The sequence below is a fragment of the Nocardia sp. NPDC052112 genome, assembly GCF_040680135.1.
Taxonomy (GTDB): domain Bacteria; phylum Actinomycetota; class Actinomycetes; order Mycobacteriales; family Mycobacteriaceae; genus Nocardia.
Genome location: NZ_JBFAWD010000026.1, coordinates 1 through 98,790 on the forward strand (window position 1 = coordinate 1; position 98,790 = coordinate 98,790).

The 98,790-nt window shown below is 66.1% G+C and carries 81 protein-coding genes; 43 read left to right on the top strand and 38 right to left on the bottom strand.

What is annotated here, in order from left to right; all coding sequences use genetic code 11:
- Both AB0L58_RS35285 and AB0L58_RS35290 read right to left on the bottom strand, forming a co-directional pair.
- Nucleotides 1-1,616 (bottom strand): beta-ketoacyl synthase N-terminal-like domain-containing protein (locus AB0L58_RS35285; RefSeq protein WP_364394064.1); only part of this gene is annotated, 1,616 nt, incomplete at its 3' end.
- A 57-nt stretch (nucleotides 1,617-1,673) separates the two neighbouring features.
- Entirely contained in the window at nucleotides 1,674-7,859 is a 6,186-nt protein-coding gene (locus AB0L58_RS35290; RefSeq protein ID WP_364394066.1) for a type I polyketide synthase, read from the bottom strand.
- A 954-nt stretch (nucleotides 7,860-8,813) separates the two neighbouring features.
- Here AB0L58_RS35290 and AB0L58_RS35295 point away from each other — a divergent pair.
- The 3 genes from AB0L58_RS35295 (at nucleotide 8,814) to AB0L58_RS35305 (ending at nucleotide 11,333) form a co-directional block, all read left to right on the top strand.
- A complete protein-coding gene (locus AB0L58_RS35295) occupies nucleotides 8,814-9,311 on the top strand; it encodes a helix-turn-helix domain-containing protein (RefSeq protein WP_364394068.1) in 498 nt (165 codons plus the stop codon).
- A gap of 133 nt (nucleotides 9,312-9,444) precedes the next feature.
- Nucleotides 9,445-10,095, top strand: coding sequence for a hypothetical protein (locus tag AB0L58_RS35300; protein ID WP_364394071.1), 651 nt, complete (start codon nucleotides 9,445-9,447; stop codon nucleotides 10,093-10,095).
- 275 nt (nucleotides 10,096-10,370) lie between these two features.
- Nucleotides 10,371-11,333, top strand: coding sequence for an NADP-dependent oxidoreductase (locus tag AB0L58_RS35305; RefSeq protein WP_364394073.1), 963 nt, complete (start codon nucleotides 10,371-10,373; stop codon nucleotides 11,331-11,333).
- Nucleotides 11,334-11,630: 297 nt separating this feature from the next.
- Here AB0L58_RS35305 and AB0L58_RS35310 read toward each other — a convergent pair whose 3' ends face one another.
- Nucleotides 11,631-12,230 (bottom strand): TetR family transcriptional regulator, encoded by a 600-nt coding sequence (locus AB0L58_RS35310; RefSeq protein ID WP_364394075.1) that lies wholly within the window; start codon nucleotides 12,228-12,230, stop codon nucleotides 11,631-11,633.
- A 72-nt stretch (nucleotides 12,231-12,302) separates the two neighbouring features.
- Here AB0L58_RS35310 and AB0L58_RS35315 point away from each other — a divergent pair, with 72 nt between their 5' ends.
- The 4 genes from AB0L58_RS35315 (at nucleotide 12,303) to AB0L58_RS35330 (ending at nucleotide 17,906) form a co-directional block, all read left to right on the top strand.
- Nucleotides 12,303-12,878, top strand: coding sequence for a dihydrofolate reductase family protein (locus AB0L58_RS35315; protein WP_364394078.1), 576 nt, complete (start codon nucleotides 12,303-12,305; stop codon nucleotides 12,876-12,878).
- Between the two features lie 270 nt (nucleotides 12,879-13,148).
- Nucleotides 13,149-14,702 carry an FAD-dependent monooxygenase gene (locus AB0L58_RS35320; protein ID WP_364394081.1) on the top strand — a complete coding sequence of 518 codons (1,554 nt, stop codon included), beginning with the start codon at nucleotides 13,149-13,151 and terminating at the stop codon, nucleotides 14,700-14,702.
- 123 nt (nucleotides 14,703-14,825) lie between these two features.
- Complete coding sequence (locus AB0L58_RS35325; protein ID WP_364394083.1) at nucleotides 14,826-15,746, top strand: LysR substrate-binding domain-containing protein; 921 nt, start codon at nucleotides 14,826-14,828, stop codon at nucleotides 15,744-15,746.
- Between the two features lie 201 nt (nucleotides 15,747-15,947).
- On the top strand, nucleotides 15,948-17,906 hold the full coding sequence (locus AB0L58_RS35330) for a potassium transporter Kup (RefSeq protein WP_364394086.1): 1,959 nt from the start codon (nucleotides 15,948-15,950) through the stop codon (nucleotides 17,904-17,906).
- Between the two features lie 60 nt (nucleotides 17,907-17,966).
- Here AB0L58_RS35330 and AB0L58_RS35335 read toward each other — a convergent pair whose 3' ends face one another.
- From AB0L58_RS35335 to AB0L58_RS35345, 3 genes are all read right to left on the bottom strand, one after another.
- Complete coding sequence (locus AB0L58_RS35335) at nucleotides 17,967-20,411, bottom strand: hypothetical protein (protein WP_364394088.1); 2,445 nt, start codon at nucleotides 20,409-20,411, stop codon at nucleotides 17,967-17,969.
- A 61-nt stretch (nucleotides 20,412-20,472) separates the two neighbouring features.
- Complete coding sequence (locus AB0L58_RS35340; protein WP_364394091.1) at nucleotides 20,473-21,030, bottom strand: hypothetical protein; 558 nt, start codon at nucleotides 21,028-21,030, stop codon at nucleotides 20,473-20,475.
- A gap of 344 nt (nucleotides 21,031-21,374) precedes the next feature.
- On the bottom strand, nucleotides 21,375-22,592 hold the full coding sequence (locus AB0L58_RS35345; protein WP_364394293.1) for an alpha-hydroxy acid oxidase: 1,218 nt from the start codon (nucleotides 22,590-22,592) through the stop codon (nucleotides 21,375-21,377).
- Nucleotides 22,593-23,039: 447 nt separating this feature from the next.
- Between AB0L58_RS35345 and AB0L58_RS35350 the strand changes: the two genes are divergently transcribed.
- Nucleotides 23,040-23,258 (top strand): hypothetical protein, encoded by a 219-nt coding sequence (locus AB0L58_RS35350; RefSeq protein WP_364394094.1) that lies wholly within the window; start codon nucleotides 23,040-23,042, stop codon nucleotides 23,256-23,258.
- A gap of 73 nt (nucleotides 23,259-23,331) precedes the next feature.
- On the opposite strand, the gene AB0L58_RS35355 is transcribed toward AB0L58_RS35350, so the two are convergent.
- From AB0L58_RS35355 to AB0L58_RS35375, 5 genes are all read right to left on the bottom strand, one after another.
- Nucleotides 23,332-23,850, bottom strand: coding sequence for a hypothetical protein (locus AB0L58_RS35355; RefSeq protein WP_364394098.1), 519 nt, complete (start codon nucleotides 23,848-23,850; stop codon nucleotides 23,332-23,334).
- Between the two features lie 92 nt (nucleotides 23,851-23,942).
- Nucleotides 23,943-24,275, bottom strand: a complete 333-nt coding sequence (locus AB0L58_RS35360; protein ID WP_364394100.1) for a hypothetical protein — start codon at nucleotides 24,273-24,275, stop codon at nucleotides 23,943-23,945.
- 496 nt (nucleotides 24,276-24,771) lie between these two features.
- Nucleotides 24,772-25,755 carry an aldo/keto reductase gene (locus AB0L58_RS35365; protein ID WP_364394103.1) on the bottom strand — a complete coding sequence of 328 codons (984 nt, stop codon included), beginning with the start codon at nucleotides 25,753-25,755 and terminating at the stop codon, nucleotides 24,772-24,774.
- Between the two features lie 132 nt (nucleotides 25,756-25,887).
- Nucleotides 25,888-26,484: a helix-turn-helix domain-containing protein gene (locus tag AB0L58_RS35370; RefSeq protein WP_364394105.1), complete on the bottom strand. Its 597-nt coding sequence runs from the start codon at nucleotides 26,482-26,484 to the stop codon at nucleotides 25,888-25,890.
- On the bottom strand, nucleotides 26,481-27,701 hold the full coding sequence (locus AB0L58_RS35375) for a cytochrome P450 (RefSeq protein WP_364394107.1): 1,221 nt from the start codon (nucleotides 27,699-27,701) through the stop codon (nucleotides 26,481-26,483). Before AB0L58_RS35375 ends, AB0L58_RS35370 begins: the two co-directional genes overlap by 4 nt.
- A 300-nt stretch (nucleotides 27,702-28,001) precedes the next feature.
- Here AB0L58_RS35375 and AB0L58_RS35380 point away from each other — a divergent pair, with 300 nt between their 5' ends.
- A complete protein-coding gene (locus AB0L58_RS35380; protein ID WP_364394110.1) occupies nucleotides 28,002-28,484 on the top strand; it encodes a hypothetical protein in 483 nt (160 codons plus the stop codon).
- A 77-nt stretch (nucleotides 28,485-28,561) separates the two neighbouring features.
- Here the strand turns inward: AB0L58_RS35380 and AB0L58_RS35385 are convergent, their stop codons facing one another.
- Nucleotides 28,562-29,023 (bottom strand): hypothetical protein, encoded by a 462-nt coding sequence (locus tag AB0L58_RS35385; RefSeq protein WP_364394112.1) that lies wholly within the window; start codon nucleotides 29,021-29,023, stop codon nucleotides 28,562-28,564.
- A gap of 115 nt (nucleotides 29,024-29,138) precedes the next feature.
- On the opposite strand from AB0L58_RS35385, the gene AB0L58_RS35390 reads away from it, so the two are divergent.
- The 4 genes from AB0L58_RS35390 to AB0L58_RS35405 all read left to right on the top strand — a co-directional run bounded on the left by AB0L58_RS35390 (nucleotide 29,139) and on the right by AB0L58_RS35405 (nucleotide 34,251).
- Nucleotides 29,139-29,744 (top strand): PadR family transcriptional regulator, encoded by a 606-nt coding sequence (locus AB0L58_RS35390; RefSeq protein WP_364394114.1) that lies wholly within the window; start codon nucleotides 29,139-29,141, stop codon nucleotides 29,742-29,744.
- 67 nt (nucleotides 29,745-29,811) lie between these two features.
- Nucleotides 29,812-32,142 carry a galactose oxidase-like domain-containing protein gene (locus AB0L58_RS35395; RefSeq protein WP_364394117.1) on the top strand — a complete coding sequence of 777 codons (2,331 nt, stop codon included), beginning with the start codon at nucleotides 29,812-29,814 and terminating at the stop codon, nucleotides 32,140-32,142.
- An 88-nt stretch (nucleotides 32,143-32,230) separates the two neighbouring features.
- On the top strand, nucleotides 32,231-33,229 hold the full coding sequence (locus AB0L58_RS35400) for an adenylate/guanylate cyclase domain-containing protein (RefSeq protein WP_364394119.1): 999 nt from the start codon (nucleotides 32,231-32,233) through the stop codon (nucleotides 33,227-33,229).
- Nucleotides 33,230-33,480: 251 nt separating this feature from the next.
- Nucleotides 33,481-34,251, top strand: coding sequence for an RNA pseudouridine synthase (locus AB0L58_RS35405; protein ID WP_364394121.1), 771 nt, complete (start codon nucleotides 33,481-33,483; stop codon nucleotides 34,249-34,251).
- 460 nt (nucleotides 34,252-34,711) lie between these two features.
- Here AB0L58_RS35405 and AB0L58_RS35410 read toward each other — a convergent pair whose 3' ends face one another.
- Nucleotides 34,712-35,356: a TIGR03086 family metal-binding protein gene (locus tag AB0L58_RS35410; protein WP_364394123.1), complete on the bottom strand. Its 645-nt coding sequence runs from the start codon at nucleotides 35,354-35,356 to the stop codon at nucleotides 34,712-34,714.
- An 80-nt stretch (nucleotides 35,357-35,436) separates the two neighbouring features.
- On the opposite strand from AB0L58_RS35410, the gene AB0L58_RS35415 reads away from it, so the two are divergent.
- Complete coding sequence (locus AB0L58_RS35415) at nucleotides 35,437-35,871, top strand: MarR family transcriptional regulator (protein ID WP_364394125.1); 435 nt, start codon at nucleotides 35,437-35,439, stop codon at nucleotides 35,869-35,871.
- A 161-nt stretch (nucleotides 35,872-36,032) separates the two neighbouring features.
- Complete coding sequence (locus tag AB0L58_RS35420) at nucleotides 36,033-36,839, top strand: metallophosphoesterase (RefSeq protein ID WP_364394128.1); 807 nt, start codon at nucleotides 36,033-36,035, stop codon at nucleotides 36,837-36,839.
- Here the strand turns inward: AB0L58_RS35420 and AB0L58_RS35425 are convergent.
- Entirely contained in the window at nucleotides 36,809-37,867 is a 1,059-nt protein-coding gene (locus tag AB0L58_RS35425) for an AraC family transcriptional regulator (RefSeq protein WP_364394131.1), read from the bottom strand. The genes AB0L58_RS35420 and AB0L58_RS35425 overlap by 31 nt on opposite strands.
- 201 nt (nucleotides 37,868-38,068) lie before the next feature.
- Between AB0L58_RS35425 and AB0L58_RS35430 the strand changes: the two genes are divergently transcribed.
- The 5 genes from AB0L58_RS35430 to AB0L58_RS35450 all read left to right on the top strand — a co-directional run bounded on the left by AB0L58_RS35430 (nucleotide 38,069) and on the right by AB0L58_RS35450 (nucleotide 44,007).
- Nucleotides 38,069-39,535 (top strand): NAD(P)/FAD-dependent oxidoreductase, encoded by a 1,467-nt coding sequence (locus AB0L58_RS35430; protein WP_364394133.1) that lies wholly within the window; start codon nucleotides 38,069-38,071, stop codon nucleotides 39,533-39,535.
- A 62-nt stretch (nucleotides 39,536-39,597) separates the two neighbouring features.
- Nucleotides 39,598-41,712, top strand: coding sequence for an ATP-binding cassette domain-containing protein (locus AB0L58_RS35435; protein WP_364394136.1), 2,115 nt, complete (start codon nucleotides 39,598-39,600; stop codon nucleotides 41,710-41,712).
- Nucleotides 41,712-42,449, top strand: a complete 738-nt coding sequence (locus tag AB0L58_RS35440) for an energy-coupling factor transporter transmembrane protein EcfT (protein ID WP_364394295.1) — start codon at nucleotides 41,712-41,714, stop codon at nucleotides 42,447-42,449. Before AB0L58_RS35435 ends, AB0L58_RS35440 begins: the two co-directional genes overlap by 1 nt.
- An 18-nt stretch (nucleotides 42,450-42,467) precedes the next feature.
- Nucleotides 42,468-43,151, top strand: coding sequence for a hypothetical protein (locus AB0L58_RS35445; RefSeq protein ID WP_364394139.1), 684 nt, complete (start codon nucleotides 42,468-42,470; stop codon nucleotides 43,149-43,151).
- Between the two features lie 211 nt (nucleotides 43,152-43,362).
- Nucleotides 43,363-44,007, top strand: coding sequence for an ammonium transporter (locus AB0L58_RS35450; protein ID WP_364394142.1), 645 nt, complete (start codon nucleotides 43,363-43,365; stop codon nucleotides 44,005-44,007).
- Nucleotides 44,008-44,070: 63 nt separating this feature from the next.
- Here AB0L58_RS35450 and AB0L58_RS35455 read toward each other — a convergent pair whose 3' ends face one another.
- The gene (locus AB0L58_RS35455) at nucleotides 44,071-45,312 is read right to left on the bottom strand and encodes a lipase family protein (RefSeq protein ID WP_364394145.1); all 1,242 of its coding nucleotides are present in this window, start codon (nucleotides 45,310-45,312) and stop codon (nucleotides 44,071-44,073) included.
- Nucleotides 45,313-45,591: 279 nt separating this feature from the next.
- Between AB0L58_RS35455 and AB0L58_RS35460 the strand changes: the two genes are divergently transcribed.
- Nucleotides 45,592-46,239, top strand: a complete 648-nt coding sequence (locus tag AB0L58_RS35460; protein ID WP_364394147.1) for an isochorismatase family cysteine hydrolase — start codon at nucleotides 45,592-45,594, stop codon at nucleotides 46,237-46,239.
- 80 nt (nucleotides 46,240-46,319) lie between these two features.
- Here AB0L58_RS35460 and AB0L58_RS35465 read toward each other — a convergent pair whose 3' ends face one another.
- The 5 genes from AB0L58_RS35465 to AB0L58_RS35485 all read right to left on the bottom strand — a co-directional run bounded on the left by AB0L58_RS35465 (nucleotide 46,320) and on the right by AB0L58_RS35485 (nucleotide 51,128).
- Nucleotides 46,320-46,499 carry an antitoxin gene (locus AB0L58_RS35465; RefSeq protein ID WP_364394150.1) on the bottom strand — a complete coding sequence of 60 codons (180 nt, stop codon included), beginning with the start codon at nucleotides 46,497-46,499 and terminating at the stop codon, nucleotides 46,320-46,322.
- A 91-nt stretch (nucleotides 46,500-46,590) separates the two neighbouring features.
- Nucleotides 46,591-48,900, bottom strand: coding sequence for an ATP-dependent DNA ligase (locus AB0L58_RS35470; RefSeq protein WP_364394152.1), 2,310 nt, complete (start codon nucleotides 48,898-48,900; stop codon nucleotides 46,591-46,593).
- A gap of 49 nt (nucleotides 48,901-48,949) precedes the next feature.
- Entirely contained in the window at nucleotides 48,950-49,225 is a 276-nt protein-coding gene (locus AB0L58_RS35475; RefSeq protein WP_364394155.1) for an antitoxin, read from the bottom strand.
- A gap of 34 nt (nucleotides 49,226-49,259) precedes the next feature.
- Nucleotides 49,260-50,402 (bottom strand): MBL fold metallo-hydrolase, encoded by a 1,143-nt coding sequence (locus AB0L58_RS35480; protein ID WP_364394157.1) that lies wholly within the window; start codon nucleotides 50,400-50,402, stop codon nucleotides 49,260-49,262.
- Nucleotides 50,403-51,128, bottom strand: a complete 726-nt coding sequence (locus AB0L58_RS35485; protein ID WP_364394159.1) for an enoyl-CoA hydratase — start codon at nucleotides 51,126-51,128, stop codon at nucleotides 50,403-50,405. It abuts the gene before it with no gap.
- Between the two features lie 90 nt (nucleotides 51,129-51,218).
- Between AB0L58_RS35485 and AB0L58_RS35490 the strand changes: the two genes are divergently transcribed.
- A complete protein-coding gene (locus tag AB0L58_RS35490) occupies nucleotides 51,219-52,361 on the top strand; it encodes an NAD(P)-binding domain-containing protein (protein WP_364394161.1) in 1,143 nt (380 codons plus the stop codon).
- Nucleotides 52,362-52,546: 185 nt separating this feature from the next.
- On the opposite strand, the gene AB0L58_RS35495 is transcribed toward AB0L58_RS35490, so the two are convergent.
- The 6 genes from AB0L58_RS35495 to AB0L58_RS35520 form a co-directional block, all read right to left on the bottom strand.
- Nucleotides 52,547-53,401 carry an aldo/keto reductase gene (locus tag AB0L58_RS35495; RefSeq protein ID WP_364394164.1) on the bottom strand — a complete coding sequence of 285 codons (855 nt, stop codon included), beginning with the start codon at nucleotides 53,399-53,401 and terminating at the stop codon, nucleotides 52,547-52,549.
- 106 nt (nucleotides 53,402-53,507) lie between these two features.
- Nucleotides 53,508-55,016, bottom strand: coding sequence for a carboxyl transferase domain-containing protein (locus AB0L58_RS35500; RefSeq protein ID WP_364394166.1), 1,509 nt, complete (start codon nucleotides 55,014-55,016; stop codon nucleotides 53,508-53,510).
- Nucleotides 55,017-55,108: 92 nt separating this feature from the next.
- Nucleotides 55,109-55,711, bottom strand: a complete 603-nt coding sequence (locus tag AB0L58_RS35505) for an ATP/GTP-binding protein (protein WP_174414979.1) — start codon at nucleotides 55,709-55,711, stop codon at nucleotides 55,109-55,111.
- Nucleotides 55,692-56,066, bottom strand: coding sequence for a DUF742 domain-containing protein (locus tag AB0L58_RS35510; protein WP_040686485.1), 375 nt, complete (start codon nucleotides 56,064-56,066; stop codon nucleotides 55,692-55,694). The genes AB0L58_RS35505 and AB0L58_RS35510 overlap by 20 nt, the downstream gene beginning before the upstream one ends.
- A gap of 7 nt (nucleotides 56,067-56,073) precedes the next feature.
- On the bottom strand, nucleotides 56,074-56,487 hold the full coding sequence (locus AB0L58_RS35515) for a roadblock/LC7 domain-containing protein (protein ID WP_011207200.1): 414 nt from the start codon (nucleotides 56,485-56,487) through the stop codon (nucleotides 56,074-56,076).
- On the bottom strand, nucleotides 56,484-60,542 hold the full coding sequence (locus tag AB0L58_RS35520; protein WP_364394168.1) for an ATP-binding protein: 4,059 nt from the start codon (nucleotides 60,540-60,542) through the stop codon (nucleotides 56,484-56,486). The genes AB0L58_RS35515 and AB0L58_RS35520 overlap by 4 nt, the downstream gene beginning before the upstream one ends.
- 319 nt (nucleotides 60,543-60,861) lie before the next feature.
- Here AB0L58_RS35520 and AB0L58_RS35525 point away from each other — a divergent pair, with 319 nt between their 5' ends.
- The 4 genes from AB0L58_RS35525 (at nucleotide 60,862) to AB0L58_RS35540 (ending at nucleotide 65,594) form a co-directional block, all read left to right on the top strand.
- Nucleotides 60,862-62,901 carry an AMP-binding protein gene (locus tag AB0L58_RS35525; protein WP_364394170.1) on the top strand — a complete coding sequence of 680 codons (2,040 nt, stop codon included), beginning with the start codon at nucleotides 60,862-60,864 and terminating at the stop codon, nucleotides 62,899-62,901.
- A 146-nt stretch (nucleotides 62,902-63,047) separates the two neighbouring features.
- Complete coding sequence (locus AB0L58_RS35530) at nucleotides 63,048-63,434, top strand: hemophore-related protein (protein ID WP_364394172.1); 387 nt, start codon at nucleotides 63,048-63,050, stop codon at nucleotides 63,432-63,434.
- 47 nt (nucleotides 63,435-63,481) lie between these two features.
- Nucleotides 63,482-64,198 carry a response regulator transcription factor gene (locus tag AB0L58_RS35535; RefSeq protein WP_364394174.1) on the top strand — a complete coding sequence of 239 codons (717 nt, stop codon included), beginning with the start codon at nucleotides 63,482-63,484 and terminating at the stop codon, nucleotides 64,196-64,198.
- Nucleotides 64,199-64,205: 7 nt separating this feature from the next.
- Nucleotides 64,206-65,594 (top strand): HAMP domain-containing sensor histidine kinase, encoded by a 1,389-nt coding sequence (locus AB0L58_RS35540; protein WP_364394176.1) that lies wholly within the window; start codon nucleotides 64,206-64,208, stop codon nucleotides 65,592-65,594.
- A gap of 82 nt (nucleotides 65,595-65,676) precedes the next feature.
- Here AB0L58_RS35540 and AB0L58_RS35545 read toward each other — a convergent pair whose 3' ends face one another.
- Nucleotides 65,677-66,507, bottom strand: a complete 831-nt coding sequence (locus AB0L58_RS35545; protein WP_364394179.1) for an LppX_LprAFG lipoprotein — start codon at nucleotides 66,505-66,507, stop codon at nucleotides 65,677-65,679.
- A gap of 432 nt (nucleotides 66,508-66,939) precedes the next feature.
- Here AB0L58_RS35545 and AB0L58_RS35550 point away from each other — a divergent pair, with 432 nt between their 5' ends.
- The 4 genes from AB0L58_RS35550 (at nucleotide 66,940) to AB0L58_RS35565 (ending at nucleotide 72,862) form a co-directional block, all read left to right on the top strand.
- Entirely contained in the window at nucleotides 66,940-68,412 is a 1,473-nt protein-coding gene (locus AB0L58_RS35550) for a cytochrome b5 domain-containing protein (RefSeq protein WP_364394181.1), read from the top strand.
- Between the two features lie 148 nt (nucleotides 68,413-68,560).
- Nucleotides 68,561-69,733 (top strand): 3-oxoacyl-[acyl-carrier-protein] synthase III C-terminal domain-containing protein, encoded by a 1,173-nt coding sequence (locus AB0L58_RS35555; RefSeq protein WP_364394297.1) that lies wholly within the window; start codon nucleotides 68,561-68,563, stop codon nucleotides 69,731-69,733.
- A gap of 29 nt (nucleotides 69,734-69,762) precedes the next feature.
- Nucleotides 69,763-71,604, top strand: coding sequence for an ATP-binding cassette domain-containing protein (locus tag AB0L58_RS35560; RefSeq protein WP_364394183.1), 1,842 nt, complete (start codon nucleotides 69,763-69,765; stop codon nucleotides 71,602-71,604).
- Nucleotides 71,605-71,689: 85 nt separating this feature from the next.
- Nucleotides 71,690-72,862, top strand: a complete 1,173-nt coding sequence (locus tag AB0L58_RS35565; RefSeq protein ID WP_364394185.1) for a hypothetical protein — start codon at nucleotides 71,690-71,692, stop codon at nucleotides 72,860-72,862.
- 53 nt (nucleotides 72,863-72,915) lie between these two features.
- Here AB0L58_RS35565 and AB0L58_RS35570 read toward each other — a convergent pair whose 3' ends face one another.
- From AB0L58_RS35570 to pdxH, 4 genes are all read right to left on the bottom strand, one after another.
- A complete protein-coding gene (locus tag AB0L58_RS35570) occupies nucleotides 72,916-73,278 on the bottom strand; it encodes an FKBP-type peptidyl-prolyl cis-trans isomerase (RefSeq protein ID WP_364394187.1) in 363 nt (120 codons plus the stop codon).
- A 43-nt stretch (nucleotides 73,279-73,321) separates the two neighbouring features.
- Nucleotides 73,322-74,626: a citrate synthase gene (locus AB0L58_RS35575; RefSeq protein WP_364394189.1), complete on the bottom strand. Its 1,305-nt coding sequence runs from the start codon at nucleotides 74,624-74,626 to the stop codon at nucleotides 73,322-73,324.
- 156 nt (nucleotides 74,627-74,782) lie between these two features.
- Entirely contained in the window at nucleotides 74,783-76,066 is a 1,284-nt protein-coding gene (locus AB0L58_RS35580) for an MFS transporter (RefSeq protein ID WP_364394192.1), read from the bottom strand.
- Between the two features lie 60 nt (nucleotides 76,067-76,126).
- The gene (gene pdxH / locus AB0L58_RS35585; RefSeq protein ID WP_364394299.1) at nucleotides 76,127-76,831 is read right to left on the bottom strand and encodes a pyridoxamine 5'-phosphate oxidase; all 705 of its coding nucleotides are present in this window, start codon (nucleotides 76,829-76,831) and stop codon (nucleotides 76,127-76,129) included.
- 155 nt (nucleotides 76,832-76,986) lie between these two features.
- On the opposite strand from pdxH, the gene AB0L58_RS35590 reads away from it, so the two are divergent.
- The 4 genes from AB0L58_RS35590 (at nucleotide 76,987) to AB0L58_RS35605 (ending at nucleotide 82,732) form a co-directional block, all read left to right on the top strand.
- Entirely contained in the window at nucleotides 76,987-78,135 is a 1,149-nt protein-coding gene (locus AB0L58_RS35590; protein WP_364394196.1) for a citrate synthase 2, read from the top strand.
- A 160-nt stretch (nucleotides 78,136-78,295) separates the two neighbouring features.
- On the top strand, nucleotides 78,296-79,150 hold the full coding sequence (locus AB0L58_RS35595; RefSeq protein ID WP_364394198.1) for a polysaccharide deacetylase family protein: 855 nt from the start codon (nucleotides 78,296-78,298) through the stop codon (nucleotides 79,148-79,150).
- A 283-nt stretch (nucleotides 79,151-79,433) separates the two neighbouring features.
- The gene (locus AB0L58_RS35600) at nucleotides 79,434-82,145 is read left to right on the top strand and encodes an ATP-binding protein (RefSeq protein ID WP_364394201.1); all 2,712 of its coding nucleotides are present in this window, start codon (nucleotides 79,434-79,436) and stop codon (nucleotides 82,143-82,145) included.
- Nucleotides 82,142-82,732 (top strand): ATP/GTP-binding protein, encoded by a 591-nt coding sequence (locus AB0L58_RS35605; protein WP_364394203.1) that lies wholly within the window; start codon nucleotides 82,142-82,144, stop codon nucleotides 82,730-82,732. Before AB0L58_RS35600 ends, AB0L58_RS35605 begins: the two co-directional genes overlap by 4 nt.
- Nucleotides 82,733-82,763: 31 nt before the next feature.
- Here the strand turns inward: AB0L58_RS35605 and AB0L58_RS35610 are convergent, their stop codons facing one another.
- Nucleotides 82,764-83,408, bottom strand: a complete 645-nt coding sequence (locus tag AB0L58_RS35610; protein ID WP_364394205.1) for a hypothetical protein — start codon at nucleotides 83,406-83,408, stop codon at nucleotides 82,764-82,766.
- A 64-nt stretch (nucleotides 83,409-83,472) separates the two neighbouring features.
- On the opposite strand from AB0L58_RS35610, the gene serC reads away from it, so the two are divergent.
- The 3 genes from serC (at nucleotide 83,473) to AB0L58_RS35625 (ending at nucleotide 86,992) form a co-directional block, all read left to right on the top strand.
- A complete protein-coding gene (serC, locus tag AB0L58_RS35615; RefSeq protein WP_364394208.1) occupies nucleotides 83,473-84,597 on the top strand; it encodes a phosphoserine transaminase in 1,125 nt (374 codons plus the stop codon).
- Between the two features lie 199 nt (nucleotides 84,598-84,796).
- The gene (sepH, locus tag AB0L58_RS35620) at nucleotides 84,797-85,927 is read left to right on the top strand and encodes a septation protein SepH (protein ID WP_364394211.1); all 1,131 of its coding nucleotides are present in this window, start codon (nucleotides 84,797-84,799) and stop codon (nucleotides 85,925-85,927) included.
- A 321-nt stretch (nucleotides 85,928-86,248) separates the two neighbouring features.
- Nucleotides 86,249-86,992 (top strand): hypothetical protein, encoded by a 744-nt coding sequence (locus AB0L58_RS35625; RefSeq protein ID WP_364394213.1) that lies wholly within the window; start codon nucleotides 86,249-86,251, stop codon nucleotides 86,990-86,992.
- Between the two features lie 164 nt (nucleotides 86,993-87,156).
- Here the strand turns inward: AB0L58_RS35625 and AB0L58_RS35630 are convergent, their stop codons facing one another.
- Genes AB0L58_RS35630 through AB0L58_RS35640 form a run of 3 tightly spaced genes read right to left on the bottom strand, consistent with a single transcriptional unit; the run spans nucleotide 87,157 to nucleotide 88,509 of the window.
- Nucleotides 87,157-87,468 (bottom strand): DUF2537 domain-containing protein, encoded by a 312-nt coding sequence (locus tag AB0L58_RS35630; protein ID WP_364394216.1) that lies wholly within the window; start codon nucleotides 87,466-87,468, stop codon nucleotides 87,157-87,159.
- Nucleotides 87,465-88,268, bottom strand: coding sequence for an RNA methyltransferase (locus AB0L58_RS35635; protein WP_364394218.1), 804 nt, complete (start codon nucleotides 88,266-88,268; stop codon nucleotides 87,465-87,467). Before AB0L58_RS35635 ends, AB0L58_RS35630 begins: the two co-directional genes overlap by 4 nt.
- A 46-nt stretch (nucleotides 88,269-88,314) precedes the next feature.
- Nucleotides 88,315-88,509: a hypothetical protein gene (locus AB0L58_RS35640; protein ID WP_364394220.1), complete on the bottom strand. Its 195-nt coding sequence runs from the start codon at nucleotides 88,507-88,509 to the stop codon at nucleotides 88,315-88,317.
- Nucleotides 88,510-88,711: 202 nt separating this feature from the next.
- Here AB0L58_RS35640 and AB0L58_RS35645 point away from each other — a divergent pair, with 202 nt between their 5' ends.
- The 3 genes from AB0L58_RS35645 to AB0L58_RS35655 all read left to right on the top strand — a co-directional run bounded on the left by AB0L58_RS35645 (nucleotide 88,712) and on the right by AB0L58_RS35655 (nucleotide 91,164).
- Nucleotides 88,712-89,917: a GNAT family N-acetyltransferase gene (locus tag AB0L58_RS35645; protein WP_364394222.1), complete on the top strand. Its 1,206-nt coding sequence runs from the start codon at nucleotides 88,712-88,714 to the stop codon at nucleotides 89,915-89,917.
- A 253-nt stretch (nucleotides 89,918-90,170) separates the two neighbouring features.
- Complete coding sequence (locus AB0L58_RS35650; RefSeq protein WP_364394225.1) at nucleotides 90,171-90,581, top strand: nuclear transport factor 2 family protein; 411 nt, start codon at nucleotides 90,171-90,173, stop codon at nucleotides 90,579-90,581.
- Between the two features lie 151 nt (nucleotides 90,582-90,732).
- Nucleotides 90,733-91,164: a YccF domain-containing protein gene (locus AB0L58_RS35655; protein ID WP_364394227.1), complete on the top strand. Its 432-nt coding sequence runs from the start codon at nucleotides 90,733-90,735 to the stop codon at nucleotides 91,162-91,164.
- Between the two features lie 24 nt (nucleotides 91,165-91,188).
- Here the strand turns inward: AB0L58_RS35655 and AB0L58_RS35660 are convergent, their stop codons facing one another.
- Nucleotides 91,189-91,626 (bottom strand): MarR family transcriptional regulator, encoded by a 438-nt coding sequence (locus AB0L58_RS35660; RefSeq protein ID WP_364394229.1) that lies wholly within the window; start codon nucleotides 91,624-91,626, stop codon nucleotides 91,189-91,191.
- A gap of 63 nt (nucleotides 91,627-91,689) precedes the next feature.
- Between AB0L58_RS35660 and AB0L58_RS35665 the strand changes: the two genes are divergently transcribed.
- Nucleotides 91,690-91,926, top strand: a complete 237-nt coding sequence (locus AB0L58_RS35665) for a DUF2530 domain-containing protein (RefSeq protein WP_364394232.1) — start codon at nucleotides 91,690-91,692, stop codon at nucleotides 91,924-91,926.
- A gap of 9 nt (nucleotides 91,927-91,935) precedes the next feature.
- On the opposite strand, the gene AB0L58_RS35670 is transcribed toward AB0L58_RS35665, so the two are convergent.
- Nucleotides 91,936-93,990 carry a neutral/alkaline ceramidase gene (locus AB0L58_RS35670; protein ID WP_364394234.1) on the bottom strand — a complete coding sequence of 685 codons (2,055 nt, stop codon included), beginning with the start codon at nucleotides 93,988-93,990 and terminating at the stop codon, nucleotides 91,936-91,938.
- A gap of 127 nt (nucleotides 93,991-94,117) precedes the next feature.
- Between AB0L58_RS35670 and AB0L58_RS35675 the strand changes: the two genes are divergently transcribed.
- A complete protein-coding gene (locus AB0L58_RS35675; RefSeq protein WP_364394237.1) occupies nucleotides 94,118-94,732 on the top strand; it encodes a TetR/AcrR family transcriptional regulator in 615 nt (204 codons plus the stop codon).
- Between the two features lie 116 nt (nucleotides 94,733-94,848).
- Here the strand turns inward: AB0L58_RS35675 and AB0L58_RS35680 are convergent, their stop codons facing one another.
- Nucleotides 94,849-98,235, bottom strand: a complete 3,387-nt coding sequence (locus tag AB0L58_RS35680; RefSeq protein ID WP_364394240.1) for an ATP-binding protein — start codon at nucleotides 98,233-98,235, stop codon at nucleotides 94,849-94,851.
- A gap of 254 nt (nucleotides 98,236-98,489) precedes the next feature.
- Here AB0L58_RS35680 and AB0L58_RS35685 point away from each other — a divergent pair.
- A partial coding sequence (locus tag AB0L58_RS35685) for a hypothetical protein (protein ID WP_364394242.1) occupies nucleotides 98,490-98,790 on the top strand: 301 nt, incomplete at its 3' end.

Genomic DNA, 98,790 nt, shown 5'->3' on the forward strand with positions numbered 1-98,790 from the left:
CCAGCCAACAACCCCGCACCCATCCCCACCCACTGACTCCCCTGCCCCGGAAAAACAAACGCCACCCGACGCGGCACCACACGACCCGACACCACGGCAGCCTCTTCCGAGGTCTGCGCCGCCGGATCGGCCAGTGCGGCCAGCGCGACACCCATCGCGTCGGCGTCGTGTCCGATCACCGCGCCCCGCCAGTCCAACGCCGTGCGCGAATGGATGAGCGAATACGCCACATCGGCGGCGTCACCGGCCGGATGTCCGGCCAGCCACTCCTGCAATCGAACAGCCTGCTGCCGCAACGCTTCCGGGCTCTGCCCGGACAACACCCAGGTCACCGGGCGGTCGGCGCCGGCCACACCCGCATCACCCGCGACCGGCGCCGGCGCCTCCTCCAGAATCACATGTGCGTTCGTGCCACCCATTCCGAACGACGACACGCCCGCCCGGCGCTGTGCCGCGCCCGGCCAGTGCTCCGTCGCGGTCTGCACCCGCAATCGCAGCGCTTCGAGTGGAATCTGCGGATTGGCGGTGTGAAAGTTCAAGCTGGGCGCCAGTTCCCGATGCCGCAGGCTCAGCACGGTCTTGATCAGGCCGGCGATCCCGGCGGCACCCTCCAGATGCCCGATATTCGTCTTGACCGAACCGACGGCCAGCGGTGCGCTCCCGGACCGCCCGGCGCCATAGATCTCGCCGAGGGCCCGCGCTTCCACCGGATCGCCCGCGGGTGTACCGGTTCCGTGCAACTCCACATAATCCACCGACGCGGGTTCCACATCGGCGGCCGCCAGCGCGGCCCTGATCACCGCGGTCTGCGCGGACACACTGGGCGCGCTCAGCACTTGACGCTCGTTGCCGCTGTTGATAGCACTGCCGCGGATCACCGCGTAGACCCGGTCACCATCGGCGACCGCGCGCGCCAGCGGCTTGAGTACGACGATGCCGCCGCCTTCGCCGCGAACCGTGCCGTCCGCACGTTCATCGAAGGTGTAGCACCGTCCCGACGGTGAGTGCGCGCCGAACTGCTCGTAGCGCTCACCACCCAGCGGCGACAGGATAAGATTCAGCCCGCCCGCCAAGGCCACATCACACTCGCCGCCGCGCAACGATTCACACGCCAGGTGCACCGCGACCAGCGACGAGGACTGCCCGCTGTCCACCACCATGCTCGGACCGGTGAACCCGTAGTAATTCGAAATCCGGTTGGCGGCGACGCCGCGCCCGACGCCCGACAACGAATGCCTGCCGACGCCGGGCTTACCCCTCGACGCCTCGATTTCGGCGAAATCGGTTCCGGTGCTGCCCAGGAACACTCCCGCGCGGGCACCGTCGCGATCGCGGTAGCCCGCGTCTTCGAGGGCCTCCCAGCTCAGCTCGAGACCGAGCAGCTGCTGCGGATCGATCGCACGCGCCTCATTCGGCGCCACCCCGAAGAAGTCGGCGTCGAATTCCGATGCCGAAGCCAGGAATCCGGCCTTCTCCTCGATTCGCGGGCGGTCTGCGGGAGCGGAGCCGATAGCCTCGCGCCCATCGCGCAGCAACCGCCAGAAGCTCTCGAGATCGGAAGCGCCGGGCATCCGGCACGACATTCCGACAATGGCGATCTCATTCGCGTCGACCATGATTCCTCTATCTCGCCTTATTCGATTCCAAGCATGTGTTTTTCGCGATCACGCGGTTCATCGGTTGCCCACGACGTCGCTCGCAATCGAGTGGAGCCATCGCCGAATCCCCTCTGCCGCAGCCGGTGCCGCGTCTTCGATGAGGGAGAAGTGGTCGGCGGATACGTGGATCGTGTCGCCGCGGTGCTGCCAATCCGGCACCGGCGCAGCAATATCGAGGCCCGGTAGCCCGACAGTGGCTCGCAGATTCAGCGTGGGCGCGGCAATGGACCGCGTGCCGCGCTCGCCGAAGATCCGCACATAATTGCCCATGGCGACCAGTGCGTGGTCGTCGATATCGATCAGTTCGTGACCGCGATCGAGCACCAGGCCGAGCGCGCTGGCGAAAATGGTGCCGATGAGGTCTTCACCATCCGGCGAATAGGTGTCGAGCATCGCGACACCGACCGGGCCACGACCACGCTCGTCGAGCCGTTCGGCGAGCGCGTGCGCGACCGCTCCGCCGATCGAGTAGCCGACGAGTACGAACGGATGCTCGCCCGTGGCGTTTTCGGTGACAATGGCAAGATGGTCGAGCAGCGCGTCCCAGGTCGGCGGCATCGGTTCACCGACTCGGGTCCCCGGCAGTGGCAACGCGGACACACCGAATTCGGCGCCGAGTTCGCGCGCCAAGCGGCCGAACTGGTGCGGTCCGTTGCCGACCAGGAACGACGGGATGCAGATCAGGTTGGGTCCGGCGCCGGCGCGCGACAGCAGCATGGGCGCCGAGGGGCCATTCGCGGCGGCCGGCTCATCGAAAGCGACGCTCAGTCTGGCACTTTCGATCAACAGCGGCATCGCCTCGGTCGCGTCCCCGCGCCGATGCGCCGCCATCACCAGCTCCGTCAACCGGCCACGTACTCCCGATGCGGCGGGCGGCGGCTCGTGCCGAACCTCGACGGCCCCCATCCGCGACCGCAGCAGCTGCGCGACCGCGGCGGCGGTCGGATGCTCGAACACCAGCGTCGACGGCAGAGACAGACCCGTGATGGCGCCGAGCCTGTTACGGAACTCGACGCCGCCCAACGAGTCGAATCCGAGTTCGGCGAACGGCACATCCACGGCCACCGCAGCGGCCGACTTGTGTCCGAGGACGACGGCGGCCAGCGAGCGTATCTCCTGGAGGATGACCTCGTAGTGATCGTCCTCGGGCAGCATCTCCAAACGCTGTGCCAGCGAGCCGGGTTCGCTGCCGGGCTGCGCTGCCACGGGCGCGCGCACGATCTCGCGCAGCACCGGCGGCAGCACGCCGGAGCGAGCGAGCGATGCGAGCGCGTCCCTATCGAGCGACGCGGTCATCAGCAGCGAGTGGCCGGTGGCCAGCGCCTTGTCGAACATCGCCAATCCCGGCTCGGGGGTGATGGGTAGCAGCCCGAGCCGGGTGCGAATACGGCGGGCTATGTCCTCGGTATCCTCCCGATCGAGCACGCCTGCCATACCGAGCGTCCACAGCCCCCACGCCAGCGAGTGCGCGGGCAGGCCGGTTTCGCGACGACGATGCGCGAGTGCGTCGAGGAAACGGTTCGCGGCCGCGTAGTTGCCCTGGCCCTGACCACCGAGTAGCGGGGCGGCGGAGGAAAACAGCACGAACGCCGACAGGTCGTGATCCCGGGTGAGTTCGTGCAGATGCAGTGCCGCATCGACTTTCGGCCGCATGACGCGGTCGATCTGCTCGGTGGTCAGCGTCTCGACGGTGCCGTCGTCGAGTACGCCGGCGGTGTGGATCACGGCGGTCAGCGGGTGTTGCTCCGAGATGGTCCGCAGCAGATCTCGCAGCGCATCTCGGTCGGCGACGTCGCAGGCGGCCACCCGGACCTGCGCACCCGCGGCCTCGAGATCGCCGACCAGATCCGCGGCGCCCGGGGCATCCGGTCCCCGCCGGGAAACCAGCAGCAGGCTCCGAACGCCATGTGCCGCAACCAGATGTCGCGCCGTCAGCGCACCCAGACCTCCGGTGCCACCGGTGATCAGAGCCGTCCCGCCGCCGAACGAGACCGGTGCCGCATCCGGCGCGGCGGCCCGTATCAGCCTGGGTACCAGTAGCGTGTTGTCACGTGCTGCCACCTGCGGCTCACCGAGATCCGCGGCTCGCACCACCGTGCCGGATGTCACCGCGGTGGCGTCGTCGTGGTCGATCTGGACGACCCGGCCGGGATGTTCCGACTGCGCACACGCGATCAGACCGGATACTGCCGCTGCCGCAGGATCACACAATTCGCCCGGTATTTCCGCGGCGTTGCGGGTCACGACGACCAGCGTGGATTTCTCGGATCGTTCGTCGGCGATCCAGTCCCGGACCATCGTCAGCGCCGCATCGACGCGCAGCCGGGCCACCTGGGCGGCATCACCCGTCGCGGGGACGTCCTCACAGTGCCAGACGACGATCTCGGGTACGGACGGCATTGCGAGCAGAGCGTCCAGATCCGGGTGTGCCTCGACGCCCGGCATCGTCGTGGAGCCCAATACCGCTACCGCACAACGATTCACGGAGATCGAGGTGGATACCGGAGTCCACCGGAGGGTGTAGAGCGGGTGCGAGGTTGCGCGATCACGGCGCAGGGTGCGGGCATCGACCGGGCGCGCGACGAGGGTGTCGACGGCCACTACGGGTAGACCGTGCGTGTCGGCGGCATCTACTCGGATGGTGTCGTGGGTGCGGGCGACCCGCACCCGCAGGGCCGTGGCTTCCTCCCGGTAGACGCGCACTCCGGCGAACGAGAACGGCAAGGGCACCCGGCCGTTGCCGGTATCGGCGAGACGGTCGATCGCGGTGTGGAAAGCGGCGTCCAGCAAGGCCGGGTGCACCCGGAACCGCCGCGCGTCCGCGTTCTCGGGCAACGACAGCTCAGCGAACACCTCGGCACCGCGCATCCACGCGGCGCGCACACCCCGGAATGCCGGGCCGTATCCGAAACCCATGTCCGCCAACCGCTCGTACAGCCGCGCCGAGTCCACCGGTTCGGCGCCCGTGGGCGGCCACACCCGTCCGTCCCACACCGCGTTCGCCGCGCCGGCCACGGGCGCCAGCACCCCTGTCGCGTGCGCGACCCACTCCGCGCCGTCGGAATGCTCACCGGACACCCTGGAGTGCACGGCGAACCGACGCCTGCCCGCGCCATCGGCGGGCTCGACACCGAGCTGAATATCGACCGCGGTGTCGTCCGGCAGCAGCAGCGGCGCTTCCAGCAGCAGTTCCTCGACGACCTCGGCGCCGAGCCGAGTGCCGGCGGTCAACGCCAGTTCCACGAATCCGGTCCCGGGCAGCAACACCGAGCCGAAGACCGCGTGATCGGCGAGCCACGGGTGGGTCCGCAACGACATCCGTCCGGTGAACAGCCATTCGTCCCTGCCCGCCACAGAGACGACGCCGGTCAGGATCGGATGATCCGACGACACCGCGGAGGCATCGGCGGCGAGCGGCTCCAACCAGAACCGCTGACGCTGAAATGCGTACGTGGGCAACGACACCCGGTGCAGCGGACGGCCCGCGAAGATCGGCTGCCAATCCACCTCGGCGCCGCAGGCGTGCAGCTGCCCCAGCATCGTCACGTACTGCGTCACTTCGTCGACCGAACGCCGCGCCCCGGCGGCAACCATCGCCGCCGCCTCGACCGCCGGATATTCGGCCAGGCACTGGCGAGTCATGGATGCCAGCACCGCATCCGGGCCCACCTCCACAAATCGCCGCACCCCGGCCGCGACGAGGGCATCGACGCCGGGCGCGAATCGCACGCCGCCGCGTACCTGCTGCACCCAGTACTCCGGATCGGTCACCTCGGCACCGGCGACACCGCCGGAGATGTTCGACACCACCGGGACGGTCGGCGATCGATATGCCAGACCCGCTGCCACGGAACGGAATTCGTCGAGCATCGGCTCCATCAACGCCGAATGGAACGCGTGACCGACCCGCAATCGCGATGTCCGCACGCCCGCGTCGGACAGCTCGCGCTCCGCCGCTTCGACGAGGTCGGCAGCGCCGGACAGCACCACCGACGAAGGGCCGTTCACAGCCGCGACCGATAACCGATCACCGTGTACCGCAACGAGTTCGAGCGCTTCCTTTTCGGTCAGGGCGGCCGCGAGCATCGCGCCGCCGGCCGGCAACGCACCCATCAAGCGGCCCCGCGCCGCCACCAGCGCACACGCGTCCGCCAGCGACCACACCCCCGCGACGTAGGCGGCCGTCAGCTCGCCGATCGAATGTCCGGCCAGCACATCCGCGGTCACGCCGAACGACCCCATCAACCGGAACAACGCCACCTCGAACGCGAACAACGCGGGCTGCGTCCACTCCGTCCGATCCAGTGCGACATCGGCCGCGCCGACCCCCGGCGGCCGTGTCGCAGCGCTGCCGGAGAACATCACCTCCCGCAACGACCCGCCGAGATGGGGAGCGAACTCGGCGCAGACCTCGTCCAACGCCGTCGCGAAAACCGGGAAGGCCGCATAGAGCTCCGCCCCCATCCCCACCCGCTGAGCTCCCTGCCCAGTGAACAGAAATGCCGTCCCACCCGCGACGGACGCACCGGCCGCCGAGGATCCCGACGCCAGGTCCGCCAACTCCGACGCCAGCTGTTCGCGATCGCGACCCACCACCACGGCGCGCCGGTCCCATTGCGTCCTGTTCTCGATCAGCGACGACGCCACACTCCACAGGTCCGCATCCGGATTGTCGAGCAGCCACTGCCGCAACCGATCCGCCTGGGCGCGCAGCGCCGCATCGGACTTGGCCGATACCAGCAACGGCAGCACATCCGCCGCGGCAGCGGGGATCGCGGCGGTCTCCTCGACCGGCGAAGGGACGGACGCGGGCGCTTCCTCCACGATCAAATGAGCGTTGGTGCCGCTGATCCCGAACGAGGACACCCCAGCCCGCCGCACCCGCTCACCCGCGAGCCAGGGCTCCGCCTCGGTCAGCAATCGCACCGATCCCGCCGACCAATCCACATGCGGCGACGGCTCACCCACGTGCAGCGTCCTGGGCAGCATTCCGTGCCGCAACGCCTGCACGACCTTGATCACCCCGCCCACGCCCGCGGCCGCTTGCGAATGCCCGATATTCGACTTCAGCGACCCGAGCCGCAATGGCGCGCCGCGACGCTGTCCGTATGCGGAGATCAACGCCTGTGACTCGATCGGATCACCCAGCGGCGTTCCCGTCCCGTGCGCCTCCACCACATCCACATCCGCCGGCTCGAGTCCGGCAGCTGCCAGCGCGGACGCGATCACCCGCTCCTGCGACGGACCGTTCGGCGCGGTCAAACCATTGCTCGCACCATCCTGATTCACCGCCGATCCGCGAATGACGGCCAGAATTTCGTGCCCGGATCGCCGCGCGTCCGACAACCGTTCCAGCACCAGCACGCCCACGCCCTCGGACCAGCCCACCCCGTCCGCGCCGGCCGAGAACGACTTGCACCGCCCATCACGCGACAAGCCCCGTTGCCGCGAAAACTCCACGAACAGCGACGGTGTCGACATCACGGTCACACCGCCGGCCAGCACCAGGGACATCTCCCGGCGGCGCAGTGCCTGGGCGGCCAGATGGATCGCCACCAGCGACGACGAGCACGCCGTGTCGACCGTCAGCGCCGCACCTTCCAGCCCCAGCGTGTAGGCCACTCGCCCCGACACCACACTGCTCACCGATCCGGTGCCCGCGTGCCCCTCCGCTGCCGGGCCGGCGGCCTTGGCCGTGTGCTCGTAGTCGGTGTACATCACTCCGGCGATCACGCCGGTGTCGCTACCTCGCAGCGAGGTCGGGTCGATACCGGCGTCTTCCAGGGCTTCCCACGAGGCCTCCAGAAACAACCGCTGCTGCGGATCCATCGCCGCCGCCTCACGCGGGCCGATGCCGAAAAACCCCGCATCGAAATCACCGGCGCCGGAAAGAAAACCGCCCTCGCGCGTATACACCTTCCCGAACCGGTCCGGATCGGGATCGAACAATCCCGCCACATCCCAGCCCCGGTCGGCCGGGAATTCCCCGATCGCGTCCGAGCCGGAGGCGACCAGATCCCACAGTTGCTCCGGCGACTCGACACCGCCCGGATACCGGCAGCTCATGCCCACGATCGCAATGGGCTCGACGCTCTGCTCCCGCAGTCGGGTGAGCTCGTCGCGACTCGACATGAGCTCCACGGTGACCTTTTTGAGGTACTCCAACATCCGGTCGGACGAGTCACCAGTGTTCGTGTCCACGTTCACATCCAGGGGTAGATCGGGGTTGCCGAAGACGCCGGAAGAATTCCGGCGCTATCGGCCAGGGGATACCGACGCCGTCGTCGAGCTTCGAGTGGCGGAGCGGTGATTCGGCGAATCGGCGGCAGACGGCCGGTGGCGTTACGGCTGAATCCAGCCGTCGTGACTGCCCTCGGCAACGTTGGGCGGGGGCGAAGCGACGGATCCGCTCGCAGACCGCCTACGGTACCGGTCCCCGTCCGAGCATGCGGGCACCAATTCCCGGCCGCTCCATGACGTGCGAAAGTTCGCCGAGGCCGATCGACACGAACTGGACGTTTGCTTTTTTCCGGCGCACAGTGCCGCCATCGCTATGTCCCTCATCGACACCTCTCACACTCCCGACGCCAGCCGACTCACAACAATGTCGCCGACTGCCACCGTTCATACCCTTTTCGCATCGCCGCTCCGGTCAATCAATGGCCGTTAATTCGAAGCCTCATTCAGCAGAAATCGGCCGCGCACCGCGATACGACCCGAGTATCAAGCGTTCCCAACGATGGGAATAGACGCTGGGAGCCACACATGCCAGATCCCGCTCTCCACACGGACAACCGCCCCCAACACGAAACGAACCGATCATGAAGTCCGCTGATGAGCGACTTCCCACTTCGCGTCGGCTCCCTCCGCTCACGGGGAACAGGGGAGGTCCAGGCGCTCGAATGTTGCCGCTCGAGACGCCGTGCACATGCGGTCCGGTACCGCCTGCGTGCGGCAGGACATTTGCGGAAATATACTCAGAATTAACAAAGAATTAGGAATTCTCGCCGCCGACACGACACTTGCGCGCGACGACGAAAACAGCTGAGCGCGACGGACATTACCGACACCATCGCACGTCCGAAAACGGTTTCCGACGATGGCGACCGACGCCCACCGAACAACTCCCATCCCCATCAAGTCTCCGGACCTACCGTGAGATTCGAATCCCGGTATGTTGATCGCGAAGCGCTCGCCTGCGAATCTTGCCTGTTTGCGTTTTGGGCAACTTTGCGACAATGGCCACGGTCTTGGGCCTCTTGCAGGAGTGAACGCACCTTTGCGCGGACCTTCCGCGCCGAGACCGGTACCACTCCAGCATATTTCATCGAGAACCTGCGACTCGAGGCAGCTCGCAGACTGCTGGAGAGCACCGACCTCACCGTCGACGCGATTGCCCGCACGGTCGGTTACAAGCATGGCAAGACACTGCACCGGGTGATCGCCCGGCGGCTGTCCACCACCCCCGACGTCTACCGCCAGCAATTTGCCTCGACCACTGCCGCGCATACCCAACTCAACCTTGCGTCAGCAGAATTATCCAGCCATCGGGACCCTCATGTGTCCCGGCCGTGCGGAGCGGCGCGATCGGGTCGATTCCGGTGTGCACGAGCAGGTTCGGCGGAGTTCAAGCGCATCACCCTGGGCCTATGAGCAGGCAGGACTGCCAACGACGTGCCAAACTTGTTGTAGCACTTCACAGCTGGTCGCGCCGTGGAACGACTTCGTAAGTGAAGATCAGCGCGCTGTTCGGGCTCCTATGGCGCTAACGTTGCCATGGCGTGCCGTGAACAGGCTGATTCCTGCGCCTCGTGCGCAGGCTGAACAGGTGCTCGCGGCGCGGTCAATCCGTCAATCGCACAAAGGGATTCCCATGCCCATCGAACCAGACGAACGCCTCGGCATACGCGGGCAAACCAATGCTGTGGTACACGCTCTGATCACCAGCGTTGTCAGTGTGTTCGCACTGATAGTCGTCGTCGTGCTCATCTCGAATGCGCTCGGCCTGGGTGAGGAAGAGTCGGAATCGACTGCGGCGAATACAACGAGCAGCTCAGCCCCTACCGCGCCGCTGACAACACCGGCCACGGCGCCGGCGTCCCTGTCGGATCCGCGATGCGCGCCAGCGTCGGAAAATACCGTCGCGCAGGTGCAAGCGGGCCTCACCATGGATGGCTACCGGCTCGCCAATGCCACGGTGATCATTGACGGTCGTCTCACGTTCTTCGGCGCGACGACCCTCGACGCATCTGGACAGATGGAAGAACGTTCGGACGTGTGGATCCTGCGCGACCACGTCGTCTTCGCCTCCACCGGAGGCGCACGGAGCAACTCGCAGTTCCCGAAAGCCTCGTCGGCGCCGCTGAGTATTTCGCCGGGAGACGAGCGGGTGCGAGCCGTGGACGGCTGTGTAGTGGATGCGACGCGCAAAAGCTGATGCCCTGTGGGCGCGACGAATCGGGCGAGCTCGCAGCGAGGGGTAGACCGAGAATCGGAGTCGTCGAGGCCAACCGATGAGGGAGACCAATTCTTGCGTGCCACGCAAGTATTCATTGTCAATGTTGCGCTGCAGATCATCCCTTGGTGGGGCAAGACTGATCCTCAGGAGTTCTCGACAGCGGATGTGCCGCTCTCGACGAGACAACCGATCGGTCGCGCCACCCCTCACCGGACAGGTGCCGGCTGCCACCCCACCAGGACAGGAGCCCAGTCATGCCCAGAATCGTGCGTCCGACCGCCTACGGCACGCCCGATGTGCTCGCCGTGACCGAGGTGCCGACTCCGCGCGCGGCCGCCGGCGGCGTGGTCGTCGAGGTCCGGGCCGCGGGGGTCAACCCGATCGACTGGAAGCTCTACAGCGGCACTTTCCACGCCGTGGACGACGACCACAAGGACGCCGCCGGGGTCGCCGCCTCGATGCCCTCGATCGGTCTGGAGTGCGCGGGCGTCGTCATCGAGGTCGGTGCGGATGTAACCGGTGTGCGGGTCGGGGACGAGGTCATCGTGTACCCCGTGACGGCCGCCTACGCCGACTACGTCACGGCCCCGGCCACGTCGATCTTCACCAAGCCCGCGGGGATCGGGTGGGCACAGGCAGGGTCACTGATGCTGACCGGCACCACCGCCGTCCACGCACTGCACGCCGCCGGTGTGGGTGCGGGCGACACGGTGCTCGTCCACGGCGGGGCCGGCGGGGTCGGCCTGATGGGCGTGCAGCTGGCCACCGCTGCGGGTGCCACGGTGATCGCCACCGCCGCCGAGCGCAACCACGCACTGTTGCGCGAGCTCGGCGCCATCCCCGTCGGCTACGGCCCTGGGCTCACCGACCGGGTGAACTCCGCCGCGCCGCAGCGCATCACCGCCGCAGTCGATTTCGCCGGTACCGACGAGGCGCTCGACGTTTCGCTGGAGCTGGTGGCCGACCGCACCCGGATCGCCTCGATCGCCGGGTCGCCGCGACGCGCCGCGGCCGGCATCAAGCTGCTCGGCTACGGGCCGGGGCAGGACGCGGGCACCGAAGTCCGCGGCGCCGCCCGCGGTGAACTCGTCGAGCGGGCCGGGTCCGGGGCGCTGCGCGTCATCGTCGATACCACCTTCCCGCTCGCCGAGGCCGCGAAAGCCCACGAGGTCGGCATCGCCGGACACGCACCCGGCAAGCTCGTGCTGATTCCCTGAGAACCGTAGGTCACCCCGTACTCGGAAATCGGTATCGCTCGGAAGCCGTAAGAATCGGAGCGCAGCTTTCAAGTCAGGGTCTTCGCGTGGACCAACGCCGAACACGAACACCGCTCGCGTGCGCAATCGCTGGGATCATCCTCGCCCGCGCCGTCGGCGCGGCGCTACCTGACGATCGACATGGCTCCGGACCGACAACCGCGGCGCTATGCCGCTGCGGCGCTGCAGTCGCGGCGATACGGGACGTGCGGATGCGGCAGCAGGCGAGAGGCCGAACCGCGATGAGTTCGCTACCCGTCAAGGGTTGGCGCTGGCGACCTGGGTGGTGGCGGGTATTGCGCGCGCCACGATCGTGCGCACCAGTTCGGCGGCCCGCTGCTCATCGAAAATGCCTGGGAGGGTGAGCCGTTCGAGGATGAGCCAGTTCAGGGCGAGGTAGAGCATTACCACGGCGTCCTCGTCGCCGGGCAACTCCGACTCCCGATAGTTGCTGATATTGAAGTCCAGATCCGCGCGCACCCGCTCGGTCAGCAGTGCTTGCAGTTCGGGGCGCCGGGTGGCCTCCAGCCGCAGTTCGAGGATCGCGAGATAGCCGGTGCGGAAATGGTAGACCCGGTCGACCACCTCGGTCATGAGTTCGGTCATGGTCTCGCGAGTTTGCGGTCCGCGCGATTTCGCCACGGCATCGTCGCTGGGGATCAGCCGCTCGTAATAGCGGTTCCCGACCTGGACAAGCAGTGCGTCCCGGTTGGGAAAGTAATTGGAGGCGGTTCCGGCGGGCACTCCCGCCTCCTGATCGACCGCCCGGAAGGTCAGTCCGCGGGCCCCTTCGCGGGCCAGGACCTCGATCGATGCATCCAGCAGAGCCTGCCGGCGTTCCGGATTCGTACGCACCACTTGACACCACTCCATCTGTAGTACTACGGTTCAAATCACTTCGTACAGAGTACTACATTCGAGGCGGTATGGATGCGGAAGCTTGTCTACTACGTGGCGGTCTCCCTCGACGGCTACATCGCGGGTCCGCAGGGAGAATTCGACTTCTATCCGATGTGTGAGGACATGATGGCCTGGATCAACGAGCGCTATCCGGAGACGGTGCCGACGCCGATCCGCGAGTCCGTCGGCCTGCCCCTCGACACACCGAACAAGACCTTGGACACCCTGGTCATGGGCCGCGGCACCTACGAACCGGGCCTCGCGCTCGGCTCCACCAGCCCGTACGACCACCTGAAGCAGTACGTCTTCTCCAGCACCCTTGCGCCGGTGGACAACCCGCAGGTGGAGGTCGTCGACACCGATCCGGTCGAGCTGGTCCGGCAACTGAAGAAGGAAGCGGGCCTGGCCATTTGGCTCTGCGGCGGTGGCAAACTGGCCGGTCAGCTCCTCGGCGAGGTCGACCAGCTGATCATCAAGAGCTACCCCGTGATCGCGGGCGACGGCGTCGGGGTCTTCACAGGCAATTTCGAGCCGACGCAATTCGAGGTCACCCAGCGCGCGGAGTTCAGCAGCGGCGCACAGGTCACCTGGTTCGACCGCGCCTGATCCGGTGCAATCCCGCCGGAGTTCCGGCAACCCTGGCTTCACGCGCTTTTCGAAAGGCGGTACCGATATGCGAAAGCAACGCAGCACCTTCCCCACCCAGAGCAACCAGCAGCGCTTCGTGACTCGCCCCGTGCCTCCGCGCACGGTCACCAACTCCAAGGGCGGGTGGCCCCGGCACGGCAGGTACGGGGCGCGGTAGCGCAGACCGGCGACCTGGGGTATCCGAATAATCGTTTGCCACGGCCGGAATCGGCCGGAATGGGAGTAGAAATGCATACCGACGTAATTATTGTGGGCGCGGGCCCGACCGGCCTGATGCTGGCCGCCGAGCTGCGTCTGGCCGGAGTGCGGCCGCTGGTGCTGGAGCGGCAATCGCAGCCGCGGGACACCCCCAAGGCCGGTGGTCTCGGCGGGCAGATCCTGGAGCTATTGCGCTACCGGGGCTTGCTGGATCGGTTCGAAGCGGCCTGCACCGATCCGATTCCGGCTCCACGGTTCCCGTTCGGCGGTGTCCATGTGGACCTCACCCAGCTGGCCGAATCCCCGATGCACGCCCTGCCGCTGCCACAACAGCAACTCGAGCGACTGCTCGGCGAACACGTCGGCGAGCTCGGCGTCGATATCCGTCGCGGACACCAGGTGCTGGATGTGCGGCAGGACGCCGACACGGTCACCGCGGAGGTCGGCGGGCCGGACGGGCTGTACCGGGTGACCGCCCGCTATCTGGTGGGCTGCGACGGTGCGCGCAGCCGGGTTCGTGACCTGGCCGGGATTCCGTTCCCCGGCACCGTATATCCAGAGGTGAATCGGCTGGCCCAGATCACCGTGCCCGATTCGGTGACCCGGCTCGACAACGGCGACCTGGAGGTTCCCGGGTTCGGAACCATCCGTGCAGGTTTCACGCGGACCGACCGCGGTCTGTTCGGGATGGGGGTTTCGCCTACGTCGGCGGTGCTGTCTGTCTACACGATCGAGGACGAGACCGTCGAATACGACGATGACGTGCCGATGACCGTGGCCGAGCTACAGGCCAGCATCCGCCGCGTGCTCGGCGCGGATCTGCCTGTGGCGCACACGCATCGGCTGTCGCGCTTCACCTTCAAGGCCCGCCAAGCCGAACGCTATCGCGCCGGTCGGATACTGCTCGCCGGTGATGCGGCCCATTTGTTTCCCGCCACGGGCGTGGCACTCAACGCCGGAATGCTCGACGCGGTCAATCTGGCATGGAAGCTGGCCGCCGACGTCCACGGGTGGGCGCCCGACGGCCTGCTGGACACCTACCACGAGGAACGCCACCTGGCCGCGGCGCGCACGATGCTGCACACCCGGGCACAGGTCGCGCTGCGCCGCGGGCACGACCCGGCCGCCGAAGCACTGCGGGCGGTCTTCCAGGAACTTCTCACCGACGAACAGCCCTTGCAGCGCATGGCAGCCCTCATCGCCGGTGCCGATATCCGCTATCGGCTGCCCAACCCCAACAACCACATCTTGACCGGAACCTTCGCACCCGACCTCACCCTGCACACCGACGACGCGACAACCAGCATCGCCGAACTCATGCACGGCGCACGGCCCATCCTGCTCGACCTCGCCGACCGCGCGGACCTGCGCGATGCCGCCCGAGACTGTCGGCATCGCATCGACATCCGCACCGCCAAAGCCGAAAACCGCCGAGCCGATGCCCTCCTGATCCGCCCGGACGGCCACATCGCCTGGGCCGCAACCATCGACGAACCCGCCGACACTGCCGAGGACGGCCTGCGAGCAGCGCTGTCGTACTGGTTCGGCACATCCGAGGCGACAACGATCCCGACCGGCGATTGACCTTCCTACCGACCGCCTGCCGGGAATGCTCCGCATCCTGAAACCCCGGCAAGCACGGCTCCTCGGCGACAAGCGGCCGACCGCGGTGTCGCCATTCAGCCGGATGATGCCGGGGTGGACTTCGTGGACCGATTCATAACTCTGGGGTTATTTATGGAGCTACGCGACATCGAGATCTTCCTGACGTTGGCCGAGGAACTGCACTTCGGACGCACCGCCGAACGGCTGCACGTGTCTCAGGCCCGCGTCAGCCAGGCCATCCGCAAACAGGAACGACGCCTCGGTGTGGCACTGGTCGAACGCACCAGTCGGCGGGTGAGCCTGACAACGGTCGGTCGGCGTCTCCGGGAAGACCTGCAGCAAGTACACGACCTGCTCCAGGAGGCACTCGCCCGCGCCGAAGCAGCCGGGATCGGCGCGGGCCAGACGCTGCGGATGGGCGTATTCGGCCACGCCGGACACGAACTGCGGCCGCTCATCGACGCGTTCCGCACCCGCTATCCGGGCAGCGATGTCCAGTTCGGCGAGATCAACGGCAGCGACCCGTTCACATCGCTGCGCACCGGCGTTCACGACGTGAATGTGCTGTGGCTGCCCGTCCTCGAACCAGACCTCACAGTCGGACCCACCGTGCTCACCGGACGCCGCGTGCTCGCCGTGTCGGCCGACCATCCGCTGGTCGAGCGGGGCATCGCAGCCCTGGAGGACCTCGCCGACAACCACGTCGTCGACCTCGGCCCCGACGCACCGGAGTACTGGGTCGCGTCCATGGTCCCCACTCGTACACCGCACGGCCGCCGCATCCCGCGCGGGCCGACGGCGCGGACCTTCCATGAACTTCTTTCCCTGGTCGCCACCGGCCATTGCGTCCACCCGCTCGGCGAGATCGCCGCCCGCTACAACAACCCCCCTGGCATCGTCTTTCTGCCCATGCCCGACGCCCCTCCCCTCGAATGGGCGCTGACCTGGCGCTCGGCCGCCGATAGCGCGGCTGTTCGCGCGCTGGCCCGAACCGCCGCCGACCTCGGCCCCATCGCCCTGTGACGACCGATCGCCGATAACCGTCGAGTAATCGACCGTTATCGGATCTCGGCCGCGCGCACGCGTTACGGCAGGGCCGTGCGGGCCGGCGATCTCGCGACACCTTCGACACGGATGACATGTAAAGAATCCCCGGGCCGAGCCGGTATCGTCCGGCACGATGCGCGCGCATCCGATCAGCAGCCCGCGCGGAGGAGGATCACCGTGACCGACGCCCCACCCATGCCCACACCCAGTGCCGAGCCCGCGCCGGATCATGGTGCGGGCGTCCACGGTTCGGCGCCGCTGGCGTTGGCGGTCGGGGCACTCGGCGTGGTGTTCGGCGATATCGGGACCAGCCCGATCTACACGCTGCAAACCGTGTTCAACCCCGGTGATCCGCATCCGGTCCCGGTCAGCCGGGACAACGTGTACGGGGTGGTGTCACTGATCTTCTGGTCGGTGACGATCATCGTCACCGTCACCTACGTTCTGCTCGCCATGCGTGCCGACAACGAGGGTGAGGGCGGCATCATGGCGCTGATCACGCTGCTGCGCCGGTGGAGTGCCCCGCAGGGCCGACGGGTGGCCATGGTGCTGTCGGCGCTCGGAATCTTCGGCGCCTCACTGTTTTTCGGCGACAGCATGATCACCCCCGCGATCTCGGTGCTGTCCGCGGTCGAAGGTCTCGAGGTCGTGCGCCCTTCGCTCGAGGAATTCATCGTGCCGATCACGGCCGTGATCATCGTGGCGCTGTTCATGGTGCAGCGCCACGGCACCGCTGCCGTCGGCCGACTATTCGGTCCGGTGATGATCGTCTGGTTCGTCACCATCGGCGTGTGCGGACTGACCGGAATCGTCGATCATCCGGAGATTCTGAAAGCGCTGTCACCCACGTATGCGCTGGGCTTCCTGTTCGGTCACTTCGATACCGCGTTCTTCGCCCTCGCCGCGGTCGTCCTCGCCGTCACCGGCGCCGAAGCGCTCTATGCGGACATGGGCCACTTCGGCCGGCGGTCGATCACCCGGGCCTGGCTGATCCTGGTATTCCCCGCCTGCATCCTGAGCTACCTCGGGCAGGGTGCATCGATTCTGGCCGATCCGAGCAATATCAGCAGCCCGTTCTTCTTGCTCGCGCCCGGCTGGGGACGACTACCGCTGGTGATTCTGGCGACGGCCGCGACGGTAATCGCCTCGCAGGCGGTGATCACCGGTGCGTACTCGGTCGCCTCCCAGGCCGCCCAGCTCGGCTACCTGCCGCGACTGCGCGTCGCACACACCTCCGAATCGACGATCGGGCAGATCTATGTGCCGTGGATCAACTGGCTGCTGATGGTCTCGGTGCTCACCTTGGTCTTCGCCTTCCGCAGCTCGACCGCGCTGGCCTTCGCATTCGGTATGGCGGTCACCGGGACGATCACCATCACCACCCTGCTGTTCTTCTATGTCGCCCACGTGAAATGGGGCACCCCCTGGTGGCTGATCGGCCTCGGGGCGGTTCCGCTGTTGTTCGTGGATCTGCTATTCCTCGCGGCGAATATGACCAAGCTCGTCCACGGGGCATGGCTGCCGCTGCTGATCGGTGTCACCGCGTACACCGTCATGACCACCTGGCAGCGCGGTAGGAAGATCGTCACCGCTGAACGGGAACGCCGGGAAGGATCACTGCGCGAGTTCATCGACAAAATCCAAAGCGGGAAACCGAAGTTGGTGACCGTGCCCGGCACGGCCATCTTCCTGAACCGCGGCAAGCAGACCACGCCGCTGGCCATGCGCGCCAATGTCGAGCACAACCACGTCCGGCACGAACAGGTGGTGCTCGTGGCGATCGAGACCGAACCGGTACCCCGCGTACCGGCCGCCGAATGCGTCAACGTCGATCACCTCGGTTATGCCGACGACGGGATCATCCACGTCACCGCCCGATTCGGTTATATGCAGACTCCCGATGTGCCGCGAGCGCTGGCCGGAATCGACCCCGCCGAAACCGAGGGACAGCTGAATCTGGACGATGCGTCCTACTTCCTTTCGAAGATCGAACTGCGCCGCGGCACCGCGCCCACCATGGCGATGTGGCGCAAACGTTTGTTCATCGCCACCTCCTACATCACCGCCGACGCCGCCGAATACTTCGGCCTGCCCCGCGACCGCACCGTCATTATGGGCTCCCACATCGAGGTGTAGTCCCCCGACGATCGGCTCCGACACCTACGGTCTCCGTCGGCCACCGTGGTCCACACCTGATCACGGGCGGTTCGGTGGGGCCGGGGTGGCGGCGCTGCGTGCGGTGCCGGTCGACCAGTTATCGGTATCGATCGAACGGGCGAGGAAGTGTCGGACCTCGCGGTGCAGGTCGAGGTCGCGCAGGTCGCCGTGCACGACGGCGTGGACCGAATCGGCCAGGTTTGCGGCGTCCGTGTTGGCGATCGACTGCATCATGCGTGCCGCGGGGTCACGGGCGACGGATTCGAGATCGCGGGCACCGAGACCGAGGTGCCCGAATGCGTTGGCACGCCCCATCGCCGAGGTGTCGCCGCGCGCGGCCTGCCCCAGCGCCCGCATTTTCGCTTCGGTCGGGTTCGCCAGGTAGTCGTTGACGATCGAGCGCAGCTGGCTGCCGCGAATGGTGTGTCCGTTGAGCGCGTTCACGCCGTCGATCAGGTCGACGCCGCGGGGCAGGCAGTCGCGGTAGCGAAGCGTGGCCCTTTCCATCGCGTATACCGCTGCCTGAAGGCGCTGTTCCTCGCGCAACCGCGCCTGCCTGCCTGCCAACCCCGCCAGCCGACCGAGTGAGTTCTCCGCCAACGTCTGTGCCGCGGCGAGTTCGGCCAATGGCCGATGGACGAACCGATTGTGCCGCGCGAACCTCTGCTGTTCGGCGTAGACCGCCACGGCGTCCGAAATCATCGGCCGACTCCAGCCCGCGAGCTCGAGCGCGTCGGCCGCCTCCGACAGACCGCCTCCGGCACGCCACACCACGGCCTCGACCGCGGCCGCCGCCCCGCGCGCGGTTCCAACACCCCCGTACGCTTGCCCGTATCGGCGCGCTATCTGCCGCAAATGCGCTGGCCCCATATTCCCGTCGATGCGCGAGTGCGGATAGGTGTGTCCCCGGCCGACGAACCACTCCATCGCCGGCTCGGCGATGGTGGCGAGCCCACTGACCAGCGCCATTCGACCGGCGTGGGAAGTGCCGAATTGTCCCATCCCCAATGCCCTTCCACCGCCTCCGCCGCCTGCGGAGGACCCCCGCTGCATCACGAGTGCGAACCGGTTCGCCACCCAATCGTTGCCACCCGACAGGCCGCTGCCCAGCCTGCGCAGCTGGAAGATCGCGATGATCTCCACCACCGCGCCGATAACGAATACCGCCATCTCCTGACCGCGCGCCTGCCGGAACAGATCACCGAGGAACAACAGGTAGACGCCGAGAAATATGGTGTAGGCCGCCATCCGCCCGGCCGCGATGAACGAATCGACCATATTGCGCACCAGAAACGTCTGCGTCGGCCCGTAGATGAACCCACCGGCGGCGAATCCGAAGATCGACATGAACCCGTGATAGATCGCGTCCAGCGCCGCCTTGATGATCTTCAGCCCGAGATAGGCCGCGAACAACCCCAGCACCGCGCCGGACAGCAACAACACCAGCCCCGCCCCGACCTGCCTGGCCGTGGGATCCTCGGCCGCGGCATACGCGGCGGAATCACCGCACGACTTCATGCCGTTCTTGACCCGATCATCGTCGCCGGAGTCGACCGCCGCCGTCCACATCGCCGCACACGCCGGTCGCTCGTCGACCACATGCCCGAAATTCCACACCTGCAACGGTTTACGCGCGAAATTATCGGCCATCTCCGACTGCATGGTCGCCACCAGCGCGGCCGGATTCGGATCGGCATCGCCGTTCAACCCGGCGGCCACCGAGATGCCGACATCGCGCCCTTGGGCCAGCCACCCGTTAGCGGACAACACTTCCGCCAGCGGATCCGACAGCAACAGCGTCCCCGAGATCGCCACCCCCAGCATGCTGAGGACCTGCATCGTCGCCTTCGAGTAGAAACCGCGGGTGAGGAAGTAGGCGACGAAGAACGCCCCGATGGTCGCGGCCGTGACCAGCATCAGCGGCGTCGCGATCTGTCCGGTCAGGTTCACCGCGACCCCGTGCAGGGCCGAGCTGAACACATTGAGCCAGGCGAAGCTCAACGCCCACCCGACCAACCAGATCGCAAAGGTGACAATGACATTCCAGCCGGCGAACTCCAGATCGAGGATGACCGCCAGCGCGGTCGTGCCGGGATGGAACGGACCACCGTGATCGGTGACGAAGGTGTACTTCGACAACTCGACACCGGATGAATCGCGCACATGCGTCCAACTCAGCCCACTATTGGGGGCCGACGAACCAGCACCGTGCCCGGCCGGAGCGACCGCACCGGGCTGCGCGGTGGCCAACGCGCCGACCGCGACCGGGACGAGGACCAGCACGGTGAGCGCCATCACCCCCAACACAATTCGCCGACGCCACCGACTCGCCACGATCCACGCGGCCACCCGCCGGGCCAGCACCCGCGGATACCAGCGATCCGGATCGAAAAGAGCCAGCTGCCAGGCGAAAAACGCCTCCCGCCCGCGCGGCATGCGAGCGCTGCCGGAGGTCACCGGACCGGCTATCATACCGAAATCCATTGCAGCGCTATAGATTCAGAACTACACGAGCGCCACTCACCTGTTGTCGACAGCATCGATGTCATCGCTTCGAGCGCTGGAGCATCCACCCGGTGATCGCCGCGACCGCCGCGACCATCGATGCACCGCAGGCGATCAACGCGGCACCGGTGAAACTGGTGGTGGCATAGCCCGAGGAACGAACACCCGGCAACATCAGGTCGCCGCCGGAAAAGGCCCACTGTACCCAGGAACCCACTTGACCACCCGCGTCCCAACTCCGCGCCGTCATGGCCATCAAATCCGATGCTCGGCCATTGAGGTTGCGCATGGCCAGGAGCACGAAAATCGCCACCGCGATACCGGAAGCGACTGCTGTCCGATACAGCGCCGTCTTACCGACTCGAAGATTGGTCACCACCACGGTCACCAGCACGATGATCGTGGCCGTGGTGAAGATGGCCCAGGTGCCGCTGATATCAGCGGTGCTCGGACCGGAACCCGACCAGGCCATCAGGTAGCTGGTAGTGGCCTCGATCCGGCCGAAGGCATCGGCCCGCGCGGTCCCGTCGGGTCCGGTGACGGTGATCCAGGACCGGAACAACATGACCAGCGTGACCAGGTCGGCGGCCGCGGCCACCACATAACCCGCGTTTCCCCGTGCCGACGCTGTCCATCTACTCCGTAGTGCCCGCCGCACCGCTCGCGCCCGGGGTGTGGACCAGGCCCGTGTGACTTGCGCGGCACGCGGAGATTCGCGTAACTGCCAAGGTGTCGGCTGCGTCATCGCAGCCGCCACGCGGAGTCGGTGACCGAAGCCGGTGAGCATCGTCGACACTCGTGCGCACATGCCCATCCGCGGCCGAAATGTCCCTGAGAACAGACCATCTCAGCATGCTATGAACGGGGTGACGCCCTTCATCGCGCTCCATACGACGCCTTTACCGCCACTCGGGTCTACCGATGAATTCCTTGATGAATTCCTTATGGCGCGGGCCGACGGCACTCGAGCAGTTGCACGTGCCGCGGCTCCAATTCCTCGATCGTGCCGACACCGAGCAGCTTCATGGTGCGCACGATCTGCGTGCGCAGAATTTCGATCGCGCGGTCGACGCCCGCCGCACCCCCAGCCATCAGTCCGTACAGATAGGCCCGGCCGATGAAGGTGAATCGGGCGCCGAGCGCGAGCGCGGCGACGATATCCGCACCGTGCATGATGCCGGTATCGAGATGGATCTCCATATCGTTGCCGACCTCGCGCACCACCGACGGCAGCAGCTGCAGTGGCACCGGTGCCCGATCGAGTTGCCGCCCACCATGATTGGACAGCACGATCCCGTCCACGCCGAGCCCCGCCAGACGTTCCGCGTCGGCGACGGTCTGCACCCCCTTGACCAGTATCCGACCGGGCCAGCGGTCCCTGATCCAGGCCAGGTCCTCGAAACCGACGGTCGGGTCGAACATGGTGTCGAGCAGTTCGACAACCGTCCCGGACCAGCGATCCAGTGAGGCGAAGGCCAATGGTTCGGTGGTAAGGAAATCCCACCACCACCATGGCCTGCGCAAGGCATCCATAGCACCGGAGACCGTGATGGACGGCGGCACCGTCATCCCGTTGCGCACGTCCCGCAGCCTGGCGCCCGCGACCGGGACATCGACCGTCACGACGAGGGTGTCGAATCCGGCAAGCGCGGCCCGTTCGACGAGAGCCAGCGAACGATCCCGATCGGTCCACATATACAGCTGGAACCAATTGCGGGCGTCGGGACCGGTGACCGCGGCGATATCCTCGATCGCCGTGGTTCCCATCGTGGACAACGTGAACGGGATTCCGGCGCGTTCGGCGGCACGGGCGCCCGCGCGTTCACCCGCGGTGTGCATCATCCGGGTGAACCCGGTCGGCGCGATACCGAATGGCAATCGGGCGGTCGCACCGAGCACGCGGACGGTGGTGTCGGTGACCGAGACATCCCGCAGGACGGCCGGGCGGAATTCGATGTCGGAGAAGGCTTCTCGGGCGCGCCGCAGGCTGATTTCGGCGTCGGCGGCACCGTCGGTGTAATCGAAGGCAACCTTCGGAGTGCGGCGTCGGGCGAGTTCGCGAAGGTCCCAGATGGTCTGGGCGCGAGCCAGTTTGCGACCCCGACCACCGAACGGGCGGTCGAACTTCACCAGCGGTGCCAACTCGCGCGGACGCGGCATCCGACGTTCTGTATGCACGGCGATTCCCTTCACGGTTCGGCGGCCCACGGTGAATGTGCCCGCGGTCGCGTTCATCATCCAAGGCGTGCCCTCGAGCAGTTCCGCGAACTAGCCAGATCCAGCGAAATACCTTGGGCGAGCAGATCCTCGGGCTTCCTCGTGAGCCTCGGCCGATTTCCGGGAGCACGCGATGAATTTCTCGCTCAGCCGGGACCAGCTCGCGCTGCGCGATACCGTCCGCGGCTTCCTGGCGAAACATTCGCCGATGACGCGGGTTCGAGCCGCGATGGATTCGCCAACCTAGGTGGCGGTCGGCCACGGCACTGACGAACGCCTCGGGATCGCAGTGACCGCAGCGCGGCCGGAATTCGTGCTCACCGCTGACGGGGATGGTGGTTTCGATGTCCTCGATAGGCTGTCATCAGCCGAAAAGCGAAAGGTAGCAATATGATCCGAAAAATCGTGCTGGCGGTTACGGCCGGCGTGCTGATCAGCACACCCGCGACGGCATCGGCCGAGGTCGCCATCGCCGACCAGCCGGCTACCGCACAGGAGGTGGCGATCAGCACCGGATCGGGCGTTGCCGACACCGTCATCAATGCGCTGATTGCCGCGATCTTCGGTCCGAATGATCCGTCGACCTGCAAGTTCCCGTACTGCTTCTGAGGATGCCGCTGCGGCACCGGCAATTATCGCGAAAACGGGTACCGGTCACGCTGCCCGGTACCCGTTCATCGGATCAGCTGAAATGCGCCGCGAGGATCGGAACGTCGGCACCGCGGGCCTCACCCGCGATACACGACCCCGCCATTGCCATGGCATTGCCGATCGGACCTTGTTCGACCACCAGATGACCACCCGCACCGGGGCCATCGATGATGGTCACGGTGTTGGACATCGACGTGCCCATGCCACCCGGCACGTGCCACGGCCCGCTGATCCGGCTGACCGCGCCATTGGACCAGTTGACCTTGCCATCGATCTGACCATCGACATCGGCGCAACTGCCGTTCCCGCTGAAGGTGCCGCTCACCGTGGCCTCGGACGCGGGCGTGCCTGTGCACCCGGTGAGATTGCCGTTCCAGGTGGCCGTGGCCGGTGCGACCATCATCCCGAGCGGACTTGTGCGGTAACTGAATTGGCCGCCGGAGCAGCCTCCGGCAATCGGATCGGCCGTGGCCTGCTGAGCGCCGACGAATGCGGCGGCGAGTGCGGCGACTGCGATGGACACCGTCGCGATCTTTCGGGAAATTGCCATGACGAATACCTTCTCCTGTTGATCGACTTGATCGGATGGAGCAGCTGACGACAAGCAAACGCCAAGATCGTAGACGGCGCGTCCGACGCAGGCTAATCAGCCCACACCCGTTCCCCGGGATATGCACGTCGGGCGTAGGTATCGGTCGGGTTGACGGTGATCACGTCACAACACCGCACCAGTTCTTCCGGCCGGTCGTCCAAATGTGCGAGATTCGGCGTGATCACCGCTTCGGCATCAGTCTCGCGAATAGCCGCGCGCAACGCAGCGACGATATCGGTGTCGGCACCGTCCAGCCACACGATCTGGGCGAGTTCGTATCCGTATCGCGTTGCCAACTTGCGGATCTGGGCAATGTCCCAGTCCATCGCATCGCCCGACACGTCCCACCGAAGGTATCCGATCGCGGTCGGCGTCGGCCTCATCGACTCGCCTCGTTCCGTCGTGCACCAGATCTGCTGATGCTCGATCCACACCGGTCGGGAGCGGCTACCGTCGTCGGCGCCCCGCCACCGCACACTGTCGCAGCAAATACAACGCAACCGTAGCAATTTCCCCCGCCGAATACAACAGCTACCTACGGTGGCAGCCTTCGTCGGGACGGCCCCGGAGAATCCCACCCGGTGGCGGCTGATTATCGCCACCCCGGGCGGGGCTCCCAAGGAAATATCGTGAGGCACTACGGAATTCGCGCGCCATCATCCTCGACCACGCCGAGGCATTGGTGCGCATGGGCCGAGCGCTCGAATCCCGCTGAGCGGGCGTGGATGCCACGCTGCTCGCCAACTCGCTGCCGACCGTGGCCGAGATGCTCGGCAGACTGGCGGTCAGCGATCCGATGCACTATCCACCGCAACGCCGGCAAGGCTTTCCGCGCACCCCGGGTCCGTTCGGTGATGGGCGTGCCTCCCCGCGAGTAATTCAGCGACCGGCGGCCTTTGCGAGATGTTCCGGATAGCGCGCACCGGCGAATGCGGTGGCGGGTGCGGCGGCATCGATGCGGGCGAGATCGTCTGCGGTCAGGGTGATCTCGGCGGCGGCGACATTCTCCGCGAGGTAGGTGCGCCGCTTGGTGCCGGGAATGGGAACCACATCGTCGCCGCGGCTCTGCACCCAGGCGAGCGCCAATTGTCCTGCGGTAATCCCCTTTTCGGCGGCGAGCTCGCGCAGCGCGGCGACAATGGCGAGGTTGCTGTCGAGGTTGTCCTCGGCGAATCGCGGCAAGCGGCGGCGCATATCGTCGGCGGGCAGATCGGCGGTGGAGGTGATCGAGCCGGTCAGGAAGCCGCGGCCGAGCGGTGAGAAGGGCACGATGCCGATGCCGAGCTCACGACATGTCGGCAGCACTTCGGCCTCGATATCCCTTGTCCACAGCGACCATTCGCTCTGCAGGGCGGTCACCGGATGGACCGCGTGCGCGCGCCGGATGGTCGCCGCCGATGCCTCCGAAATGCCGAGGTAGCGCACCTTGCCCGCCTGCACCAGCTCCGACAGCGCACCCCAGGTCTCCTCGACCGGAACATTCGGATCCACGCGGTGCTGATAGTAGAGGTCGATGTGGTCGACACCGAGCCGGAGCAGCGACGCATCACAGCTCTGCTTGACATACGCGGCGTCACCACGGGCACCCATACTGCCGTCCTCGCCCCATACGATGCCGAATTTGGTCGCCAGCACCACCCGGTCACGGCGGTCGGCGATGGCCTTGCCGACCAGGCGCTCATTGGTCTCCGGGCCGTAGACATTCGCGGTGTCCAGCAGCGTCACGCCCAGATCCAGCGCACGGTGGATGGTGGCAATGGATTCGTCGTCGTTATCGCGCACACCGTAGGCCTGGCTCATGCCCATGCAGCCCAGACCCTGCGCACCGACGGTCAACTGGCCGAGCTTCCTGGTCGGAATCATGTGAGGCTCTTCTCCTTGGTCGACGATTTCGCCATCGACGCTACGAGCTGGAGTGCTCTCCAAGTCAAGCGCAGAGGCGGGTTCGGCGATCACCCAGCCGAGCCTGCTCGTTGCCAGCGCAACCGCAGAACATCAGTTCGCGAACGCACCCATGACGACCGGCGCGACGAACTGCTCCAACATGACCCGTTCCTCGGCCTCGTCCCGACCGGGCGCGGTGAGCAGCGACATGATGATACGAGCCAGCCAGCGGGCCAGACGAGAGCGGTCCGGATCGGCGGTCGGCGGCAGCAGCCCGGCGGCAATGGCCTCGATGACCTCGGAGGATTGACCGATTTCATTGGCGATACCCGCATCACTCGCGGTGAACCAGGCGATCAGCGTCGGGTCGGCGCGAACCTCGTACAGCGCTGCGCGCATGACCGCGACAATGCGCTCACCCGGATCGGCGATCCCGCGCGTCCGCTCGGCGACCACGGCACCGACCCGACGAGCTTCGCGGTGCACGAACGCGATTCGCAGCGCTTGGCGGTTAGGGAAATAGCGATACAGGGTGGCGCGCGAGCAGCCAGCGGCCTTCGCGACATCACCCATTCCGGTATTCGTGACGCCGCGCTCGACGAACAGCTGCGCGGCGGCATCGAGGATCTGCTCGGCCGCGATATCGGCACGCCTGGGGCGCAACCAATCGCTTGGCCCACCCGCATCGCCAGGTGACGCGGCCATCATCGGGACACCCGGAACGGCACACGATCCGGCCAGCGCACATAACTGCCGGGGGCATAACGCACCTTGTCGATATCGACGACAAAATCCGGGCAGCGCGCAAGCAATTCCTCCAGCGCGACGCACGCGACCATGCGCGCGGCGGCCGCGCCGAGACAGTGATGGTTGCCATGACTGAAGGTCAGAATCTGCTTGGGCCGCCGCCGCACATCGAGCTCGCTCGCATCGGCGCCGAATTCGCGCTCGTCCCGGTTGGCCGAGGCATACAGCAGCAGCACGCGGCGTCCGGCCGGAATGGTGGTGCCGTGCATCTCGATATCGCGCACCATGGTTCGCGCCAAACCCTGCACCGGCGAGGTGAGCCGCAAGAACTCCTCGACCGCATCGGGGATGAGCGCGGGATTCTCGATCAGCAGCCGACGCTGATCGGGACGCTCGGTCAGCAATTGCACCGCGCCGCCGAGATTGCCGGTGGTGGTGTCGTTTCCGCCGGTGATCATCGTGAAGGCGAAGCCGAGGATCGAAATGATGCCCGCGTAGTCGCCATCCGCGCCCAGTCCGGCAGCCACCAGATGCGAGATCGTATCGTCGGCGGGTTCGGTGCGACGGCGTTCGATCAAATGGGTGAAGTACTGCATCAATTCGCCGATGGCCGCTTGGGCATCGAGCGGACTGCCACCCGCGGAGGCGGTCATGATGAGATCGGTCCACTCGTCGAATTTCGGCCGATCCGGTTCCGGCACACCGAGATAATGCGCGACCACCATACTCGGCAGCGGCTTGAACAGTTCGACGACGATATCGCCCGCACCTGCAGCCCGCAGCCGCTCCAGCCGCTCGACGACGAATGCGCGCACCTGCGGCTCGACCGAGCGGACCTGCCGCGGCGTGAACCCCTTCATGACCTGTCTGCGGAAGGTGGTGTGATCCGGCGGATCAGTGAAGACGAACGGCCGCGGTTCGGGCAGCCCGATCTCACCGAGGTCGCGGTAATCGACGGTCAACCCGTTGGCCGACGAGAAGGTCGCGACATCCCGCGCCGCCGCATACACATCCGAATAGCGAGACAGGACATAGTAGTCGCTCGCCGGATCATCCTGGGGCACAACATGATGCACCGGATCATGCGCCCGCAGCTCCCCATACATCCGCCACGGATCCCGCCAACTCTCCGCCGACCTCAACTCGAACTGCGGTCGCCGAGACAACTCTGTCACCATGCCCCAACCATAAGACAAAACAACCAACCTGTCTAGAACACGTTCCACATCTCGCCCCCTCGCCCCCGGCGATCAAGATCGGGTGGAACTGGTAGCGGCGCCTTCTCGCGTTTTGCCGCCATGGTTTCCACGTGATCCCTTGTCCAGTACGGGGGGTGGGGGTCGACTGCCGTCGGCGGTGGTCTGGCATCTGGGTATCGGCGAAATGTTCGCGTTTGTGGGTTTTTTCGAGGCGTTGCGAGGGCATGGGACGGCGGTACCGTCGTAGTAGGAGCTGGGGCGAAACGCGGGGAGATAACGATGGTGCGGTGGGACCGGCCGCCGAGGGCGCAGACACCCGATGCGGATGCGCCGTGGAACGAGATCGTGCCACAGCTGTGGATGGGTGGGCATCACTACGGGAATGCCGAGGGCGTGCGGGTGCCCGCGATCGTCGGAACCGAATTCGACGTGGTGATCAGCCTGTACCAGGCCGACGGGCACGGGCCGGGACCGAATATCGAACACCATCACCTCGCCATTCCCGATGCGGTGCTGCGCACCGAGCAGCGGGCGGCGGCGCGTGAATTGGCCAGGATCGCCGCCACCGCGGTTCGCGCCGACCGCAGCGTCATGGTGCGCTGCCAGTACGGATACAACCGTTCTGGTCTGGTGGTCGCGCAGACGCTGCTCGATCTGGGACATTCGGTCGATGACGCCATCGCGCTGATCCGGCAGCGACGCTCCCGCTATGCACTGAACAACGAGTTCTTCGTCAGCTATCTGACGACCGGGCTCGACTAGCGACGCGGAAATGCCGAGTGCCCCAACCTCGGTATCTACCGAGATCGGGGCACTCACGTTCCGACAATCGCTGCGAATCAACGCGGCGCATTGGCCGGATCGGCAACGGTCGGATGCGTACCTTCGCGATGCGCCCGGCGCGCATCCTCGAAGAACTCCCGCGAGAACATTGCCGACAGCACAGCGATACCCGCACGGTGCACCCGGAATTCACTGCGGTTGCTGGTGCCGGTGAGCCGGATGACGCGCCCCGCGGCGTCGCGGGGCCGCGCGAAATCCTTCACCCGGCCGCGGCCGGTCCAGCGCAGTTCGGTCTGGTCGATGACGGCGTCGTCCGGGACGAGCAGTTTCACCATGGCGTGATCGAGATCGGCGTGCACGACGATCTCGCCGTCCCCGGTGATCTGCGGCGAGCGCAGGTCGATCAGCACGCTGCCGTAACGGGCGGTGACGTCGAAGGTGTCGGCATCGGTCCAGTTGCCGAGGCGCTTGGCGGTCTCGTGGTCGACGTGGATGCGGGTGGCGGTCTTTGCGGTCATTTTTCGATCCTTTCGGGGCGGCTTCCGCTGGCGAATCAATAGTGTCATATGAACTAGTTTCTTTGCAACTAGTTCATATGAACCTAGTTGTCGAGACACCACTAGAATGGTCGGCATGACGGCACCGACGCAGTTCAAGCGCTCCCCCCTGGCGATGGCGCTGCTCGGCATCCTGCATCTGGAACCGATGCACCCCTACGCGATCCAGCGGCGGATCAAGGAGTGGGGCAAGGACAAGGTCGTCAATGTCGCCCAACGCGCCGCGCTCTACAAGACAATCGGCAGGCTGCAGGAGGCCGGACTGGTTACGGTCCGCGAGACCGGCCGCGATCAGCAATATCCGGAGCGGACCGTCTACGAGATCACCGATGCGGGCCGCGCGGCGTGTGCGCATTGGCTGGCCGAGATGATCGGCGAATCGCGCAACGAGTACCCGGAATTCCCCGCGGCACTGTCGTTCCTGATGCTGCTCGGACCCGATGGCGCCCGCACCGAACTGGAGCGGCGCGCAAAGTCGGTGCGCGCCAAGCTCGCCGAGATGGATGCCGACGCGGAACAGGCCGCGGCGATGCGACTGCCCAGGGTGGTGATCCTGGAGGACGAGTATCAGCGCGCGATCACCGAGGCCGAATTGCGTTGGCTCGACAGCGTTATCGCCGATCTGACCGCGGGCAACCTCACCTGGTCCAGGGAATCCCTGCTGCCGTATCAGCAGCCGTAGCCCACAGCAACGGACAACTTCTGCCGATGACGCGCACGGCGGCGCGTTCGGGGCGACGATGTATTCCGTGGCAGGACAATACGTTCCGGTCCCCGACTGGTTCGCGTGGCAGAACCAGGATTGCGGGATCGCGGTCGGGGATATCGATGGTGACGGCGCCCTGGATGTCGTCGTACTCATGGTGGACGATCCGGCGGGGCAGAACACCGGGTCATATCGGGTGGGCACAGGGCTGGCCGCCGACGGCTCGACGAAGAGTTGGGGACCGTGGCTGCCGGTACCGGATTGGTACGGCTGGGAGAACCAGGGCGCGGGCATCGCGATCGGCGATCTGAGCGGCAACGGCCGTTCCGATCTCGTGGTGTTCGTCGTGGACAATCCACCCGGCCAGAACCAGGGCTGGTACCGGATCGGTCGGGATCTGGCCACCGACGGCACGGTGACCGGCGGCTGGACGCCGTGGATCACGGTGCCGGATTGGTACGGCTGGGAAAACCAGGGCGCCGACATCTGCCTCACGACCATCGATGGGCAGCTCACCCTGGTCGTTTTGACGGTCGACAATCCGCCGGGCCCGAACAGCGGACAGTTCCGGCTGGCCAAGGGCCTGACCGCGGATGGCGCGGTCGGCGAATGGACGCCGTGGGTGGCGGTGCCCGACTGGTACGGCTGGGAAAACCAGGGCGCGGGCATCGCGGCCACCGATCTGGACGGCGATGGCAGGCCGGAACTGATCGTCTTCGCGGTCGACAATCCCGAGGGCGTGAACGCCGGTGTGTACACCATCGGCTGGGGTCTGGACGGGTCCGGGCACGCGGTCGACGGCTGGAGCGTCTGGACGAAAACCGACTGGGGATTCGCCGAAAATCAAGGCGCGGCACTGGCTTTGCTGCCACACGAGGGCATCGCACCGGAACTGGTGGTCTTTACCATCGACGCACCGGAGGGCCGCAATGCCGGCTATCTGCGCGTGCTCGAGCTGGAGACCGACCTGGAGCACGCGCCACATATGGGCCTGTGGCGCATTCTCGATTTCGACACCGAGATCAACCCGGTGCACGCCGCCGTACTGCACACCGGCGACGTGCTGTTCTTCGCCGGTTCCGGTAACGATCCGGACCGCCACGACGCCCACGAATTCCGCACGCGCGTCTGGCATTACCCACGACCTGGTCTGAGCGCGCCCGAGACCCCGATGGATCTGTTCTGCGTCGGCCAGGCATTCCTGCCCGACGGCCGGCTGCTCGCGGCGGGCGGTACCGAACGCTATGACCCGTTCTACGGACTGAAGGACGCACTGATCTTCGATCCGGCGACGCTGACCTGGAATGCCGGGCCGGATATGGCTTTCGGCCGCTGGTATCCCGCGCTGGCGCCGCTGCCGAGCGGAAATATCGTCGCGGTATCGGGTCTCGGTGCCGACAACTTCCTGTCCGTCATTCCGGAACTTTTCGACGCCGCCACCGAATCCTGGTCCCAGCTGCCATCTCCCGGCCCGATCCCGATGTACGGCCATCTGGTGCTGCTCGCCGACGGCAGGTTGTTCTACACCGGCGGCCAATACGGTGCGAACAACGGTATGCGGCCGTCGATTTGGGATCCGGTGACCGGCGCCACCGTGGAGGTGCCAGGTCTCACCGATCCGGGATCACGCAATCAGTCCGCGAGCGTGCTGCTGCCACCGGCGCAGCGGCAACGGGTCATGATCCTCGGCGGCGGCGGTTACGATATGCACAGTCCCGCACCGGCTTTGGCCGATGCCAGAATCGTCGATCTGACCTCGGCGACACCGGAATACCAACCGGCACCGCCGATGGATCATGCCAGGATGCATCTGAGCGCCGTCCTGCTCCCGGATCGAACGGTCCTGGCCACCGGTGGTTCCGGCATGGAGGAAATGGCGCACGACGCGCCGCCACACGCGGAGATCTTCGATCCGGCGATGGACACCTGGATGCACACCGCGCCCTGCCGGGTGCCGCGGCTGTATCACTCCATCGCCCTGCTCACCCCCGATGGCAAGGTGATCACGGCGGGCTCGAATCCGGCGCGTAAAACCGAAGAGCTACGCATCGAAACCTATTGGCCGGCTTATCTTTTCCAAGGCGAGCGACCGCAGCTCGCACTCGCGACCGACACCGTCGCCTACGGCGCGACCGTTACCGCGACCACCGCCGCCACGCTGCGCGAGGTGAATCTCGTCCGACCTGGCGCGTGCACCCACTCCTCCGATAACGAGCAACGGCTGATCGATCTCGAATTCACCAGCACCGCACCGAATTCCGTGACCATGACGCTGCCGTCGAATCCGGCACTCGCGCCACCGGGCTGGTACCTGGTGTTCGTCGTGGACGATCGGGGCGTGCCCTCGACCGGACAGTGGCTGCACCTGAGTTGACTGTGACCGATCACAGTCACGGACCGCGGCGACTGTCACCTGGTCGGTTGCCGCCATGGGCGCCCGCGTGGCCCGTAAGGTACCGATCATGGTTCCCACCGAGATATCCGAGCTGGTCGAGTCGGTCGTGGAGTCGTATCTGCTCGACGGACCGCGCCGCTACAACCGGGCCCAGGTCGCCGAACAATCCGGGACGACCACCGACCTGACCAAGCGGCTGTGGACGGCACTCGGGTTCCCGGCGGGTCTCGACGCCGCCACCGTCGACTACACCGACGCCGATGTCGCCGCGGTGCGCAACTTCCGCGCGCTCGATGTGCTCGCCTCGGCGGATTCCCGGCAGCAGGCCGCGACCGCACGCACCCTCGGCCAAGGTATGGCACGCCTCGCCGAATGGCAGGTCGACGTGGTGCTCGCCGAGATCAGCACCCGGATGGCCCAGGCCGCACCCGGTACCGATCCGGCCGAAATCGCACGCGCCGCCACCGAGGCGGCCATCTCCACACTCGAACAGCTCAATACCTACGCGTGGCGGCGCCATCTTGCCGCCGCCCTGGCCCGGTCCCTCGACCCGGGCACCACAGCGGGTGAGGCGGTGCGCGAGCTGGCGGTCGGCTTCGCCGATATGGTCGGCTACACCCGGCTCACCAGGCATCTGCATCCGGACGAACTGTCCATGCTGCTGGAGGCATTCGAATCCACCACCACCGCCGCGATCACCGAGAACAGCGGCTGGGTGATCAAGAATGTCGGCGACGAGGTCATGTTCGCGGCCGAGGATCCGGCCGATGCGGCCCGAATCGCGCTGGCCATCCAGGAGAGCACAATGATGGTCGGCGGCACACCGGAGCTGCGGGTCGCCGTGGCATACGGTCCGGTGCTGCAGCGCTTCGGTGATCTGTACGGTTCGGTGGTCAATATCGCCTCCCGGCTCACCGGTGTCGCCCGACCGGGCACCGTCCTCGTCGATGACGAGGCCGCCGCGGCCCTGGACGGCAATCCGGAGTTCGATATCCGCAATCTGCGCAGCGTCCGCGTCCGCGGCTTCAACCGCCTACGCCCGCACACCCTCCGCCGCTGTGTCTAATTTGCCGCGCCTTCGGCGCGGCGTGTTCGCTCGTAGAACTCGCTCCGTTGTGGTCACTGATGACGGAACGTTCGGCACCTGATGTACACGCGCCGAACGGGCGAGTCCCGCGCCTGCGGCGCACGCGCTTCGACGGCTCGGCTGTGTTCGGTGGCCGCGCCTTCGGCGCGGACGCGCGACGGGCCGCGAACGTCGCTCGTAAGACCGCTCCGCCGGGCGAGGTGGTGCGTGAAACAACCTAAGCTCGTCCGGTGGAGTTCGAGTGGGCGGAGTTGCGCAGGAGCTGCGTTGTCGCGGAGGACGCGGCGGTGCTGGCGTTGAACAAGCCCGCCGGGATTTCGGTGACCGGGGAGCGGCACGACAGCGATATCGTCGAGGCGGCGGCCGCGGCGGGGGAAACGCTGTATCCGGTGCACCGGATCGACAAGGTGACCTCCGGACTGGTGCTGCTGGCCAAGGATCTGGCCGCGCACGGGCAGCTGACCAGGCAGTTCAATAAGCAGACGGCCGAGAAGGCATATCTGGCGATCGTCGAATCGACCGGCCTGCCCGATCGCGGCGTCATCGAACTGCCGCTCAGCATCGGCCGCAAGAACCGGGTGCGGATCGCCGCACCTCGCGAGTGCATTCACGAGCGGGCGGGCCGCTGGTTCGTCGATGACGCGGATCTCCTGGCCACCAAGAACTATCCGTCGACAACCCGGTTCACGACGGTCCTGCGCACCGCTGCCCACACCCTGCTCGCCGTGCGCCCGATCACCGGCCGCCGCCACCAGATCCGCGTCCACCTGGCCTGGATCGGCCACCCCATCGTCGGCGACCCCCTATTCGACAAATCCGCCCGATACGACCGCACTTACCTCCACTCCTGGCAACTCGCCCTGGCCGCCCCCTGGCGCACACCCCCAACCCTCACCCTCCAAGCAACCCCACCCCCCGACTTCTGGCGCCCCCTCCATCCCACCCCCGACACCACCGCCCTCCTCCAGCACGCCGACCACCTCCTCCGCACCGCCGACTAGCCTCCCCCCGACGCCGCGCACCTCTGTGCCCGCCCAAGCACGGCAATGCGTGCGCGGCGCGCCAAACGATGCGCCGCCGGCGCACGCCCGCAGCCCTCGGACAGCGAAGCAGGCAATGCCCATCCGCACAGCTCCGGCGGCCGCGCACGGCACTGCAGAGCCGAGTCCGAGGCTGTTCACGTTCATGCAGGCCACGCACGAACTGGCCCGGAGTCACGCGCGCGGCACGCCGAATCGCGCGCTGATCACTCCAGTCGAAGCATTGCACCAGCGACACCGATGCACCCTGCCTCCCCACGGCTCAGCCCTGGGGCGAGCGGCCGATAATGGTGGGCCGTCGCTCGTCCGGATGCGCCCAGGCAACGGGAGTGAATCGGCACCCAACTCGGCGAGGTTCGACGGCAAGGCCCCGGCACCCGCATGGTCGCCTCCTCGCTGACGGCGCGGTCGACAGCGGCGACTACTCCGGCCAGCTCGGGGAACGGCCGAGGATGGCGAGGATTTCGTCGAGTGTGGAATCGCCGGACCAGGTGATGACCGGACCGAAGGCGGCGCCGGGCGCTACGCGGGCCGGCCCACCGGGGACGATCTCGGCGACCGATAGTGCGGCGGTGAGCAGGTCGTCGTCGAAATGCACTGTGCGGCCGAGGGTTCGGGCGACATCCCAGGAGTGCACCACATAGTCGACGAAGTGGAAGCTGACCGCCTCGGCTCCGGAGAATTCGAAGGCGCGGGTGAACTCCGGCAGCGGGAAGGTCCGGTCGAGCACGCCGTCCTCGGCGAAGGATGCCAGCACATGTTCGGCGGCGGCGCGGTAGTCCGCGACCGGGTCCGCGCCCAACGGACGCAACCGCCACAGCGAGAGGTCACCCTCGCCGCGGGAGGCAGCCGCGAAACCGTAGTGCTGGGTGATCATGTGCGCCAGCAACCCGTGCAGCGTCCATCCCGCGCAGGGCGTCGGCTTGCTCAAATCGGCGGCGGTCAGGCGGGAAACGACTTCAATGCTGGCGCGCACGGCCTGGGCATCGAGGGCGATCAAATCGACCTGCGTCCCCAGCGACCTGAGGGCCCCGAGCTCGGCGGCGGTTTCGGAATCGGTGGTCATCGCTGTCCTCTCGATAGATTAATAAGCACCTGCTTATCGTAAGCTGATGCTTATCATAAGCCAAGCGGTATTTTCTACCCATGCCGGAAAAGCGCCCCGATCTCGCCGCGATGATCGCGCCGCTCGGCCGCGCCCTCGCCGCCGCGGAATTGCCCGTCCTCGACCGGCACGGCCTGACCATGTGGGGCTACGTGGTTCTGCTCGGACTCGACGACGAACCCGTCTACACCCAGGCCGCACTGGCCAAAAAGATCCGCGCGGATAAGACGCGCATCATCGGCACACTCGACGAACTCCAGCAGCGCGGGCTCATCCGGCGCGATCCCGATCCGACCGACCGGCGCGCACGCCTGATTTCGCTCACCCCGGTCGGCCGGACCACCCGCGACCAGGCGCAACGCGATATCCAGGAGCAGGAGAACCACCTGCTGGCCCAACTCCCCGCCGCCGATCGCAAGGTATTCCTGCGGTCACTGCAGACGCTGTGGGCGTCGGTCGCCGAGCCGCCGAGCTGACCCGGTGTGCCCGCGACCACTTCCGACCCCGCGGCCTGATACCGGTGGCCAGCCTCATGACGACGCGGAACCCGCAGGTCATCTAGCCTGAAGAGGTGTCAGCGCACAACGTCGGCACACTCTGACGCAATGAAGCGATCCTCCAGAGAAAGCGAACGCCGATGATCCTGGTGGCTCAGGTCAGCGATACCCATTTCGATCTCGGCACCCGCAATGCCGAACGCGTCGAGCGGGTGATGGCCTATCTCGCCGATCTTCGGCGCAGGCCCGATGCCATTCTGGTGACCGGCGATATCACCGATTCGGGTAAATCCGAGCAGTACGCCGAGGCGCGCGTCGCGCTCGACACCGATATCCCGGTCTACGCCCTGCCCGGCAATCACGACGACCGCGCCGCCTTCCGCGCGGATCTGCTCCGCGAACCCGCATCGACCGCGCCGATCAACCACGCGCATCGGGTCGGCAATCTGACCGTGGCCCTGCTGGATTCCAGTGTTCCGGGCGAATCCGGCGGCCGACTCAGCGAAGAAACCTACGACTGGCTGCGCGGCGTACTCGCCACCGCACCCGCCGACGCTCCCGTACTCCTTGCGCTGCACCATCCGCCGGCACATCTGTTCAGCCCGATCATCGATGAGATCGCACTGGCCGAACCCGAGAAATTGGCCGAGGTGGTCGCCGACGACGAACGCATTGTCGGCGTGGTCACCGGACATGCGCATTCCGCCGCCACAACCACCTTCGCGGGCCGCCCACTGCTGATCGCACCGAGCACCGCCTCCGTACTCGGCGGGGAGTGGGAACTGGAACTACCCCACCACGTCATGGACTACGCACCGGATCCAGCCGTCGCCCTGCACGTCATCGACGAAAATCACCGCATCACAACACATTTCCGTAGTGTGGCGATGGGCGGCCGGATCGGCACCCAGCCGAATCAGCACCGCACCGCCCGTGCCCGGCGGTAGGCGGCCGGTGTCGCGCCGGTCCAGCGTTTGAAGGCGTAGATGAAGGTGGAGGATTCGGCGTAGCCGAGCCGGATGGCCACATCGCTGACCGAAAGCGGTGTGGCGGTGAGCATTTCCTCGGCGAGTGCGCGGCGCACCTCATCCAGCAGCGCGCGATAGCTGGTGCCTGCGGCATCGAGGTGGCGGCGCAGCGTGCGGGTGCTCATATTGAGATCGCGGGCGACGGAGTCGATGCCGCGTGGGGCGGCGAATCCGTCGGCACCGCCTGGCAGCAGGAGTTCGCGCACCTCGGCCGCAATACCCGTGCGAGCGCGGCGACGGTCCACCAGTTCCCGGCATTGCGCCAGGCACATGGCCCAGGTGTGCTCATTGGCCTGCGGCAGTGGCTGTTCCAACATTGCCGGATCGATGGTGAACAGATTGTGCTGCCGCCCGAAACGCGGCCGCACCTGGGTGACCTCCATAATCCGATCGACGTATGCCGGCTCGGGAAACCGGAATTCCGCCCTGGTGAGCGGCAGCTGTTTACCGATCAGATCGCTCATGACCTGATGCATGGCGGTCACATCGCGTTCGACCAGGAACTGGCGTACATCGGCCGGAATCGATTCGTCGTGCACCCAGGCGATGAATTCGCCCGCCCGCCACTGCGCGACGGGCAGGCAGAAGGTGAAGCTCAACTCCAGATAGCGCAGCGCGAACGAGATCGCCTCACCCAGCGTCGGACTGCTGACGCAGGCGAAGCCGAAGATACCGAAGGTGGTGATCCGATAGCGGCGGCCGATCTCGACCCCGAGCGCGGGCGTATCGGCGAGTTCACGGACGAGATTGCGGATGACGGCGAGTTCGGTGCGCGCGTCGAGCTGCGCGTCCGGATCATGCAGCATGGCCTCGGTCAACCCGGTTCCGGCGAGCATGTGCGCGACCGGAACGCCGTGCTCACCGGCATAGCCGACCATGAGTGCCACGCTGGCGACGCCGCGCGGAAAATTCCAGTCGCGGATGCCCGGATCCTGTACCCGCTCCACAGCGGACATTATGGCCGAAAATCTCGATATCCCGCCGTAGCGACTGCTTGCAGGTCGCTCGAAAGGGTCAGTAGCGACTGCTTGCAGGTCGCTCGAAAGGGTCAGTAGCGACTGCTTGCAGGTCGGTCAAAGGGTCGGCCCCGAAATCCGACCGGCAGTCCTAGAGTGGATCTCAGCTACCTGCTGTGAGGAGTGCCACATATGACGACTGACCAGCGGCCCTCGGTCATCATCATCGGTGCCGGTTTCGGTGGCATCGGGATGGCAATCGAATTGCGGCGCAACGGTTTCGACGATATCACCATCCTGGAGCGCGGTACCGATATCGGCGGCGTCTGGCGGGAGAACACCTATCCCGGTGCCGCCTGCGATGTGCCGTCGCCGCTGTACTCCTTCTCCTATGAGCCCAAGCCGGACTGGCCGCAGCGCTATTCCGGACAGGCCGCGATCCACGACTACCTGCGCGGTGTCGCCCAGCGGCACCGCCTGCTGGAGGCGATCCATTTCGGCGCCGAGGTGACCGATGCCGAATTCGACGACGACTCCGGCCGCTGGACCGTACGAACCAAGGATGGCACGGCCCGAACCGCCGATGTACTCATCTCCGCGGTCGGCCAATTGTCCCGGCCGGCCCTGCCGAACATTCCGGGCATCGACACCTTCACCGGCCGCTCCTTCCACTCCGCCGAATGGAATCACGGCGTCGAGCTGACCGGTAGGCGCGTCGCCTGCGTCGGTACCGGCGCCAGCGCCATTCAGTACATTCCGGCGATCCAGCCGCAGGTCGAACACCTCACACTGTTCCAGCGCACACCGGCCTGGGTGCTGCCGAAATTCGATACCGACTACACCCCGATCCAGCACAAACTCTTCGCGCGCCTACCCGGCGCCCTGCTCGTCGAACGCTTCGGCTGGTGGGCCATCGCCGAATTCATCGCGCTCGGCCTGGTCGAATTTCCGTGGATCGCACGGGGGGTCGCGCAGATCGCGTCGAAACATCTGGAAGAACAGGTCCCGGATCCACACCTGCGCGCCAAACTCACCCCCGACTATCCGATCGGCTGTAAGCGCGGCCTGTTCTCCAACGACTACTATCCGGCGCTGCTCGAGCCGAATGTGCAGGTCGAGACCACCGCCATCACCGAAATCGTGCCGAATGGCGTGCGCACCGCCGACGGCACCGTGCACGAGGCGGAGGTGATCATCTACGGCACCGGATTCAAGGGCACCGAATTCCTCTGGCCGATGAATATCTACGGCCGCGCGGGCCGCAAGCTCTCCGATGCCTGGCAGGGCGGCGCGCACGCCTACTACGGCATTACCGTGCCCGACTTCCCGAATCTGTTCCTGGTCTACGGACCGAATACGAATCTCGGCGTCGGCTCGATCATCTACATGATCGAATCGCAGGCCCGCTATATCCGCCAGGCCGTACAACTACTCGCCGAACGTCCCGGCCATGTGCTCGAGGTGCGTCCCGAGGCGGAGGCGCAATTCAATACCGCCGTCCAGGAGCGCCTCGCACGCACACCGTGGAACTTCTGCTCCAGCTGGTACCGCACTGCTTCGGGTCGGATCACGAACAACTGGCCGGGGCCGCAGCTCGCCTATCGCCGTCGCGTCCGCAAGCTGAAGGCCGCCGACTACGACCTGACCCCCGTCGCCTGACGCACAAGCTCTCCACAGAAAGACCACACGAACTCTGCACAGGATCCTGGCAGACTTGTCCCGTGAGTGATCTGCCCGACCGCACCATCGAGCGCGGAGCGCTGCGCCCGATCGAATTGGCGGTGGGTGCGGTACTCGGCGGTGCCACCGTCGCGCTGGTCACCGTCGGCGCGCTGATTCCGGTCGCCGCGGCACTGCAGCTGGTCGCGGCGGTGCCGCTGGCGATGATCGCGCACCGCTATCGGCTGCGTACCCTGATCACCGCGACCGGGTCGGCCGTGCTGGTCTGCTTTGTCGCGGCGGGCATCGTGCCCGCATTCGGCATTCTCAGCTCGGCCACCATCGCGGGCATTATCGGCACCGTCAAACGCCGGCGCGGCGGATTGCCCGCGGCGCTCGGATTATCGGTACTCGCCGGTCTCGGCTTCGCGGCGTTCGCCGTCGGCTCGCTGTTGGTGCTGTCCCGGTCCCGGGATCTGCTGTTCGACACCATCCGCAGCACCGCGGAGGGTTTGGAGCGGATGGTGGCGCGGCAGCCCCAACTGGAACCGCTCGGACGCGGGATCGCCGATGCCGCGGACGCCGCGATCCGCTGGTGGTGGGTCCTGATCGGCGGCGGTGTGCTGGTGGGCATCATCGTGACGGCGGTGATCTCCTGGTTCGTACTCGGCTCGGTACTCGACCGTTTGGCCTGGCTACCCAGCCAGGACCGGCTCGACGCACCACCCGACGACCGCACCATAGCCCCGCTGCCGGTGCGGCTGCGTGCGGTCGGCTTCCGCTATCCGGGCGCGTCGGTGGATGCGCTGTCCGGGATCGATTTCACCGTCGGTATCGGCGAATTCGTGGCCATTGTCGGTCACAACGGATCCGGCAAATCGACGCTGACCCGGCTGCTCGCGGGATATCCGCCGACCACCGGCAGCGTGGACCGGCCCGGCGCGGCAGGCCTCGGTCACCTGGGCGGCACCGCACTGGTGCTGCAGCGGCCGGAGAGTCAGACCCTCGGCGTGCTCGCGGCCGACGATGTGGTGTGGGGTCTGCCCACCGAACTCGCCGCCGCCGTCGATATCGATGGCCTACTGCGTGAGGTCGGCCTGGACGGTATGGGCGATCGCGAGACCGCGACCCTGTCCGGCGGTCAGCAGCAGCGACTGGCGGTGGCCGCGGCATTGGCTCGGCGCCCGGCCCTGCTCATTGCCGACGAGGCCACCGCGATGATCGATCCGGACGGCCGCCGCGATCTCGTCGCACTTCTGGCCGGACTGCCCAAACGCCATCCGATGGCGGTGGTGCTGGTCACCCATCACGAGGCCGATGCGGCCGCCGCCGATCGGGTAGTGCATCTGGCCGGGGGCCGGACGGTGGAGCGACTGCCCGCCTGGCCGCGGCCGGGCGGGGAGGTCCGACGCCGACCGATGGGCGAAACCATTCTGCGGCTGAGCGCGGTCCGCCACACCTATGATCGCGGAACACCATGGGCCGCACCGGCTCTGCACGGCGTCGACCTGACCGTCCGGCGCGGCGAGGCGCTACTCGTGGTGGGCGGCAATGGATCCGGCAAATCCACGCTGGCCTGGATCATGGCCGGACTGATCGAACCGAGTTCCGGCCGTTGCGAATTGGGCGGCAAGCCGATCGCGAAACAGATCGGCCGGGTGAAATTGGCATTCCAGCACTCGCGACTGCAGCTGCAGAAACAGACGGTCGGCGACGAAATCGCGGACTGGGGTGGACGAGCCACCGGCTCCGGTGCGGTCGGACGCGCACTGGATGCGGTGGGGTTGGATCGCGCGCTCGCCGTACGCTCCATCGAGGAACTCAGCGGCGGCCAGGCCAAGCGCGTGGTGCTCGCGGCCATTGTGGCCAGTCACGCGCCGGTCGTCGTGCTCGACGAGCCGCTGGCCGGACTCGACCCGCAGGGCCGCGCCGAAGTCGTGGATCTGCTTTCCCACCTGCGCGATTCCGGACTCACCCTGATCGTCATCTCACATGACGTGCACGATATGGCCGCGGTCTGCGACCGGACGGTGCATCTAGAGGCCGGACGCATTCTGGAGACCGATCCGATCCTCGATACCGCGAATGCGCCCGCGCACCAGCTGAATTCCCGCGCGACAATGCCGGATCCGCGCCCAGGCGATCCGGCGTGGCGACTCGGGAACGGAGGTCGATGATGGGTGCGGTGTTGTTCCGCGAGGTGCCGGTTTCCAGTCCGGTGCACAGCCTCTGGGCCGGAACCAAGATCATCGGGGCATTCCTCATCAGCGTGGTGCTGATGTTCCTGCCGTCCTGGCCGGTGCTCGGCTCGATGGTCGTATTCCTGATCGCGATCGGGGTGGCGGCCCGACTGCCGCTGAGCACGCTGCCGCGACTGCCGTGGTGGTTCTGGTCCGTGCTCGGTATCGGCGCCTTGCTCAATGTGCCGGTGGGCAGCGAAGCCCTGCTGCGCTACCTCAATGTCACGGTCTTCGGCCTGATCCTGCTGGCCGCCTCATTCCTGATCGCCTGGACCACCCCGATGGGCGATATCGCCCCCGCGCTGGCCAAATTGGGTGCCCCGCTGCGCAAATTCCGAGTGCCCGTCGACGAATGGGCCGTGGTCATCGCGCTGACACTGCGCGGGCTGCCGCTGCTGATAGACGAGATCCGGGTGCTGCGGGCGGCGCGCCGACTGCGCCCGAAGGACAGCCTGCTCAATCGCGCCGCCGATAATCCGCTCGTCGATATTCTCACCGCCGCCATGGCGGTATCCAGCCGCCGGGCAACCGAACTCGGCGAGGCCATCACCGCACGCGGCGGCACCGGCCAGCTCACGGCCCGACCGAGCTCCCCCGGACGCAATGACGCGATCGCGCTGACGATTGTGATCGCGGTCTGCCTCGGCGCGGTCGTCCTCGATCTGCTGACCTGATCGGCGATACTGGCCCCTGTGCCGGACCAAGACGATGTGCCTGCCTGGCAACGCAAGACGGAGGGTGAGTCGCGGTGGGCCGCGACGCTCGCCGTACTGGTGATCGTGGTGTTGCAGGTCGCGCCGAGGGAACTCCGGCAGCAACCCGCCTGGCTGTTGCTGCCCGCACTCGAGGTCCTATTGCTCGGTGTGCTGGTGGTGGCGAATCCGTTCCGGCTCAACCGGGAAGAGCGGTGGCTGCGCAATGGCGGTCTCCTGCTGACCGGGCTGTTGAGTCTGGCCACGGCGGTTTCGGCGGGTCGACTGGTGTTCCGACTGATCGATGGGACCCTCACCGATCCCGTGGAACTGCTCGTATCCGGCGGGGCGGTCTGGGTGACCAATGTGGTGGTGTTCGGGCTCTGGTACTGGGAGTTCGATCGCGGCGGACCCGCGGCCCGCGCATATGCGCGAAAACCATTACCGGACTTCCTATTCGTGCAGATGCAGAGCCCGGAACTGGCCGAACCCGAGTGGGAGCCACAGTTCCTGGACTATCTGTATCTGGCGTTCACCAACGCGACGGCATTCAGCCCGACCGATGTGATGCCGATGTCGCGCTGGGCCAAGGCGACGATGATGCTGCAATCGACGATCTCATTGGTGTTGGTGATCTTGGTGATCGCGCGTGCCATCAATGTCTTGCAGCAGTCGGGATCATGATCGAATAGCGAAGAGCTATAACAAGATTCGTCATGTGAGCAATATCGAATACCCCGAAAAGCGTTCCTCTAAACCTTTTGTGCGCGGTACGGTGTCCCCGGAGTGCGTTCTCTAGATCACATCGTGGCTCTGCACAGCGTCGGGGGGAGGATTTTTCGTGTGCGGAGCGTTGCTACGGCTTGCACAAACTGATGAAGATTGGACCACCGGAATGATTCTCCGCAAGATCACCGCGGCCGCAGTGCCCATCGTCGCCGCTGTCGCGGTCGGCGCGGGTACCTCGTATGCGCAGCCGGGTGCCGCGCCCACACCCGATATCGGGTACGAGGCAAAACTGGTGGGCGACAAGATCGTCACCACACTGACCGACGGGTCCTTCCAGACGTCCGCGAACACCGTGCAGATCAAGGACATCGCGGGCAATACAGTGGTCACGCTGCCGCTGTCGTTCCGGCAGGACGGTCTGGAGTTCACACTGCCGCATGAGATCCGCGACGCGGGCAAAGTGCTGGAGCTCACCGCGGTCAAGGACTACACGCAGGCGCGGCCGGTGGCGACGCCGATCGCGTCACCGCGCGAGAACCTGCGCGCGCAGGACAACTTCCTGTCCCAGTTCGGCCTCGCCACCGCCATCGGCGGCTTTCTCGGCACGGTGATCGGCGCCCTGGTCGGCCTCACCGGCATCATCGGCGGACCAACCGTCATCGCCAGCGTCATCGCGGGCGCGGGCATCGGTGGCATTATCGGCACCCTTGTGGTCGGCGGACCGACACTGATCATCGCGGGCATCGATCTGATCAGCACCCTCGCCGCCGAGCCCGGCACCACCAAATGGCAGGACACGCCGGTCAAGTAGTACCGCAAACGCACTCCGAACGCGGCGCGCGGCGAATCCCCATAGCGCGCCGCATTTTTCGTGCTATCGTCCGGAACAGCCGGGTACTACCGGAACCCCCGCGAAACGATCGGCGAGGAAACCCATCGCAGCGGGCGCCTCACCGATGGCGGCCCCATTGTGTCCGGGCAGTACCGAAAGCACGGAGGTGAGATCGGCACCCTGTGCGCAGTATCGGCCGACCAGGTCGGTGAAGCCCGCAACCGGGATCACATCATCGGTTGTGCTGTGGTACAGGTACATCGGCATGGTCGGCGCACTGCCGCCCAGCTCCTGTCGGTCGGTCGCCGCCCGAAATACCGGATGGAAGAACACATCCGGCACCGCCGCGAAATCGTCCACATGTGCATTGACGTATTTCAAGACGAAATCCGGACCACAGGCCGAGGCATCCTCGGCGAGGGCACTGCGACCGCGTTCGTTGAGCAGATCCGGCACACCGGAATTCGGCTCGTTCTTCGCGATCGCGATCAAGACGAGCATGCCCAGACCCGCTTGCACGGTGCCGTCGACACCATGCGCCATGGCGGGCCAATCGGCGGGCACCCCGCCCGAGGTGATCCCGGCGAACCGGATATCGGGCGCATACTGCGGTTGTATCTGCGCTGCCCACAGCGTCGCGAAGGCACCGCCCGAATAGCCCCACGCCCCGATGGGGCTCGCCGGACCGACGCCGTCCGGTGCGAGCGCACGAGCGGCCCTGATGCCATCGAGCACCGCACGGCCCGCATCGACGCCGTCCAGGAACCGGGAATCGGGCCCCTCGTAATCGCTGGTAACCACCGCCCAGCCGCGACGCAGCGCTTCAGCGATAAACAGTGTGTCGATATAGGTATTCGCACCGCCGAGATCCCAGCCACCCCGCAACGCGTACGACGGCGCGCACCGGGTGTCGAGGCTGTCCTCGGCGATCTGATACGACAGCAGCGGCCGCTGACCAGGACCGAACCACGGTAGGAGAGGTACCAAGACGGTGGCCATACCCGCGATCGGCACACCGTCCGCATCGTTGGTCCGGTATTGCACCTGCCACGCCGAAACCGGAAGCGGCAGACCGTACAACGCGATCGAGCGCGTCCGCAGCACAGCACCCGCTGGCTGCAGACCCGGATCTACCGATGTCACGTAGAACGGATCCTGATCCGGAGTCGGCACCGCCGTGGCAGCGGGGACGACGGCGAATGCCACAACCGCGAGAACGATCAGGATCGACAGAGCGCCGAATCTCCGATTACCGCCGACGAATGGTGCAGAGAAAATCTTCATCGGGGCCTCCACTTTCCGACGCGGCGCGACGCACAGTGCGCCGGGAACGCGTCGGCGCCGACTTCGCCCGGCCTCGAATGCCACCACGGTACTGCCTGTTCAGAGGCCCGGCAACGGACACAGGCGGGCATCGGCGCCGCCATGCGTGTCCGATTTCCGACATGGTTACAGTTGGGACCGAGCACGCCTCGGCGCGCTTCGAAAGTGGCTATCGCGCAACCGAAACACCGTCGGGCCGTATCCCGAATGTGATCGGTATCGAACAGGAGTGAGCTGACCATGCGGCATGGCAACGGACTGGACATTCCCGAAGAACTCGCCGATGTGTGTGCGCCGCACCGCATGGCGGTGATCGTCTACGACATGCAGGTCGGTGTGCTGTCCCAGCTGCCGGACGGTCCGGAGATCATCGAGCGGGTCGCGCGCGTGGTCGAGGCGGCACGGCGCGGCGGTTACCCGATCATCTTCCTGCGCCATTTCTTCCTGCCGCGCCGCCTGAGTGGAACCTTCGCGCTGCGAATGGCCATGAGCTGGCAGCAGGTCGACGATGTCGATGACGTGAAGTTCATCCTGCAGCGCGATACCCCGGCCTTCGAACTGGTCCCGCAGCTGCGGCCGACGGCGGATGAGGTGATCTTCGACAAGACCTCGATGTCGGCATTCGAGGGCACGCCATTGGCCGCGGTGCTGCGCGATCTCGGCATCGGCGCATACGCGATCGCGGGTGTCGCATTGGAGATCGGCATCGCGCCGACGGTCACCCATTCGACCGATCTCGGCTTCGTGCCGGTGATCATCAGCGATGCCGTGGGCGGGCGCGATAAGGAGGCAATGGCCCGCGCCTACGACGATTTCGAATTCCAGGGGCACGCGATGGTCACCGATAGCGCGACCATCATTCCGCTGCTCGCCCGCGAACAGAGCTGACCGCGGGAATGGCGGATCGGCATATCCGCCTCCGCCACGCCGTAGCGACTGCTTGCAGGTCGCTCGAAAGGGTCGGCGATTCAGCCGTCCTTGCGGACAGCCTTCTTGGCGGCCTCCTGCGCGGCGTCGACCTGGTTCGCGAACTTACCGTCGGTCTGCTTGTCGACGAGATCGCCCACCTTATCGATGGCGGTATCCACCTTGTCCGCATTCTGCTGGGCCAGGTCCAGGGCCTTATTCGCCAGGTTCTTGAAATCCACCGCGCACTCCTCGTTTTCGAGCCGACACAACCGCGAACAAACGATACCCAGCGAACTCCCCGCCGACCCGGCAAACCATCAGCGACCACCGTCACACATCACCCAGCCAGGCGGGATGCCAGAGGCGGCCGGTTTCGGTCCAGTTCATGAAGCGCACCGTGCCGCCGAGCTTCGGGGTCACCCACACCGCGTCCTCGCGTTCCTCGGCGGTGAGGTCATTGTCGAACGGGGTGGTCTTGCGCTCCAGTCTGCTGAGCTTTCCGGCCAACTCCCGCATGACCGGCTCGCTGAACCCGGTACCGACGCGCCCCACGTAGTACAGCCTGCCCTCGTGTGGAATGCCGACCAGCAGCGATTTGAAGTCGCGGGCACTGCTGCGGCGCCAACCGCCGACCAGCACCCGCTGGGTGCGCCAGTTGCGCTGCTTGACCCACGAATGTCCGCGCTTACCTGGTAGATACACCGAATCCTTGCGCTTGGCGACCACGCCCTCCAGGCCCTGTTCCTGGCTGTAGCGCAGCGCTTCGGCGCCGGAGCCTTCCAATCGCGGCGGCACCCGCAACGACGGCGCGTTGGCGGCGATCGCCTCCAGCACCCGGCGGCGATCCGAATACCGTTTGCGGATCAGGGAAGTCCCGTCCAGATACAGCACATCGAAGGCGACGAAGACCGCGCGCGCCGCATCGGCCTGTAACAGCCCGACATTGGCGACGCCGTGATCGTCGAACACCACGGCCTCACCGTCGAGCACCACATCGTGCCCGGCCAACTCCTCGGCCAGCACCGCCATGCCGGGATAGCGTTTGGTCACCACATTGCCCGCCCGGCTGCGCAAAGTCAGTGCCCCGGAAGCTATTTCGGTGATCAGCCGGAAGCCGTCCCATTTGGTTTCGAAGCACCACTCGACGTCATCGAGATCGGCGACCGCACCCGGCGTGGCGAGCATCGGTTGCAGACCGCGTGGAAAGGGCACGGGCCCAGCCGGTCTCGGCACTACGAACGCGGCTTCGGGTCCGACCGGACCACTGGAGACTCGATCCGCTCCCGCCTCGGCCGGATGCTGATCCCGCATGAGATGCATCAGCCATTGGGTGCCATTGGTTCGAATCATCGCGTAACGCCCGCGCAGCCGGTTGCCGTGAAAGGTGACGATGACCTCGTCCTCGCGCCATTTCTCGGTGTCGTAGCTGCCGGAATCCCAGATGGTCATCTCCCCCGCGCCGTACTGCCCCCTCGGTATCGCACCATGAAAGTCCAGGTACTCCAACGGGTGATCCTCGGTGTGCACGGCCAGCCGGTTCTGATCCGATGAGGTCGGCGGCCCCTTCGGCACGGCCCACGACACCAGCACACCGTCGCGTTCGAGCCGCACATCCCAATGCAGCCGCCGCGCATGGTGTTCCTGGACGACGAACCGATTATTCTCCCCCGGCGTGGGTGTTTCGGACGGCACCGGTTCCGGGGTCGCCGAGGCATCGCGCATCGATCGGTATTTCGTCAGCGCATCGCCGGTCGAGCTGGGCGGATCCAATTCCGCGAGCAGATCGCCGTCATCGCGCCAGCGGGCCAGCACCTCGTCGAAGCGCAACTGCCGCAGCTGCTTCCGACTCTCCAACTCGGCCCAGGTGCGCGGTGCGGCCGCATTCGGCTCGGTCCGGCCGCGCAGCGAATACGGTGCGATGGTGGTCTTGGACGGATTGTTCTGACTCCAGTCCAGGAAGACCTTCCCGCCGCGCGCCGATTTCGCCATCGTCGCGGTCACCAGATCCGGGTGCAGCTTTTCGAGATTCGTCGCCACCTGCTTGGCCACAGTGGAGGCACCGCCCGGACTCAGCTCCCGATCCAATGGCACATAGATGTGAATTCCCTTGCTGCCACTGGTAACCGGGAAGGCATGCAGTCCGATGCCCTCGACCATCTCGCGCACCGCGAGCGCGACCCGCGCGCATTCGGCCAGCCCCGCACCAGGCCCCGGATCCAGATCGAAGACCAACCGGGTGGCGTAGCCGACCTTGTCACCGTCGAAACGCCATTGCGGCACATGGACTTCCAGCGCCGCCTGCTGTCCGATCCAGGCCAGCCCCGCCTCGGAATCGATGACCGGATAGACGACCTTGCGGCCGGAATGTTCGATGGTGTGGCGCTCGAGCCACGCCGGTGCGTGCTCGGCGAGATTCTTTTCGAAGAAGGACGATTCGTCGACCCCGTTGGGCCAGCGCTTCCGGGTGACCGGTCGCCCGGCGATATGTGGAAGCATCGCGGGCGCGATGGCCGAGTAGTAGGCGATGATCTCGCCCTTGGTGGTTCCGGTGGCCGGATACAGCACCTTGTCGAGGTTGCTCAGCTCAACCTCGATGCCCGGCTGGCCCGGACTGCCACCGAATTTCCGGCGGGTCACCATAACTGAAGTTTAGGGGCGGGGACCGACAGATATCGGTCCCCGCCGCAGATCAGGCCTGCGGCTTTTCAGGTTCTTCCGGCGGCTCAGGCGCGGGCGCGGGCTCCGGCTCCGGTGCCGGCTCGGGTTTCGGCGCGGACTGGTCCGTCGGCACGGCCTTCTTGGCGGCCTCCTTACCCTTCTCGATCTTGTCGGTGTACTTGTGGCCGGTCTTCTCGTCGATGAACGTACCGGCCTTGTCTACCGCTTCGTTGATTTTGTCGGCATTCTTGGCTGCCGCTTCCTTCCCCTTGCCGACCAGGCCTTTGAGGGTGTCCGCGAGACTCATGCCTGCATTCCTTCCTGTCGACGAACCGAGGTCTTCACCCGATATCCTGCCACCAGGAATCCCGGCTCGGCAGATCATTCGGGTCAATGCGCTGGCCGGGCATCGGCACCGCCACCGCGGTACCGGCCGCCCGCGCCGCCTCGACCATCCGGCGTACCGGCTCCGACCACCCGTGGAAGGCCAGGTTGAAGGTCGCCCAGTGGATCGGCACCAGCAGTCCGTGTCCGGGATCGCCGACGCCGAGATCCGCGTGTGCCCGGACCGCCTCCTCCGGATTCATATGCACATCCGGCCAGGCCTCGTCATAGGCCCCGATCGGCAGCAGTGTCAGATCGAACGGTCCGAGTGCGGCTCCGGCCTCCGCGAAAGCCTTGGTATATCCGGTATCACCGCCGAAGTAGACCCGCCGCGTCGGGCCGACGATGGACCACGACGCCCACAACGTGGTGTTGCGCACCAGGCCGCGTCCAGAGAAGTGCCGCGCCTCGGTACAGGTGAGCACCAGATCCGTGCCATCGCGCTCGCGGCCCAGCGCGGCGAGGGAAACCGAACCGCCCCAATCCAATTCGACGATCCGATGCTCCGGCACGCCCCAGTGCCGCAGATGCGCGCCGATGCCGATCGGTACCAGGAAGGGCGCGGCCTGTCCGAGCACCAGCTGACGGATCGTCGCCTTGTCCAGATGGTCGTAGTGATCGTGCGAGATCAGCACGGCATCAACCTGCGGCAGCTCCGACAGCGGCGTCGGCACCGGATGCAGCCGGGCCGGGCCGACCAGCGCCGACGGTGAAACCCGTTCGCTCCACACCGGATCGGTGAGAATCCGGTAACCGTCGACCTCGATGAGCGCCGATGCGTGCCCGTACCAGGTGACCGCGAGATCGGCGGCCTCGGTCGGCACGACGGGGGTGGCCAGCGGAACCGCATTGCGCGGACGACCGGCATTACGCCGGGTCAGCGCTGAAAACAGCAGGGACGGAGCGGCACCCGAGACGAACTGGGTGCTCGGCTCGGTGTTGTGGAACTGCCGATCGCGATAGCTCACCGCCCCGGTCGCGTAGGGCGCAATAGCATTGATGGAGGCACCGATTGCCGATGGAATGTCCCACACCGCGCGCACCACCCAGGTGACGCCGAGCGCACCGGCCGCGATGCCGACTATCTTCTTCGGATTCATCTATCGCCCCACGAATCTCGCCGCACGTTTCTCCTGTCTGGCCAGTCGCCCCTCCTGGGCGTCCTGACTGGTCCACGCCGCTTCCAGCGCCGCACGCTGCTGTGTGCTCTCCGGATCCCGAGTGCCGTCATCGTTCAACTCCAACTTCAGATGCCGCAGCGAGAGCGGGGCCAGCTCGGCGATCGATTTCGCCCATGCCTGTGCGTCGGCCAACGTGCCCAGTCGGTTGGCGAAGCCGAAGGCGTAGGCATCGGCGGCCGATACCTGTTCCGCACCGAGCAGCATGGTCCGGGCCGGGCCGCCGCCGATCAACGACACCAGCCGCCGCACGGTCCAGCGGTCGACGGTGATGCCGAGCTTGGCGGCCGGAATCGCGATATAGGCGTCGGGTTCCATGACCCGCAGATCCGCGGCCAGCGCGATCTGCACCCCCGCACCGAGCGCAGCGCCGTTGACCGCCGCGATCACCGGAACCGGTAGGGATTCGACGGTGTGCAGCATGTCGACCAAGGCCGCCAGAAATCCCTCCGAGTAGACCCCGGACAGGTCCGCGCCCGCGCTGAAGATCGGTCCCCGACCGGTGAGCACAATCACCCTGGCATCCTCGGCCGCGGTCTGCACGGCCTCGCGGAGCCGAGTGACGAGTTCGGTGTTCAGCGCGTTACGCCGCTCCTCGCGCTGCAGTGCGATGGTGACGACATCGCCATCGCGGCTAACCTCGAGCATGCATTCTTCCCAACTGACCGGTTCGAGTGGTTACATCAACTCTGCCACAGGTCGCCGCACATACCGACCAAGCCGATACGATCTCGATTTGTGCCGACAGACTTCTCCATCCTGGTAATCGGTGCTGGTCAGGCCGGGCTGTCGGCCGGTTACCACCTGCAGCGCCTCGGATTGCGCCCGGAACGGGACTTCCTCATCGTCGATCACGCACCGGGACCCGGTGGGGCCTGGCAGTTTCGTTGGCCATCACTCACCCTGACCACCGTCAACCGGGTACACGACCTCCCGGGCATGTCATTTGCCGAGACATTGCCACCCGATTCCGATGCGGTACCCGCGGCCACCGCGGTGCCGCGCTATTACGAGCTGTACGAGAAGCGATTCGATCTGCGGGTCCGCCGACCGGTCTCGGTGACCGTGGTCTGCGACCGCGATGCCGACGGAACCCCGTGCGCCGCGGGGCCGGATCCGGCGGCGGGGCGGGGCACGACGCTGAATGTCGAGACCGACGCCGCGGGCACGATCCGGGTGCGCGGTCTGATAAATGGCACCGGTACCTGGGAACATCCGTTCATTCCGCACTACCCGGGTGCCGAGACCTTCGCCGGACGGCAGCTACACACCCACGACTACCGCACCGCCGACGAGTTCGCGGACAAGCATGTCGTGGTGGTCGGTGGCGGAATATCGGCGGTGCAGTTGCTCGACGAGATTTCGCAGATCACCACGACCACCTGGGTGACTCGACGCGAACCGGTATTCCGCGACGGACCATTCGCCGAGGAGGACGGCCGCGCCGCCGTCGCCATCGTGGAGGACCGGGTGCGGCATGGCCTGCCGCCGGGTTCGGTGGTTTCGGTCACCGGATTGCGGCTCGACGATCGAGTGCGCGCGGCACAGGCCCGCGGGGCGATGCGACGGCGTCCGATGTTCGCGAGCATCGAACCGGAGGGGGTGCGCTGGGCAGACGGTTCGTTCCAGCATGCCGATGTGATCCTGTGGGCGACCGGATTCCGCAGCGCCCTCGACCATTTGGCACCGCTCCGCCTGCGCGGTCCAGGCGGTGGCATCACCATGTCCGGCCGCCTCGCCACCCAGGTAGCCGTCGATCCGCGTATCCACCTGATCGGCTACGGCCCATCCGCAAGCACCATCGGCGCCAACCGAGCCGGTCGCGCCGCCGCCCAAGAGCTCACGGCCTACCTCGGCTCCCCTGCCGCTCCGAATATTTAGGCTCCTCCGCCTCCCCGAACCTTCAGGCGCCAGACTCAGTCGCGTCAACTGTGACGTCGGCGGGCGCCGGTAGGGCGTGGACCAAGTTAGCCCGTGCCCGACGAGTTACCCATGTCCTTGCGAAATCAGTCGTCTCGTTCCGGCTTCCGCCGGAACAATAAAGACTTCCGGTGCGCCACGTACAACTAAACGAGCCCGGCGGTGAAGGTGGTCGGATCGGGACCGATGCGGGCACCTTTGTCGAGTGCGTTGACGGCGTTCATCTGGTCGCGGGTGAGTTCGAAACCGAAGACGTCGAAGTTGGCGGCCATGCGGGACGGGGTAACCGACTTCGGAATGACGACAATGCCCTGCTGGAGGTGCCATCGGATGATCACCTGGGCCGGGGTGCGGCCGACCTCGTCGGCGATGGAGACGATGGTCTGATCGCCGAGCAGCGTGCCCTGCCCGAGCGGGCTCCACGCTTCGGTGGCAATGGCATTCGCATCGTGGAACGCGCGTAGCTCACGCTGCGCCAGCCGGGGATGCAGTTCGATCTGGTTGACGGCCGGGATCTCGCCTGTCTCGCCGATAATCCGCTGCAGATCCGCGACGGTGAAGTTCGATACACCGATCGAACGGACCCGGCCCTGCGCCTTCAGCGTCTGGAAGGCCTTGAAGGTCTCGACGAAGCGGTCGGCCTGCGCCACCGGCCAGTGGATGAGATAGAGATCGAGGTAGTCCAGACCGAGCCGATCCAAGCTGGCGTCGAAGGCGCGCAGCGTGGAGTCGTAGCCCTGGTCGGAATTCCACAGCTTGGTGGTGACATAGACCTCGTCACGCGGCAGCCCGGATTCTCGGATGGCCCGGCCGGTGCCCTCCTCATTGCCGTAGATAGCGGCGGTATCGATGCTGCGATAGCCCGCCTCCAGCGCGGCGGAGACGACCGGCTGAACGTCCTCCGGCGGTACTTGGAACACACCGAAGCCGAGCTGCGGGATCACGTTCCCGTCGTTCAGCACGATCGAGGGAATGGCGCTGGTCTCGCTTCTGAAGGTCACAATCCGACCGTAGAAGTGCCGCGCCGAGTCGTCAACGAGGCCCCCTGGTGTGTTGACCACTGGTTTGCCGAATTCGAATGCGTTTGTGCTGGTTACCGCGGGTAGATCAAGGCTCGGGGAGGCCGAGGCGGCGGTATCGGATATGGCGGGACGCCCGGATTTCGGCCAGCGGACGGGTACGCAGCCCGGTCAGTTCGTCGGCGATGGCGGCGACCATGCGGCGGGCGAAATCAACCGGTTCGTCGGCGGCGTCCGGCGATTCCGGGACGATGCGGTCGACGACACCATCGGCGAGCAGGTCGGTCGCGCGGATGCCCTGTGCTTGCGCCAGCTCGGGGGCATGGGCGGTATCGCGGTAGACGATGGCGCTCGCGCCTTCCGGCGGCAACGGCGCGAGCCAGCTGTGGGTGGCGGCCAGCACACGATCGGCGGGAAGCAGGGCCAATGCGCCGCCGCCGGTGCCCTGACCGAGCAGGACCGAGACGGTCGGAGTATCCAGCGTCACCAGATCGGCTATGCAGCGGGCGATTTCGGGGGCGAGCCCACGCTCCTCGGCCTCCTTCGACAAGGCCGCACCGACCGTATCGATCACCAGAACCAGCGGCAGCCGCAATTCCTGGGCCAGCGCCATACTGCGCCGGGCCTCACGCAATGCGGCGGGGCCCATGGTGTGCTCACCCTGCTGCCCCTTCCGGTCGTGGCCGAACACAATGCACGGCTGTCCACGAAAGCGAGCCAGCGCGTGCACGATGGTGCGATCGGATTCACCCTGACCGGTGCCGCTGAGCGGAACACGTTGCGTCACATGGCGTAACAGATCACGAATGCCGGGCCGTCCTGGACGGCGCGAGATCCGAACCGATTCCCAGGCCGCAACATCCGCGGTCACATTCGCGCTCGCCGGGACCGGTGCGGCCCGACCAGATTCCGCCGCAACAGGATCGGGCACACCACCGAGCACGCTCAACGCACGATGCGCGATGCGGCGAAATACCGGAACCGGCAGCACCCCGTCGATCACGCCGCTGCGGTACAGATTCTCCGCGACCTGCACGCCCTCCGGAAAATCCCTGCCGTACAGCGCTTTATAGACGCGCGGGCCGAGAAAGCCGATGAGTGCGCCGGGTTCGGCGAAGGTGATGTGCCCCAACGAACCCCAGGACGCGAAGACGCCGCCCATCGTGGGATTGCGCAGATAGACCAGGTACGGATGTCCGGCCGCCTTGTGCACGGCGACCGCACCCGCGATCTTCACCATCTGCACGAAAGCGACTGTGCCCTCCTGCATTCTGGTGCCGCCGGAGGTCGGTGACGCGACCAGGGGCAGACCGAGTTCGGTGGCTCGCTCGACCGCCGAGACGATGCGCTCGGCCGCGGCCACCCCGATCGAACCCGCCAGAAATCCGAACTCGCAGGCGATTATGGCCACGCGTCGACCACGCAGCAGACCTTCGCCGGTCAGCACCGCTTCATCGGCACCGGCCGCCAGCTCGGCCTTGCGTAGATCCTCGCGATACCGCGGGGATGCGGCCACCGTCACCGGTGGCCGGTCCCAGCTGATAAACGAGTCCGAGTCGAGCAGTTGCCCGAGCAACTCCCGCGCCGAAGTCCTCATCGAGCGAGCTTAGGGCGATGGCAGCCGGCGGAGCCGGCGGGGTGGGTAAGCCAAGCCACTCGATTCGGGGCCGATGCGGTAGGCGCGAACGCTCAGTAGCCCTGCATGACCTTGCGCAGTGCGTACTCGGTGAGCGAGACCAGCGCCTGCTTGGCCGGCTCGCGACGACGGGCGTCGATGGACAGGATCGGCACATCCGCAGGCACCGCGAGTGCCTGGCGGATGTCCTCGATCGGATACCGCGGTGCGTCGTCGAATTCGTTGAGCGCAACCAGGAACGGTAGATTGCGCGCTTCGAAGTAGTCGACGGCCGCGAAGCTGTCCTCGAGTCTGCGGGTATCGACGAGCACCACGGCGCCGATGGCGCCGCGGATCAAGTCGTCCCACATGAACCAGAAGCGATACTGGCCCGGCGTACCGAACAGGTACAGCACCAGATCGTCGGCGAGGCTGATCCGGCCGAAGTCCATCGCCACTGTGGTGGTCGACTTCATCGGAATACCGGTCAGATTGTCGATTCCGGTACTGGCATTGGTCACCAATGCCTCGGTGCGCAGCGGAACGATCTCCGAGACGGCACCCACCAACGTGGTCTTACCGACACCGAAGCCGCCAGCGACCACGATCTTTGCCGAAGTTGGTTTGCTGGTGCGGGTATCGACCTGTGCCGTCGAATCAAATACGCCGGAGTCCACTGAGAACCCTTTCGATCAGCTCGCGACGTTCATCGTCGCTGGAATCGTCTTTCAAAGTCGCCGAAACTCGCACATGCCCGGCCTCGATGAGGTCGGCCACGAGCACGCGGGCCACCCCGATGGGGATACCCAAACGTGCTGCCACTTCAGCAACGGACGGCGATTCTCTGCACAACTCCACGATGGACGTCTCGATGTTGGTCAGTTCGAACTGCCGCTCCAGGGCGACCGGATGCGATGCGACAAGCGCCTCCAACGCCAACTCGACCGCGGGCCTGGTACGGCCCGCAGTCAAGGAGTATGGGCGAACGAGACTCGGCTCGGCGCTTCCCATGCGGTGATCGTCTATGTCCATCCCACCATCAGGAACCCATCGTGACGCGTGGCGTGGCCTGCACCGTCTGGCCAACACGCTCGACCAACAGGGCCATTTCGTAGCCCACCTGGCCGATATCGCAGGAAGTATTGGTCAGCACCGCGAGATACGAGCCGTCGCCGACTGCCATGAGTAGCAGGTAGCCGTGCTCCATCTCGACCACCGACTGCAGCACGGTGCCGCCTTCGAATAGGTTCGAAACGCCTACCGAGAGGCTGGCCAGTCCGGCGGTAACAGCCGAGAGCTGCTCGGCACGGTCCACCGGCAGCTGCGCGCTCGCCGCCATGAGTAGGCCGTCAGCCGAGACCAGAACGGCATGAGCTACGCCAGGAACCTCGTTGGCGAAGTTCGAAACCAGCCAATCCAGCTGACGATTCGTACCACCTAGATCGGGGTTCATCGGTCTCCTTTATCTCCGGTTAAGTTCATTGCCTTCATTGCGCGGCCATCCCGGACGCCCTGCTGGTGACGACTCAAGCTGGACCTGATCGTTTCTGGATCGCGACGCGGCGCGCGATCGGCGTTGCCGGTGACACCGCCGGGGACCAGCCTCCCGCCCGGATTGCGTTGGGGCAACCCGGCGGCCGTCTTTGTTTCGGTCTGGGCCTCGCTGGCGCGGCGAGCCGCCTGCCAGCCCTCGTCGCCCGGTGATTCGAAGGAGGCGGCCACCTGGGACCGGTCCGAATTCGGATCCGAGAGCCACGCCGACATCATTTCGGCAAAAATCGGTGTCCCGCCCATGACCGAATCGGTGTCGACCGCGGGCTGCAACCTGGTCTGGAAGAACGACGCCGCCTTCTCCGGATCGGGCTTGAAGCTGTGTCGACCCGGGTCGCGCGGTGTGGTCGCCGCCCCGCTCTCGGACAGCGCGGGTGTCGCACCGCTGGCCGCCGGCTGGGCCGCACCACGATCGCGTCGTGGCAGACCGACACCTGGGGGAACTTCCTTGCGCGGCAGTACGGTCGCGCCCGGATCACGTTGGGGCAGAGCGGAGGCTCCCGTCTCCCGCTGCGGAAGACTGTCGCGCGACGGTAGCAGACCGTCGCGCTGACGCGGGCTGCTCGGTGTCGGTGTACCCGCCTGACGCTGTGGCAGACCGCTCGGGGCCTCCCGCTGCGGCAAACCGCCCGCTGGCGACTGACGCTGCGGCAGACCGGTGGCACCCGACTCACGCTGCGGCAGACCATTCGAGGCCGAATCCCGCTGCGGCAGACCACCCAGAGCATCACGCTGGGGCAGACCACCGGTGCTCTCACGCTGCGGCAAACCACCCAGGGGATCACGCTGGGGCAGACCACCGGTGCTCTCACGCTGCGGCAAACCACCCAGAGCATCACGCTGCGGCAGACCACCGGATGCGGAATCCCGCTGCGGCAAGCTCGAACCGGTATCCCGCGGCGGGATGCCGGTCAGACCGGACTCGCGCTGCGGCAGACCATTCGATGCGGAATCCCGTTGCGGCAAACCGCCCGTGCTCCCACGCTGCGGCAAACCGCCGGTGGGTTCCCGCTGCGGCAGCCCACCAGAGCTCTCACGCTGCGGCAAACCGCCAGTGGGTTCCCGCTGCGGGAAACTGTCCAACGGATCACGCAACGGATCACGCTGCGGCCGACCGCCAGTGCTTTCCCGCTGCGGCAAGCCACCCAAAGCATCGCGCTGCGGCAGGCCACCTGTGCTCTCCCGCTGCGGCAGACCGTTCGACGTTTCCCGCTGCGGCAGACCGTTCGACGTTTCCCGCTGCGGCAGACCGTTCGACGTTTCCCGCTGCGGCAGACCGTTGGCGGGCGACTGACGCTGCGGCAGACCGGGGGTCGCCCCCGGCTCCCGCTGCGGCAGCCCACCGGCAGCCGAATCCCGCTGCGGCAATCCGCCCGAACCAGCCTCACGCTGCGGCAGGCTCGAACCGGTATCGCGCGGCGGCACGCCGCCGGCACCCGGTTCACGTTGCGGCAGGCCGTTCAGCCCCGACGCACGCTGCGGCAGCCCGCCCGAACCCTCACGCTGCGGCACACCACTGGTGCCCGGCTGACGCTGCGGCAGACCCACACCGGGCTGACCGCCCTCCGGCGGCGGCGCGCCATTCGTGCCCGCCTGACGCTGTGGCAGCCCACCGGAATTCAGATTCCGCGGCGGCAGACCACCACCGGAAACCGTCGGCTCGGCGCCCGGCCGACTCGGCGGCGGACCGCCCGAAGTGACATTGCGCCTCGGCAGATTCGCCGCGGCGAGCTTGCCGCGCTGCGGACCAGTCGGCGCCTGTCCGGCCGATGGCCGCAGGGTCGGATTCGGCTGCGCGGTGTCCTGACGCAGTCCGGAGGCACCCGAGGCCATGGTCGAGCCGGGTGAGCGCTGCGGCAGCCCGCCTGCCGCCGCCGGAATCGGACCACTGCTCGCGGCCGGTGCCGGACTGCTCGTCGGAATCGGTCCACTGACACCGGGATCGACGGTGACCATGACATTGCCACCAGGCGTCCTGGTGACCGCACGCGTCTGCATAGCCGCCGCGGCCGACGGCCGTTTCGGAGCGGCCGCAGCGACCTGCGGTGCCGCCTGCGGCATCGCGGTGGTCTGGCCCTGTCCGAGCACGATCAGACCGGCCGGAACCTGCACGGTGACCGTGACGCCGGGATCCCGCGCGGTGTCGAAGGTCGGGCGCAGGCGCACGGTGAGTCCGTGCCGCTCGGCCAGTCGGCCCACCACGAAGAGACCCATGTGGCGCGCGGTATCCGCACCGGGTTCGGCAGTCTGCTCGAGCCGCCGGTTGATATCGGCCATTTCGCTGGGCGGCATACCGATGCCACGGTCCGCGACCTCGATGAGCATGCCCTGATCGTGTCCGTGCGCGAAGGTGAACTTCACATCGGTCTCCGGCGGCGACGCGCGTAGCGCGTTGTCCAATAGCTCGGCGAACAGGTGCGCCATATCCGAGGCGGCGGGCTCGACCAGCGAACCGCGCGGTGTCGCACCGAGCTTTACGCGTTCGTAGTCCTCGACCTCGGAGATCGCCGCACGCAGCACGTCCGCGATCTCGACCGGCGCGGACTTGCTGCGCCGCTGCCGGGTACCGGCGAGAATCAGCAGGTTGTCACCGTTACGGCGCATACGAGCCGCGAGATGGTCCAGCCGGAACAGGTTTTCCAGCAGGCGTGGATCCTTCTCGTCGTATTCCATCGCCTCGATCAAGCTGAGCTGATGGTCGACGAGCGACTTGGAGCGCCGGGCCAGGGTTTCGAACATGTCGTTGACCTGGGCACGCATCTGCGCCTGGTCACTGGCCAAACGCAGGGCCTGGCCGTGGATATCGTCGACGGCGCGAGCCAACTGACCGATTTCCTCATGACTGCGGATCGGCATCGGCTCCAACGGCACATCCTCGGGGGACGCGCCGTTACGAAGCTGGGCGACCTCATGCGGCAGATCGCTCTCGGCCACGCGCAGCGCGGCCAGCCGCAACCGGTGCAGCGGCACGATCATCGAGCGCGCCACGAAGACCGCGAGCAACAGCGCGGCGAGAATGGTCGCGATGACGACCGCGGTGTAAGTCCATGCGCCGGTATTGGCGTTGGACACCAGCGAACTCATCGCCGAGTCGATGTCCTTGGTGGACTTGTTGACCACGCGCTCGTAGACATCGAGGCTGCCGGTGAGCGAGTTCTTCAGATCACCGACCGGGATCTTGCCGGACTGCGCCTCCGGGCTGGTCAGCAGCGAGATTCGGTTATCGATACCAGCCCGTAGATCGGCGATCGAGGTATCGCCGTCGGAAAAGCGGTGGGCGAGCACGTTGAGCATCGCCCGCTCGGTATTGGCCGAGGTGATCGCACTCTGCACGCCAGCCGCCGAACCGCGCAGCACCTCGGGGAAGGCGGCGACCTCGCCGACCAGCGCGTAACGAGTGTTCAACGAGTCGACCAGCCGCAGCTTCGCTTGTTCGATGGCCTGGTCGCTGACCTGGCCGACCGTGGACTCCACGATGTGCACACTGTCGTTGCGGACCCTGTCGATCGTCCCGATGACTTCGGCCGGGGTCTGCGTCGAGACGTTCTTGCCCTGGGCGCGCACCGCCTTGGCCTGGGTGATCATGTCTTCCAGCGACGCGCGCGCGCCGGCAACACCGTCGACCTTGCCGACCGACTGCTCGGCATCGGCGATGACCTTGTCGAGGTCGGCGAGGTTCTTGTCGGACACGATCGACACGTTCGGCATGATCGAAATCATTTGCGAACCGGCGGTCGTCGCCGTCTGCGCACTCAGCGCGGTGACGGCAGGAATCGCCTCGATGTTCTTCGCGGCGGCGTCCAGCCGGTTCGCCTCGGCGAACTCGGTGGTAATCCTGGACACGCCGAGCCCAACCGCGACTGCCAGCGGAACGGCCAGGACCGCCGTAACCTTCCAGCGCAGGTCCCAGTTGCCGAGCGCCCAGCGTTTGCTGCCGGACCTTGCGGCGTCACGCATCTCCCACTCACTTTCCAAACTGGCCCCAACCACGTGCCATCAGCGAACCTAGACAATCGCATGCTGGCTCGACAGGCAGAGCTGGCCGAGGAACTGCGGCTGGCCGAGAAATTGCGTCTACGACGGCCCAAATAAGTGACATCAGATTCTAACGGATCAATAACAGCTTGGGTGACGTTGAGTGTAGTTACGGTCCTTGACCTGCCGATAATTGACAAAACCAAAGGTCGCGGCACCCACCCGGGCGTCGCGTGAAGTCTGCCACAATCGTGCTGATCTATCGAGGCGGGCATAGAGGCGAGGCTAGGGAGTCACGGGATTGACGGAGTATCAGGCGTACCGGCCGGTCTATCAGACCAGCTTGGTCGATCCCGCGGAGTTCTGGGCCGAGGCGGCCGAGGCGATCGACTGGGTGACCCCGCCGACCCAGATCGTCGACACCACGGCACGCTCGATGGCCAGGTGGTTTCCGGACGCTCGCCTCAATACCTCCTTCAACGCCCTCGACCGGCATGTGCACGGCGGCGACACTACGGACGAGGCGAGCCGGGCCGGTCAGCCCGCCCTAATATACGACTCCGCTATGACCGGCACCAGAGCCGTTTTCACTTACGCCGAACTTCTCGCGAAGGTTGCCGAGTTCGCCGGTGCGATGGTGCGTTTGGGGGTCGGCACGGGTGACCGCGTGGTCATCTACCTGCCCATGATCCCCGAGGCGGTGATCGCCATGCTGGCCTGCGCCCGCATCGGCGCGGTGCATTCGGTGGTCTTCGGCGGCTTCGCCGCACCCGAGCTCGCCGCCCGCATCGACGATGCCGAACCTGTGTTGATCATCACTGCCTCGGGCGGCCTCGAACCGGGCCGAAAGATCGAATACCCGCCGATCGTGTTGCAGGCCCTGGACCTTGCCGAGACGAGCGCGCCCCGACACGTGATCGTCAAACAGCGGCAGCAATTTCCGACCATCCACTTCTCGGCACCGCAGCCCGCCACCGAATCACTGCCGAGTTCCACACAGACCGTCGCGGCCCAATGGCTCGATTGGGAAGACGCCGTCCGCGATGCGCAGCCCGCCGATCCGGTTCCGGTCGCCGCGACCGATCCGCTCTATATCCTCTACACCTCCGGCACCACCGGGAAGCCGAAGGGTGTGGTCCGCGACAACGGCGGGCACGCGGTCGCCCTGGCCTGGTCCATGCGCTACATCTACGACGTCGGGCCGGGCCAGGTGATGTGGGCCGCCTCGGATGTCGGCTGGGTCGTCGGACATTCGTACATCGTCTACGCGCCACTGCTCGTCGGTGCGACAACGCTGCTCTACGAAGGCAAACCGGTCGGTACGCCGGATGCGGGCGCACACTGGCGGGTGGTCGCCGAACACAACGTGCGCGTGCTGTTCACCGCGCCGACCGCGCTGCGCGCCATCCGGAAAGCCGATCCGGACGCCGTACTCGCCCACCGCCACGACCTGTCGTCGCTGCGCGCACTGTTCTGCGCCGGCGAACGCCTGGATCCGGCCACCTACGAATGGGCCAGCGCAACGCTGCTCGCGGATCGGCCCGACTGCCCGGTGGTGGACCACTGGTGGCAGACCGAAACCGGCTGGCCGATCTGCGCGAATCTGCTCGGCCTGCAGCAACTTCCGATCAAGGCGGGTTCGGCGTCGGTGCCGGTGCCCGGCTACCGGCTGCGGGTGCTCGATGCCGAGGGCAATCCGGTCGCACCGGGCACCGAGGGCAATATCGTCATCGGCCTGCCACTACCACCGGGCACACTAACCGGGCTATGGCGCGACGAAGACCGCTTCCAACGCTCCTATATGTCGGCGTTTCCCGGCCACTACCTCACCGGCGACTCCGGGTACTTCGATGATGACGGGTACCTCTATGTTCTCGGCCGCAGCGACGATGTGATCAATATGGCCGGGCACCGGCTGTCCGCGGGCAGCATCGAGGCCGCCATCGCCGGACACGAGGCCGTCGCCGAATGCGCGGTGATCGGCCTGCCCGACGAACTCAAGGGCCAGCGGCCGATCGCCTATGTAGTGCTCAAATCCGGCGTCGAGATCGATGCGGACCGGCTCCGCGACGAACTGATCGCCAGGGTGCGCGAGCAGATCGGCGCGATCGCCACCTTGCACGACGCCGTCGTCGTCTCCGCACTGCCCAAGACCAGATCGGGCAAAATCCTGCGCAAGACGATCCGTCAGATCACCGCGGGCGATACCTACGAGGTCCCGTCCACCATCGAAGATGCCTCGGTGCTCGCCGCACTGGAGGTACAGATCCGGGCCAGCCGTCCCCAGGCGTCCGGCCCGGAAGTCGTTGCACCCAACGGCGATCCGATCGCGCCGTCATAACTTTGCGATCGCCTTTCGTTTCACTCCTTAGGAAATCCTCAGGAATAGTTCACACCTGTGCCAGTGCCGGGCAATAGCGTCTACAACGCTGGATCCACAGCATCGAACGAAGACGCAGCACCCCCTGGAACATCTGGAGGCACACCATGAAGCTCTTCCGCAGTCGCCCGGCCGCCGCCGCCCTCACCGCGGGCGGCATGGCCAGCGTGGCCGTGTTGCTCTCCCCGGCCATCGCGGCCGCGGATCCGATGACACTGGCCGGGCCACTGCTGACCTCCGACTGCACCTTCGCGCAGGTCGATGCGGCGCTGCACGCCAAGGCCCCGCAGCTGGCGGCCATGCTCGATGCGAATCCGACCCAGAAGGCCGAACTGCAGCGCAAGTTCGACCAGCCGGTCGAACAGCGTCGTGCCGAACTCCAGGCCGCCATCGACGAGAACCCGGGCGCCGCCAAGGACGCCGAGAACGACCCGCGGGCCGGCGGGTTGGCCGAGACGATCCGCACCGTGGCCGAAACCTGCCACAGCTACTGACGGCACACCCGGCTTGCTGACCGACTCGAGCGACACGTGCCTGCACAATGAGTGATGTGAGCGAGCGGAGCGCGAACCCGACCGTCCTTGTCGTCGACGATGACGAGGACGTGCTCGCGTCGGTCGAGCGCGGCCTGCGCCTGTCGGGCTTCCAGGTGCGGGTCGCCCGCGACGGTGCCGAAGCACTGCGCAGCGTGACCGAGCGGGCACCCGACGCGGTGGTGCTCGATATGAATATGCCGCTGCTCGATGGTGCGGGCGTGGTGACGGCGCTGCGCGCCCTTGGCAATGAAGTCCCGATCTGCGTGCTCAGCGCCCGCGCCTCGGTCGACGACCGGATCTCCGGATTGGAATCCGGCGCCGACGACTATCTGACCAAGCCGTTCGTCCTCGCCGAACTGGTGGCGCGGATCAAGGCGTTACTGCGCCGTCGTTCGGACGTCCCCGCCCCGGCCACGCCGGGAGCGATTGCGGTCGGCCCGCTGGAGGTCGACGTCGCCGGATACCGCGCACTGTTGAACGGCCGCGAAATCGAGCTCACCAAGCGCGAATTCGAACTGCTGTCCACCCTGGCCCGCAATGCGGGTGTGGTGCTGAGCCGCGAGCGGCTCCTGGAACTGGTGTGGGGCTACGACTTCGCCGCCGACACCAATGTGGTCGATGTCTTCGTCGGATACCTGCGGCGCAAGCTGGAGGTCGAGGGCACACCACGGCTGCTGCACACGGTCCGCGGCGTCGGATTCGTGCTGCGAGCACCCAAGTGAGTTGGCGATGACGCCGCCGATCCCTTCCAGCACAGCGACTCCCAGGAAACGACGGCGACGCACCTTTTCGCTTCGCACCCGGGTGGCCGGTGCGGCCGCGGTCGGCGCGATCATCATCGTCACGATCATCGGCGTGATCTCCTCACGGGCCATCGAACGCAACAACCTGGCTCAGACCGACCAGCAGCTGACCATCGCCTCGCGATTGGTACTCATCGATTCGGTACTGGCCGTCGGCGTACTCGGACTGGTCGGTCCGACCTACGACATGGCGGTGACGGTCCGCGACAACAACACGATCGTGGCGAGCACGCCGATCCGCCTGCCCGAACAGCCGATCGGATCGCATACCGTCACGGTGAACGGCACCCCGTTCCGCATACTCACCACCACCGAGAACCAACCCGCGGGACGCGTCGTTTCCCTTGGCATTCCGGCCACCGACGCGGCCCGCACCACCGCCGAGCAACAGCGTTGGGTCCTGGCCGGAGCCGGGCTGGCGATCGCCACGGCCGCCGGACTCGGCTGGTTACTCGCGGGGCGCGCGGTGCGCCCGATCGTCGATCTCACCCGACAGGTCGGCGCGCGCAGTGGCTACCGCGATCCGGACAATCCACAGCCGCCGGTCGACGGCTCCGGGGTCCGGGAAGCGGAAAAGCTCGCCGAAGCGGTGAATACCCTGCTGCAACGGGTGGATCAGGCACAGGCCGAAACCGCCGCCGCACTGGAGACCGCACGCGATTTCGCCGCCGTCTCCGCCCACGAACTGCGCACTCCACTCACCGCCATGCGCACCGATCTCGAGGTGCTGCGCACCCTCGACCTGGACGAGGCGCAACGCGCCGAAATCCTCGCCGACGTGCAACGCAGCCAGGGCCGCGTGGAAACCACCTTGGCCGCGTTGGAACGTCTCGCCTCGGGCGACCTCACCCACGAACGCGATCACGTCGACACCGACGTCGGCGATCTGTGCGATCAAGCCGCTCACGATGCGATGCGGCACTTTCCGAGCCTGACCGTCCGCATCGATACCGACGCCGAACTGATCACCCGCGGCCTCCCCGCCGGACTGCGCCTGGCGGTCGACAACGCGCTGGCCAATTCCGTCAAGCACGGCCGCGCCACCGAGGCGGTCGTCTCGGCGCACCGAATCCCCAACGGGCACATAATGATCACCGTCGACGACAATGGCCGCGGTATCCCCATCGAAGAACGCACCGCCGTCTTCGAACGCTTCTTCCGCGGCAGCCAAGCCAGCAAAGGCGGCTCCGGCCTCGGCCTCGCCTTGGTGGCCCAACAGGCCCAATTACACGGCGGTCGAGCCTATTTCGATGACAGCCCACTCGGCGGTGTGCGCCTGGTCCTAGACCTTCCGGAGCGCCGAACCACCGTCTGAAACGCGAAAACCGGTCCGGGAGTGCGGAGTACGGCTGCTGCCACCGTCACTCGTTCCCAGACCGGTTCGCGATATCCGCGCCTTACTTCGGCGGTGCGGTGACCTTGACCGGCTTACCCCATGCCGACAGCGTCACCTTGATGGTGCCCGGATCCCGCTTCACAACGGCCTGAACCAGGTTCGGGCCGGTGCCCGGCGAGGCCGCCGTCGACGGCAGGGCCGACGCCGAACCCGACGGCGGCGCGACATCCGCGATCCACAGGGTGATCGGGAACGTGCCGGCCGGATCACCCGACTTGGGCACGATCGGATCGATGACCGTGGAGTCGATGGTTCCGGTCACCTTGACCGTGTCGGTGCCGTCGACCTTCTCGCGCCCCTCCACCTTCGGGTTCTTCACCTGGGCGATGAGGTTGGCCAGACCCTTGTCCTTGTCGAGGATGACGCCCGGATCGTAGATCTGTTCCGCCGGACCGATTTTGGCGTAGGCGGAGGAGCTACCGGTCTGCGCGTACATTTCCTTGTCGACGACCAGGAACTTGGCCTGGATGAAGTCGGCCTCGGGCTTGGTACGGACCTTCGCCTCACCGATCGCCTGACCGGCACCCTGCGGCTGGTTGGTCACATCGGCCGAAACACTTTCGACCGGAAGGGTCGTGAGGTTGTCCACCTTCAGATTCAAGTGCACGGCCTGCAGGGTCTGGGTGGTCCTTGCGGACTCCTGCACGATCTGCGCGGCATCGGGCAGCTGACCCGAGGGCGGCGCGGACGAGGTGGTCTTGGAATCGGAGCTGGAATCGCAGCCCGTCACCAGTGCAGCGAACATCGACGCCGCGACGACGGCGGGCACGAGTCCCGGTCGGCGAAATCGGATTCGGTGCGAGATGCGTGCTCGCGCTGTCAGATCACTCAATGTTCTGCCCCCAGAAGAGTGCGAGGTCGGGTACGACCGGATGGTTTGACGGGGACAGCTGGTGCTGCCGCCCGGTGTAGTGCAGCATTTCGCCCGCCAGATTAGCCTGTCCCACACGCCAACTCGACCCGGCTGTGGGAAGCCGGACTTCGACCGAACCGGGCATGCTGCGGGGGCTGACGTTACCCTTGGTTCGGTCTTCTCGCAGAGATCGGGGGGAATCCGACGCGAAAGTTACCGGGTTAAGGGATTGTTTAGTGAGATGTAAGGCGTTGCAAGCACGATGCTGTCACGAAACCTCAGGCAGTGTGTGTGACTTTGGGGGACATCCGGTTCGCCGGATGAAGCGCCCCCGCGCCTGTCCGCGATACACGCCATAACCCCGGGGTCGACAACGGCCACCGAACCGCGGATCAGACACGGAGGAATGCGATGACGAACAGCCAGCCGGAAGCGGAGGAGCGGGAGTTCCACAGACCGCCCGGCCCGCCTCCCGGCGGTGGCCCGCAACTGTCGAATGTGTGGGTTTACAACGGAAAAGCCTACGATCTGAGCGACTGGATCTCCAGACATCCCGGCGGCGAGTTCTTCATCGGGCGAACGAAAAATCGCGATATCACCTCGATCATCGGGTCCTATCACCGCGATCCCGAGCGAATCGGACGAATGCTCGAAAGATATGCGTTGGGGCGCAACGCATTACCCGAGGACATCCATCCTAAGGCCAATGCACCCGACTTCTTGTTCAAAGAGGGTTTCGACAGCTGGCAGGACACACCCAAGTACCGATTCGACAATAAAGATGATCTGCTGCACAAGGTCAAAGCGCGGCTGCGGGAGCCGGAGCTGGCCGCGCGACTGCGGCGCATGGACACGATCTTCAACCTCGTGGTCGCCGTGCTGGCCGTCGCATACTTCGCGGTGCAAGGTCTGCGCCTGTTCGAGCGCAGCTGGATGCCGCTGCCCGTCTTCATCGTCCTGATGGTGTTGCTGCGCAGCTCGCTGGCCGGATTCGGCCACTACGCGATCCATCGCGCGCAAAAGGGCCTCAACAAGATCTATACGAATACCTTCGATTTCAATTACGTCGCACTGGCTTTCGTCACCGCGGACGGGCACGCACTGCTGCACCACCCGCATACCCAAAGTGAAGTCGATATCAAGAAGAACGTCTTCACCATGATGATGCGAGTGCCCAGGTTGTACCGGGTGCCGATTCACACCCTCCATAAATTCGGGCACACGGTGACCGGCATGACCATTCGACTCCTCGATGTCTGCCGCCTCACCCGCAAAGTCGGCATCAAAGATATGTACGGCACCTGGGGTGGCGCACTGCCGCACTTCATCGGTTCGTTCGGAGTGCGCGCGCTACTGCTCGGCGAGTTGGTGGTCTTCACACTGGCGGGCGACTTCTGGGCCTGGGCACTGCAATTCGTGGTGACGCTGTGGATCAGTACCTTCCTGGTTGTCGCGAGCCATGATTTCGAGGTGGAGACCGAGGAACTCCCCGCCTCCGATACCGAGGACTGGGCCGTCCATCAGGTGGAGCAGGCCTACGACCTGAAGGTGATCGGAAATCGTTATGTCGACTGCTTTCTCGCGGCCGGTTTGAGTTCGCATCGCGTCCATCACGTCCTGCCGTTCCAGCGCAGTGGTTTCGCCAATATCGCGACCGAGGATGTACTGCGCGAGGAGTCCGCGAAATTCGGCATCGAGTGGCTACCGGCGAAAAGTTTCTTCACCGATCGGTTCCCGAAACTCTGCCGCACCTACCTTTTGTCACCCTCGCGCGAAGCCGAGGAACGGAATTGGGGCTTCATCCGCGAGCATTGCTCGCCGGGGGCGCTGAAAACCTGTGCGGTGTACACGGTGCAGGGCTTCACCGGAATCGGCACGGTCTGAGTCGATTCCGGAGATCGACAGATCGAACCGCTGGACAGCCGCGGCGCCGATCACCATTTTTCACAAGAACGGGGAGAATTTCGTGTCAATCATTATCGATGAGGGAACGTCGGCGACTCGTCAGGGGGACGAGCACGGCCACGCCCTCATGCAGCACGGGCTGCCGCCGGCGCCGCCGACCACGGTCGGCGTGATCGAGAGCATCGCGACCGGTGCGCCGACGCAGCTCTTCGACCAGGTGGGCGCCGCCGATCGGGTGGCCGAGCTGTTCACCGATCCGCAGCAGCGGGCACGGATTTCGCGGATCTACCAGAAGACGAAGATCGACAGCCGCCGATTGGTGGTCGATCCGCTCGATCCCGAATTCCTACGGTTCGGCCGGGTGCGCGGCACGATCCGGGACCGGATGAACCTGTTCTACCGCCACGCGGTACCGCTGGCCGTCGATGTCGCGGGCCGTGCCCTCGCCGGTGTCGAGGATGCGGCGGCGGAAATCGGCTTGCTGGTCTTCGTGACCAGCACCGGATTCATCGCCCCGGGGGTAGACGTCGCGGTCGTCAAGCAGCTCGGCCTGTCGCCCTCGGTCGGTCGGGTCGTAGTGAACTTCATGGGGTGCGCGGCCGCGATGAACGGCATTCGGACCGCCGTGGATTATGTTCGGGCGCATCCGGATAAGAAGGCGATGGTCGTCTGCATCGAGCTGAGCTCGGTGAACGCCGTCTTCGACGACAACGTCAACGATGTGATCATCCACAGCCTCTTCGGTGACGGCTGCGGGGCGGTGGTCATCGGTGCGAGTCAGGTCCAGCAGCCGCTGGCGCCGGGCAAGGTAGTGATCCGGGACAGCTTCAGCCAGCTCTTCGACGGCGCCGAGGACGGCATCGTGCTCGGTGTCAACCAGAACGGCATCACCTGCGAGCTGTCGGAGAATCTGCCCGAGTACATCTACACCGGGGTCGATCCCGTGGTCACCGAGGTCTTGCAGCGCAATGGATTGCAGAAGTCCGATGTCGATCTGTGGGCGATCCATCCCGGTGGGCCGAAGATCATCGAGGAGTCCGTGCGGTCACTCGGGATCGCACCGGAGCGCGCCGCGCTGAGCTGGGATGTGCTGGCCGGGTTCGGCAATATGCTGAGCGTATCGCTCATTTTCGTGCTGGAAAAAGCAGTGTCGCTCGGCGATTCGATCGAGGGTGGCGGTCGGGCAACGGGTGGGCTGATTCGGCAGGATGCGCCGAAACCGATCTCGACCGGTGTGGCGTTTTCCTTCGCGCCGGGGGTCACGCTCGAAGGCATGATCTTCGACATCATTCGCCGGTAATACGGACCGGTCTCAGGAGCCCAGCAACCATGCAACTCATCCGATTTCTCATCTCGATCTCCTGGATGCGGATCACGGCCGTCATTGCCGCGGGCCTCATCTGCGGTGTGGCCAATACCTATCTGGTGACCCTCATCCGGGGTGTGGTGTCGCCGGAACCGCATCCGCACGTCGATATCCAGAGCTTCGCCCTCACCGGGCTGGTCATCGTGGTCAGTGGCGTGGTGTCGCAGGTACTGCTGATTCGCCTCGCCCAAGAGGCGATCTACCGGCTGCGCGCGGATCTGAGTTCCGGAATCGTTTCGGCGCCGCTCGAGCATCTGGAACGACTCGGCATGCACCGCCTGATGGCCACACTGACCGAGGATGTGCGCTCGCTGTCGCAGGCGGTGACCGCCATTCCCAGCATCTGCATCGATGTGGCCACCATTGTCGGCTGCTTCGTCTTTCTGCTGGCGGTCTCGGGTCCGCTGTTCGCGGTGACCGTGGCGGGCACACTGCTCGGGATCGCCTGTGTCGAACTGATTCTCGGGCGGGTGCGCACTATCTATCGCGAAGCACGGGAGAACGAGGACGCGCTGTTGCGGTCGTACCAGGCCGTGACCCTCGGTATCAAAGAGTTGAAGCTGCATCGAGGGCGGCGCCGGGACTTCATGCAGCGGCATCTGCTCGGTTCGGCCGCGACGCTGCGTGCGCAGAATGTCGATGCCGGATCCAAATTCTCGGTGGCACAGGGATTCGGCCAGGCGTTGCAGCTCGGCACCATGGCGCTGATCCTGTTCGTACTGGTCGCGCCGCTCGACTTGTCGCGTGATGTGATGGTCGGCTATGTCCTGGTGACGACGTTCCTGGCGATGCCGATGCAGAACTTCATGCACCGCATCCCGGATCTGCTGCGCGGTGATGTGGCGCTGGCGAAGATCCGCGCCATGAATCTGTCCATGGAGACCATGCACGACGAGGAGCGGTTGCCGTTCAAGGACCGTCCCCCCGTCGACTCGGCACGGCTGGAGCTGACGAAGGTCGCCTACAGCTACCGGATGGAGCCGCCACCGCCATTCCCGCCGGGTCCCGGCGGGCCGCCGCCCGGTCCCGGCGGGCCGGGACGCGGCGCGCATCCGCCCGGTCGGGGTCCACGTCCGGGTGGACCGCAACCGGATGTCAACGGCCATCGGTTCGTCGACCACAGCGGACACGACAACCGGCCGATGCCGCTCGGCCCGCCACCGGAGGCGAGCAATGCCGAGTCCGGATTCCGGCTCGGCCCACTCGATCTGGTCTTCGAACCCGGGCAGATCACGTTCATCGTCGGCGGCAACGGCAGCGGAAAATCGACGCTGGCCAAGCTGATCACAGGACTGTATGTGCCGCAGACCGGCACGCTTTCGCTCAACGGCGAGCCGATCGACCACGAGAACATCGAGTGGTTCCGGCAGAACTCCTCGGCGATCTTCACCGACTTCCATCTGTTCGAGGACTACCTTGGCTTCGATCGGCCCGGACTCGACGGTGCGGTGCGCCGCTACCTCGAGCAGTTGCAGATCGCGCACAAGGTGACGGTGCAGGACGGGCGGTTGTCCACCATCGATCTGTCGCAGGGACAACGCAAACGGCTCGCGCTGCTGACCGCCCTGCTCGAGGACCGGCAGATCTATGTCTTCGACGAGTGGGCCGCCGATCAGGAGCCCAAGTTCCGCGACGTCTTCTATCAGGAAATCCTCACCGAGCTCAAACAGCGCGGGAAGACCGTCATCGTGATCACCCACGACGATCGCTACTTCCACCACGCGGACCAACTGGTCAAACTCGATTTCGGCCGGGTGGTCGAGGCGAAACGGACCGCGGAGCGCACCGGCGCCGAGCTGCCCTGACCCGACGAAATCGGCTGCGGCCCTTACCGAACTCTCAGAGTTCGGACAGCAACGACGCCAATTCGGCACCCTAGGGTCGGCGGATGTGATTGGAAAACGCGCCCGCTGGGCCCTGCTCGCCGTCGCCGTTGTCCTTGCCGGGGCGCTCGGTGGCACCGTCACCGCTTGCTCCCGATCATCCAGTGCACCCGGCGGTATCGCCTTGGTGAACGCCGATACCGGACCGACCGGTGCCCGCATCGCGCAGGGCCTGCAGCAGGACGGCGGCGGTTACGAGTGGACCGTCGGCAAGCCGGGTGAACTCGACGCGGATGACTACGCGGCGGTGATCACCCTGCCCGCCGATCTGACCGAAGCCATGGGCACACTGGCGAGTGCGCAGCCGAAGCGGGCGCAGGTCACGGTGGATACACATAAGGGCGCGGATGCGAATCTGGTGAACGGCGCGGTGAATACGGTGACGCACCGGGTCGGCGCAACCGGTGTCGATGCCGCCCTCGCGGCGGTCGCCCAGGCGCGCACCCAGATGACCTCGGTGCAGTTCACCACCCAACTGCTCAATGCCGGGGTGAATGCCGCGGCCGCCGGTGCCGATCAGTTCAGCTCGGGCGCGGATCAACTGCTCGGCTTTCTGACCTACGCCAAAGCAGGCTCGGCACAACTGACTTCGGCCATCGCGTTGCTGAACTCGACCGTCTCCGGTGCCGCGGCACAGGCGAATCAACTCGCCTCGGCATTGGATTCGACCGGCGTCACGATCGGTCAGGTACAGCAGACCGCGAATACGGTGAGCGGCGGTCTGGATCAGATCCTGCCGCTGATGCGCGCGCTGCCCTTCTCGGGCGATCCCCAGGTCGCCGATATCATCGCCAAACTCGAAGGGCTGCGGAATGTTTCGGCCCAGGCCGGATCCCAGCTGAACGGTCTCGGCGATCTGGTCGGCAGCGCGGTGGATCCGAGCACCGATCTCGGCACGTTGCTGCGTACCGTGGTGGACCGATTGACCGGTGCCAGTGCGCAATTGGCCGAGGGCGCGAAGCTCGCCGAGGGGCTACCGCAGCTCGCCGATCAGGGCGGCGCTCAATTGGTCAGCGCCATAAGCCAACTCACCAGCGGCGTCACACAGCTCCAGCAGATCGTCACCAACCTCAGTACCCAGACCGATAAGGCCGTCGCGGCGCTGCCGCAGCGTAGTAGCGCCCAGCAATCAGCGCTGGCACTGGCACTCACCGACCCCGTCGAGGTGGTCCGCAACTAGAACGACCGCGGCACGTGCTCTTCGAGAGCACGGGCCGCGGTTCGGGATTCGTGTCAGTTGATGACGTCGATCAGATCGATCACGAAGACCAGGGTCTTGCCGGAGAGCCTGTGGCCGGCGCCGGCGGGGCCGTAGGCGAGCTGCGGCGGGATGGTCAGTTGGCGGCGGCCACCGACCTTCATGCCGGGGATGCCGTCCTGCCAGCCCTGGATCAGGTTGCGCAGCGGGAAGCTGATGGATTCGCCGCGATTCCAGGACGAGTCGAACTCCTCGCCGGAATCGAATTCCACGCCGACATAGTGCACCTCGACGGTGCCGCCGGGCACGGCCTCAGCGCCCTCGCCCTCGACGATGTCCTTGATAACCAGCTCGGTGGGAGCTGGGCCCGCCTGGAATTCGATCTCCGGCTTGGTCATTCGGCTATCCCCTTCGATAGGTGATGGTGAATCGGGTGTGAAATTAGCGGCTGTTGATCTCGTGGTAGTCGCGGTGACCGTAACCGGTGTAGATCTGGCGCGGACGGCCGATCTTCAAAGGCTCGCTGTGCATTTCCCGCCAGTGCGCGATCCAGCCCGGCAACCGCCCCATGGCGAACAGCACGGTGAACATGCGGGTCGGGAAGCCCATCGCCTTGTAGATGACACCGGTGTAGAAGTCGACGTTCGGATACAGCTGTCGCGAGATGAAGTACTCGTCGGTCAGCGCGGCCTCTTCGAGAGACTTTGCGATATCGAACAATTCGTCGTCACCGCCGAGCTTGGACAGGATCGCGTCGGCGTGCTTCTTGGCGATCGAGGCGCGCGGGTCGTAGTTGCGGTAGACGCGGTGCCCGAAGCCCATGAGCTTCACACCGTCTTCCTTGTTCTTGACCTTGCGGATGAAGTCCTTGACGTTGCCGCCCTCGGCCTTGATACCGTCCAACATCTCCAGCACGGCCTGGTTGGCGCCGCCGTGCAGCGGGCCCCACAGCGCGTTGATACCACCGGAGACGGAGGTGAAAAGGTTGGCGTCGGAGGAACCGACCAGGCGCACGGTCGAGGTGGAGCAGTTCTGCTCGTGGTCGGCGTGCAGGATCAGCAGCATGTCGAGCGCGGCGGCGATCTCCGGATCGACCTCATAGGGTTCGGCCGGGAAGCCGAAGGTCATCCGCAGGAAGTTCTCCACCAGGCTCAGCGAGTTGTCCGGGTAGAGAAAGGGCTGGCCTACCGACTTCTTGTACGAGTAGGCCGCGATGGTGGGCAGCTTGGCCAATAGTCGGATGGTCGATAGCTCGACCTGTTCGGGATCCTTCGGGTCCAGCGAGTCCTGGTAGTACGCCGAAAGCGCGTTCACCGCGGAGGACAGCACCGGCATCGGGTGCGCGTTGCGCGGGAAGCCGTCGAAGAACCGCTTGAGGTCCTCGTGCAGCAGGGTGTGGCGGCGGATCCGGTCGGTGAACTCGTCGAGCTGCGCCTGGGTCGGCAGCTCGCCGTAGATCAGCAGATAGCTGACCTCGATGAAGGTCGAGGACTCCGCGAGCTGGTCGATCGGATAGCCGCGGTAGCGCAGGATGCCCGCTTCACCGTCGATGTAGGTGATCGCCGACTTGGTCGGCGCGGTGTTCATGAATCCGGGGTCGTAGGTCACATACCCGGTGCTGGCCAGCATTTTGCCGAGGTCGATGCCGTCGTTGCCCTCGTTGGCTTGGGCGATCGTCATGGCATATTCGCCGCCGGGATAGCTCAGAACCGGCTTGGCGTCATTGATGTGGTCATTTTCGGGCACGGAAGGATCCCTCTCAGGCTAGGACCGTCGGCATCGGGGTGCGGTCGGCACGGCGGTGCTCTCCCCTAGACGCTAGTCGCTGCTCGCGCGGCCCGAGAACGAGGGTGCCCACCGACCGAGCTCACAAACAACATCGCGTCCGGTGAGGTTTGCTACTCAACCGGACACCGGCACCGACGGCGACCTGGCGACGCGATAGCGCACAAACGCCGGGAACACGAGCGCAGCCACCACCACCCCGATAACGACCAGCACACCGCCGCCAGCCGCGGCAACCGCCGTACCCAGGCTCGCCGCGGCAAAACCGTGGGCAACATCACCGATGCGTGGGCCGCCCGCGACGATCACGATGAACACCCCCTGCAGGCGGCCGCGCATCTCGTCGGTGGTGACCGTCTGCAGCATCGCGATCCGCAGCGCGGCCGAGACCATATCTACCGCGCCACCGAAGGCCGAGCACGCCAACGCGATCCACAGTCCGGGCCCGATACCGAGGCCGTGACCGGTCCAGCCGACGGCGACGCCGAAGCCGACCATGGCCAGCCCCCACAGCGCGATGCAGACCACCACCGCCAGACCCTGGCGGCGCACATGTGAGATCCAGCCGGAGAACACCCCGCCGAGGACCGCGCCGACCGACATGGCGGCGAACAGCAGACCGAGCGCGACACCGCCGCCGGCCGGGTCACCGAAGGTCTCGTGCGCGATCTGCGGATAGAGGGCGCGCGGCATGCCGAAGACCATGGCGATCACATCGACCACGAAGGACGCGAGCAGGATGCGCTGGGTCGCCAAATAGGCGAAACCATCCAGGACAGTGCGGAATCCGGCCTTGCGCGCGGTTCCGGTCGGCGCGATGGCGGGTAGCCGCCATACCGCCCAGATGGTGGCGAGCAGCGCGATCGCATCGATCAGATACAGCGTCGACAGGCCGACAACGGGAATCAGCACGCCCGCCAGCACCGGTCCGGCGATGGCGCCGGTCTGCTGCACGGTCATGCTGAGCGCACTTGCCGCGGCCAGATGTTCGGTGGGCAGCAACCGCGGAATGGCGGCGCTGCGGGTCGGCTGATTCACCGCGAACAGCGCCTGCTGTAGGGCGAAGAGGCCGAGCACGATCCAGACATTGTCGAGTCCGACGGCGGCCTGCGCCCAGAACGCGAGTGCGGTGACACCGGTGCCGCAGTTGGTGATGAGCATGAGCTTGCGCCGGTCCATCACGTCGGCCAGCGCGCCGCCCCACAGACCGAACACGATCAGGGGGATCAGGCCGAACAGTCCGGCCAGACCGACATAGCCGGAGCTGCCGGTGATCTCGAATATCTGCTGCGGGACGGCAACCACGGCCAACTGCGAACCGATGACGGTGACGATGTTGCTGGTCCACAGCCGTCGGAAGTCCGGATAGCGCAGCGGGGTGGTGTCGGCGAGCAGTTTCACCGACCGCAGCGTAATGAGTCGGTCAGGGGCTCAACAATGTTGGGGTCGCCACGATTTTTTCTAGGGTTGTAGTCGGTCGACCACCATGGCCTCGCCGCTGATCCGCACCCGGATCCGGTTGTGCAGCCGACCCCGTCGGCCCTGCCAGAACTCCACCTCGTCGGGGCGGATCAGGTAGCCGCCCCAGTGCGGCGGCACCGGTATCTCGTCCACATCGGCGAAGCGTGCGGTGGTCTCGGCAAGGGTGCGATCGAGTTCGGCGCGCGAGGCGATCGGCCGGGACTGGCGCGAGGCCCAGGCACCCAGCTGCGAATCGCGCGGGCGGGAGCGCCAGTAGACGGCGGTCGTTTCGGCGGAGACCTGCTCGACCGGCCCGCGTACGTGAACCTGTCGGCCCAGCGCGGGCCAGACGAAGGTCGCGGCCGCGAACGGCACACTCGCCAACTGGTTGCCCTTGGCCGAGTCGTAATTCGTGTAAAAAGTCACACCGTCCGGCGAGAGGCCTTTACACAGCACCGTCCGGGCGACCGGACGCGGTCCGGCTTCGGTGAGCGCCACGGTCGCGACCACCATGGCATTGGGCTCGGCGATGCCGACCGCGGTGGCCTGTTCGACCCAGTGCCGAAGCAGCGGCTCCCAGCCGCCTGCCAGCCAGGTTTCGTCCAGATCGGTGTCCTCACCGCTGCCGAACGGCACGCCGCCGTAGTCGACTCGCATGGCGGCCAGATCGGTCGCCGGGAACAGCACCCGATCATTTGCGGCCATTTCCTGACCGAGAGATGAATTGTCCAGGTCACGCATGGGCCAGACGTTACTCCGCGGTAGCAGGGAGCTAAGGTTTTGTTGATCGGCATGTGCTCGGCGAGCCACACCCCTCATCGACGAGAGCATGCGAACCGAAGTGCAAGGAGAGTCACAACATGACTACCAGCCATGCGGTGCCCAGTGGGCAGACCGCCGTACCCCCTGATTTCGTCAGCGGCCTGGAAGGCGTGGTGGCATTCACCACTGATATCGCCGAACCCGACAAGGACGGCGGCGCGCTGCGCTACCGCGGTGTCGACATCCAAGATCTGGTCGGTTCGCGGGTGACCTTCGGCGACGTGTGGGCACTGCTCGTGGACGGTGAATTCGGCCGCGGCCTGCCGCCGGCGGAGCCGTTCCCGCTGCCGGTGCACACCGGTGACGTGCGCGTCGACGTGCAGGCCGGACTGGCCATGCTCGCCCCGATCTGGGGCTACCAGCCGCTGCTCGATATCGACGACGAGACCGCGCGGGAGAATCTGGCGCGCGCCTCGGTGATGGCGCTGTCGTATGTCGCGCAGTCCGCGCGCGGCATCTACCAGCCCGCAGTGCCGCAGAAGAAGATCGACGAGTGCACGACGGTGACCGAGCGGTTCATGACCCGCTGGAAGGGCGATCCGGATCCGCGGCACACCGAGGCGATCGACGCCTACTGGGTTTCCGCGGCCGAGCACGGCATGAACGCCTCCACTTTCACCGCCAGGGTTATCGCCTCGACCGGCGCCGATGTCGCGGCGGCGCTGTCCGGTGCGATCGGTGCGATGTCGGGTCCGCTGCACGGCGGCGCGCCCGCACGTGTGCTGCCGATGATCGAATCCGTCGAAAAGTCCGGTGACGCACGCGCTTTGGTCAAGGGCATCCTGGACCGCAAGGAAAAGCTGATGGGCTTCGGCCATCGGGTCTACCGAGCCGAGGATCCGCGTGCCCGCGTGCTGCGCGCCACCGCACAGCGCCTGAACGCCCCGCGCTTCGAGGTCGCCGCCGCGCTGGAGCAGGCCGCACTCGCCGAACTGCGCGAGCGTCGTCCGGACCGCGCCATCGAAACCAATGTCGAATTCTGGGCGGCGGTCATCCTGGACTTCGCCGAGGTCCCCGCGCACATGATGCCCGCGATGTTCACCTGTGGCCGCACCGCCGGTTGGTGTGCCCACATCCTGGAGCAGAAGCAGCTGGGCAAGCTGGTCCGCCCGGCCGCCATCTACACCGGCCCCGGCCCCCGCCAGCCCCAGGACGTCGCGGGCTGGTCCGCGGTCGCGCACGTTTAGCACACCAACGCCCTGGTTAATCACCGTGGTGGAATCCGTTGCCCACCACGGTGTCCGGCTGTTCGCGGCGACCTTGCACGCGCGGCCGACGACACAGCTCGCGTAGCATCCGGGGGGAATGGCTGGAATAGAGAGTTAACGGGGAATGCTGGATAGGAATGTGTCGCGGCGGCGGCTGATCGGATTCGGCGCAGCGGCTGCGGCTTTCGTCGCAGGTTGCAGCGCGGATAAGGGCAATACGACTACCACGCAATCGAGAACGACCGCGAACGCCGTTGACGTGCAGGCCATTCCGAGATCCCCCGGGCAGCAGGTGTCCGCGGCCAACTCCCCGGCTGCGGTGGCCGCCCGACACGCGGGTGCGCAGCCGACGCGGTGGGGCATGCAGATGGACGGCATCACCAGCACTTTCGCGGCGACCGGCAAACAAATGGCGGTCACCTTCGACGCGTGCGGCGGGCCCGGCAATAACGATATCGACGAGACATTGCTGAACCTGCTCATCTCCCAGCAGATTCCGGCCACGCTCTTCCTCAACAAACGCTGGATCGATGCGAATCCCGGTCGCGCCGCGCAATTGGCGGCCAATCCGCTGTTCGAGTTGGCGAATCACGGTGTGGCACACAAGCCGCTCTCGGTGACCGGCCGGGCCGCCTACGAAATCCCGGGCACCGGCTCACCACAGGAGGCCGTCGACGAGGTCTGGGCCAACCACGAACGGCTCACCACCCTGCTCGGCAAACCGCCGCGGTTCTTCCGCGCGGGTACCGCACACTACGACGACGTCGCGGTCGCGATCGTCAACGAGTTGGGTGAGCGGCCGGTCGGTTTCAGTATCAATGCCGACTACGGCGCCACCGCGAGCGCGGCGCAGGTGCAGAATGCGCTGAAAGCCGCCGCGCCCGGTGCGATCTCGCTGGCCCATATGCACCGACCGAATTCCGGAACGGCCGCCGGAATGACGGCGGCGCTGCCCGCGCTGCGATCGGCGGGGTTCACTTTTGTCCATCTCTGAGCACCGTTGCCACCCGTAGTCCGGGTCGGCACGCCGTCGTCCCGGCGAATCGCGAGGCCGAAGATCACGGAATGGAATGGACGTCTCCGGGATCGCGCCATTAACGCGCAACCCCCGGCGGGGAGCCAGTATGGTACCGATGCTGACTGGTATCCCGATGTCAGCCGACCGCCTGCCGGTCGCTCGAATAACAATGGTGAGACGGATCACAGCCGTGCACCGGACATTTCGCCAGCGCGAGGTGACCGGATCGGCCTGATCCGAGCGGAAGGCGGTATGTAGGGTGGCGCAGGGAGTCTTCGCGCACACTCGATGGCGGAATCTCGAGCAATGGCGAGTCCGCTGGAAAGTCGGCGCGGCCGTTGCACTTCCGCTGGCCGCGGCCATTCTGCTCGGTGGTCTGCGCCTGACGGTCTTCTTCCGCGATTACTCCGAATACGACAATGCGGCCGATCGCATCTCCGATATTCCGGCGATCACCGCACTCGAATCGGCGGCCTCGACCGTCGCGGGCGGGCAGGTCTACGGCACCACCACCGACCAGGACCTGGTCGAATTGTCAACGGCTATTACCGAAGCCACGCTGCGTGCGAAACGTAAGGGCATCGATGCCACGGTCGCCAGGGCGCTGAAGCAGATGACCGCGACCAGCGAGGTCATCCGCTCGGGCGGTAAGGGCGGCGGCGATCCGGTGAAGGCCGTCGAGCTGAACAATGCGATCGTCACCGACGCCATCGGCACCGTGGACAAATTGCTGACCCCGATCGGCGTCGGTTCGATCGTGGCCGCGAAAGCTCAGCTATCCGATGTGCTGGTCGGCAAGGTCGAGGGCTTCAACTGGCTGATGGCGGCCATGACGGCGATCCAACAGCCGTCCGAAGTCGAGAGCTTCCATACCGTGCAAGGGCGCTTCCTGGCCGCGATCGATGCGATCGAGCGGGTACTGCCCGCGGCCGAGGCCGACCTGGATCGAGTGGTGCGCCCCAATAACCTCGCGGGCAAGGACGCGATCGAGGTCGCGATGCACACACACGTCGTCGACCTGGTGACGATGCGGCGGATGGCCATCGAATCACGGGATGTGTTCATCGGATTGACGTATCAGATCGTGCAGGGCGTCATTCACGATGTCGACGACAAGGTCGCCGCGGCTCGATCCGCGGCCATTCAGGCCTCCCTGGTGGTGCTCGGGACCGTGGTCGCCGCACTCGCCCTCGCGCTGATGGTCGCGCACTCGCTGCTGCAGCCGCTGCGCAGACTGCGGGCAGGTGCGAACGAACTCGCGGAGCAGGACCTGCCGAACGAGGTCGAGCGGATCATGCGCGGCGCCCAGCTCGAGGACATCGAGGTGAAACCGGTGCCGGTGCACACCGGTGAGGAGATCGGCGAAATCGCCCGCACCGTCGACGGTTTGCACACCCAGGCTCTCAAACTGGCCGCACAGCAGCAACTGCTGCGCGATCAGGTCAACGACATGTTCGAGACCATGGCGCGGCGCAACCAGACGCTGGTGGAGCGCCAGCTCAGCATGATCGAAGCGCTCGAATTCGAGGAGAAGGATCCCGAGCGCCTCGACCAGCTCTTCCGGCTCGACCACCTGGCCGCGCGCATGCGGCGCACCAGCGCCAATCTGCTGGTGCTGGCCGGCACCCGGTCGCGCCACGATCGGTCCGGACCGGTCGAGGTGCGTGATGTCCTGCGCGCCGCGGTCTCCGAGGTCGAGGACTATAAGCGGGTCAAATCCGGTGCGACACCCGATGGTTGGGTCGCGGGTATCGCGGCCACCGATGTCGTGCATCTGATCGCGGAGATGCTGGAGAACGCGCTGCGGGCCTCGCCGCCCGATAGCGATGTCACCTTCGCCTACAGCCGGACCTCCGAGGGCGGCCTGCTCATCGAGGTCGTCGACGAGGGCATCGGCATCGTGCTGGATGAACTGAACGAGATCAACAAGCGGTTGGCGACACCGACCACGATCACCGTCGCGGCGACCCGGCAGATGGGCATGTTCGTGGTCGGCAAACTCGCCGAGCGGCACGGCATCACGGTTCGCCTGCGCCGGACCCACGATCGTGCGCTCGGTCCGGGAATCACCGCGAGTCTGCACATTCCGCCCGCGCTGATCGAGGTGCCATCCCAGGATTCGGATGATCCGACGACGCTGAAGCCGGTGATTCCGGTGCATCGGGACGCCCTCGGCACCAAGGCGACGGCCGAGGCGGGCGCAGGTATTGCCAAGCCGACTACCAAGACGGTGCCGCCTTTCGCCAAGCCCGCACCCGCGCAACGGCGGATCGGTGCGCCGCCGCCGTCGGTACCCAAATCGGAAGAGCCGGCAGAGCCTGCGACCGATGCACCCGCGGCAGCGCCGGTGATCACCAGCTATGGTCTGCCGAAACGGGTTCCGGGGGTCAATCGCAAGGGACGTCGCAAAGCAGGCGGGGCTGCTGCGAAGTCACCGAGTACCACCGCGGCGGCTGCTGCGCCGCCGTCCGCGAGCGCGGCAGCTTCGGGTCCCCCGACCGGACCGCAGGAGCGGGTGACCGAGACGACCTCGATGTTCGACTCCGTGGATGATGATTCGACGGAGTCCGTCGAATCCACTTCGAACGGGTCGGCGCAGCACACCGAGGGTGCAGCGGCGACGCCGATTTTCGCTGGCATGATGTCGGCGTGGTTGGCTGATCCGACTACAGGGGAGCTACCGGTTTTGACGAATTGGCATTCGGCGGCGGATGAAGGCTGGTCCGCGGCACAGCGGGCGGCGGATGCGCAGATCACAGAAAGGACGACCTCCGGGCTACCGAAACGAGATCCAGGGAATCAGTTGGTGCCGGGTGGGGCCGAATCGGGGTCGGCGGCAACGGAATCGGCGGCGAGCACGCGCCGCGACCCGGATGCAATCCGCACAGGATTGAACCGGTATCAACGGGGGGTACGTGACGGAAGAGCCACTGGTAAGTTGAAACCCCTTGCAGCCGAGGATGTTCGATGACCGCACCTGAACAAGCACCACCCGAAGCCCCGTCCCGCGCGGTCTCGGCGAAAATCGTGATAGCCGGCGAGATGGGGGTCGGCAAAACCACGCTGGTCGCCGCGGTTTCAGATATCGTTCCGCTGAAAACCGAAGCGCTGATGACCGATCTGAGCTCCGAAATCGACGACACCTCGGCGGTCCCGGATAAGACGACCACCACGGTGGCCATGGATTTCGGACGGATCACCCTGTCCGACGATCTGGTGCTGTACCTGTTCGGCACCCCTGGCCAGCACCGATTCTGGTTCATGTGGGACGACCTCAGCCTGGGTGCGATCGGCGCGATCCTGCTGGTCGACACCCGTCGGGTGGACGAAAGTTTCGCTGCGGTCGACTATTTCGAAGAGCTCGGCCTACCGTTCCTGGTCGCGGTCAACGAATTCGAGGGGGCACCCAAGTTTCCCGAGGAGGCCATCCGCGATGCCCTCTCGCTATCCGACGATGTTCCGGTGATGATGATCGACGCCAGGGATCGAGAGTCCGCCAAGACGGCGCTCATCGCATTGACCGGACATGCACTGACCCGGGTGAAAGCCACGAGTTAGCGACAGGCGGCTCGGGCACCGAGCCGCCTCGCTAATCCTCGCCGAGGGAGGCGAGCCAGTCGACCGCGACGGATTCGCCGCGGTCGACGGTGAAGAAGGCGACCTCGAGATGTTGGCCGAGATCGACGAGGCCGATCGCGGCCAGCGGTACCGGTTGGATCAGGCGCACACGCCACGGTTTCTCCTCGTCCCAGGCGCGCAGTTCCAGGTCCAGGCGCAGCACCGGATCGTCGCGACCGGCGTAGTCGGCGGCGACCGGTGCGGCGGCGAGCACGGTGGCATCGGCGCGGCGGCCGTTGGAGAGGATCTTCGAAATGCTCGCCCGGACGGTCTCGGCGATATCGGGCACGTACAGCACCAGACGGTCGCGATCGCCCGGATCGACTCGGCAGCCGATCACGTCACCGGGCTGCATCCATTCCAGGTCGTCCTCGCGCATCCGCTGCCGTACCCGGGTTTCGTAGGGCAACGCGCCCTCGACCTGCACTCGAACCCAGAAGACGTGTCCGGGTTCATTGCGCCGAGGGCGCACACCGAGGATTGTTGCCGAGCCGATCACGCCGCGCAGGAGCAACTCGCGCCGCTGCGCATCCGATAACGCACCCGCGCGCAGTCCGAAGTTCCGCGGTCCCCTACTGCGCGCTCGCCACCCCGTATTAGCCGACGCCAGGTTCATGGGCGTCAACGTTAGCTGGAGTGTGGTCAGAGTCACAGCAATACCACCGTCTACCCTGTTGGCCATGACCGCTGAGTTCCCGATCATTCCCGACGATCTCAAGCCCGCCGACGGACGGTTCGGCTGTGGCCCCTCCAAGGTGCGCCCGGAGCAGTTGCAGTCTCTGGTGTCCGTCGGTGCCTCGGTGTTCGGAACCAGTCACCGGCAGAAGCCGGTCAAGGATGTGGTCGCGCGGGTGCGCAGCGGCCTGCGCGAGCTTTTCGCGCTGCCCGACGGCTACGAGGTGGTGCTGGGCAACGGTGGCACCACAGCGTTCTGGGATGCCGCCGCCTTCGGCCTGATCCGGGAGCGCTCGCTGCACCTGACCAATGGCGAGTTCAGCTCGAAGTTCGCCGCGGTGGCCAAGGGCAACCCGTTCATCGGCGATCCGATCGTGGTCTCGGCCGAGCCGGGCAGTGCGCCCGAGCCGGTTTCGGACCCGTCGGCCGACCTCATCGGCTGGGCGCACAACGAAACCTCCACCGGTGTTTCGATCCCGGTGCAGCGTCCGGCGGGGTCGGAGAACGCGCTGATCGCCATCGACGCCACCTCGGGCGCGGGCGGTCTGCCGGTCAACATCACCGATGCCGATGTCTACTACTTCGCACCGCAGAAGTGCTTCGCCTCCGACGGCGGCCTGTGGGTCGCGCTGATGAGCCCGGCCGCGCTGGCCCGGGTCGAGGAGATCAAGGCCTCGGGTCGCTGGACCCCGGACTTCCTTTCGCTGCCGATCGCCATCGACAACAGCACCAAGGATCAGACCTACAACACCCCGGCTCTGGGCACCCTGCTGCTTTTCGCGGACCAGATCGAGTGGATCAACGGCAACGGCGGTCTGGACTGGGCGGTCAAGCGGACGCTGGATTCGTCGTCGCGGCTGTACTCCTGGGCCGAGTCGAGTTCCTTCGCCACCCCGTACGTCGTGGATCCGGCGCACCGCTCACAGGTCGTCGGCACCATCGACTTCGCCGACTCGGTCGATGCGGCCGCCGTCGCCAAGGTGCTGCGCGCCAACGGCATCGTCGACACCGAGCCCTACCGCAAGCTCGGCCGCAACCAGTTGCGCGTCGGCATGTTCCCCGCCATCGACCCCGAAGATGTTTCGCAGCTGACGCGTAGCATCGACTGGGTTGTCGAAAAACTGGGGTAATCGAGCTCGGTCATTGCGACACGCCCACTTTCGACACGCCGTGCAATCCGGTGCTGCGAGTTGAATAGAGCAGATTAGCGGGGCGCGGAGGATCTTTCGCAGATTTCCGCCCCGCGTGTCTTGCCGCGAGATCATCAGTAGTGCACTACTGTTTCGGAAAGTGGGCGGTGTCGCGAGCCGACGCGATAAGGAGGTAACGGTGCGTGAACTTCGAGTGATCGGGGTGACGCCCGACTCCACGCACATCGTGTGCATCGACACCGAGACCGGCACCAAGTACCGGCTGCCCGCCGACGACAAGCTTCGAGCCGCAGCACGCGGAGACCTTGCCCGATTCGGCCAGATTGAGATCGAGATGGAAGCAACTATGCGTCCCCGCGATATTCAAGCTCGTATCCGTGCCGGGGCATCCGTTGAACAGGTCACCGAAGAATCCGGTATGCCGCTGAGTCGCGTGGAGCGCTTCGCCTATCCGGTGCTGCTCGAGCGCGCCCGCGCCGCCGAACTCGCGCAGAAGGCACATCCGGTGCGCGCCGATGGTCCGGCCGTGGAAACTCTCATCGATATCGTCACCGCCGCGTTCACCGAGCGCGGGCACACACTCGAGAATGCCGAGTGGGACGCATGGAAGGACGAGAAGGGCTTCTGGGTCGCGCAATTGCAGTGGCAGAACGGGCGTTCCGAGATCGCCGCGCACTGGCGCTACCAGCCTGACGCACACGGCGGATCGGTTTCCCCACTCGACGATCCGGCCTCGGATCTGATCGATCCCGATTTCGGCCGTGCCCTGCGCGGTCTCGCCACCATCCTCCCGCCGCAGGCGGAGATCGAGGCGCCCGCAGTGCCCGAACCACCGGTAGAGACCCGGCCGGTGGAAACTCGCCCGGCCGAACCTCGTCCGGCGCGCGAGGCCGCAGCGGCACAGACACGTCCGGCGCGGACCCAGCCGACGTTGGACGAATACTACGAGCAGCGGTCCGTCGCGGCCGGCGGTAACGGCACGCCGGTCGGCGCGGGCGGTGCGGCCGCCGCTATCCCCGCCGCCAGCACGAATGCCATTCCCGCCGCCAGCACGAATGCCATTCCGGCCGCGAGTACTTCCACTTCGGCCACTGCCGGAACGAATAACGCTCCGACCGGTGGCGCTCCGGTAAGTGCGGGTACCGCCTCCGCACCCGCCGCACCTTCGAAGGCTTCGAAGACTGCCGCGAAGCCCGCCGCCGAAGAAGCGCCGAAGAAGGCGCCCGCGAAGACAGCCCGCAAGCGGGGGAAGGCGCCGATGCCGTCCTGGGAGGACGTGCTACTCGGGGTCCGCAGCTCCGGCCACTGAGTTCCGTTCCTGCACTGAGATTTCCGAGCAAACCTCGACAGTGCCTTCGATCAAGATCAGGTGGACATGGTGGTGGGGTCTTCTCGGGCGATGCCGCCACAGTTTCCACCTGATCTTGATTCGTGCGGGGTTTGCTGCGGATTTGTGCGGGTCGATTGCGGAAGGTCCGACGTTGGGCGCGCAGTGCGAGTAGATTTTTCGGTGTGTCGTCGACTCGAGTCGACGTCGGGCGGTTCGCGGTAGCGGGAGTTATCAGAGGATGCCGTGGGGTTGCTCGAAGTTTGCGGAGCTGTTTGGTGCAACCATCGGGAGGTGCCGGAAATGCTGTCCAAGGCTTCGTCTCTCTGGTACGTCGACGCACAGGATCCGTTGGCGGTACTCCGCGCGAACCACGATCCGGATCCCGAAGCCGCGCTCGCACTGGCGAAACAGCTGCACACGGACCGCGACGTCATGCCGATCATGGTCGGCACACTGGGCGGTTGTGCGGGGCCGGATGCCGACGAGGTGTATATCGGCTGCTACCCCGGGGTGACGGTGGTGTGCTCGGCACAGTCCGCGCGAGCGCATCCGACGGCGCTCGCGGAGTTGCTGGTCCGCCCGCTCGCCTCGGAGCACACCTATCTGATCTCGTTCGACGCGCATTACGGCTGGGGCGCGTTCGCCCATTGGGAGCGTGGCGAATTCCGGCGCTCGTTCAGCTCGACGCGGGTGAACATCCTGGAAGACGAGGGCTTACCGCTGGTGTGGGAGCGTTCGTTTTGGGCCGGTGATCATCCGGTGCGGTGGCAGGCCGGCGAACTGCCCGACCCGCAAACTCTGCCCTTCGACCCGCCCGATTTCGCCGATGCCGCCAATAACGAATGGCTCGGCTTCCACTACCGCGCCCCGGCTCCCGAAGGCGCGCTGGTACCCGGCGATATCGCGGTCTGCGGATTCACCCTCTACCCCAAGGGCCAAGCCCCGGACCCCGCCGACCTGATCCCACTGGAGCAGCGCAATGGCGACATGAAATCGAGACGAGGTCTGCTCAACTGGCTCCGGGGTAAGGATCGCGTCTCGTGATCGAATGCAACCGGCTCTGCCACCGAGTCATGTAGATCGTGGGCACGCCAGACCGACGAGATCTACCGAGCCGGCTCCGCGCGCCGGTCTCACCAGCCATCACCCCTACGCACACCCCGCGTCGAACCACAATGGTCACGAGCCAGGTCAACCGATGAGGTCTGCTAACCCGACAGACCGCCGATGATCAAAACGAACCAGCCGAGCAGAACACCGGCCGCACCCCCACCGATGACCCAGCGGGTCACCGGTGCCAGACGCCAGCGCCATGCGGTGGGGGCGGCGCCGCCGACCGCGACGAGGTTGACCAGTACCGCAAGCAGCGGATGGACCTCCGCCAACGCCGAGCCGAACGCATACACGGCGACGGCCGTCAGCAGTGCGACCATGATCGCGACAGTGAGCCCGGCGGCCCACGGGGTCGGATCCTGATCCGGCTGGTAGGGCCGGTACGCCCCGTTGGGGAAGTAACTCACGACGTCCTCACCCGTTCATAGAACGCCATGGCGGCCGCGGTCGCCACATTGAGCGAATCGGTGCCGGGTGACATCGGGATGCGGGCTCGAATATCGGTGGCGCGCATGGCTTCCTCGGTTAATCCGGGTCCCTCCGCGCCGAGCAGCAGCGCCACCCGCTCCCCCGTCATCGCCGTCGCCAAATTCACGGCCGCCGGGTTCGGGGTGAGCGCGATTAGCTGGAATCCCTTGCTGCGCAATATATCCAGCCCCTCGGGCCACTTCGGCAGTTGCGCGAACGGCACCCGCAGCACATGCCCCATCGACACCCGCACCGCACGCCGATACAACGGATCTGCGCACCGATCACCGAACAGAATCGCCTCGACGCCGAGCCCGGCGGCGTTCCGGAACATCGAGCCGAGATTCTCGTGATCATTCACGCCCTCCAGCACCGCGACCGTGCGGGCCCGCTCGACGACGTCATCCACGCTCAACTCGGCGGGCCTGCGCGCCACCGCGAGCACCCCGCGATTGAGATGGAACCCGACCACCTCCGCCATCACCTCGGCGCTGGCCCGGTAATACGGCACATCGATTGCCGCCAGATCCTCCGTGAGTTCCGCCCGCCGCTTCTCCACCCCGAACAGGGCACTCGGCCGAAACCGCGAAGCCAACATTCGCTGGACGACCACTACTCCCTCCGCGATCACCAACCCCTTGCGCCCCGGCAGATCCGGCCGTCGATCCGCCGACTTCAGATCGCGAAAGTCAGTAACCCGCGGGTCAGCGGGATCGTCGATGTCGATCACTTCGGCCACCACATCATCCTGCCGGGCCAACCCCGCCGGGCCACAATCGGATCCATCATCGGCCGACATCCGTCGCCGGGATCTCCGAGACCGGAATGGCCTGCAGCGGCGACATCTCCGGCTGCGGGCGCGTCGTCAGCAGCCGGAACTGGAAGCGAGTACCGAGTCGGCTGGACTGTGCCACGACAGTGCAGACAAAAGCCTTCAGCAGTTGGTAGCCAGGGCTCTCGCCGAACCTGACCGAAGTCACCGTTCGACCGGTGTGCCGCTTGCCGAACGTGCTGAATCGCGTCGAAGCAAGCCTTGGTCGCACGGGTGCCCTGATGGCGGCGCGCAGGGGAAGAACCCCGGTCGACGCGCTCGTTCCGGTGTACGGACCGGACACGACCATGCGCACGCCGGTGCACCGAAAATCAGCTGCGGGGTGGTCGCAGGCATGCGATCGTCGAGGGATGACGCTGATACCCGGCATCACCATTCGGTCGGCCACCGCTGACGATGTGGCGGCCATTCAATTGCTCGGCGACACCTCGTTCGGGATGCGCGGCGAACCGACGCACCGGGAATTGCGGGCGCGACTGTTTCCGATCGAGGAGGCAATCGTCGCTGTCGATGACGGGCGTGTCGTCGGACATGCCAGGTCGACTCGGATGACGCTGACGGTGCCCGGGGAGCGCACCGTCGACGCTTGCGGAATCGCCGGTGTCGGGGTCGCGCCGACGCACCGTCGGCGCGGGATTCTGCGGGCCATGTACACCGAGCAGCATCGGCGGACCGAGGCGGCCGGGCTCGCGCTGACCATCTTCACCGCGAGTCAGGGCGCCATCTACGGCCGGTTCGGATATGGGCCCACGATTCGGGAGAACGCGGTCTCGATCGATCGGCGATTCGTCGAGTTCCTGCGGTCGGCACCCGATCCGGGCGGCGTGGTGCTCAGCACCATCGCCGACGCGGGCGAGCCGGTGCGCGCGATCTACGACCGGTGGCGGCGCTTGGTGCCCGGTGCGCAGGAGCGACCGGAGGTGCGATGGCAAATGGAGCTCTCCGATCCACCGGCGTTCCGCGATGGCGGCACCGACCTTTTCGCATTTCTGCACCCGGACGGGTATGCGCTGTACCGCTATCACCATCGCGAACACGGGATGGCCGCGGTCGTCACGGACATGCGCGCGGTGACCTCGGAAGCAAATATCGCGTTGTGGCGGGCGTTACTCGGATTGGAGCTGTGCAGCCACGTCGAGGCGGCGATCAGCGACAATGATCCGCTCCCGTATCTGCTCACCGATCTCCGGCTCGTGCGCACGAAGGCACGGTACGACGCACTGTGGTTGCGGCTCATGGATGTTCCCACTGCCCTGACCGCTCGCTCATATCTGCGCGACCTCGATATCGTCCTCGCAGTGCGGGATCCGTTCCGCAACGCGGGCGGCACCTTCGCACTCACGGTGCGCGACGGTATCGCCGAATGCATACCGACCACCCGCCCACCCGACTTCGAACTCGGCATCGACGTCCTGGCCGCCATGTACCTCGGCGCATACCCGGCCCGCGTCTTCGCGGCCGCCAACCGTTTGCAAGCCAAGGACTCGATGCAACTACACGCCCTCGACGAGGCATTCGGCGCGGAGCGCGACGCAGTGCTCGGCTGGTTCTTCTGAGTTGAATAACTCTGCTCGATGCCCGGCGGTTGTCAAGGTGGCGGGCCGGATCGGCGGAGCCCGTTCGAGCGGGGCAAAGGCCGGCAACGCCGAGCGCGGTCGCTGAGACCAGGGTGTCGTCCGGGCACTGCCGACAGGGTGAGCTGCCGACTCGGCTTGCGATCAGGCAGTGGCCATACATTGTTGGCGCAGCCAACGAATATGCGTATAGTTGGCGACACCAATGTTGGAATTGCCAATGAAAGAGACGGCTATGTCTACCGATACCCTGATCGCCGACCGGATCGAGATCGCCGACCTGTTCTCCCGCTTCGCCGGCCTGCTCGACGAGCGGCGGTGGGAGGATGCCGACACCGTCTTCAGCGACGATGTGGAGGTCAACTCGCCGCGTATCCAGGTCCGCGGCATCGACAAGGTCGTCGAGTACATGCGACAGGCCGAGGTCGAGGGCGAACACACCCAGCACACAACCACTGACCTGCTGGTGAACATCGACGGCGACCAGGCCGCGGCCCAGGCGAACTCGCTGGTGTACTACTACCGCGACGGCCAACCGCCCCACCAGACCGGAGGCCTGCGACTGGTCGGCACCGTGGTACGGACGCCGTCGGGCTGGCGATTCCGCGAGACGCGGATCACGCTCGCCTGGCTGCGCAAGGATTGATCTCTCGACCTCGAAACCGGGCGCCCGCAGAGGCTGGTTCTGCCGAGGCGAGCCGATTCGGGCGCCGGTTTCGCTGATCGGGGACATCCCCGAGTCCACCTCGTACTCCGGAGTGATGTCCGGACAGCCGACGAGCTGGCATGCTTGATTCATGAAGCCGATTCAGCTGGTGCTCAATATCCTGTGGCTCGTATTCGTCGGGTTCTGGATGGCGCTCGGCTACATTGTCGCGGGCATCATCTGCTGCATCCTGATCATCACGATCCCCTGGGGTATCGCCTCGTTCCGGATCGCGACCTACGTGCTCTGGCCATTCGGACGCACCACAGTCGAAAAGCCTTCCGCGGGTGTGGGTTCGATGATCGGCAACATCATCTGGTTCATCGTCGCCGGGTGGTGGCTGGCGCTCGGCCACCTGCTCACCAGCATCCCCCTGTTCATCTCGATCATCGGCATCCCCTTCGGCTGGGCAAACCTCAAACTCATCCCGATCTCCCTTTTCCCCCTCGGCCGCGAAATCGTGGACAGCGACCAGCCATTCGGCGCCCGATACGCCCGCGGCGGCTACACACCTCGCCAGTAGGGCATCTACGCCCCGGGGGCGGGCCTATTCCGAGTCGTCGACGAGTTGCTTCATGATGCCGACGGCGCGGGTCAGCACGACCAGTTGCTCGTCGGTGAGCGTCGAGAGCTGTTCGGTCATCCAGGCTTCGCGGGCGCTGGTTTCGTCGGCGATCAGTGCGCGACCCGCATCCGAGAGCGAGACGATGATCTGACGGCCGTCGGTCGGATGTGGTTTGCGCTCCACCAATTGCAGATCGGTGAGCGAGGCGATCACACGCGTCATCGAGGGTGGCTGCACCCGCTCCTTGGCGGCCAAGGCGCCCGGTGTCATCGCCCCTTCCCGGTGCAGGGTGGCGAGTGCGGAGAGCTGCGTCAGCGAGATCTGCGCGTCGGCGCGCCGCCCCCGCAGATGTCGCGTCAAGCGCACCACCGCGAGCGACAGCTCACCAGCAAGAGCTCGAACATCCGATGGCGTTGTCACAGAGCAGAACGATACGGGACACGCTGGCCGGTGACCGCCTGTTCCCGCGGCTACGCTGTGACTGTGCCCCAGAATGTCCCGCAGATCCCGCCGCGCTTCACCGATCCACGGCCGGTCCTCGCGGTCGGCAGCACCCTCTGGCTGATCGCCACCGTCGTCGTGTGGACCAGCGATCGCTGGGAATCCGCCCGCCCGGTGTGTCTGATGGGCCTGGCCGTCGGACTGCTCGGCTACACGATCTTCGCGATCCAGCGCCGGGGCGCCCGCCGCGGCGACAAAGGCGCGCAGACCGGACTTTGATCGCCGGCCTCAGCTCACTTCGAACTCGCTGGTGATGCCGGTGAAGGGGTGCAGGGTGCCGTCCGGGCTCAGACTGTCGGTGAAGTGCCGCATGCGGTAGGTGCCAGGGCTGGCATCCGCGGGGATATCCCAGGTGAAGCAGGCTACGGATTCAGCGAGCCCCCGCTTGCTCCAGTAGAAGCGGACGGCCCATTCGCCCTCGTTGACGACCCGGACCCAGTCGCCGGATGCGTTGCGGCGCTGCACCTCCAGGAAGGTCCCGTTGCGGCGCGGGTTGTGTTTGGGGTGCGCGGAGACGAATTCGACGGTGGCCTGGCTGCCGCGCGCATACGCGGCGGCGGGTTGGGTCAGGACATCTCCGAAACCCCGACCCAGCGGTGTCGCATCGGGACCGGGCGCGGGTTGGAAATTCGGCTGCAGGTTGGATACGTCGCGCGGCGCAGGTCCGCGCGGGACCTGCTGATGGGCGGCGAAAGCGGTTGCCAGACGGGTGAACTCCTGCTGATAGGCAGGCAATGTGTAACGGCCGAAGAGGGTGGAACCACCCTCGTACTGCTGGGAGTCGTATTCCTCCGGGGTGGTGATGTATTCGTGGTACGCGTTCGCGTACCCCTGCATCAGTACCTGTTCCAGCGCAACCCCGAGCGCCGCGGCAACCGCACGGCGGATGCGCAGTCCAGCGACGATGGTGAATTCGCCACCGCCGCAGGCCAAGTAGAGCGCACCGATCCGAACAAGCTGAATCGGCACCACATTCGGCACCCACGGCACCGGCGGTAGGAGCCCGAGCGGAGCGATGATCGCCTTGGGCGCCTGCGCATCCGCGAGCCACGCCGGTGCGGGTTGGCGCGGATCACCCAGCGCATCGATGAACGGATTGCGCACACCCTCCGGGATCGGGAGGCCCGGCAGACCAGGACCGTCCTCGACACTGCCCGCGATGAGCGAGACACCCGCGGCAGCGGGCGCGGTGTGGCGCGGCTGCCCGTCGGGCGTGAATCTGCCGTCGACGGCGGTATCGGCAAGGTCGATATAACAAAGCATCGAATCGACCGGACCGCCGATGGGCTGTGCACCGGCGGATGCGGCTTTCGACGCGTGATACTGGCGCTCGCCGATGATCCGGGTGTTCTCGAACTCGTTCTCGGTCGGGCCCGAACCCGGTTGCAGATCGAGATTCGGCGACATATCCCCCGCGTTGGTCTGCGCGAACGCGGCGACGAAATCGGCCGGGCCATCGAGATAGCGAACGCCGTGCTCGGTGTGCTCATAGGAGAACGAGGCGTAACCCTTGTTATCCGCGCTGATCAGTCGGTTCTGGTTGGTCATCGACGTGTTGTGCGTGGCGAACCAGGTGATGGCGCCGACCTGTTGGCCGCCCTTGACGAATGACAGCACGGTGACCGCCGGGTCGATGGCATTCGGGAAGTGCTGTTTATCCACATCCGGATTGCGTTCGAAGGCGACTCGCGATCGGTTGACACTTGCGTCGTGCAGTTCGGTGCGGCCCAGCGAAAGCGTGCCGGGTCCGAGATCGGCGTGCGCGGCGACGATAGCCTCCACAATGCCGTTCACCTCGGCGTCGTAGACCTGCTGTTGAAATCCCAGAATCGACAGGTTGTATGCGTAATCGTTGCTGGAGCCGCCACAGGTCGCATGCGAATGCGTCGAGGTGAGCAGGACGTTCTGTTCGGTGTACAGATCACCGAAGCGGCGGGCGAGTTCGAGCAGGACGCCGCGATGCACGGACTGAAAAATCATCCCGTTCTCTGCGACCGCGAACACGATTCGACGCGCACCGCTGTCGATGATGAATGCGCGAGCACGCGGGCGTAGATGGATACCCGCTGTCTGCTGCTCGAACTGTGAATAGCCCATCATTCCGCATTCGGCGGCCGGGCCGGTGATATCGGAAAGGCCGAGTCCGATGAGGTAGCTACCTGTTTCGGGAGCCGCGGCGGCCGGTGCGTCGAGCGCCGGGGTCACACCCGACACCGCGGCCGTCGCGAACGCGGCGGAACCCGCGGCGGTTCGGACCAGCACCGTTCTGCGTGACACCGGCATACGTGTCTCCCTTCGATCCCGTGGTGAAGCGAACCACACAACTGGACAATCGTCCAGTCGAGATTTTCGGCCCTGCGAATTGACTGTGGCGGAGTTGCGGACTTAACTCCCTTGGGTGTCCTCCCGATTGAGCGTCGAAGAACGACGGGCCCACCTTATCGAGGCAGCCATCGGCCTTGCCGAGAAAAAGGGCGTCGCGGGCGTGACCACGCGCGATGTCGCTCAGGCAGCCGGTGTTTCGCTCGGTGTGGTGCATTACTGTTTCGAAAACAAGGACGCGCTGATGACCGAGCTGGTCAAGGCGTTGTCGATGGAATTACGCGATTCTGTCGACGCCAACGAAACAGTTTGGCAAGACGTTGGAAGTGGAAAAGAAGCGCTTCAAAAATTGGTGCGCGCCGGACTCGAACTGATGTGGCTCAACATTGAAGCCACACCGGAACGACAACTACTCACCTACGAAACCACGACATATGCGCTACGCGAAGGGGAATCGACTCCCGCGAAACTCGCGATCGCACGCGAACAGTACGCATTCAACGACACCACCGTCGCGGACATCCTCGACCATGCCCGCGATGCCACCGGTTGCAAGTGGTCCGTGCCGGTACCGACGCTGAGCCGCTTCACCCTGAACGTGATCGACGGTGTGGTGTTGCGCTGGTTGGTCGACAACGACAGCGAAAGCGTGCGCGCGCAACTAGACCTACTCAGCGAGATGGTCGCCAACTACGCAGCGTAACCAGCCCTCACCGACTTGCGATCAAGATCAGGTGGAACTGGTGGCGGGGGCTTCTCTCGTTTTGCCGCCCTGGTTTCCACGTGACCATTTGTCCAGTCGGGTCTGGGGTGGGGGGATCAGGGGGAGGGGTGGGGGGTTTGGATGTGGGTGGTTGGGCCGTCGCGCCACCAGGGGACGGAGACGGTGATTTCCAGGGGGCCGTGCAGGCGGATCTGGAGGGTGTTGTGCAGGACGAGGGGGCCCTGGGGGTCGGGTAGGGGGAATAGTTGGCGGAGAACGACTCCCAGCGGTTCGGCGGACCAGGTGGTGGGGCGGCCCTCGCTCGTTACCTCAGCGGTGATCACCTCGGAGACCAAGGGGAGATCGAGCAAGGCCGCGAGCGCTGGTGCCGTTGCGGTATCGCCCGCCACCAGGTGATCCGCGGGAACCGCGAGGCCGAACCACGGCTGGTCCAGCACCCATGCGTCATTGGGGTCGACGACTGCCGAAGACAGGGCACGCACACGCTCGGGGAGTTCGAGCTCGGTCAGGTCGAGGTGATCCACGGCGGCGGCGAGGCGGGCGTGGATTCGGGAAACCACCTCGGGTGTAGGGGTTTTCGATGGATCGGCGAGAGCGTCGAGCAGCGCGGCGGCAAGGTCCTGGGTGATGGCATTCGGATTCGCCAGGACTGCGCGTAAGGCTTCGGAATCGAGGTCCGGGCACGCGAATTCGGGAAGTAGGCCGGCGAATTCGGTTTCTGCGGGGTGGCGGAGCAGACCGAGAGGGGTGCCGTCGATACGAGCGTGTCTGCGCAACCACCAGGCCGTGTAGCCGTCGGGATCGGTGAGCAGTTCGCGGGTGCGCGGACCGGCCGCCAACTGCCGCAACGCCGCCGGCCAGGACGGCTCGTCGACGAGATCCAGGTCGCGCACGGCGGCCAGTTCCGGCGGATCCTCGGGCAGGCTCGACCACCAGCGTTCCTCGTCGTCCAGGTGATGGTCGGGTCCGGTGGGATCGGATTCGACGACAACGCTGAAATCCCAACCGATACCTACCGCACGCAGTGCCTCGGCACCGTAGCGGTCCACCAGATCCATCGCGACGGTGCCGAACGGCGAATCAGGTACCAGCAATGCGCGCAGCGGTGCGTCGGGGAGCAGCAATTCGTCGGCGGGGAGCAATTCGCCAGTCGTGTCGGGTAATTCGAGCAGGCCGAGCCAGGACGGGAGTGCCGATGGGTCGGCATGGGCGGCGAGCCGGAGCACCGCGTCGGTGGTATCGGGATCGCCCGGCTGGTCCTCGAGTTCCGCGCGCAATCCGGGATCGCTCAATAGATCTTCGGCGGTCGCCGAACGTGCGCCGAGTCGCGCGAGAAGCGGATGAACCGCCTCGGGATGCACCAAACGCGCCCAGTGCACCGGTATGGCGACATCGAGCTGATCATCAAGAACCACAGTGCGCGGACCGGTTACCAGTCGGCCGTCGGCCAGCGGTACCGCGAGCGCGCCGAGCTCCTCGGCGGCCAATGGATCTACAACATAGGGCTCCAACGCCGCATACAGCGACTGCCACCACTTCGGGGACCGCTCCACCCCGCCCGAAAGTTCCGCCAGCCGAGCCAGTCCCAGTCTGTGCACATCGAGCACACCCAAGGCCTCACTGTGTGCGCGCCCGGACAACTCGGGCACTACCAGCGGTCCGACGATGTCATCGAGCAGATCGGCCAATTCCCAACTCAGACCGGTGAATACGCTCGCACGGGTAGGCACTGCCGTTGCGTCATGGATCGGCCGGGTCACGGATGGACGCGCGTTATCGGGCAAGTCCGCGGCGGTCCAATCCGCGGTTTCCGACGCATCGGCATGCGCGAAACCACGATAATCGGCCTCGCTTCCGGCCGCTCTGGGCTCCGAAAAGCCTTGGTCCGCAGTCGAATCAGCCGATCCAGCTCGTCCCGAGTGTGCGGTTGTTTCAGTTTTCGGACGAGCGGTGACGACCGGTAGCCAGGGATGAGTCTGTAATTCACGGATCAGCGCCTCGCGCAGAATGCCGTCGACCTCGCTGCGGGCGAAGCCCGGAGCGGGAACCAGAACGAGGCGGTCGCGCGGCGGGAGCGCACGGGCGAAATCGGCATAGCCCTCGGCGAATTCGGCAATCCGGGCACCCGGCAGGACACGGCGGCGGTCCGGCTGCATGGGGATATCGGCGATCAGTAGCGCCGGCAGCGACAGCTCCTCGTCGGATCGCGTGGGTGCGCGCAGCACATCATGTGCGGCGGACACCGGCCTGCCATCGCGCAGCGGCAGCAACCAGCGTGCCCGCGCGGTTCGGTACTCCCACCAAACCCGTCGCTCCGATCCAGGACCGTCGATGCGCAGTTCCCTGAGCCCGGTCCCCGCGGATCGGTGTGCGTGCAGGTCCGCATCGGTGCTGCCGGATTCGAGGTCGTTGGTTTCCTGTGCCCCGAATGGGTCCGATCGGCTGCGATTCGGATCCGCAAGCCCACCGGACGGATCGGCAAGCCCGCGACCCGGACCCACCTGCCCGCGACCCGGGTCCGCAAGCCCCCCGCTCAGGTCCGCGACGGTGTCACCACTGTCATCAAGCACGCCACTACGGCTAAGCAGATCACCAGCACCGAACTCCACGCCGCCATCACCGCGGTTCAGGTCCGCAAGCCTCCCGCTGAGATCCGCGACGGTGTCACCACTGTCATCAAGCACGCCACTACGGCTAAGCAGATCACCAGCACCGAACTCCGCGCTGCCTGGTACGGAGCGCGGACCGCTGTGCTCGCGCGGGTACCGGTACTCGTTGTTCGGATCGGTGACCGTGCTGGTGATCTCGTCGTCGTCGATCTGAATGCTCTGTAGGGCAGGCAGTTCCAGGAGGAGGTCGACGGCTTCGGCGCGCATCGCGGCAAGGAGGGATCGGGGGTCGATCTCGGGGCGCAGGCGCAGGACGATCGTGGTGTCCGCGTCCGGTGGCGGGGCGGCTTCGGTCGGCCAGGCCAGGCGCAGGACGGGCGGTGTGAAGGTGTCGGGAGGGTCCGGGACCGTGACCGCGTTGTCGCGCAGGGCTTTCCAAGTGAGGTCGCGGGAGAACCGTAGCGAGCCGGTGGTCGATCGCACCTCGATCTCGTCGCTTACCGTGCGTACGGCGGTGAAGCCGACGCCGAAACGGCCGACGCTCGCGGCCGGATCCGCCTTGCCGGACGCCCGCAGCGCGGTCAGCGCGTGTACACCCGCAAGATCGAGCGGCGCACCGGTATTCGAGATGTGCACGTCGCCGTCCTCGAGACGCACCACGACTCGCCCCGCCACACCGGCCTTGGCCGCCGCATCCGCGGCGTTCTGCGCCAATTCGGTCAGCAGCCGATCCCGATACCCCGCCCGCACCAGATCCGCCTCGGTCGCCGCATCCTCCCGCAACCGGGTAGGCGAATCACGCCACGCCGCAAGAACCCCCGCCCGCAGCCCCGACGTCCCGAACGGGTCCGCAGCCACGCCCTCCGCACTCACCCCTGCAGCGATGACCCGAACTCCGGCCGAGCCGCAGCGCCTGGCCCACGCCCACGCTCAGTGTCGGCAGCTTCGCCCTCGGCACCGAGAATCCCGCTGTCAGCGTCTGACTGCCCACCGTCATCGAGAGCAGTCGCGTCGTCTGCGTCGGCGGCCTCACCACGAACAGCGAACGAGCCACCATCAGTGCCCACACTCGTGGTGTCTACGTCGGACGCCTCGGCATCAGCACCTGCGGTCCCACTATCGTCATCGTGATCAGCGCGACCGTCGATGTCCGCACTCGCACCGACTCCACCGACCGCCCCGCCATCGGCACTGGCGATCCCGCTGTCAGCGTCGGCCTGCCCACCGTCATCGAGCGCAGTCACGCTGTCCGCATCGACCGCCGCAGCACGAACGGCGAAGGCCCCACCATCGCTGTCGGCACTCGCGCTGTCTGCGCTGACCACCTGGTCCTCAGCATCCGATCCCGACTGCGACACAGCAGCTTCAGCACCCGGCTCGACCACGACGGCCCCGACCGCCGCGTCGCCGCTCGACTCCGGCCGAGAC

Excerpts from the sequence above, each read along its gene's own strand:
- AB0L58_RS35670 (WP_364394234.1), bottom strand. The coding sequence starts at position 93,990 with ATGCCGGTGTCACGCAGAACGGTGCTGGTCCGAACCGCCGCGGGTTCC.
- AB0L58_RS35510 (WP_040686485.1), bottom strand. The coding sequence starts at position 56,066 with ATGGACATAGACGATCACCGCATGGGAAGCGCCGAGCCGAGTCTCGTT.
- AB0L58_RS35355 (WP_364394098.1), bottom strand. The coding sequence starts at position 23,850 with ATGGCAATTTCCCGAAAGATCGCGACGGTGTCCATCGCAGTCGCCGCA.
- AB0L58_RS35475 (WP_364394155.1), bottom strand. The coding sequence starts at position 49,225 with ATGAGTCTCGCGGACACCCTCAAAGGCCTGGTCGGCAAGGGGAAGGAA.
- pdxH (WP_364394299.1), bottom strand. The coding sequence starts at position 76,831 with ATGGCCGCAAATGATCGGGTGCTGTTCCCGGCGACCGATCTGGCCGCC.
- AB0L58_RS35410 (WP_364394123.1), bottom strand. The coding sequence starts at position 35,356 with ATGACCACCGATTCCGAAACCGCCGCCGAGCTCGGGGCCCTCAGGTCG.
- AB0L58_RS35375 (WP_364394107.1), bottom strand. The coding sequence starts at position 27,701 with ATGGTGACAGAGTTGTCTCGGCGACCGCAGTTCGAGTTGAGGTCGGCG.
- AB0L58_RS35610 (WP_364394205.1), bottom strand. The coding sequence starts at position 83,408 with ATGAACCTGGCGTCGGCTAATACGGGGTGGCGAGCGCGCAGTAGGGGA.
- AB0L58_RS35485 (WP_364394159.1), bottom strand. The coding sequence starts at position 51,128 with ATGCTCGAGGTTAGCCGCGATGGCGATGTCGTCACCATCGCACTGCAG.
- serC (WP_364394208.1), top strand. The coding sequence starts at position 83,473 with ATGACCGCTGAGTTCCCGATCATTCCCGACGATCTCAAGCCCGCCGAC.
- AB0L58_RS35380 (WP_364394110.1), top strand. The coding sequence starts at position 28,002 with ATGGTGCGGTGGGACCGGCCGCCGAGGGCGCAGACACCCGATGCGGAT.
- AB0L58_RS35460 (WP_364394147.1), top strand. The coding sequence starts at position 45,592 with ATGCGGCATGGCAACGGACTGGACATTCCCGAAGAACTCGCCGATGTG.
- AB0L58_RS35655 (WP_364394227.1), top strand. The coding sequence starts at position 90,733 with ATGAAGCCGATTCAGCTGGTGCTCAATATCCTGTGGCTCGTATTCGTC.
- AB0L58_RS35550 (WP_364394181.1), top strand. The coding sequence starts at position 66,940 with ATGACGAACAGCCAGCCGGAAGCGGAGGAGCGGGAGTTCCACAGACCG.
- AB0L58_RS35400 (WP_364394119.1), top strand. The coding sequence starts at position 32,231 with ATGGTTCCCACCGAGATATCCGAGCTGGTCGAGTCGGTCGTGGAGTCG.
- AB0L58_RS35385 (WP_364394112.1), bottom strand. The coding sequence starts at position 29,023 with ATGACCGCAAAGACCGCCACCCGCATCCACGTCGACCACGAGACCGCC.
- AB0L58_RS35555 (WP_364394297.1), top strand. The coding sequence starts at position 68,561 with ATGCAGCACGGGCTGCCGCCGGCGCCGCCGACCACGGTCGGCGTGATC.
- AB0L58_RS35455 (WP_364394145.1), bottom strand. The coding sequence starts at position 45,312 with ATGAAGATTTTCTCTGCACCATTCGTCGGCGGTAATCGGAGATTCGGC.
- AB0L58_RS35500 (WP_364394166.1), bottom strand. The coding sequence starts at position 55,016 with ATGAGGACTTCGGCGCGGGAGTTGCTCGGGCAACTGCTCGACTCGGAC.
- AB0L58_RS35540 (WP_364394176.1), top strand. The coding sequence starts at position 64,206 with ATGACGCCGCCGATCCCTTCCAGCACAGCGACTCCCAGGAAACGACGG.
- AB0L58_RS35590 (WP_364394196.1), top strand. The coding sequence starts at position 76,987 with ATGACTACCAGCCATGCGGTGCCCAGTGGGCAGACCGCCGTACCCCCT.
- AB0L58_RS35350 (WP_364394094.1), top strand. The coding sequence starts at position 23,040 with ATGATCCGAAAAATCGTGCTGGCGGTTACGGCCGGCGTGCTGATCAGC.
- AB0L58_RS35345 (WP_364394293.1), bottom strand. The coding sequence starts at position 22,592 with ATGCCGCGTCCGCGCGAGTTGGCACCGCTGGTGAAGTTCGACCGCCCG.
- AB0L58_RS35420 (WP_364394128.1), top strand. The coding sequence starts at position 36,033 with ATGATCCTGGTGGCTCAGGTCAGCGATACCCATTTCGATCTCGGCACC.
- AB0L58_RS35470 (WP_364394152.1), bottom strand. The coding sequence starts at position 48,900 with ATGGTGACCCGCCGGAAATTCGGTGGCAGTCCGGGCCAGCCGGGCATC.
- AB0L58_RS35605 (WP_364394203.1), top strand. The coding sequence starts at position 82,142 with ATGACCGCACCTGAACAAGCACCACCCGAAGCCCCGTCCCGCGCGGTC.
- AB0L58_RS35430 (WP_364394133.1), top strand. The coding sequence starts at position 38,069 with ATGACGACTGACCAGCGGCCCTCGGTCATCATCATCGGTGCCGGTTTC.
- AB0L58_RS35335 (WP_364394088.1), bottom strand. The coding sequence starts at position 20,411 with ATGGATTTCGGTATGATAGCCGGTCCGGTGACCTCCGGCAGCGCTCGC.
- AB0L58_RS35450 (WP_364394142.1), top strand. The coding sequence starts at position 43,363 with ATGATTCTCCGCAAGATCACCGCGGCCGCAGTGCCCATCGTCGCCGCT.
- AB0L58_RS35515 (WP_011207200.1), bottom strand. The coding sequence starts at position 56,487 with ATGAACCCCGATCTAGGTGGTACGAATCGTCAGCTGGATTGGCTGGTT.
- AB0L58_RS35390 (WP_364394114.1), top strand. The coding sequence starts at position 29,139 with ATGACGGCACCGACGCAGTTCAAGCGCTCCCCCCTGGCGATGGCGCTG.
- AB0L58_RS35305 (WP_364394073.1), top strand. The coding sequence starts at position 10,371 with ATGCCCAGAATCGTGCGTCCGACCGCCTACGGCACGCCCGATGTGCTC.
- AB0L58_RS35365 (WP_364394103.1), bottom strand. The coding sequence starts at position 25,755 with ATGATTCCGACCAGGAAGCTCGGCCAGTTGACCGTCGGTGCGCAGGGT.
- AB0L58_RS35370 (WP_364394105.1), bottom strand. The coding sequence starts at position 26,484 with ATGATGGCCGCGTCACCTGGCGATGCGGGTGGGCCAAGCGATTGGTTG.
- AB0L58_RS35570 (WP_364394187.1), bottom strand. The coding sequence starts at position 73,278 with ATGACCAAGCCGGAGATCGAATTCCAGGCGGGCCCAGCTCCCACCGAG.
- AB0L58_RS35625 (WP_364394213.1), top strand. The coding sequence starts at position 86,249 with ATGCTGTCCAAGGCTTCGTCTCTCTGGTACGTCGACGCACAGGATCCG.
- AB0L58_RS35415 (WP_364394125.1), top strand. The coding sequence starts at position 35,437 with ATGCCGGAAAAGCGCCCCGATCTCGCCGCGATGATCGCGCCGCTCGGC.
- AB0L58_RS35530 (WP_364394172.1), top strand. The coding sequence starts at position 63,048 with ATGAAGCTCTTCCGCAGTCGCCCGGCCGCCGCCGCCCTCACCGCGGGC.
- AB0L58_RS35440 (WP_364394295.1), top strand. The coding sequence starts at position 41,712 with ATGGGTGCGGTGTTGTTCCGCGAGGTGCCGGTTTCCAGTCCGGTGCAC.
- AB0L58_RS35520 (WP_364394168.1), bottom strand. The coding sequence starts at position 60,542 with ATGCGTGACGCCGCAAGGTCCGGCAGCAAACGCTGGGCGCTCGGCAAC.
- AB0L58_RS35650 (WP_364394225.1), top strand. The coding sequence starts at position 90,171 with ATGTCTACCGATACCCTGATCGCCGACCGGATCGAGATCGCCGACCTG.
- AB0L58_RS35535 (WP_364394174.1), top strand. The coding sequence starts at position 63,482 with ATGAGTGATGTGAGCGAGCGGAGCGCGAACCCGACCGTCCTTGTCGTC.
- AB0L58_RS35480 (WP_364394157.1), bottom strand. The coding sequence starts at position 50,402 with ATGAATCCGAAGAAGATAGTCGGCATCGCGGCCGGTGCGCTCGGCGTC.
- AB0L58_RS35320 (WP_364394081.1), top strand. The coding sequence starts at position 13,149 with ATGCATACCGACGTAATTATTGTGGGCGCGGGCCCGACCGGCCTGATG.
- AB0L58_RS35645 (WP_364394222.1), top strand. The coding sequence starts at position 88,712 with ATGACGCTGATACCCGGCATCACCATTCGGTCGGCCACCGCTGACGAT.
- AB0L58_RS35560 (WP_364394183.1), top strand. The coding sequence starts at position 69,763 with ATGCAACTCATCCGATTTCTCATCTCGATCTCCTGGATGCGGATCACG.
- AB0L58_RS35360 (WP_364394100.1), bottom strand. The coding sequence starts at position 24,275 with ATGAGGCCGACGCCGACCGCGATCGGATACCTTCGGTGGGACGTGTCG.
- AB0L58_RS35315 (WP_364394078.1), top strand. The coding sequence starts at position 12,303 with ATGCGGAAGCTTGTCTACTACGTGGCGGTCTCCCTCGACGGCTACATC.